Annotated in this window: 90 protein-coding genes and 2 tRNA genes (1 of these 92 only partly in view); 37 read left to right on the plus strand and 55 right to left on the minus strand. The window is 34.7% G+C overall.

Features of this window, described 5'->3' with window-relative positions; all coding sequences use genetic code 11:
• Positions 1 to 80, plus strand: partial view of a threonine ammonia-lyase gene (locus ACQUQZ_RS14555; RefSeq protein WP_435355746.1) — the 3' end only. 868 nt of this gene lie to the left of the window's left edge; the window shows 80 of its 948 coding nt (coding positions 869–948); its start codon lies off the left edge, out of view; its stop codon occupies positions 78 to 80.
• A gap of 106 nt (positions 81 to 186) precedes the next feature.
• Positions 187 to 3,627 carry a ThuA domain-containing protein gene (locus tag ACQUQZ_RS14560; RefSeq protein ID WP_435355747.1) on the plus strand — a complete coding sequence of 1,147 codons (3,441 nt, stop codon included), beginning with the start codon at positions 187 to 189 and terminating at the stop codon, positions 3,625 to 3,627.
• A 36-nt stretch (positions 3,628 to 3,663) separates the two neighbouring features.
• On the opposite strand, the gene ade is transcribed toward ACQUQZ_RS14560, so the two are convergent.
• Positions 3,664 to 5,304: an adenine deaminase gene (ade, locus tag ACQUQZ_RS14565; RefSeq protein ID WP_435355748.1), complete on the minus strand. Its 1,641-nt coding sequence runs from the start codon at positions 5,302 to 5,304 to the stop codon at positions 3,664 to 3,666.
• A gap of 554 nt (positions 5,305 to 5,858) precedes the next feature.
• Here ade and ACQUQZ_RS14570 point away from each other — a divergent pair.
• Positions 5,859 to 6,227 carry a hypothetical protein gene (locus ACQUQZ_RS14570; RefSeq protein WP_435355749.1) on the plus strand — a complete coding sequence of 123 codons (369 nt, stop codon included), beginning with the start codon at positions 5,859 to 5,861 and terminating at the stop codon, positions 6,225 to 6,227.
• Between the two features lie 63 nt (positions 6,228 to 6,290).
• Here ACQUQZ_RS14570 and ACQUQZ_RS14575 read toward each other — a convergent pair whose 3' ends face one another.
• From ACQUQZ_RS14575 to ACQUQZ_RS14680, 22 genes are all read right to left on the minus strand, one after another.
• Positions 6,291 to 6,836, minus strand: a complete 546-nt coding sequence (locus ACQUQZ_RS14575; protein ID WP_435355750.1) for an NADH-quinone oxidoreductase subunit J family protein — start codon at positions 6,834 to 6,836, stop codon at positions 6,291 to 6,293.
• Between the two features lie 45 nt (positions 6,837 to 6,881).
• The gene (locus ACQUQZ_RS14580) at positions 6,882 to 7,427 is read right to left on the minus strand and encodes a NuoI/complex I 23 kDa subunit family protein (protein WP_435355751.1); all 546 of its coding nucleotides are present in this window, start codon (positions 7,425 to 7,427) and stop codon (positions 6,882 to 6,884) included.
• Positions 7,428 to 7,590: 163 nt separating this feature from the next.
• Complete coding sequence (nuoH, locus tag ACQUQZ_RS14585; RefSeq protein WP_435355753.1) at positions 7,591 to 8,766, minus strand: NADH-quinone oxidoreductase subunit NuoH; 1,176 nt, start codon at positions 8,764 to 8,766, stop codon at positions 7,591 to 7,593.
• Positions 8,767 to 8,886: 120 nt separating this feature from the next.
• Entirely contained in the window at positions 8,887 to 9,978 is a 1,092-nt protein-coding gene (locus ACQUQZ_RS14590; RefSeq protein WP_435355754.1) for a 2Fe-2S iron-sulfur cluster-binding protein, read from the minus strand.
• Between the two features lie 55 nt (positions 9,979 to 10,033).
• Positions 10,034 to 11,371 (minus strand): NADH-quinone oxidoreductase subunit NuoF, encoded by a 1,338-nt coding sequence (gene nuoF / locus ACQUQZ_RS14595; RefSeq protein ID WP_435355755.1) that lies wholly within the window; start codon positions 11,369 to 11,371, stop codon positions 10,034 to 10,036.
• A gap of 6 nt (positions 11,372 to 11,377) precedes the next feature.
• Positions 11,378 to 11,875 (minus strand): NADH-quinone oxidoreductase subunit NuoE, encoded by a 498-nt coding sequence (gene nuoE / locus ACQUQZ_RS14600; RefSeq protein ID WP_435355756.1) that lies wholly within the window; start codon positions 11,873 to 11,875, stop codon positions 11,378 to 11,380.
• A 14-nt stretch (positions 11,876 to 11,889) separates the two neighbouring features.
• Positions 11,890 to 13,125: an NADH dehydrogenase (quinone) subunit D gene (nuoD, locus tag ACQUQZ_RS14605; RefSeq protein WP_435355758.1), complete on the minus strand. Its 1,236-nt coding sequence runs from the start codon at positions 13,123 to 13,125 to the stop codon at positions 11,890 to 11,892.
• 72 nt (positions 13,126 to 13,197) lie between these two features.
• Complete coding sequence (locus ACQUQZ_RS14610) at positions 13,198 to 13,695, minus strand: NADH-quinone oxidoreductase subunit C (RefSeq protein ID WP_435355759.1); 498 nt, start codon at positions 13,693 to 13,695, stop codon at positions 13,198 to 13,200.
• 19 nt (positions 13,696 to 13,714) lie between these two features.
• Positions 13,715 to 14,260, minus strand: a complete 546-nt coding sequence (locus ACQUQZ_RS14615; RefSeq protein WP_435355761.1) for an NADH-quinone oxidoreductase subunit B — start codon at positions 14,258 to 14,260, stop codon at positions 13,715 to 13,717.
• Between the two features lie 158 nt (positions 14,261 to 14,418).
• Positions 14,419 to 14,793, minus strand: coding sequence for an NADH-quinone oxidoreductase subunit A (locus ACQUQZ_RS14620; RefSeq protein WP_435355762.1), 375 nt, complete (start codon positions 14,791 to 14,793; stop codon positions 14,419 to 14,421).
• A 143-nt stretch (positions 14,794 to 14,936) separates the two neighbouring features.
• Positions 14,937 to 17,885: a T9SS type A sorting domain-containing protein gene (locus ACQUQZ_RS14625; RefSeq protein WP_435355763.1), complete on the minus strand. Its 2,949-nt coding sequence runs from the start codon at positions 17,883 to 17,885 to the stop codon at positions 14,937 to 14,939.
• Between the two features lie 232 nt (positions 17,886 to 18,117).
• Positions 18,118 to 20,826, minus strand: coding sequence for a sialate O-acetylesterase (locus tag ACQUQZ_RS14630; protein WP_435355764.1), 2,709 nt, complete (start codon positions 20,824 to 20,826; stop codon positions 18,118 to 18,120).
• Between the two features lie 158 nt (positions 20,827 to 20,984).
• Positions 20,985 to 21,968: a GTPase ObgE gene (gene obgE, locus ACQUQZ_RS14635; protein ID WP_435355765.1), complete on the minus strand. Its 984-nt coding sequence runs from the start codon at positions 21,966 to 21,968 to the stop codon at positions 20,985 to 20,987.
• 109 nt (positions 21,969 to 22,077) lie between these two features.
• Entirely contained in the window at positions 22,078 to 22,650 is a 573-nt protein-coding gene (locus ACQUQZ_RS14640; protein WP_435355766.1) for an adenylate kinase, read from the minus strand.
• A gap of 204 nt (positions 22,651 to 22,854) precedes the next feature.
• A complete protein-coding gene (locus ACQUQZ_RS14645; protein WP_435355768.1) occupies positions 22,855 to 24,591 on the minus strand; it encodes a tetratricopeptide repeat protein in 1,737 nt (578 codons plus the stop codon).
• A gap of 221 nt (positions 24,592 to 24,812) precedes the next feature.
• Positions 24,813 to 25,721 carry a PstS family phosphate ABC transporter substrate-binding protein gene (locus ACQUQZ_RS14650; RefSeq protein ID WP_435355769.1) on the minus strand — a complete coding sequence of 303 codons (909 nt, stop codon included), beginning with the start codon at positions 25,719 to 25,721 and terminating at the stop codon, positions 24,813 to 24,815.
• A 158-nt stretch (positions 25,722 to 25,879) separates the two neighbouring features.
• The gene (locus ACQUQZ_RS14655; protein WP_435355770.1) at positions 25,880 to 26,104 is read right to left on the minus strand and encodes a hypothetical protein; all 225 of its coding nucleotides are present in this window, start codon (positions 26,102 to 26,104) and stop codon (positions 25,880 to 25,882) included.
• Complete coding sequence (locus ACQUQZ_RS14660; RefSeq protein ID WP_435355771.1) at positions 26,104 to 26,925, minus strand: energy transducer TonB; 822 nt, start codon at positions 26,923 to 26,925, stop codon at positions 26,104 to 26,106. Before ACQUQZ_RS14660 ends, ACQUQZ_RS14655 begins: the two co-directional genes overlap by 1 nt.
• A gap of 79 nt (positions 26,926 to 27,004) precedes the next feature.
• Positions 27,005 to 27,556 carry a biopolymer transporter ExbD gene (locus ACQUQZ_RS14665; protein WP_435355772.1) on the minus strand — a complete coding sequence of 184 codons (552 nt, stop codon included), beginning with the start codon at positions 27,554 to 27,556 and terminating at the stop codon, positions 27,005 to 27,007.
• A 31-nt stretch (positions 27,557 to 27,587) separates the two neighbouring features.
• Positions 27,588 to 28,190: a biopolymer transporter ExbD gene (locus ACQUQZ_RS14670; RefSeq protein ID WP_435355773.1), complete on the minus strand. Its 603-nt coding sequence runs from the start codon at positions 28,188 to 28,190 to the stop codon at positions 27,588 to 27,590.
• Between the two features lie 102 nt (positions 28,191 to 28,292).
• Positions 28,293 to 29,123: a MotA/TolQ/ExbB proton channel family protein gene (locus tag ACQUQZ_RS14675; protein WP_435355774.1), complete on the minus strand. Its 831-nt coding sequence runs from the start codon at positions 29,121 to 29,123 to the stop codon at positions 28,293 to 28,295.
• Between the two features lie 388 nt (positions 29,124 to 29,511).
• On the minus strand, positions 29,512 to 31,113 hold the full coding sequence (locus tag ACQUQZ_RS14680) for a M28 family peptidase (RefSeq protein ID WP_435355775.1): 1,602 nt from the start codon (positions 31,111 to 31,113) through the stop codon (positions 29,512 to 29,514).
• 161 nt (positions 31,114 to 31,274) lie between these two features.
• Between ACQUQZ_RS14680 and recQ the strand changes: the two genes are divergently transcribed.
• Positions 31,275 to 33,413 (plus strand): DNA helicase RecQ, encoded by a 2,139-nt coding sequence (gene recQ / locus ACQUQZ_RS14685; protein WP_435355776.1) that lies wholly within the window; start codon positions 31,275 to 31,277, stop codon positions 33,411 to 33,413.
• Between the two features lie 53 nt (positions 33,414 to 33,466).
• Here the strand turns inward: recQ and ACQUQZ_RS14690 are convergent, their stop codons facing one another.
• Positions 33,467 to 35,299: an ABC transporter ATP-binding protein gene (locus ACQUQZ_RS14690; RefSeq protein ID WP_435357659.1), complete on the minus strand. Its 1,833-nt coding sequence runs from the start codon at positions 35,297 to 35,299 to the stop codon at positions 33,467 to 33,469.
• A gap of 143 nt (positions 35,300 to 35,442) precedes the next feature.
• Here ACQUQZ_RS14690 and ACQUQZ_RS14695 point away from each other — a divergent pair, with 143 nt between their 5' ends.
• From ACQUQZ_RS14695 to ACQUQZ_RS14720, 6 genes are all read left to right on the plus strand, one after another.
• A complete protein-coding gene (locus tag ACQUQZ_RS14695) occupies positions 35,443 to 36,027 on the plus strand; it encodes an RNA polymerase sigma factor (RefSeq protein ID WP_435355777.1) in 585 nt (194 codons plus the stop codon).
• A gap of 56 nt (positions 36,028 to 36,083) precedes the next feature.
• Positions 36,084 to 37,085, plus strand: a complete 1,002-nt coding sequence (locus tag ACQUQZ_RS14700; RefSeq protein ID WP_435355778.1) for a FecR family protein — start codon at positions 36,084 to 36,086, stop codon at positions 37,083 to 37,085.
• A 165-nt stretch (positions 37,086 to 37,250) separates the two neighbouring features.
• A complete protein-coding gene (locus ACQUQZ_RS14705; protein ID WP_435355779.1) occupies positions 37,251 to 40,292 on the plus strand; it encodes a TonB-dependent receptor domain-containing protein in 3,042 nt (1,013 codons plus the stop codon).
• Between the two features lie 55 nt (positions 40,293 to 40,347).
• Positions 40,348 to 41,253: an AEC family transporter gene (locus tag ACQUQZ_RS14710; RefSeq protein ID WP_435355780.1), complete on the plus strand. Its 906-nt coding sequence runs from the start codon at positions 40,348 to 40,350 to the stop codon at positions 41,251 to 41,253.
• 119 nt (positions 41,254 to 41,372) lie between these two features.
• Positions 41,373 to 42,683, plus strand: coding sequence for a cation:dicarboxylate symporter family transporter (locus ACQUQZ_RS14715; protein WP_435355781.1), 1,311 nt, complete (start codon positions 41,373 to 41,375; stop codon positions 42,681 to 42,683).
• A gap of 106 nt (positions 42,684 to 42,789) precedes the next feature.
• Positions 42,790 to 45,063: an NADP-dependent malic enzyme gene (locus ACQUQZ_RS14720; protein WP_435355782.1), complete on the plus strand. Its 2,274-nt coding sequence runs from the start codon at positions 42,790 to 42,792 to the stop codon at positions 45,061 to 45,063.
• Positions 45,064 to 45,123: 60 nt separating this feature from the next.
• Here the strand turns inward: ACQUQZ_RS14720 and ACQUQZ_RS14725 are convergent, their stop codons facing one another.
• Positions 45,124 to 46,869 (minus strand): glycerophosphodiester phosphodiesterase family protein, encoded by a 1,746-nt coding sequence (locus ACQUQZ_RS14725; protein WP_435355783.1) that lies wholly within the window; start codon positions 46,867 to 46,869, stop codon positions 45,124 to 45,126.
• A 429-nt stretch (positions 46,870 to 47,298) separates the two neighbouring features.
• Here ACQUQZ_RS14725 and ACQUQZ_RS14730 point away from each other — a divergent pair, with 429 nt between their 5' ends.
• From ACQUQZ_RS14730 to ACQUQZ_RS14780, 11 genes are all read left to right on the plus strand, one after another.
• Positions 47,299 to 47,613, plus strand: coding sequence for an ArsR/SmtB family transcription factor (locus ACQUQZ_RS14730; protein WP_435355784.1), 315 nt, complete (start codon positions 47,299 to 47,301; stop codon positions 47,611 to 47,613).
• A 97-nt stretch (positions 47,614 to 47,710) separates the two neighbouring features.
• Entirely contained in the window at positions 47,711 to 48,517 is an 807-nt protein-coding gene (locus ACQUQZ_RS14735; RefSeq protein ID WP_435355785.1) for a sulfite exporter TauE/SafE family protein, read from the plus strand.
• A 13-nt stretch (positions 48,518 to 48,530) separates the two neighbouring features.
• A complete protein-coding gene (locus ACQUQZ_RS14740; protein ID WP_435355786.1) occupies positions 48,531 to 49,163 on the plus strand; it encodes a class I SAM-dependent methyltransferase in 633 nt (210 codons plus the stop codon).
• Between the two features lie 50 nt (positions 49,164 to 49,213).
• Entirely contained in the window at positions 49,214 to 50,626 is a 1,413-nt protein-coding gene (locus ACQUQZ_RS14745) for an MBL fold metallo-hydrolase (protein ID WP_435355787.1), read from the plus strand.
• A gap of 131 nt (positions 50,627 to 50,757) precedes the next feature.
• Positions 50,758 to 51,324: a YeeE/YedE family protein gene (locus ACQUQZ_RS14750; RefSeq protein WP_435355788.1), complete on the plus strand. Its 567-nt coding sequence runs from the start codon at positions 50,758 to 50,760 to the stop codon at positions 51,322 to 51,324.
• A 3-nt stretch (positions 51,325 to 51,327) separates the two neighbouring features.
• Complete coding sequence (locus ACQUQZ_RS14755; protein ID WP_435355789.1) at positions 51,328 to 51,810, plus strand: DUF6691 family protein; 483 nt, start codon at positions 51,328 to 51,330, stop codon at positions 51,808 to 51,810.
• Entirely contained in the window at positions 51,810 to 52,883 is a 1,074-nt protein-coding gene (locus tag ACQUQZ_RS14760) for a c-type cytochrome (protein ID WP_435355790.1), read from the plus strand. The genes ACQUQZ_RS14755 and ACQUQZ_RS14760 overlap by 1 nt, the downstream gene beginning before the upstream one ends.
• A gap of 3 nt (positions 52,884 to 52,886) precedes the next feature.
• On the plus strand, positions 52,887 to 53,765 hold the full coding sequence (locus tag ACQUQZ_RS14765; protein ID WP_435355791.1) for an AraC family transcriptional regulator: 879 nt from the start codon (positions 52,887 to 52,889) through the stop codon (positions 53,763 to 53,765).
• 111 nt (positions 53,766 to 53,876) lie between these two features.
• The gene (locus ACQUQZ_RS14770) at positions 53,877 to 55,388 is read left to right on the plus strand and encodes a family 16 glycosylhydrolase (RefSeq protein ID WP_435355792.1); all 1,512 of its coding nucleotides are present in this window, start codon (positions 53,877 to 53,879) and stop codon (positions 55,386 to 55,388) included.
• A 155-nt stretch (positions 55,389 to 55,543) separates the two neighbouring features.
• Complete coding sequence (locus ACQUQZ_RS14775) at positions 55,544 to 55,930, plus strand: DUF983 domain-containing protein (RefSeq protein ID WP_435355793.1); 387 nt, start codon at positions 55,544 to 55,546, stop codon at positions 55,928 to 55,930.
• Between the two features lie 272 nt (positions 55,931 to 56,202).
• Positions 56,203 to 57,618 (plus strand): MBL fold metallo-hydrolase, encoded by a 1,416-nt coding sequence (locus ACQUQZ_RS14780; protein WP_435355794.1) that lies wholly within the window; start codon positions 56,203 to 56,205, stop codon positions 57,616 to 57,618.
• A 57-nt stretch (positions 57,619 to 57,675) separates the two neighbouring features.
• Here ACQUQZ_RS14780 and ACQUQZ_RS14785 read toward each other — a convergent pair whose 3' ends face one another.
• The 3 genes from ACQUQZ_RS14785 to ACQUQZ_RS14795 all read right to left on the minus strand — a co-directional run bounded on the left by ACQUQZ_RS14785 (position 57,676) and on the right by ACQUQZ_RS14795 (position 59,146).
• Positions 57,676 to 58,071 carry a DUF2752 domain-containing protein gene (locus ACQUQZ_RS14785; RefSeq protein ID WP_435355795.1) on the minus strand — a complete coding sequence of 132 codons (396 nt, stop codon included), beginning with the start codon at positions 58,069 to 58,071 and terminating at the stop codon, positions 57,676 to 57,678.
• On the minus strand, positions 58,072 to 58,554 hold the full coding sequence (locus ACQUQZ_RS14790) for an RDD family protein (RefSeq protein WP_435355796.1): 483 nt from the start codon (positions 58,552 to 58,554) through the stop codon (positions 58,072 to 58,074).
• 91 nt (positions 58,555 to 58,645) lie between these two features.
• Complete coding sequence (locus tag ACQUQZ_RS14795; RefSeq protein WP_435355797.1) at positions 58,646 to 59,146, minus strand: RDD family protein; 501 nt, start codon at positions 59,144 to 59,146, stop codon at positions 58,646 to 58,648.
• Between the two features lie 162 nt (positions 59,147 to 59,308).
• Between ACQUQZ_RS14795 and pseC the strand changes: the two genes are divergently transcribed.
• Positions 59,309 to 60,472, plus strand: coding sequence for a UDP-4-amino-4,6-dideoxy-N-acetyl-beta-L-altrosamine transaminase (pseC, locus tag ACQUQZ_RS14800; RefSeq protein WP_435357660.1), 1,164 nt, complete (start codon positions 59,309 to 59,311; stop codon positions 60,470 to 60,472).
• Between the two features lie 46 nt (positions 60,473 to 60,518).
• On the opposite strand, the gene bshB1 is transcribed toward pseC, so the two are convergent.
• The 4 genes from bshB1 to ACQUQZ_RS14820 form a co-directional block, all read right to left on the minus strand.
• Entirely contained in the window at positions 60,519 to 61,238 is a 720-nt protein-coding gene (gene bshB1, locus ACQUQZ_RS14805) for a bacillithiol biosynthesis deacetylase BshB1 (protein WP_435355798.1), read from the minus strand.
• 141 nt (positions 61,239 to 61,379) lie between these two features.
• Positions 61,380 to 62,504, minus strand: a complete 1,125-nt coding sequence (locus tag ACQUQZ_RS14810; protein ID WP_435355799.1) for a peptidoglycan DD-metalloendopeptidase family protein — start codon at positions 62,502 to 62,504, stop codon at positions 61,380 to 61,382.
• A 105-nt stretch (positions 62,505 to 62,609) separates the two neighbouring features.
• Positions 62,610 to 63,551, minus strand: coding sequence for a thioredoxin-disulfide reductase (gene trxB, locus ACQUQZ_RS14815; RefSeq protein ID WP_435355800.1), 942 nt, complete (start codon positions 63,549 to 63,551; stop codon positions 62,610 to 62,612).
• Positions 63,552 to 63,674: 123 nt separating this feature from the next.
• Positions 63,675 to 65,564: an OmpA family protein gene (locus ACQUQZ_RS14820; protein ID WP_435355801.1), complete on the minus strand. Its 1,890-nt coding sequence runs from the start codon at positions 65,562 to 65,564 to the stop codon at positions 63,675 to 63,677.
• Positions 65,565 to 65,797: 233 nt separating this feature from the next.
• Between ACQUQZ_RS14820 and hemJ the strand changes: the two genes are divergently transcribed.
• On the plus strand, positions 65,798 to 66,340 hold the full coding sequence (gene hemJ, locus ACQUQZ_RS14825; RefSeq protein WP_435355802.1) for a protoporphyrinogen oxidase HemJ: 543 nt from the start codon (positions 65,798 to 65,800) through the stop codon (positions 66,338 to 66,340).
• A gap of 9 nt (positions 66,341 to 66,349) precedes the next feature.
• On the opposite strand, the gene ACQUQZ_RS14830 is transcribed toward hemJ, so the two are convergent.
• Positions 66,350 to 68,206 carry an LTA synthase family protein gene (locus ACQUQZ_RS14830; RefSeq protein ID WP_435355803.1) on the minus strand — a complete coding sequence of 619 codons (1,857 nt, stop codon included), beginning with the start codon at positions 68,204 to 68,206 and terminating at the stop codon, positions 66,350 to 66,352.
• Between the two features lie 117 nt (positions 68,207 to 68,323).
• Between ACQUQZ_RS14830 and ACQUQZ_RS14835 the strand changes: the two genes are divergently transcribed.
• The 4 genes from ACQUQZ_RS14835 (at position 68,324) to ACQUQZ_RS14850 (ending at position 71,912) form a co-directional block, all read left to right on the plus strand.
• The gene (locus ACQUQZ_RS14835) at positions 68,324 to 68,623 is read left to right on the plus strand and encodes a hypothetical protein (protein ID WP_435355804.1); all 300 of its coding nucleotides are present in this window, start codon (positions 68,324 to 68,326) and stop codon (positions 68,621 to 68,623) included.
• A 128-nt stretch (positions 68,624 to 68,751) separates the two neighbouring features.
• Positions 68,752 to 70,635 (plus strand): ABC-F family ATP-binding cassette domain-containing protein, encoded by a 1,884-nt coding sequence (locus ACQUQZ_RS14840; RefSeq protein ID WP_435355805.1) that lies wholly within the window; start codon positions 68,752 to 68,754, stop codon positions 70,633 to 70,635.
• A 63-nt stretch (positions 70,636 to 70,698) separates the two neighbouring features.
• A complete protein-coding gene (locus ACQUQZ_RS14845; protein WP_435355806.1) occupies positions 70,699 to 71,160 on the plus strand; it encodes a VOC family protein in 462 nt (153 codons plus the stop codon).
• 116 nt (positions 71,161 to 71,276) lie between these two features.
• On the plus strand, positions 71,277 to 71,912 hold the full coding sequence (locus tag ACQUQZ_RS14850) for a DedA family protein (RefSeq protein ID WP_435355807.1): 636 nt from the start codon (positions 71,277 to 71,279) through the stop codon (positions 71,910 to 71,912).
• A gap of 19 nt (positions 71,913 to 71,931) precedes the next feature.
• Here ACQUQZ_RS14850 and ACQUQZ_RS14855 read toward each other — a convergent pair whose 3' ends face one another.
• From ACQUQZ_RS14855 to ACQUQZ_RS14880, 6 genes are all read right to left on the minus strand, one after another.
• On the minus strand, positions 71,932 to 72,453 hold the full coding sequence (locus ACQUQZ_RS14855) for a gamma carbonic anhydrase family protein (RefSeq protein WP_435355808.1): 522 nt from the start codon (positions 72,451 to 72,453) through the stop codon (positions 71,932 to 71,934).
• 34 nt (positions 72,454 to 72,487) lie between these two features.
• Complete coding sequence (locus tag ACQUQZ_RS14860) at positions 72,488 to 74,872, minus strand: PA14 domain-containing protein (protein WP_435355809.1); 2,385 nt, start codon at positions 74,870 to 74,872, stop codon at positions 72,488 to 72,490.
• 7 nt (positions 74,873 to 74,879) lie between these two features.
• Positions 74,880 to 76,394 carry a DUF1501 domain-containing protein gene (locus ACQUQZ_RS14865; protein ID WP_435355810.1) on the minus strand — a complete coding sequence of 505 codons (1,515 nt, stop codon included), beginning with the start codon at positions 76,392 to 76,394 and terminating at the stop codon, positions 74,880 to 74,882.
• A 3-nt stretch (positions 76,395 to 76,397) separates the two neighbouring features.
• Positions 76,398 to 78,272 (minus strand): DUF1800 domain-containing protein, encoded by a 1,875-nt coding sequence (locus tag ACQUQZ_RS14870; protein ID WP_435355811.1) that lies wholly within the window; start codon positions 78,270 to 78,272, stop codon positions 76,398 to 76,400.
• Positions 78,273 to 78,382: 110 nt separating this feature from the next.
• Positions 78,383 to 79,777: a hypothetical protein gene (locus ACQUQZ_RS14875; protein ID WP_435355812.1), complete on the minus strand. Its 1,395-nt coding sequence runs from the start codon at positions 79,775 to 79,777 to the stop codon at positions 78,383 to 78,385.
• A 95-nt stretch (positions 79,778 to 79,872) separates the two neighbouring features.
• A tRNA-Arg gene (locus tag ACQUQZ_RS14880) sits at positions 79,873 to 79,949 on the minus strand.
• Between the two features lie 148 nt (positions 79,950 to 80,097).
• Between ACQUQZ_RS14880 and ACQUQZ_RS14885 the strand changes: the two genes are divergently transcribed.
• The 3 genes from ACQUQZ_RS14885 (at position 80,098) to ACQUQZ_RS14895 (ending at position 83,559) form a co-directional block, all read left to right on the plus strand.
• Entirely contained in the window at positions 80,098 to 81,498 is a 1,401-nt protein-coding gene (locus ACQUQZ_RS14885) for an MBOAT family O-acyltransferase (protein ID WP_435355813.1), read from the plus strand.
• 30 nt (positions 81,499 to 81,528) lie between these two features.
• A complete protein-coding gene (locus tag ACQUQZ_RS14890) occupies positions 81,529 to 82,509 on the plus strand; it encodes a hypothetical protein (protein ID WP_435355814.1) in 981 nt (326 codons plus the stop codon).
• A 75-nt stretch (positions 82,510 to 82,584) separates the two neighbouring features.
• Positions 82,585 to 83,559 (plus strand): NAD-dependent epimerase/dehydratase family protein, encoded by a 975-nt coding sequence (locus tag ACQUQZ_RS14895; RefSeq protein WP_435355815.1) that lies wholly within the window; start codon positions 82,585 to 82,587, stop codon positions 83,557 to 83,559.
• Between the two features lie 99 nt (positions 83,560 to 83,658).
• On the opposite strand, the gene ACQUQZ_RS14900 is transcribed toward ACQUQZ_RS14895, so the two are convergent.
• The 8 genes from ACQUQZ_RS14900 to ACQUQZ_RS14935 form a co-directional block, all read right to left on the minus strand.
• The gene (locus tag ACQUQZ_RS14900; protein WP_435355816.1) at positions 83,659 to 84,843 is read right to left on the minus strand and encodes a glycosyltransferase; all 1,185 of its coding nucleotides are present in this window, start codon (positions 84,841 to 84,843) and stop codon (positions 83,659 to 83,661) included.
• Between the two features lie 106 nt (positions 84,844 to 84,949).
• On the minus strand, positions 84,950 to 86,068 hold the full coding sequence (locus ACQUQZ_RS14905) for a glycosyltransferase family 4 protein (protein WP_435355817.1): 1,119 nt from the start codon (positions 86,066 to 86,068) through the stop codon (positions 84,950 to 84,952).
• Positions 86,069 to 86,082: 14 nt separating this feature from the next.
• Positions 86,083 to 86,157: transfer RNA gene (locus ACQUQZ_RS14910), tRNA-Val, on the minus strand.
• Between the two features lie 164 nt (positions 86,158 to 86,321).
• On the minus strand, positions 86,322 to 87,638 hold the full coding sequence (locus tag ACQUQZ_RS14915; protein ID WP_435355818.1) for an MFS transporter: 1,317 nt from the start codon (positions 87,636 to 87,638) through the stop codon (positions 86,322 to 86,324).
• Positions 87,639 to 87,681: 43 nt separating this feature from the next.
• The gene (locus ACQUQZ_RS14920; RefSeq protein WP_435355819.1) at positions 87,682 to 88,470 is read right to left on the minus strand and encodes a sterol desaturase family protein; all 789 of its coding nucleotides are present in this window, start codon (positions 88,468 to 88,470) and stop codon (positions 87,682 to 87,684) included.
• 22 nt (positions 88,471 to 88,492) lie between these two features.
• Positions 88,493 to 90,133 carry a T9SS type A sorting domain-containing protein gene (locus tag ACQUQZ_RS14925; protein WP_435355820.1) on the minus strand — a complete coding sequence of 547 codons (1,641 nt, stop codon included), beginning with the start codon at positions 90,131 to 90,133 and terminating at the stop codon, positions 88,493 to 88,495.
• A gap of 18 nt (positions 90,134 to 90,151) precedes the next feature.
• Complete coding sequence (locus ACQUQZ_RS14930; RefSeq protein WP_435355821.1) at positions 90,152 to 90,913, minus strand: 5-oxoprolinase subunit PxpA; 762 nt, start codon at positions 90,911 to 90,913, stop codon at positions 90,152 to 90,154.
• A complete protein-coding gene (locus tag ACQUQZ_RS14935) occupies positions 90,903 to 91,748 on the minus strand; it encodes a biotin-dependent carboxyltransferase family protein (protein WP_435355822.1) in 846 nt (281 codons plus the stop codon). Before ACQUQZ_RS14935 ends, ACQUQZ_RS14930 begins: the two co-directional genes overlap by 11 nt.
• A 159-nt stretch (positions 91,749 to 91,907) precedes the next feature.
• On the opposite strand from ACQUQZ_RS14935, the gene ACQUQZ_RS14940 reads away from it, so the two are divergent.
• The 4 genes from ACQUQZ_RS14940 to ACQUQZ_RS14955 all read left to right on the plus strand — a co-directional run bounded on the left by ACQUQZ_RS14940 (position 91,908) and on the right by ACQUQZ_RS14955 (position 96,523).
• The gene (locus ACQUQZ_RS14940) at positions 91,908 to 93,080 is read left to right on the plus strand and encodes a glycoside hydrolase family 88 protein (protein WP_435355823.1); all 1,173 of its coding nucleotides are present in this window, start codon (positions 91,908 to 91,910) and stop codon (positions 93,078 to 93,080) included.
• Between the two features lie 96 nt (positions 93,081 to 93,176).
• A complete protein-coding gene (locus ACQUQZ_RS14945) occupies positions 93,177 to 94,964 on the plus strand; it encodes a heparinase II/III domain-containing protein (RefSeq protein ID WP_435355824.1) in 1,788 nt (595 codons plus the stop codon).
• A gap of 29 nt (positions 94,965 to 94,993) precedes the next feature.
• Positions 94,994 to 95,818 (plus strand): sugar phosphate isomerase/epimerase family protein, encoded by an 825-nt coding sequence (locus ACQUQZ_RS14950; protein ID WP_435355825.1) that lies wholly within the window; start codon positions 94,994 to 94,996, stop codon positions 95,816 to 95,818.
• A 33-nt stretch (positions 95,819 to 95,851) separates the two neighbouring features.
• Positions 95,852 to 96,523: a 3-keto-disaccharide hydrolase gene (locus tag ACQUQZ_RS14955; RefSeq protein WP_435355826.1), complete on the plus strand. Its 672-nt coding sequence runs from the start codon at positions 95,852 to 95,854 to the stop codon at positions 96,521 to 96,523.
• 1 nt (position 96,524) lies between these two features.
• Here ACQUQZ_RS14955 and pxpB read toward each other — a convergent pair whose 3' ends face one another.
• From pxpB to ACQUQZ_RS14985, 6 genes are all read right to left on the minus strand, one after another.
• The gene (pxpB, locus tag ACQUQZ_RS14960; protein ID WP_435355827.1) at positions 96,525 to 97,196 is read right to left on the minus strand and encodes a 5-oxoprolinase subunit PxpB; all 672 of its coding nucleotides are present in this window, start codon (positions 97,194 to 97,196) and stop codon (positions 96,525 to 96,527) included.
• 16 nt (positions 97,197 to 97,212) lie between these two features.
• Positions 97,213 to 99,426 carry a M12 family metallo-peptidase gene (locus tag ACQUQZ_RS14965; protein ID WP_435355828.1) on the minus strand — a complete coding sequence of 738 codons (2,214 nt, stop codon included), beginning with the start codon at positions 99,424 to 99,426 and terminating at the stop codon, positions 97,213 to 97,215.
• Between the two features lie 114 nt (positions 99,427 to 99,540).
• Positions 99,541 to 101,034 carry a M28 family peptidase gene (locus tag ACQUQZ_RS14970; protein WP_435355829.1) on the minus strand — a complete coding sequence of 498 codons (1,494 nt, stop codon included), beginning with the start codon at positions 101,032 to 101,034 and terminating at the stop codon, positions 99,541 to 99,543.
• Positions 101,035 to 101,093: 59 nt separating this feature from the next.
• Positions 101,094 to 103,112, minus strand: coding sequence for a thioredoxin domain-containing protein (locus tag ACQUQZ_RS14975; RefSeq protein WP_435355830.1), 2,019 nt, complete (start codon positions 103,110 to 103,112; stop codon positions 101,094 to 101,096).
• A 62-nt stretch (positions 103,113 to 103,174) separates the two neighbouring features.
• Positions 103,175 to 104,809: a T9SS type A sorting domain-containing protein gene (locus ACQUQZ_RS14980; RefSeq protein WP_435355831.1), complete on the minus strand. Its 1,635-nt coding sequence runs from the start codon at positions 104,807 to 104,809 to the stop codon at positions 103,175 to 103,177.
• Positions 104,790 to 105,482, minus strand: coding sequence for an NUDIX hydrolase (locus ACQUQZ_RS14985; RefSeq protein WP_435355832.1), 693 nt, complete (start codon positions 105,480 to 105,482; stop codon positions 104,790 to 104,792). The genes ACQUQZ_RS14980 and ACQUQZ_RS14985 overlap by 20 nt, the downstream gene beginning before the upstream one ends.
• Positions 105,483 to 105,651: 169 nt before the next feature.
• On the opposite strand from ACQUQZ_RS14985, the gene ACQUQZ_RS14990 reads away from it, so the two are divergent.
• Entirely contained in the window at positions 105,652 to 106,935 is a 1,284-nt protein-coding gene (locus ACQUQZ_RS14990; protein WP_435355833.1) for a hemolysin family protein, read from the plus strand.
• A gap of 113 nt (positions 106,936 to 107,048) precedes the next feature.
• Positions 107,049 to 107,678 carry an orotate phosphoribosyltransferase gene (gene pyrE / locus ACQUQZ_RS14995; RefSeq protein WP_435355834.1) on the plus strand — a complete coding sequence of 210 codons (630 nt, stop codon included), beginning with the start codon at positions 107,049 to 107,051 and terminating at the stop codon, positions 107,676 to 107,678.
• A gap of 67 nt (positions 107,679 to 107,745) precedes the next feature.
• On the opposite strand, the gene ACQUQZ_RS15000 is transcribed toward pyrE, so the two are convergent.
• Together ACQUQZ_RS15000 and ACQUQZ_RS15005 are read right to left on the minus strand one after the other, a co-directional pair.
• Entirely contained in the window at positions 107,746 to 109,116 is a 1,371-nt protein-coding gene (locus tag ACQUQZ_RS15000; RefSeq protein ID WP_435355835.1) for a Gfo/Idh/MocA family protein, read from the minus strand.
• 186 nt (positions 109,117 to 109,302) lie between these two features.
• Positions 109,303 to 113,619 (minus strand): 3-coathanger stack domain-containing protein, encoded by a 4,317-nt coding sequence (locus ACQUQZ_RS15005; RefSeq protein ID WP_435355836.1) that lies wholly within the window; start codon positions 113,617 to 113,619, stop codon positions 109,303 to 109,305.
• Positions 113,620 to 113,994: 375 nt separating this feature from the next.
• Here ACQUQZ_RS15005 and ACQUQZ_RS15010 point away from each other — a divergent pair, with 375 nt between their 5' ends.
• Complete coding sequence (locus ACQUQZ_RS15010) at positions 113,995 to 115,305, plus strand: serine hydrolase domain-containing protein (protein ID WP_435355837.1); 1,311 nt, start codon at positions 113,995 to 113,997, stop codon at positions 115,303 to 115,305.
• Positions 115,306 to 115,343 lie beyond the last annotated feature (38 nt).

Raw genomic sequence — 115,343 nt, forward strand, 5'->3', positions numbered from 1 at the left:
AAAAAGAAAGATTTGCTGGTAAAAAAGTAGGAATTATCCTCACTGGCGGAAATGTAGATTTAGGAAAACTACCATTTTAGGCCTTCTTTTTTTATTGATAAAAACCCTTATTTTTCTTAAAAAATAAGGGTTTTTGTTTTGTATATTTACACTTCATTTATTCAACCAATATAACAAAACTCACCCATGAATCTGCAATTCTTGCCACCAAGAAGGCTATTTCTTGCAATATTTCTATTTTTAGCTACTCAATCAACACTTTTTGCTCAAACTCCCAAAGTTTTGGTTTTTTCAAAAACAAAAGGTTGGCATCATAGCAGTATTCCTTTTGGTATCAAAGCCATTCAAAAATTAGGTCAAGAAAATAATTTTGGTGTTGATACCACTACAAACTCAACTTTATTTACTGACCTATATTTACAAAATTATCAAACCGTTATCTTCAATAATACAACTGGAGATATATTGAATAATGAACAGCAAGCCGCATTTGAGAGATATATTCAAGCAGGTGGTGGCTTTGTAGGAATTCACTCGGCCACCGACACCGAATATGCTTGGCCTTGGTATGGCGAATTGGTTGGAGCCTATTTTGGTAGCCATCCTAATAATTCTAACGTGAGAAAAGCAACCGTCGAAGTGGTTGATAATCAACATATTGCCTCGGCACATCTACCTAAAACATGGGAAAGAACTGATGAATGGTATAATTTCAAATATCTCTATCACGGTATCAAACCCTTAGCTTATTTAGATGAAAATACTTATGAAGGTGGAACTAATGGAGGCAATCACCCTATTACTTGGTACCATGAATATGATGGCGGCAGAGCCTTCTACACAGCAAATGGACATACTGATGAAAGTTATTCAGAACCTCTTTATCTTCAACATCTATTGGGAGGAATAAGGTATGCTTTGGGCGACGGTAAACCACTGAATTACTCAAAATCATACGCAAAAGCTGTTCCCGAAGAAAATCGTTTTGAGAAAACAGTTTTGGTAAACGACCTTAATAACCCAATGGAATTGGCAATTGCCAAAGATGGTAGAATATTTTTCACAGAATTGGCTGGAAATCTTTCAGTTTTTAATACAAAAACAAATGAGCATAAACTTATTCATCGTTTCCCTTTGGTAATGAAAGGTGGCACTGGACTTATTGGAATTACTCTTGACCCAAATTTTGAGCAAAATCAATGGATTTACCTATATTATTCTCCCCCAATCGAAGGGGAGCCTATTTTGTTTAATTTATCTAGATTCAAACTCAATCCCAACAATACACTTGATTTAAGTTCGGAAAAAATTTTATTACAAGTTCCAGTTCAAATCAATAGTGGAGCTCATCATGGCGGTTCGTTGGCTTTTGATAAAAAGGGAAATTTGTTTTTATCAACTGGTGATGGTACAACTCCCTTTCCATCAGATGGTTATGCTCCACTTGATGAAAGAAAAGATGAAAAATACTATCCCATGGATGCCCAAAGGTCAGCGGCAAATACCAATGATTTTAAAGGAAAAATTCTAAAAATACACCCAGAGAAAGATGGTTCTTACACAATCCCCGAAGGAAATATGTTTCCGAAAGGTATGGAACGAACCAAGCCTGAAATATTTGCAATGGGATGTAGAAATCCATATAGAATTGCTATAAATCCAAAAACTTCGACAGTTTATTGGGGTGAGATAGGCCCTGATGCTGGTGAAGATAAAGAACGAGGACCAAGAGGTTATGATGAATTTAATCAAGCTAAAAAGCCAGGATATTATGGCTGGCCTTATTTTGTGGGTAATAATTATGCTTATACGGAGTGGGATTTTGAAAATGGCAAAGCTGGGCCAAAATATGACCCCAAAAAACCTATTAATAATTCACCAAACAATACTGGATTGACCGAACTTCCACCAGCTGTTGCTCCGATGATTTGGTATCCTTATGCACTTTCTCCTGAATTTCCTGAGTTGGGTTTAGGTGGTCGTAGTGCCATGGCAGGTGAGTTTTATACATTTAATAAAAATGCCACTTCAAAAAAACAAATCCCTGAATATTATGATGGAGCATTATTTGTTTTTGATTGGATGCGAAATTGGATGCTTGCCTTGCGTTTGGATGAAAATGAAAATTATATACGTAGCGAAAAATTTATGCCAACCAACGGCGATTTCAGACGCCCTATTGATTTGACTTTTGGAAGTGATGGTGTAATGTATGTTTTAGAATATGGCTCAGTCTATGGAGCAGATAATATTGATGCGAGATTGGTAAAAATCGAATATAATGGTGAAAATAGATCGCCAAAAGCCGATGCCTACTTTGCTGATTCAAAATTGATAGAAAAGGTCAATGCACAATCTTTTATCACTTCAGAAAATAAAAATTTCCCTAAACCCAAAGAGATTGTTGGCAAAGCACCGCTGACTGTAAAAGTAACAGGACGAGGCTCTGACCCTGATTTTGATGATCAATTAAGCTATCAATGGTTACTGAATGGCGAAATAATTTCTGATAAACCAAGTGCTGACTACACATTTACAAAATCTGGTAAATATAAACTCTTATTCAAAGTAACTGATAAAAAAGGTAGTTCGACAATTGATACTTTATTGGCTATTGTTGGTAATGAAAAACCTATGATTATAATAAAGTCAAGTAAGAACAAATCTTTTTATTGGGAAAATCAAACATTCGACTATGAAATTGATATAAAAGATGCAGAAGATAAAATCATTAACTCTAAAAAGTTAAAAACTGTATATAATTATAATCCACAGCCTTATAGTCCTGATGCCGAACCTGCTGGTGGAACAAAAGCTATTTCGACAGTTGAGTCAGGTTCGATAGGAAAAACATTGATGGAGGCAAGTGACTGTAAAGCATGCCATACAATTGATAAAAAAGCTGTTGGCCCATCTTTTATTGATGTTTCTAAAAAATATGCTGGTCGTGAAGGTTCATTGCAATTATTAACTACCAAAATTATTGAAGGTGGTGGTGGCAATTGGGGAACGGTTCATGTGATGGCTGCTCACCCACAATTGGCCAAACAGGATGTCAACGAAATGGTAAAATATATATTATCGCTCAGTGACCCAAAAAAGTTATTCAAAACAATTCCACAAAAAGGTTCTTTGGCATTAACTGAACATAAAACTGATAATCCTAAAGGATTTTATACTATTAAATCACAATATACCGATAATAAAACGCCTGATGCTGCTGCTCAAACCAATTCAGATATGCTTCGATTGAAATACAATAGTCTAAGGGCGATGGATGCAGATTTGCACCCAGGCTTTATATTTGAGTGGGGACAATTACGTCAAGGCGATTCAAAAGCCTATCTTTTATATAGAAATATTGACTTAACGGGTATAAAAACTATTAGTTTTGAATATGCTTCGCAAGATAAAAATGGCGAAATAGAAATCAGAAAAAATTCGGTAGCTGGGCCAATAATTGGCAAAGTAAAATTTGAAGCAACAGGAAATTGGGATACGATGAAATGGGTAACTTGTGAATTAGAAAAACCCGAAGCCGTTTTTCAAGATTTATACTTCGTTGCAGTTAAAAGAGATAAACCTACGGATAAGATTATCAAATTTAAGACTGTAAAATTTGATTAATAGTTAATTAGGTCTGAATGGTAAAACTATTCAGACCTAATTTTCAAATAAATCAACAAATTCAAATTTTTCGCCATCAAAGAGTCCCAAATCACTCAATTTTAGAGCTGGTATAACCAATAATGCCATAAAAGATAAACTCATAAAAGGTGATAAAAGCGTACTACTAAGTTGTTCTTTTACAAAACGGTCGATCATTGTATAACTTTCTGCAATTTTATAACCATCTTCATTACTCATTAAGCCCGCCACTGGTAAGCCCAAAACACCTCTTTTTGTATTACTTACAGCAGAAACGCCTCCTTTTTCTCTGATAATTAAATTTATTGCCTCACATATTGCAGCATCATCAACACCCACCGCAATAATATTATGTGAATCATGCCCAACCGATGAAGCAATTGCTCCTTCTTTCAATCCATAATTATTGATAAATGCAATGGCTGGAGGAGCAGTTCTATAGCGGTTTAGAACAACAATTTTCAAGACATCATTTGCTAAATTTGATATAACCAACCCATTTTCAATCTTTGGTTCTACAAAAATTTCTTTGGTAATTAGTTGACCATCAATGACTTGTATTACCCTAAGTCTCTTAGAATCTGATGGTGCATTGATTTGAATTTGTGCTGGAGAAATGGGTTCACAATCAAAATTATTAATAATTTCACTTGCTAAATTTTCAATTAATGAAACACCATTTTCTGCTACTTTATTGCCATTAATGTAGGTTTCTAAAACATTAAAATCGTCTAAATTATCTACTAAGATAAAATCAGCCCAGTCTCCTTCACGTAGCAAGCCAACACTCATTCTATAGTGTAAAACCGGATTGATTGTGGCCATTCTTAATACCTTAAACTTATCAATTCCTTTGGCAATTGCTCGTTTTACCAATTGATTGATATGACCTTCTACCAAATTATCAGGGTGCTTATCATCAGAACAAAACATCATATTTGCAAAATACTGATCAGCGAGAGGAATTAACTCTTCAAAGTTCTTTGCGGCACTTCCTTCTCGAATCAAGATTTTCATACCCAATTTTAACTTTTCCAATGCTTCACTCTTTGTAAAACATTCGTGGTCTGTTTCAATTCCTGCGTCAATATATTTTTTTGCTGATGCACCTTTTAGACCTGGGGCATGGCCATCTATTGGTTTATTAAACGCTTTTGCTAACTCTATTTTTTGCATGACCATTGGGTCATTATGCAAAACACCTGGAAAGTTCATCATTTCGGCTAAATACCCAACCTCTTTATAGCCAAAAAGGTGTACAATATCTTGACTTGTAATTTCAGCTCCTGCGGTTTCAAAAGTTGTTGCTGGCACACATGATGGAGCTCCAAAACAAAATTTGAATGGCACTCTTCGGCCATCGTTGATCATATATTCAACGCCTTTTACTCCTAAAACATTAGCGATTTCGTGTGGGTCAGAAACGGTGCCGACTGTTCCATGAACTACTGCCAAACGTGCAAATTGTGTAGGAGTAAGCATCGAGCTTTCGATATGAACATGAGAATCTACCAATCCAGGTAAAATGTATTTTTCACCTTTCTTTTCATCTCCTTGATAGCTTATTTGCTGGATTCTTCCATTTTCAATAGTAAGCACACCATACTCAACTGTACTATCAAAAACATTTACAATATTGGCACTAATAGTAGTCATAGCAGAATATTATGAAAATTTATGCTCGTAAATTAAGTGATTTTTCGTTAAATATCACCATTTCAAGATAAAGAAATATCAAAATGAATAACTAAGGCAGATAATTTATAAGCAATAACGGAAGAAAATATAATGAAGTACTGTAATTTAAATAAAAAAGTCACCCGATAATACCAGATGACTTTAAATCTATTGAGTGAACCTTTTTGAATATGGGTAATACAGGGTTGCGAGCTATCGCATATTTGTATTTTGATATTTTTATGTGTGCATATTTCACGGATACAGCAAGTAAATCCAAAATCATGCCAAATGTAAATTAAATGGTATGACTTAATTTCTATTTAATTTAGTACCTAAAAATAACTTTTTAACAATATTTTTCATTGTTTTTAATTTTGGCACTGAATTTGAGAAGCGAGCATTTGCATCTATTCTATATTCTTGCTGAATTTTTCATTCATCAATTTTTTCTTTTTTTGGTATAGATAAGATTTTACTGATATTTTCGTTTACAATCATTGAGTAAAAAAATCTTTATACTATCTATCAAAGTGGAAAATCAAAAAGAAAGACTATTAAAAAAATTCAAAGAAAAAAAGAACTTTGATTTATTAGCAAGCATTATAATTGATGCAATTGGAATGGCGACTTTCATTGTGCCTGCTCTCGGTGAAGTTGCGGATCTAATAATTGCCCCAATTATTTCAATCTTAATTTATGCCGTCCATCGCACTACATTTGGAGCTATTGCTGGTTTTTTAGAAGAAATTATTCCTTTTACAGATATTATTCCAACAGCAACCATTATTTGGTTTTATAGATATATCTTAAAGAAAAACGCCACATTTGAAGAATTTATTAGTAAATATTCAAATACAAAAGGCAATCAATCAAAGAGATTAATTGAGCACTCATTGTAGGTAGTTCATAAAAAGCAAAAGCCTTCGAAATCTCGAAGGCTTTTGCTTTTTATGACTTGATCATTAGAAATGTCTCTCACCTGGCTCACGTTTAGCAAGCATCACAGCACCTGCCATTGCCACTAAAAATAACACTGATACTAATTCAAATGGCAATAAGTATTCTCCATACAGCGATTTACCTAAAACTTCAACCATCCCTGTTTGTGAATTGAAAGTTAGAGTGTTTAATGGTTCTCGCTCTGATCTTCTCAAGAAAATAACTAAAATCCCCCCCATTAGCACAGCAGTTGTAATTGCCGCACCAATTATTTTATTATTTTTCATTTCGTCGGCTTCTTCTCTCATATTTAAAAACATGATAACAAATAAGAAAAGTACCATGATAGCACCTGCATAAACTATAATATTAACTGCAGCCAAGAATTGAGCATTTAATAAGATGTAATGAGCAGAAATCGAAAAGAAGGTAACAATCAAATAAATGACACTATGCACTGGATTTTTCGACATAATTGTGCCTAGAGCTCCAAAAAGCGTCAGCACTGAAAGAATCGCAAAACTGTACCAGATTGGCGGCAACTGTAGTATATTTTTAAAAATCTCCATATTTTTTATTTTATTAGAATGTGTTCTTGAAAATTAAACACCTTCTTATTTCCAAAGTTTCATTTCATCTTCTCTTGTCCAAGCATCACGATGATAGCGGTGATTCATGTCTTCGACCAATTGATCTTTGCCATAAATTACATCAGCACGATCTGTAAATACTGGCACAAATTTATCATGTCGCAAATAAACAGCTTGCTTCGGACAGGCTTCCTCACAAAGACCGCAAAAAATACAACGAAGCATATTAATTTCATAAACAGCAGCATATTTTTCTTCACGATAAAGGTGTTCTTCTCCCTTTACACGCTCTTGTGCCACCATCGAAATTGCTTCTGCTGGACACGCTACTGCACAAAGCCCGCAAGCTGTACAACGCTCACGTCCATCTTCATCACGTTTCAAAATATGATGTCCACGAAAAACAGGGCCGAGATAACGTTTTTGCTCAGGATACTGAATTGTAGGCTTTTTCATGAAGAAGTGCCTAATAGTAATACCCAAACCCGTAGCTAATGAAGGAAGATAACTTCTTTCAAATAAGCTCATTTCAGATTTATCAGTTTTTTTTGCTCTATTTGTTAATTGCATAATCTAATGAGTGATTGAGTAAATGAGCGAATGCGTAAATTAATTTATACCAGTTATTCAAAAATTTAGACTTTAATAATTGAACTGTTATTTTTAATCCACTAATTCTGCACTCATAATTCATAATTTCTATTCGCACGGGTATAAACCCTTCATAATTGATTTAAGCTCCCAAAACAGCATTTTGTTTTTTCGGACGCAATGCCCAAAAGATTGAGATAATGGCAAGCATTATAGCTAAACCTACCCAAATTCCAATTAATTTATATCCAGATAACATTGCAACAGCCGTAACAATTAAATTTCCAACTGCCAAAGGTATTAAACCTTTCCATCCAAGGTTCATTAATTGGTCATAACGGAATCTTGGAACTGTCCAGCGTACCCACATAAAGAAGAATATACCAAACAAAATTTTTGTAAACATTGCTCCAATACCTAACAAAGTAGCAACATTATGACCCGCATTGTTTCCAAAAACTCCGATCAATTGTGTCTGTACCCAATCCATTCCAGGATAATTATATCCACCAAAAAATAAGCACGCAGTTACCGCTGATGAAGCAAACATATTGATGTACTCGGCAAAAAGATAAAAACCTAATTTCATCGAACTATATTCAGTGTGGTATCCTCCAACTAATTCAGTTTCACATTCGGGTAAGTCAAAAGGTGTACGATTACATTCTGCAAATGCACAAACGATAAAAATTAAACAACCCAATGGTTGGTAGAAGAAATTCCAATTTCCCCCATGCTGTTGTTCTGTTATTCCACGTAGAGATAGCGTTCCTGACATCATCAAAATAGCAATAATCGACATCCCCATTGCCAATTCATAACTAATATTTTGCGACGCAGCACGAATAGCTCCTAACAATGAAAATTTGTTGTTTGATGCCCAACCACCAATCATTACACCATACACACCCAATGAAACAACACCAAAAACATATAGAATTCCAATATTAATTTCAATTCCTTGTACCATCAAGGCTTTTCCATCCACGATAAAAGTATCACCAAATGGGATAACAGCACTCGACATCAAAGCTGTAAACATTGAAAGACAAGGCCCTAAAATAAATAGCCATTTATCAGCTTGTGCTGGAATAAAATCTTCTTTAAAAAACATTTTACCTGCATCGGCAAGTGGTTGTAATAAACCACCCCAACCCGCACGGTTTGGCCCTTCACGGTCTTGGATATAAGCAGCAACTTTTCGCTCTGCCCATGTTGAATAAGCTGCAATACCTAATGTTACTGCAAAAATGACTATAATAATTAAGGTTTTCCAAAGGTACATACTCTCGGTTAACCATTGTATAAAAGAACCCATAAATTGTATTTACGATTTACGATTTAAGAATTACGAGTTTATATTTCGTATCTGTACACCGAATTACTTAATCTTTTTTCTCTACAAAATAACTTCTAAACATTGTCTAATGACAATTAACTATTTTTGAAAATAGCTTTTATTTTGCTCCATTAAAGCTTGATAATCTTCTGATTTTTTAATTTCAGACATATCAGTGTTAAATGAGCGGCTATCCTCAATCTTTTTAAATTGTGATTCTGCTAATTTTAAAGCAAAATCAGGCTTTTTGATCAAATTGCTACCATATTTATTGGCAGAAATTACTGAAGCTCGATTTACCTTTGTAGGCCCTTCAATTACCCAATCACTCGTTTTCTTCTTTTCAAAGCGACAAGTATTACAGATAAACTCTTTCACCTCACCCCATTCGTTTTTACGTGCCGTTACACGAATAACCTCGTCGCCTCTGTACCAAAGTTGTACATTTCCACTACATTTTTCACAATCACAATGAGCATCAACTGGTTTTGAGAACCAAACACGATTTTTAAAACGATATGTTTTATCGGTCAATGCTCCAACTGGACATACATCAATAACGTTTCCTGAAAAATCATTATCGATAGCTTTTCCGATATATGTTGAGATTTCAGCATGGTCACCTCTACCCATTACACCATGAACACGTTTATCTGTAATTTGATCAGCAGTATAAACACAACGATAACACAACACACAGCGTGTCATGTGAAGTTGGATATAAGGTCCAATATCTTCTTTCTCAAAAGTACGTCTTTCTTCTTGATAACGAGTGGTTCCAACGCCATTTTCATAAGAAAAATCTTGTAAATGACATTCTCCTGCTTGATCGCATACAGGACAATCAAGGGGGTGATTTAATAACAAAAATTCAACAACCGCCTTACGAGCCTCCACTACTTGAGGGCTTGAAAAGTTTTCGACAATCATGCCATCTTGTACAGGTGTAATACAAGAAGCTACTAATTTAGGCATTGGACGAGGGTCTTTTGCCGAACCAGCAGCTACTCTTACCAAACAAGCACGGCACTTACCGCCTGTTCCTTTCAATGGTTCGTAATAGCACATGGCTGGGGGTGCTACTTCAGGACCAATTTTTCGAGCCGCTTGCATGATGGTTGTGCCAGGTGCAACTTCCACCTCTACGCCATCAACTGTTACTTTAAACAATGTTGGTTTTATATCTTCCATCAGTTTTTCTGATAAATAATCTCAGTTCTTATATTTTTATGTTTTCTCTGGCAAATTATACTAAAACACCACCCATGTAAACAGCACCAGGCTTGGTTGCTTCAACAGGATGCTTGATGTGCCATTCAAACTCATCACGGAAATGACGAATTGCACTGGCAACTGGCCAAGCTGCAGCGTCTCCTAATGGGCAGATTGTATTACCTTCTATTTTCTTAGAAACATCAACCAATAGATCAATATCACTCATATTTCCTTTGCCATGCTCGATGCGATTCAATACTTTTTGCATCCAACCAGTACCTTCTCGGCAAGGCGAGCATTGTCCACAAGATTCGTGTTCGTAAAAACGAGAAAAATTCCAAGTATTACGTACAATACAAGCGGTTTCATCAAAAACAATGAAACCTCCTGAACCAAGCATTGTGCCACTTACGAACCCTCCATCAGAAAGCGATTCATAAGACATCAATCTATCTTCACCTTTGATATTTTTCAAGAATAAAGCTCCTGGCACAATTGGAACCGAAGACCCTCCTGCTACCACAGCTTTCAATTGATGTCCTGCTCGTACCCCTCCACAATATTCATCAGAATTCAAAAACTCATCACAAGACAAGCCTAAATTGATTTCATAAACGCCTGGATTTTTGATATGTCCCGAAGCAGAAATCAGTTTTGTACCTGTGCTTTTACCAATCCCAACTGCGGCATAAGCCTCGCCACCATTATTGATAATCCAAGATACGGTAGCTATTGATTCTACATTATTAACAACCGTTGGAGATTGATAAAGTCCTTTTACCGCTGGGAAAGGTGGTTTATTTCTTGGATTACCTCGTTTTCCTTCAAGTGACTCCAAAAGAGCAGTTTCTTCTCCACAAATATATGCACCTCCACCAGGATGAACAACTAATTCGAGGTCATAGCCACTTCCAAGAATATTTTTTCCAAGAAAGCCTGCCGCTTTTGCTTCTTCAATAGCTTTTTCGAGAATACGAATGACATACATCAATTCGCCACGAACATATATAAATGATTTGTTTGCACCTAATGCAAAACTTGAGATAATCATTCCTTCAATCAACAAGTGAGGAAGATTTTTCATCAAATAATGGTCTTTGAAAGTACCAGGTTCTGATTCGTCAGCATTACAAACCAAATAGCGAGGAATGCCTTCTGGTTTTGCCAAGAATGACCATTTCATACCCATCGGGAAACCTGCCCCACCACGGCCACGTACACCAGATTTTTTTACTTCTTCCACAACTTCATCTGGAGTCATCTTTTTGATGGCTTTTTCGACTGCTGTATAACCACCTTTTTTTCGATAAACCTCAAAAGTTTCGATTCCTGGTGTGTTGATGTGTTCGGTTAATATTTTTGTTGACATATATTTTTACTTAGACAAGTCATCAATTATTTCATCGACTTTCTGATTATTGAGGTGCATATAATACTTTTCACGAATTTGGAAACATGGTCCCCAACCACAAGCTGCTAAACACTCTACTTCCTTCAGTGTAAAAAGTCCGTCAGTAGTTGTTTGACCTTTTTTTATGCCTAATTTTTGTTGCAAATGAGCATAAACCTCTTCGCCACCCATTAATACACAAGGGCCTGTCCGACAATATTCTATGACATGTTTGCCAACTGGTTCAAGATGAAACATGGTATAAAAAGTTGCTACTTCATATACCTCAATTGGTGTAATATCTAGTAATTCAGCCACATAATCCATTACTTCTTGACTCATCCAAGCGAATTGCTCTTGGGCTAAGTGCATGATGGGCATAATTGCCGATTTTTGTTTCCCTTCAGGATAACGGGCAATCATTTCTTTGGCTTTTGCCAAACGCTCAGGTGTAAAAGCTATTGTATTTATTGTTTCAGTCATTTTTAAATCAAATTTTACGCATCTAATTCTCCAGCAATTACATTCAAACTACTCATGATGGCAATGGCATCAGAAATCGCAACGCCTTTACACATTTCAGGATAAGCTTGATAATAGATAAAGCTTGGACGGCGGAAATGTAAACGATAAGGAGCTCTACCACCATCACTTACCAAATAAAAACCAAGTTCTCCATTTCCACCTTCAACTGCATGATATACTTCGCCAACTGGAGCATCAATTTCACCCATCACAATTTTAAAGTGATAAATGAGTGCTTCCATGTTTTTGTAAACATCATGTTTTGGAGGTAAATAATAATGGTCTTCGTTGGCATAATGTGGACCTGCAGGTAAGTTTTCAAGAGCTTGCTTGATAATTTTCATACTTTCCCACATTTCTTGGTTACGCACCATAAAGCGGTCATAAGTATCACCATTATGTCCAACTGGAATATCAAACTCAAAATCTTGGTAAGATGAATATGGTTCCATTACACGTACATCATAATCAACACCTGCTGCACGAAGATTTGGCCCTGTAAATCCATATTCTAAAGCACGTTCGGCTGTAATTGGCCCAACATTTACTACTCTATCTATAAAAATCCTATTACGGTTGAATAATTTTTCAAATTCTGCCAATGTTTTTGGCAAATCATGATAAATTAATTGCTTGATTTTAGTGATTGCTGTTGGAGACAAATCACGCTCCATACCGCCAATACGACCCATATTTGTCGTAAGCCTTGCTCCACACATTTCCTCATAGATTTCATATATTTTCTCTCTTTCTTGAAACAAATATAAAAATCCAGAATAAGCACCAGTATCAACTCCCAAAATTGAATTACAAATCAAATGGTCAGCAATACGAGCCAATTCCATCATGATCACACGGATATATTCGGCACGTTTTGGAACCGTTACACCTAATAATTTTTCTACTGTCATGTGCCATCCCATATTATTGATAGGTGACGAACAATAGTTCATTCGGTCAGTAAGTGTAGTGATTTGATAGAATGGACGGCGTTCTGCAATTTTTTCGAATGCACGGTGAATGTATCCAATCGTTTGCTCTCCCGAAACAATTTTTTCACCATCCATTTTCAAGATATTTTGAAAAATACCATGTGTAGCGGGGTGAGTCGGGCCGAGATTAAGGGTTGTATATTCAGTATCTTCAACAATTGGGCGATTGAAGGCCAACGCATCAGATGTATTTTTTGGTATGAGTAAGTCTTCCATTCTAAATGACTGAATGAGCGAATGATTGAATGAGTAAATAAATTTTATATGCCATGCTCTTTACTCTAATAATTATCTTCCAAACAAGGCATCAATTTTATCTTGACGAGTGGCATCTTCCAATGGATATTCTTTTCTCATCGGGAAATAATCCATTTCTTCAATATTAAGAATACGAATTAATTTTGGGTGACCATCGAAAATAATTCCAAAGAAATCGTAAGTTTCACGCTCCATCCAATTGGCACAAGCATGAACAGTTGATGCTGTTGGTATATGTAAATCATCTTGTGAAAGAAATACTTTAATACGTATCCTTACATTATTTTCAAGGCTATGTAAATGATAGATTACACCAAATTCAGCTCCTTGATTATCAGGTAAATGGATACCTGTAAGGTCGGTTAAGAATTTGAAACGAAAAGTTTCATGCTTGTTGAGGTAGTCAAGCAAAGTAATAATATTTTGACGATTGGTTGTAAAAGTAAGTAGTCCCCAAGGTTCTTCAAAGGCACTTACATTTTCACCAAAACGGCTCAATAAATCTTCAGCTATTTCTTGATTTGTCATTCCAGTTTGTAAATTTTACTTATTGAATTTTATAAGATTCTAATAAGGCTTGGTATTCGTCGGTATTTCTACGACGAAGCGATTCATTTATGGCCAATTGTTGGATTTGCATCAAGCCATCCAAAATTTGTTCTGGACGTGGTGGGCAACCTGGTACATACACATCAACTGGTATTACTCTATCTATACCTTGAAGCACAGAATAAGTATCAAAAACACCTCCACTTGAAGCACAAGCACCTACAGCAATAACCCAACGTGGTTCGGCCATTTGTAGATAAACCTGCTTCACAATTGGAGCCATTTTCTTAGCAATTGTTCCCATTACCATCAATAAATCAGCTTGTCTTGGAGAGAAACTAGGTCTTTCTGAACCAAAACGTGAAATATCATAATGTGAACCCATAGTAGCCATGAATTCGATGCCACAACATGAGGTAGCAAAAGGTAATGGCCAAAGAGAATTGCTACGAGCAATACCAATTACTTTATCAAAAGATGTTGCGAAAAAGCCAGTTCCTTCGTGTCCTTCGGGTGCTTCAATTAATTTTACTGGATTACTCATAAGTGGTATTTACGATTGATGATTGATGATTTACGATTTTCTAAAAACTATCGCTATCTCAATCGAATTACTTATTTTATCAATTATCAGCATTACATGCTGCATATTTCTAATTAACAACTACTTGTTTGGATCAATTGTTTTCAAAGCTGAGAGCCTTAATCTCTTTCCCAACTCAAAACGCCTTTGCGAATGATGTAGTAGAAACCAGCCATCAATAAAGTTACGAATGTAAGCATTTCAACAAATCCAAACCAACCTAATTTCATAAAATTGACAGCCCAAGGATACATAAATATAATTTCGACATCAAATAATACGAATAAAATAGCTGTCAAAAAATATTTAATTGAAATAGGAGCTCTGGCATCGCCCTGTGCTTCGATACCACATTCAAATGGAGCATCTTTTAATTCACTTTTTCGCTTAGGCCCGATAGCATGGGTTACCACCATGGTAGTAACAATAAATCCTATGGCAGCTAATAACTGCACTAAAATTGGAAGGAAATCTGAAGGCAAGTATTCTTTCATACAACAACAATTGTGTAAAGCTGAGTTTTTAAGAAAATATGCACATTAATCCACCTGAATAGATGTTTATATTTTCTGCACCAAAATTACTACTGTTATGTTTAGAAACAAAATAAAAAGAGCTTGAAAATATTATACACCAATCAGTATTTAACAATTATTTTCTGCGAAGCTGTAAATTCGTTACTTATTAGTCGAATAATGTAGTTTCCACTTTCAAGTGAACGTAAATCTAAAACTCGTTTTTCTTTAATATCACTCATTGTTAAGGACAATACTCTTTTTCCTGAAAGTGTATATACATAAATTTTAGCATCAGGATTCTCATTGATAGTCTCAATATAAAAAATACCAGTTGGATTAGGATTTGGGTAGAGCTTCATTCCATTATCTCCTTCAGAAATGGTAAAATTAACATTCGTTGAATAAGGTGAATAACATAATAAAGTACCATTATTAGATATCGAATGTTTTAAGACTGTACGAACAGTATAGCTTCCAGTTGAGGTTGCTTTAATAATGGAGCTATTGGAAGTTAAATTTGTATCATCTAATTTCCATTCAAAAAACTGGCCGTTTATAAATGAAGTTGGAATTGCCTCTAATTCATAAGCCCCTCCAATAAAAATTGAAGGTTTTTGTGGAGATTCTTTAACAAACACCTCAAATGAAACAGTATTTGACTCACAGTTTTTATCGTCTCTGATTTTTAGTGTGTAAACTCCTGCCTTATCAACTAAAATATTGTTAGAATTTGAGCCTGTACTCCAAGTATATGACACAGCATTCGTGCTATTAAGTGTAATCGAACTGCCCTGACAAATCGTATTTAAATTTCCAGCAGTTATAATTGACACCGCTGGAGGAGGAATATATTTTAATGTAATTGAATCTGGTTTTGACTCACAATTATTATTATCTTTCACAACGAGCGTATAAAGTCCAGGCTTTCCTGTTATAATCTCCTTTGTTTTCTCTCCTGTATTCCATTGGTAGATTAAATTATCTACTGATGAAGGTTGTAATTTGACGGTATTTCCTTCGCAGAACCTATCAAGTCCAATGGCTACTATCTTATTGTCAGGTAATGGATTAACCACAACGTTTGTTGTTACAGGATCTGATAAACATCCAAAATAATCTTGCACTTTTAAAGAATAGCTACCCGAAGAACGCACATTTATAGCTTTTGTATAATTAGTGTTGCTCCAAAAATAAGCTGCAAAATCATCACTTGATGATAGATTTACACTTTTCCCCAAACAAAAAGTCGTTGGTCCATCTGTATTAATATTTGTCACTGGGCGTTGCCTAAGCGTTACATTAATCGAACTTTGAGATTCACACCCATTTTCTCCTTTAATTTTTAAACTATAACTTCCGGCATTTTTTACTGTTATACGAGTATCTGATGAATTATTATTCCAAAGATAACTAACCTTATCAAAATTATTGGTAACGAGTGTAACGCTGTCATCAGGGCAAATAGGAATAGACTTAGATGGAATAATACTGTTTTTGGGTGCAGACATTACATTTAATGAAACTGGTGCGGATGTGGTCATACAACCATTCAGTGTGTAATTAGTAACTGTATAAGCACCACTATTTCTGGCAGTAATTGACTGTCCTCGCTCACCATTGCTCCAAATATTTCCTCCGATAAGGCTTGAGGTTAGTTGTACAGTTCCACCTTCACAAAAAGTTGTGGGACCTCCAATATTTATATTTGGCTGAACCAATGGGTTATTGGGGGAAATAAATATGGGTTGTGAGAAATACATATTTCCAACATCGTCTTGCACTTTTAAAGAATAACTACCATTATTGGCAAATAATGTAGAAGAAGTACTTCCATTACTCCAGTTATAACGTGCAAAACCAGCGTCTGCTGTAATCGCAAACTTATTACTTTTATTATTTACATCACAAGTTAAATACACTTTTGGTAGTTCCTTTCCAAGTAGTGGTTGAGAATTATTAAAAAAAGAGTCATTGAGTGAAGTATTCCAGTATTCAGCAGCACGAATAAGACCATCATTATGAAAATGAATACCATCTGCTCTAAGATTTGTGCCTACAATATCATCAGTTGCGGGGCCAGTAAACACATTTGAGATTCGTTGAATAGTAAAATTTTGTCCATCAATTACATTTTGATAGGTGACTGGATTACGAGAAGCCCGAGCAATCACCCATGCCAAATCGCCCTTTTTTGCATCTTGTCTGCTTTTATCAATAATTGACCTTAAATTCCCATAATAACTTTCCGCACCTGTATTTGAATCACTTTCTCCATGTTGCCATAAAATGGCACGTACACCTGTTCGAGTAACATATCTTTGTATCGCTGCTTTCAAAGCTCTGTAAGGCATTCCGCTTACTTTGATAAACGTTTGAAGTTCTTGTCTTAAATCTTCTCCCTCTACCGAACGTCTCCAAACATCACTTCCAATTCCTCCTAATGCTGCTCCATAAAATAATACTGGCACATTAAGTCTTTGTGCAAGTTTATCACCTAATCTCGACCAAAACCACGGTACATAATTGTAGGGTGACATCTTTGTAAAATTACTCATGTGCGAGAATTGAAATGGCAAAGCATCTTCATTTAATGCTGGCTCATAATAGTCAATCGTTGAAACACGGTCATCCGAAGCTCCTATAGCCCCTCCTGAATAACTTGGATCTCCTTGGGCATTTGATTGCCCCGCAACGATAAATACTTCACCAACCCCTACTCTATCAAGAGTTGTAGTAGTTACCACATTCCCATTAAGGATACCCCTCAACTCAATATTATACCAACCTCCATTCAATAAAAGCGAGCCATTAAAAATACCAGATGTGAGGCTATTTTGAATAGTAATCCAATCAGTCCCAGAGCCTTGCCCAGCATAAACTGGTACTGCACGTGCATCAATACGATCGAGAATTTGGAAGTAACTTCCTGCAATATTTACATTTGCTTGATTTTGATTGTTACGTTGAAACACAATTCTCGATACAGGAAACGTAATTTGAATTTGAGAATAAGTTTCTATCGAAATAATACACAGTAATAAAACAATCCAATTTCGATTAAACATCATTAAGAGTATAGATTTAAGTTCTTCAAATTTTACAAATTTACAACGCATCTATATAATAGCAATATTTGCTACCTCATTATTGTACTGAAAATTTATCTAATGGAAAGAATCTTTGATTTATACTAATATTACACAGTAAAGAACAATTTTTATAGAAAAATTAAATTTTGTAATTTCTCTTTGATAGTAGACTCTTATCTTTTAAACTTTCAATCATTTCTTAAAATATATTCTATTCAATATAAGCTCGCTTAATTACATTCAAATCTTTAGCTTTTACACCAATCAAAAACATCCCCTTAGGCATATCTTTTAAATCAAATGTTTTCCTAGTATCAAATTTAGGGACAGTATATTCTCTTAATAAAAAGCCTCTAAAATCATAAAAACTTACCACTGCATTTTCGAGGTCATCTAAGGTTTCAATATTTATGATACTTTTTGGGGCAGGATTAGGAAAAATACTAACTCCTTTATTTGATGGATCAATAATAAAATTATAACCATTCGAAGGTGCTGAAAAACATCTTAATGTATTTCCTCCTCCTAATTGATATAAAATTGAGCCTCTGACTGTATAATTCCCTGATTCTTTGGCTTTTATATAAAAAACATCATTGGGTAATTTTACGCCATCTTTCGACCATTCGTATTTAAGGTCATAGAAACCATTGGCAACTGACTCTAATGTATAAGTTCCTGTTTGTAATATATTGATACCTTGTGGAACAGCTTTAACAAGGACTGAAGTTTCATCGGAAGTTGGAGAAACACAACCATTTTGGTCAATTACTTTGACTGAAAAAAAACCAGTAGATTTAACCGTTTGATTATTTGTTGTCTTAGCATTATTCCATTGATAACCTTGACTAGGTGTTGCTGTTAAAGTTACACTTTCTCCTTCACAAAATGTTGTTGGGCCACTGGCAGTAATTGTGGGTTTTGGCGGTAAAGGATTTACTCTTATCGGTGTAATATTAGAAATATTTTGGCAGCCAAATTCATTTTGGGCAGTTACGAAATAATCTCCTGTTCTGGCAATAAGCAAACTATTTGTTTTTTCTCCTGTATTCCAAGCTATATTCTTTTCAACACTTGAAGATAATCTCACTGATTTATCGGCACAAAAAACAGTTGGTCCATCAGCTATTACTGTAGGTTTTTCGGGCACAGGATTGACAGTAATACTAATTTTTGGAGATGTATTTTCACAGCCAAATTCATTCTTAGCACTTACAAAATATTCTCCACTCTTATTGACTGTAATAGATTGCTTATTTTCACCCGTATTCCAATTATTACCTAATGCTATATTCGAGCGAAGATTCAATGACTTATCCGAACAAAAAGTGGTTGGTCCTTCAGCCACAATACTGATTTCTGGTTTTGGAAGAATCGAAACTTTTACTTCATTAGACTTTGTAGAGCAACCTAAATAATTATACTGACTTACACTGTAATTGCCTGGCTGATTCACTACAATAGATTGATTATGTTCTCCATTATTCCAAGTAATATCGAGATTGGTAGAGGAAGTCAATTTCACACTCCCACCTTCGCAAAAACTTGTTGCTCCTTCAGCAGAAAGATTGGGTTTCTCTGGAATAGCCAATGCCGAATAGTTAACAGTAGGCGTATAATATACATTTCCAAGATAGTCCACTGCACGGCCTCTAAAATAACCAGTTCCAGTTTCAATTGCAGAAGAATTGTTTAAATCGCTAAAACCATTTGTCCAATAATATGATTTGAAACCATCGGGCATTACAATCCTAAGAGGCTTATCTTTATTTTCAATATCACAATTTAAGAAGAAAAATAATGGAAATGAGGCAGGTAAAGGGTTTGATTTCGCAAAAAAATTAGCGTCAAATTTGTTATTCCAAGCTTCAGCTAATTGAATTAGACTATTGCCATCAAAATGAACACCATCAGGTCGAGCGGTAATAACATCAGTCTCAGGGCCTTCAAAAACATTTGCTACTTCTCGTATTGTTTCATTTTGCCCTTCTATCACTGGTTGATAAGTACCACTTTTTACTCTTGAAACCCGACTCACCATCCAACTGATGTTTTTACCTGTTTCCCCTCTGCTTTTTCTAATAAGATACTCCAATGCGTCTTTGTACTTGGCCGTTGACGTTTTTTTATCATTATCAGTTTCTCCTTGATGCCACAAAATACCTCTTGCACCAAACATATTTGCATAATAATGGAGTGATTTTTTTAGATTTTCGAACGGATAACCAGGTCTTTCATAGTTGCCTGTATAATAATTAAAGCCTCTGTCTCCATCAGCACTTTTGCTCCAATCCTCAATACCCATCGCTTCATAGGCAGTATTTATAAAAAGGATGGGGACATTCAACTTTTGGGCTAATAAATCGCCCAAACGACCCCAACACCAAGAACCATTACCTAATGGAGCAATTTTGACATTTTCAGACAATTGAGAAACAACAGGAAAAGGAGGTTCTGTATTATCGTATGAATAATAGTTTGAGATACAATTGACTCTCTCATCATTGGCAGGAGGATTCCCTTTGCCCTCATACCCTTGTGCATTAGATTGTCCTGCAATAATCAGTACTTCACCAATACCCACTTTATCTAAGGAAGCAGTTCCCACAATCGTGCCACCTCTAAAGGCCCTAATTTCCAATTTGTACCATCCTGCCTGAGAATAAATCCCACCAGTAAAAGTTCCAAAGTTTGGATTTACAGCAACAGGTGTCCAGTCAACAGCATTACCACCCTTAATGGGTATCAATCGGGCATCAATTCTATCCACACGTGCTTGGAATGTTCCACCAAGCGGAATTACTCCAGTATTTGATTGATTTCTTTGAAAAATCGCTCTATTTACTGGAAAAGTAATTGTTACTTGTGCAAAAACAGTCGTATGCACCAAGAATAGTAAACTTAGAAAAGTTTTCTTCATGGCGTAAAATCTTATAATAAAGGTTCACTCTTTTTTTAAGTTGTATGTATAAAACCTAATGAACAATAAATGAGCTGGATTTAACTCAGTTTGATCGTGATGCTAAAGCATTGTTTAGCAAAACCTTGGTTTTAATAGCACTCTTCTGATTGTATTTATTACAAATTTGCCCAAATAATATCTTTCACTGCATCAATTCCTTGATTAGTGGCTGCTGAAAAAAATACGTGAGGCAAATCTTCTGGTATTTTCTTTTGAATTTTTTTGACTTGTTTCTCATCAACTAAGTCACATTTTGAAATACCTAATACTCTTTTTTTGTCTAATAACTCTGGGTTATAGCGTTTTAATTCCCTTAATAATGTTTTGTACTCCTTCATGGGATTTTCAGAATCGGCCGAAACAACAAACAGCAAAATTGAGTTTCTTTCGATATGTCTAAGAAAGCGAAGTCCAAGTCCTTTTCCTTCGGAAGCTCCTTCAATAATACCAGGAATATCTGCCATTACAAAAGATCTAAAGTCACGATAGGCAACTACGCCAAGGTTAGGTGCAAGGGTTGTAAAAGGATAGTCGGCAATTTCTGGTTTTGCAGCCGACACAGCGGAAAGCAGTGTTGATTTACCAGCATTCGGAAAGCCTACAAGACCCACGTCTGCTAAAACTTTTAATTCTAATATTATCCAAGATTCAATTCCTGATTCTCCAGGTTGAGCATACTCAGGAGCTTGATTGGTTGAATTAGTAAAATGACAATTACCTAAACCACCACGTCCACCTGATAATAAGATAACTTTTTGACCATCTTCTGTTACTTCGCCTATCTTCTCTCCTGTTTCAGCATCTCGGGCAATTGTTCCAAGTGGTACTTCAATAATATGATCAAGACCTTGTTTTCCTGAACGTTTACCACCTTCGCCTGCAACACCATGCTGAGCTTTGATATGCTTTTGGTATTTTAAGTGCAAAAGTGTCCAATATTGAGCATTTCCACGTAAAACTATATGCCCTCCTCTACCACCATCACCGCCATCAGGCCCACCATTAGGCACGTGTTTTTCTCTTCGAAAATGCCTTGCCCCAGCCCCACCATTGCCTGAAATGCAATTTATTTTAACGTAATCTATAAAATTTGAAGTCATTTTCTGTTTTGATTATGAGTAAAAAATTGAGTTAGTTATATGTTTTTTGTACCCTAACTCATCACCGTAGCGACGGTGGCCGACACTCGGTCGCTCATAAATCTACATTTTATTTCGCTGCATCAATTGCCGCACAAATCATGCCGAAAATACCTTCGACCTGTCCTATACCGTTTATTTTCACTACTTTACCTTGATTTTGATAATATGGCAACACATGAATTGTTTTGCTAAAATACTCGTCAATTCTTTTGATTAGCTTATCTTCATCATCGTCAGCTCGTCCACTAACTTTTTTTCGTTCTGCAATGCGATTTTTGATTTCTTCTTCTGTTACATCTAATTGAAGAACTAAATCAATTTTTTCGCCTTTTCCTTCCAAAAATGTATCCAAAGCCTCGGCTTGGGTTACTGTACGAGGAAAACCATCAAAAATAAATCCAGTAGCATGTGGATTTCGCTGCACTTCTTCTTCAAGCATATCAATTGTGATAGAATCAGGTACGAGCAAGCCATCGGCCAAAATTTGTTTTACTCTTTTACCCAAAGCCGTATCTTGGCTTATGTGCATCCTGAACATATCGCCCGTTGATATATGAGCTAATTTGTATTTGTCAATAATTTTTGCTGACTGAGTTCCTTTACCAGCCCCCGGCGGTCCGAATATTACGAGATTAAACATAGAAATTAGCTGTTCGCTATATGACTTTTAGCTTTAAAATAATAGGATTAATTCCTTTTTAAAAATAAAATTTGATTGATAAAAGGCAAAAATAAAAGCAAAATTTAGCAATTGCACCTTTTCGAGCAAATAATTTTATTTGAAGGCAAACAAAAACGCCTATTTTTGTAAAAATAGGCGTTTTATGATACTTATTTAAATATTTTAATTTCTCGGTTGTCCTGCCGCACCAGTACCGCCTCCTCCATTTGGTTGGTTATTATTTGGTGGTGGGGTTGTTCCTGTTGGAGCTGGTGTTCCACCTGTAATACTTTGTAACACTTGTTGTGCTTTAGTATTTGTTGGATCATATTTCAAAACAAAATTCATATACTCCGTTGCTTTAACAGTATCCTTGTTTATCAATAAAGCTTTCATACCTAAATATCCATAAGCCTCTGCTAAATAGCGTTTGGTATTCTCTTTTGCCTTTTCAGCTTCTGGTACCAACAAAAGATACTTCTCATACACAGGAGCTGCCATAAACGTTGTATCTGCAGGATTAGCATATTGTTTTGCACGAGCTTTGATTACATAAGGAATCAACCAGGTATCTTTATACAATTCGATTGTCTTAGTCAAAGTAGTATCGGCTTTCACATAGTCTTTAGCTTTCATATAAGCATCAGCCAAATTGTAATAATCAGCAGCTGTTGCTTTTTTAGATTTTGCTAAACTTTTCTCTAACGTAGTCGCCAATTTAGTCCAATTTTTACCACCCTTATAAATATTTGCTATATCATTGATTGTGATTGTTACAGTATCTCCCAATTCAATCGCTTTTTCCATGTTATAAACTGCCAGCGAATCGTTCAATTTTTTACCAGCATCATCTTTGATACAAGCAAACCCACGCCCTAACATTCCATAATCTGATGCTAAATGACGTTCTTTTGCTGCTTGGTTCAAGAATTCTTGGATATTTTTCACACCATCTGCACAGTCACCTTTCTCTACTTGAATATATCCTTTCAAACGATATTTGATTGGGTCTTTTTCTGCATCAAAAATTTGTCCTAAAACTGTCATTGCACCATCATAATCCTTACTCGCTGTTGCCAATTTGATATAACGTAATTTAGCAGCAGGAGTTGCTTCACTCTTACTTAATGCTTGTTTTGCATTCTCAGCAGCTTGTGGGAATTTACCAAAAGTTGTAAATAATGAACTTAAATAATAGTAAGCTGGTGCATAATCAGCATCTGCTTTGATAGCTTCATTAAATTCTGTTTGTGCTCTTGGATAGTTTTTACCTTGATACCAAACTCTTCCCATCAATGTACGAATTTTAGCTACTTTTTGACCCATATTTAAAGCATTTTCCAATGCAGTCATAGCTGGACCTCCATCATTTTTAAGCAAATATGCGTTAGCTAATGCTATATAGTAATCAGGATTATTTTTCACTTTTAATAAATCCAAACCAGCTTGAATGTTTGTTACAGCTTCAGCAGGGTCATTGATTTTTTCAGAAAGTGCATACGCCTCTCCTATACGGAAAAATACATCCGCATTTTTATTTTTAGTATCTTTTTTGATCAAATCAAAATCCGCCTTCGCACCTGCCTTATCTCCAGAAAATAATTTTACTGCGGCTAAACCTATACGATTTAATGGATCAGGTCTTTTAGCATCCAAGGCAGCACCTTTAGCAAAAGCGTCCTTCGCTTGAGCTAAGTCCATCTGACCATCTTGCAAATTAAGGTAATAATATCCTTGATAAAAATAGTTTTCTGCACTTGGGGCAGAGTCCACTAATTGTTTAAAAATTGTACCCGCAGCGTTGTATCGCTCAGCATCCAAATTTTTCAGTCCGTCCTGCACAGTTTGTGCCATTGTTTGGAACGACAACGCCAGTACCGCCACCGCTGATACCGACAAAGATTTCAAAATCTTGTTCATTTTCACTCTAAAAGTTAGGTTTACAGATTCTTTTGATAAAAAATTAAGCAAAGTTAAAGAAAATGTCGTTTAGTTAAAAAAAATATTTTCAATCCACTCACATTTTATTCTTTTGCATTTTAATTATTAGACGGATTTTTGTTTGGAATGTTATAAAATACAATGTTAATATTTCGTTAATCTCAATATTGAAGTTATTTTATTTTTTTCTAAAAACTGTTTTAAGGTAACTTTTCAATAGGCTTTTTCTCAAGTATTATATCTCTTTCATATATATAATAAGGCAATAAACCTGATTTTTCAACGACCAATTGACCAATATAAGCACAACAAAATCTTATAAAAGCACTTGTTAATCCATAGCCTTTCTTAGTGTGTAAAATCACTTTCCTCTCAAATGGATATTTCCTTGATTTCAATGAGGCTGTTGTCGGAGTATAAAAATCTTTTTCAGATGGTTTATCAATATTTGAAATACCAATCACTCTTACACTATTGATAAAATCTTGGCTTTTTGAATCGTCAATGTCACTAATCCAATTTCCTCCAATAATGCCAATGGCATTCTTACTCTTCTTTACATAATCAATGACATCTTTATTTCCATTAGCTGCAAAAATGTTGGCTTTTTTTACATCTTTTATATTCAATCGTTGAATCATATAGTTTAAATTACTCGAACTACTATTATCAAAAACTAATTTAATATCAGAACGATTGCTTCCTTCAAACATTTCTTTCAACTCATTAACAGTCAAGTTTGTGATTCCGCTGTTCAGATTAGTAATAAGAGCTACACCATCAAGTGCCATTTTGGCTGGTAAATATGGAATATTATTACTTGTAAATACTTCTTTTTCACTCGCAGTAGCTTCACGAGTGACGATTGCGATATTTGCTGAATCATTCATCATCAATGACATTGCTCTTTGTTCAGGTACATAAACCACATGTAATTTCGCTTTTGGATAATGGGCATTATATGCCATCATTTCAGCATCGACAATTGGTTGTAACGATTCATCGGCTGCAATAACTATCTCTCCTTCGTTAGGTAAATCTTGTTTTTCGGATGAAGTGCATTGCCACAAGGACAAAGAAATTACAATTAAAAAAAGCGTTTTTTTCATTCTATTTTTTAAAAGTGTTAGAGGTCAATTTTAATGAATTTAACAATTCTTGTATTTAGATTGTTTTCTAAATATATAACAAATGTATAAATCAAAAAGTTTCAAATACAATTATAAAAAATGCCACTTCGTGATTGAAGTGGCATTTTTTATTGTTTTTAATCTTGAGATGAGTCTGTAAAAGCTTTATATGCTCTCCAACCTCTGTACAATCCATATATAATGAATAAAATACCCAGTACATCTGCCATTGTTTCAGTGATTGGAAGTAAAGAACTTCTCTTTATCACAAATCCACCCATCACAACATAAGCAATGCCAGTGAATGCCATTATATATGGTGTGATTTGATTATATCCTTGAGGTTTACGCTTCTGTAACATTATTCAAGTACGAATGATATTGGCATCGTAAAGAATACACGTACATTACGACCATTTTGTTTTCCAGGATTCCATTTTGGCATTGACTTCAATACACGCTGTGCTTCTTCATCACAACCAAAACCAATTCCTTTTAAGATTTGTACATCACCTAAACTACCGTCTTTTTCAACAACGAACTTGGCAAATACTTTTCCAGATACGTTGGCTCTTTGAGCAGCAGAAGGATATTTAAGGTTTTTACCAATAAAACTATACATTTCTTTGATACCACCTGGAAACTCTGGATTTTGTTCAACCGTTGTAAAGATTTCATCTTCCTTCGGTTGCTCAATCTCAACTGCTTTTGGTGCTTCAACTGGTGGTGGAGCCGCAGCTACTTCATCAGATTCAACCCCTTCTTTAGTTACATTTGAGATAACTACTTTTTCGAGTTCTTCCACTTTTGGTGGTGGCTCTTCATTTTTCACCTCTTCATCTGGCTTAGGCTCAGGAGGCAAGAATTTGATAGTTGCTACTTCTGGTGGTTTTTGCTCAGGTGGTGGTGGTGGTGGAAGCTCAGGTGGCTTCTCCTCCGTTTTTTCTTCCTTTAGCTTGGTCAAATCAATTTCAACCGCTACTTCTTTTTTCGCTTTAGGAGCGATAGAAGCATAAAGCATAGGAGCACCCACAGCAGCCAAAAATGCAATTGAACCATACAAAAGAGAGCGGTTAACTGTCTTTTTGTATGTCTTTCTTAGATCATAAGCTCCATACGCCCTGTTACGGGTTTCAAAAACCATGTCGTCTAAGGTAACATTGACATTATTTTTAGGGTCCATATTAATTTAATTTTAAAACTTTAAAATAAAACTGCATTTGCGAATTCGGGATTCAATCAAAAGCAATATCTATACTAAATTATTGTTTTGGAGAAGCAATTTTTTGCTTATAAATTTCCAATTCTTCTTTTGAAGGGTCAACTATCGCATAAAGCTCAGACTTCGTAATTGACATTTCATCCAAAATATCAACAGTATTCTTATAAGTTGCGTCATCGGTTGGTTTGATAACGACAGTAAATTTCTCAGGTGAGATAGCATTTACTTTGCCTTTCAAAATTGCCGTGCGGATACCTTCTTTTGAATAATCGCTTTCTATCAATAACTCAGGTGTCAAATTTTTTGATGATTTCTGATGATAGAAAATACGATTATCTTTACCCATGATGATCGTAATCGTATTAGATTCTTTGATTTCTGCCGTTTCAGGTTTCTTTTCGTCCTTATCCTTCTCTGGCATGTTCAACTTCATCATGTTAGGTTTGCTGAACGTGGTGGTGAAAACGAAGAATGTTATCAGTAAAAAGCCCAAGTCCACCATCGGAGTCATATCAACTCTTGCCGAATGTTTCTTTGCCCGTACCTTACCATCTTTTTTCCCACCACCACCGGAGGTGTCTATTTCTGCCATTGATTTACAATGTTTAGATTGTTAAAACTAATTAATTAGGAGCATTTTCAACTCCAGTAATTAACTGAAATTTATTAATATCTCTCTTACCAAGTTCGTTAAGTACTTGTTTGATAGCTGGGTATTGCGTTGCAGCATCCCCTCTAACTGCTAATTTTGCCGAAGGATTAACTTCTTTAAAATATGTAGCAACCCAATCACCTAATTCGCTTTTTGTAGAATCGTTTGGAATACCTGCCATTTTCACATTTAATTGATCTTCAGGAGGCATATTTAAATATTGCTTTAATCCTGCAATACTGATTCCAAAATCTGATAATTTTTCAAAGCTTTTTAAATCTCCATTATTCACGGTAACACCGTATTTTTGAGCCATTCTTTGAAAAAGTTCGCCACGGTCTTTAGGATTTGTAACTCCAAAATAGTATTTTCCATCACGGTCAATACTGATTGTAGCTACATCTCTATCAGGCACTTTAGTTTGAGAAATTGATGAAGGCGTATCAACAGTTACTGACTCTTGACCTTTAAACTGGGTGGTCATAATAAAGAAAGACAATAACAAGAATGCCACATCGCACATCGCTGTCATATCCATGACAGGACCTTTACGTTTTGGTTTTATTGCTGGCATAACTTCTAATTTTATAGATTATATTAAATTAACGAACACAAATTTAGAATGTTGTCTAAATATATAACATATTTTTCAAACAAACATCATTCGTCAATAAAATTAGTTATGAGCAGCAAAATTTTGTTGGATGCTCATTCCGATTTCGTCAATTTTATAAGTCAATTCATCAATTTTTGATGTAAAGAAGTTATACATGATGATTGAGATAGCAGAAGTACCGATACCAAGGGCTGTATTAATCAAGGCCTCAGAAATACCAGTTGCCAAAGCTGCTGCATCAGGAGCACCACCACCAGCACCAAGAGCTGAGAACGCACGAATCATACCAAGTACAGTTCCTAATAAGGCAATTAGAGTTGATACAGTTGCCAAAGTAGAAAGAATCGTAAGGTTTTTCTCTAACATTGGAAGCTCTAATGAAGTTGCTTCTTCAACTTCTTTTTGAAGAGCTGCTAATTTTTGTTCTTTGTCCATTGAAGTATCAGTAGTCAAAAGGCTGTATTTTCCAAGAGCTGTTTTTACTACATTACCTACTGAACCTTTTTGTTTGTCACATTCTTTGATTGCATCTGCAATGTTGTTTGAATCTAATAACGAACGAACTTTACGAACAAAAGCATCAATATTACCTGTTCCGGTTGCTTTGTTGATTGTAAAGAAACGCTCAATTGAGAATACTAATACGCAAAGGAAACAAGTCATCAAGATAGGTACAACCACACCACCACTATGGATTAGACCAAAGAAATCACCTGGTTTTGGTTTGTGTTTCTCTGCATCAAGAAAGTGACTTGCATCGCCTAAGATGAAAACGTAAGTTAAGATTGCAATTGCAAGAAGAACTGGGATTGTAAGAGCCGGGTTTAATCCACCACCTGTTGATTGTTTTGCTGCTGCTTTAGCGGCTGGGGCTGTTGCCTTTTTTTCCATTAGATTTGAAAATTTTAGGGTTTTAAAAAATGAATTAGTTAATTTTTTGGTAAATTAAAGTGAAAAGTTTTACAAGTACGAACAATTTTGAAAGAAAATTTTGTAAAAAATCGTTTCGTACACTTTTTAATTCTTTGACAATTTTATAGAAAAACGTTGAAACAAAAAAGAATAGGCAGTTTTTTTTTTTTTTGAACTAAAACATTATTTGTATTTTTCCAAGATTAAAGAATCTAAACAAACAAACAAAAGCCCTTCCTAACTTTTTCATTATCAAGTAATTAGCATTCACATATTTGCCATTAGCAATAAAGCGAAACTAAAAATTTCGTTGATTATCTATTTTCTAACAAAATTACCTATTTAAGCGAATCTACGCTTTTTTAAATTATGGTTTATTGCTATCGACTTTTATTCTTTCCTCACGATTTGCTAACTCCCATGCTGTTTGAAAAACCAAACGAGCGATTTGTTGATACTTTGGGAATAAGATTTTTTCGACATCATCACCAGGACGGTGGTAGTCTTCGTGAACACCTGTAAAATAAAAAATTACCGGAATTTTATGCTTAGCAAAATTGTAATGGTCTGAACGATAATAGAAACGATTAGGGTCTTTGGGGTCATTGAAGGTATAATCTAATTGGTAATTGATGTATTTTTTATTAACATCTTCACTAATTTGGTGTAATTCAGAAGATAACTTATCCGAACCTATCAAGTAAACATAATCCTGTTTAGGTGCATGTGCTTTATCAATCCGACCTATCATATCAATATTCAAATCGCAAACAGTTTTTTCGAGTGGAATAATTGGATTCTTATCTGTATAATACTGCGACCCTAAAAGCCCTTTTTCTTCGCCTGTTACCGTCATAAATAAGATACTGCGACGTGGACCATTCCCTTCTGCTTTTGCCTTAGCAAATGCTTCTGCAAGCTCCATAACTGTACAAGTACCAGAACCGTCATCGTCAGCCCCATTATAAATTTGTCCATTCTGAATACCAACATGGTCATAATGAGCAGTGATTAATACTACTTCGTCTTTTTTATCTGTACCTTCTAAAAAGCCAAGCACATTTTGTGTTTCGACTGGCACTTCCCCTCTTTCAACTTTAATAGAAATACTTGATTCTTTGGTATTTCCTGTAGAACTCTCTCCTTTTTTAGCAATGGCACTTTCTAATTTTTGTAATTTTGAAAGTTTTAGTCCCAACATATCAGCAGCCATTTCTTTAGAGACGAAAAAAGTAGGATTTGAGGTTGCTTTTTCAGCTGAAGTTGATGGATTAAAATTCAGTTGGTTAAATCTTGATAATACCACCTTTCTTTCAGCCGCCAATGAGGTAAATTGACTTGCATCTGACTCAGAAATAATAAAGAACATTTTCGCTCCATGATTGAGTGCAATATTCATTTTTTTCATAACGCCACTTTTCTCAACCCATTCAGATTTTTCACCCGATTTTGTAATAAGGTAATTACCAGCCTCATCTTTTGGTTCACCTTCAAAAAACACTACCGCTTTGTCTTTTACATCAATCTTTTTATAATCATTATAGGTATCTGTTTCAATACCATAACCTGCAAAAACTACTGCGATAGATTGCTCATCTGGAATACTTGTCAAACCATTTGGATAATAATCTTTAAAAAACTCTTTTTTCTTATTACCTATTTTAATGTAGGCATCTTTCCAACCTTTCTTATATAAATTAAAGTATTGAAAATAGCTTTTTCCTCCATCTTTTGTAGGAACAATTGCTTGTAAACCTAATTTAGCAAAATGATTAGAAATATAAATGGCGGCTTTTTTCTGTCCTTCTGAGCCAGTATCTCTTCCTTCCAAACTATCGGAAGCTATATAAGTTAGGTGTTTTTTTAAATCTTGAGCTGTGATGGTGGCAGCATATTCAGTAGATTTATCTTGCCCGTATAGCGAGGAGCAAATAGTAATGAGTGCAATAATTAGTGTACTTTTTTTCATTCAATTAGGTTTGTTTGTTGAAAATGATTTTTAGTGTAAAAATGGCAAATAATATTCGTCCATACTGGAAATAGAAATAATTTCAGTAAAAATAACAGCTTTTCAATTTAAAAATCATCTTTTACTCATAATTTTGCTTTAATTACTTTAACCATCCAACAATGACAAAAGAACAAGTTTTAAAAAAATACTTCGGTTACGACAAATTCCGCCCACTTCAAGCAGAAATAATTAACACAATTTTAGCAAAACAAGATTGTATGGTACTGATGCCCACAGGTGGTGGAAAATCAATCTGTTTTCAAGTTCCTGCTTTGGTGATGGAAGGTATAACTTTGGTTATTTCACCTTTGATTGCCTTGATGCAAGACCAGGTACAGTCGCTACAAGCCAATGGCGTTCCGTCTGCTTTTTTAAACAGTTCTCAATCTACTGTTGACCAACGAACCATTGAAGAAAAGTGCCAATCGGGCGAATTGAAATTACTATATATTTCTCCTGAGAAATTATTTTATAATAACTACTTAAGCTTTGTCAAAACACTCAATATCAATCAAATAGCTATTGATGAATCGCACTGCGTTTCTACTTGGGGGCATGATTTTAGACCTGAATATACCAAACTAAATATTCTGAAAGAAACCTTTCCTGATGTACCAGTTGTTGCTTTAACTGCCACTGCCGACCGTGTTACCCGTAAAGATATTTTAACACAATTGGGTGTACCTGATGCCAAAGTTTTTATTTCTTCTTTCGACCGTCCTAATCTTAGTTTGACAGTTTTAGGGGGCAGAAATAGATTGAAAATTATGCAAGAATTTATCGGCAAAAGGCCCAATCAATCAGGAATAATTTATTGTTTAAGTCGTAAAAACACAGAGGAAGTGGCAGAAGGTCTGCGAAAAGTGGGAATTAGAGCTATGCACTATCATGCAGGTGTAGATTCGCAAACCCGCTCAGAAGTACAAGACGCTTTTATCAAAGATGAAGTACAGGTAATTGTTGCAACGATTGCATTTGGAATGGGCATTGATAAGTCGAATGTGCGATTTGTGATTCATTATAGTTTACCTTCAAATGTGGAGAGTTTTTATCAAGAAATTGGTCGTGCTGGGCGTGATGGAGTAAAATCAGATACTTTATTGTTTTATAGTTTCGCTGATATCATGACTCGAAAAGACATGATTCAGAACTCAGAGTTACCGCAGGAAATGAAAGATGTTCAGTTTGCCAAACTCGACCGAATGAAACAATATGCTGAAGCAGAGATTTGCAGAAGAAGAATTTTGTTGAGTTATTTCAACGAAGAGGCACAAAACGATTGCGGAAATTGTGATGTTTGTCACAATCCTCCGCAGAAATTTGACGCAACGGTTTTTGCACAAAAAGCCTTGTCGGCTATTGCTCGAACAGAAGAAAAAGTAGCCATGGGTTTGTTGATTGATGTTTTAAGGGGTTCACAAAATAGAAATATTTATGAGAAAGGTTATCAAAGTCTCAAGACTTTTGGGGTAGGAAAAGAGCTAAAATATGAAGAATGGGCAGATTATATTACACAAATGCTCAATTCTGGTGTAGTTGATATTGCTTATGATGAGCGACATGCGTTAAAATTAAATTCAGTTTCTTGGCAAGTTTTGAAAGGTGAAAAGAAAGTAAACTTGGTAAGATTTGAGGCGTATGACATCAAAAAAGCTCGACAGGAAGAGGCTGCTCCAAAAGAAAAAACAAAGCGAGAAGTCATCAAAGATGCTTTGTTTGAAAAACTTAGAATTTTACGTAAGAAAATTGCTGATGAGCAAAATGTTCCTCCTTTTATTATTTTTTCAGATGCCTCACTTTCAGATATGGCACAAAAACGCCCTATCAATCGTTTTCAAATGATGGCTGTTTCTGGTGTTGGTGAACAGAAATTTAGGCAATATGGGGAAGAGTTTATCAATGAGATTTTATCTTTCACTGGCGAAAACCCTGGCATTGGACGTGCAAAGCAAGAAAAAGGCATGACTTTTCTCGAAACATTTGAGATGTATAAAGCAGGGCTTTCGATTGAACAAATGGCCGCCAAGCGAGTATTAAATCCCGTGACGATTATTAGTCATTTGGTCAAACTTCATCAAGATGGTGAAAATATTGACCTCAAACAATATATTGCAACTTATGAATATAATCAAATCATAGCAGAAGCGATGAAAATGAATGTTCAGAAAGGCGATGCACTTAAACCTTTGTTTGAAGCTCTTGAAGGCGTTTATGATTATGGAAAACTTCGTTTAGCTTTAGCCATTTGGGAAAAGTAGCACAATTTTCCAAATTGTGCCTATAAGATTATGACACAATTTGGAAAATTGTGCTACTTGTATCCTTCCGCTTGTAAATAAAACAACTCAGCATATCGACCTTTTTTCTCCAAAAGTTCTTCATGCGTACCGATTTCGAGTAATTGCCCTTTATCTAAAACTAAAATTCTATCAGCCATTCTTACTGTTGAAAACCTATGAGAAATAAGGATGGCTGTTTTTCCACGTGTCAGTTCGGCAAAACGACGAAAAACTTCATATTCGGCACGAGCATCCAATGCAGCGGTAGGTTCGTCCAAAATCAACACGTCAGCTTCTCGCAGATAAGCTCTTGCCAAAGCAACTTTCTGCCATTCGCCACCTGAAAGCTCAATACCCTTCGCAAAACGTCGGCCTAAAGGTTGTTCATATTTTAAAGGTAATTTCTCAATGACGGTATCTGCCAAACTTTGTTGAGCTGCTCTTGCAAGTTGAGGCATTTCTTCACGGGAATCAATATCACCCACTGCAATATTATCGCCTGCTGTAAATTGAAATTTTTGAAAATCTTGGAAAATTACCCCAATATGCTCTCGAAGTTCATTAAGGTTGTAGGATTTTAAATCATAACCATCCAACAAAATTCTTCCTTCATCTGGGTCATATAATCGAGCAAGTAATTTTACCAATGTTGTTTTTCCAGAGCCATTTTCACCTACTAAAGCTAACTTCTCTCCTACTTTTAGTGTAAAACTCAAATTTCGATTGGCCCATTTATCAGAATTTGGATATTTGAATCCTACATTTTCAAAACGAAAACCTTCTTGAATTGGATTAGGGAAAGGTCTTGATTGTTTTGGCGAAGTAATCTTTGGTTCAATTTGATAATATTCAAATAAATCGTTTAAATACAAAGCTCCTTGTGAAATGCTGCTAAATCTGCCTAAAATGCCTTCCAATAAAGACTTTAACTGTCGAAAAGAACCAGCCAAGAAAGTCAAACTACCAATGGTAACAATACCTTTGACAGTTTCGACAATAATCATTGTATATGCACCAAAATAACCGAGCGTTCCGACTGCAACCAACAAACTTCCCCAAGATGCTTTTTCGATAGAAAGCTTTTTATTTTCTTTAAAATAACGATTGGATAAATTCCTGAATCGATCAATAATAAAATCAGAAAGTCCAAAAAGTTTGACTTCTTTGGCGGTTTCATCGCTCGCCCCAATAAAACGATAATAATCTAATTCACGGCGTTGAGGAGTCCAACCACGCTGCAATGAATAGCTTTTAGCATTGAAATGCAGTTCACCAATAAATGAAGGAACAACCGAAACTAAAAGCAACACTATCAACCAAGGATTGAAAGTAATAAGTCCAACCAATAATAAACCCATTGAGATAATGTCTTGTCCTTGTGCCAAAATTTGTGAAAGCAGTGCCGTTCGACCGCTGGTTTGTTGTCTGGCACGTTCAAGTTTATCATAAAAAGTAGCATCTTCAAATTGTGCTAAATCTAATGAAGCTGCATGTTCCATGAGTTTAATGGAAGTACGATTGGCAAATAAGTCGCCCAAAAGACTATCTGTTAAGCCAATGCCACGTGCCAATAAATCACTGATGATCATTAAGCCAAATTCTGCACCTATCAATAAATATAAATGATTAAAAGTTAGCAATTTACCTGTACTTAAATGAAGCACTTCATCAATAATAAGTTTACCCACATATAGAATGGAAATCGGAATTGCCGAACGTAGCAATCTAAGAAATGTATTGCTAATAGTCAAAGCAGGAGAAGTTTGATAGACTTCACGCAAGAAAGAGGGTAAATTGCCTAATGCTTGTACACGTTCACGAATATTTGGTTTCTTCTCGTCGGGGTCTATTATAACACGAGCCATAATTTTTTTATTGGTATTTCTCTTTTCAACAGCTAAAGTGGTCATTTGAGTTCAGTTAGAAACGCTTAGTTGATTTTCATTCACTACCTCTTTTTATTGTTCCACTATGTTTTATTCTAAATAAATCTTTCTTTTGTACCATAATGAAAAAACTACCCTTCGATAGCGACCAAGAATTACTTGCCGATATTACCAATGGTGATAGTCGAGCATTTGAGATTTTGTATCGAAGGTATTTTTCAAAACTCTACGGAGCAGCCTACAAACGCCTGCAAAGCAAAGAATTAAGTGAAGAAATCGTTCAAGAATTATTTGTTTCTCTTTGGGAACGCCGTGAAAGTTTACCGATTGAAAACATCGAAAATTACCTTTTTTCTTCTGTAAAATACCTTGTTATTGCTCAATTTAAGAAAAACAGTCTTTTTGAAAAATATTCATCCACACTCAATCAAACTGAAAATGATGATAATTTTACAGAACAAACAGTTGCTTTCGACGAACTAAATGAAGCCTATCAACAAGCTCTACTCACCATTCCTGAACGTTGCCGTGAAGTTTTTTTACTCAAACGAAGCGGACTTTCACAAAGAGAAATCTCTGAAAAATTAGATATTTCGGAGAAAACCGTCGAAAATCAAATGACTAAAGCCCTCAAAATGCTGCGTGAGGCTTTGAAAGATTATACTTCTTTAGGCTTAATTATAATAGCCATTAAAAATATTTTTTAATGGATATAGGGGAAAACTTTTATCAATTACACTTAGTCTCTGTAAGCATAACAATAATGAGACTTAATCAAGAAATAATTGAACGTTTTCTACAAAATAAATGCACCGACAATGAACGTCAGGCAGTAGAATCATGGTATTTGTCTTTTGAGAAAAACCTTGATGGCATTAGCCAAATGCCTGAAGATGAGCAAATAACTTTAGAAAACGAACTATATCTAAAAATCAAACGTCGAATTCGACCTTTTGAACAAATACAAAAAACACCGATTCCTTGGCTATTGTATTTAGGTATTGCGGCGGCTGTCCTACTTATATCTTTTAGTGTTTGGTTTTACAAAATACCTCAAGGAGATAGTCAAACTAACCAACAAGTGCTTTCTTCAAATTGGACAAAATATGAGAATAATTCTACTAAAGAATTAAAAATAGCTTTGCCCGATGGTAGCATTGTAACGATGAATCCAAAAACACAAATTACTTATAATCAATCAGATACAAAATTTCGTGAAGTAAATTTAATTGGTGAAGCATTCTTTGATGTGAAAAAAGATGCCACAAGACCTTTTATGATTTATACTGGAAAAGTTACTACAAAGGTTTTGGGTACAAGTTTCAGAATAAAGGCTTATCCTGAAATGCAAAAATTTGAAGTTTCTGTAGCATCAGGAAAAGTAACAGTTTATGAAAAAGAAGAAGCCAATAAAAAAGACAATGGCGTTATTCTTACTCCCAATTTAAAAGTAACTTTTTTTGATGAAGAAGAGCATTTTATTACTGGTTTGGTCGAAAAACCAGAAGTTTTACCAACCATCAAAAAAGAATCATTGAGCTTCAATTTTCAAAATATCCCTTTACATGAAGTTCTCAAAACGCTTGAAAAAGCCTATGGTATTGAAATGGTCTTGGAAAATGAATCTTTAGGAAATTGTACACTCAATGGAAACTTAGACGATATGCCACTTTATACAAAACTTGATATTATTACTCGCTCATTAAATGCCAATTATCAAATCAAAGGTACAAGTATTTTGGTAAGTGGCCGAGGATGCGAGTAGATGTAGAGCAAATTCCATTTAGAACAAGTTAGAAACTTGTTTTACAAAAAAAACCGATGATGCTCGAAACATCATCGGTCAATAAAATCGCCTCAGCTTCATCGCCAAATGTCATCTGAGGAAATTAATTCAATTAGTTTTTTTAACAAAAACCTTTGTAAACCTATGCAAAAACCTCTATTCAATCAAGCATTTTTGCTTAAAATGATGAAAATTTCGCTAACACAATGTTTTTTCGCACTCATGCTTGTGTTGCAGTCATTTGCCCATGATGGCAAAGCCCAAGATTTACTCGAAAAAAATGTTTCGGTTAATCTGCAAAATGTAAGTATGCAAGACGCTATTTCTGAAATTGGGAAAGTGGCTGATGCCAAATTTTTTTATAGTTCAAAAATCATTCAACTCGACCGAAAAGTAAGCTTACAAGCTCAAAACCTAAAATTTTCAGAAGTATTAAGTCGTTTGTTCTCACCGATGAATATTTCTTACAAAGTGTATGGCAATCAAATTGTTTTGAATACATTAGTTGAGCAAAATCGAAGTGAAAAACCAGCATTTACTGAAAATCCAGTTGCATTGGTGGCAGACCCAATTACGGGTAAAGTAAAAGCAACAAATGGGGAAACATTGCCTGGAGTAAATGTAGTAGTAAAAGGCACAAAACGAGGAGTAAGCACTGACCCTGATGGTAATTTTAAGATAAATGCCGACAAAGGAGAAGTTTTACAATTTTCGTTTATTGGCTATCAAAATCAAGAAATTACAGTTGACGACAACAATAATCTCAATATTGTATTGGTAGAATCGACTTCTCAATTGACCGAAGTAGTAGTGATTGGCTCTCGTGGGCAGCCTCGTACCGATGTTGAGCGTCCAGTACCTGTGGATGTTTTAAGTGCCAAAGAATTGCAAGCAACTGGTCAAGTCGAATTGGGTCAGATGGTACAATTTAACTCTCCATCTTTCAATTCTGCTAAAACTGGTATCAATGGAGTAGCAAATTATGCCGACCCCGCTACCCTTCGTGGGCTTTCACCTGACCAAGTTTTGGTTTTGGTGGATGGCAAACGTCGTCATCAATTTTCAGCTCTCAATCTCAATGTTACTGTTGGTTTGGGTACTGTTGTAACTGATATGAACTCGATTCCTTCATTGGCACTTGATAGAGTTGAGGTTTTGAGAGATGGGGCAGCAGCACAATATGGCTCAGATGCTATTGCAGGAATCGTGAATTTGGCTTTGAATAAAAGTGTAGGAAAAGGCACTTTCAAAACCCAATATGGTGTAACAAAAATGGGCGATGGTGGCACTTATATGGGAGCTTTGAACTACGGTTTTAAATTGGGTAAAGAAAAAAGTTATTTAAATATGACTTTACATTACCAGCATGCCGAAGGCACTGACCGCTCAGACTTTTACAATCCAAGACCTGTCACTGGTGGAACTTATACAGGAATTTACTCTGCTACACAAGCAACTGACGAAGCAACCCTAAAAACTCGTGGTGTTTGGGGAGATTATGGGACATTTAAAGTAACCAAATATGGCAGTAATCAAAATACTGCCTATCAGGGATTTTATAATTTAGGTTATCCTATTAATGACAAATGGAATTTGTATAGTTTTGGTGGCGTTTCAAGCAAAAAAGTTTTGGCTTATGGCTTTTTCAGAATTGCAAACCCTACTAATGCAAATTCTGACCCTGAAATTTTTCCAGATGGGTTTACGCCTGAATTACCAGGAAAAACCATTGATTATTCTTCAGTAGTTGGCTTAAACAAAAAAGTAATAGATGGTTGGAATCTTGATTTTAGTGCAGGCTACGGACATAATTATTTAGATTTATGGGCAAATAATACTGTAAATCCTTCGATGGGAGCAAATTCTCCCACAGAATTTTATGTCGGACGAAGTGCCATTGGACAAACAACCATTGAAGCTAATATTTCAAAAAACTACAAAGGTTTGTTAGGAACAAAAGCCATGAACGTGGCATTTGGTAGCCAATATAGAGCTGAACAATTTATTTTAGGACAAGGAAGCAAAGAATCTTATGAAGTTGGTCCCTTAGCAACAAGCAAAAACAAAGCTCCAGGTTCAAGTGGTCGCCCAGGCATTGCTCCTGCTGATGAAACAAATGCCAAACGCAGTAATATTGGTGTATATGCTGACATTGAAAGTGATATTACCAATAAGTTTTTGGTAGCGGCGGCACTTCGTTATGAAAATTATAGCGATTTTGGCAGTAATGTTTCAGGAAAATTGGCAACTCGTCTGAAACTCAATGAAAGTATTTCAATCAGAGGCTCCATTAATAAAGGTTTTAGAGCTCCGTCTTTACAACAAACTTATAATAGTGTAACAACTTCAACTGTGCAAGCTGGGGCGATTATTCAAACAAAACAATTGCCTAATGCCGACCCTCGTTTGGCTCAATTGGGTATCGAAAAACCTAAAGCTGAAAATTCCTTGAATTATAATTTGGGTATTACAGCAAAGGCTGGTGACAAATTTTTGTTTACTTTAGATGCTTATCAAATTGACATTACTGACAGAATTATTCTTTCGGAGCGTATGATTGTAAGTAGTATTGCTTCATTAAAGCCACTTTTTCCAGGTATCAGTGAAATTCGTTTTTTTACTAATCACATCAATACTCGCACCAAAGGAATTGATTTTGTGACTACTTTTAATCATAAATTCAATACTAAAAATAAATTTACCGCAAGCATAGCTTTAACTTTCAATGAAACCAAATTAACTTCTCAGAAAGTAACGCCAAGTCTTTTGCAAGCAGGAACTGCCGCCAAAATTTTAATGATTGATACCGTCAGTATTAGCTTGATAGAAACAGCTCAGCCCCGTCAAAAGGTATTAGTTTCATTAGGTTATCAATTAAATAAATTGAATTTTAATGTAAGAGGTTCGTATTTTGGTTCAGTAACTGTGTGGGAAAAACCAACTGGAAAACCGCATATTACCCAAACATTTGGAGGAAAAACATTGATAGATGTAGCAGTAGTTTATGCTTTTTCTCCTAAATTCTCACTCTCAATAGGCAGTAATAATGTGACAAATGTTTATCCTGATAAAGTCTTACCCAATTTTGCAGGTTATACTAATGGACAAATTCCTTATACTCGAAATGCCAATCAATTTGGTTTCAATGGAGCATTTTATTATGCCAATCTGACGATAAACTTTTAAAAAACGCCGACATTTCCTTAACTTTCCCAAAAAGTTAAGGAAATGTGTCTTGCCAATGTCTAACTTACTATTACTTTTTACTTGTCTATTACTCGGAATCATCCTGCAACGAATCAAGGGTTTTCCAAAAGAGGCTCATTTAGTTCTAAATGCCTTTATAATTTATGTTTGTTTACCAGCTTTAACATTACTCTATACAAGCGAAATTAGTTTTCAGCCAAATCAGGCTTTACCCGTGCTAATGCCTTACATTTTGTTTATTAGTTCCTTTGTTTTTTTTAAAATTTTAGCCCCATTGCTAAACTTCGACAGAAGTACCACTGGAGCTTTGACAATTACTGCAGGCATTAGCAGTATTTCATTTGTAGGTTTTCCAATTTTTGAATTATTATATGGCAAAGAAGGCTTAAAAATGGGCGTTTTGATGAGCCAAGCAGGTTCGTTTGTTGTGTGTGGAACATTGGGTTTGATGACAGCCTCTTATTATTCATCGTCAGAGCCATCAATCAAAAAAATGTTGAGAAGTATGTTTTCTTTTCCTCCTTTTTTAGCCTTTTGTATAGCTGTTTTGTTAAATATTAGTAATTATCATTTTCCAGTTTTTGCCGGTGAAATTTTACAAAAAATCGGCAGCCCATTTACTATTTTAGCCTTAGTTTCGGTTGGTTTACAGATAAATTTCAAAAAAGAAAGTTTCACCCAAAAACCATTATTGGTAGGTTTATTTTTCAAACTATTCATCGCACCATTGATAATCTATCTGATATATCTTATATTGCTTGATGAAAAAACATGGCTTAGTGAAATGTGTATAGTGGGTGCTGGTCTTGGTTCTATGAATACTGCCACCATTATCGCTATCAATCATCGCCTAAATCCTGCATTAGCAAGTCTGATGGTTGGAGTGGGCATACCTTTATCACTCATTACCACCATGATTTGGTATTATTTTTTAAACTGATTAAGATATGAGATGGGAGATACGAGATTAGAGATTGATTAAGTTTTATATAATCTCGAATCTCATATCTCGAAACTCATATCTCGAATCTCATATCTCGAATCTCATATCTATTTCTAATGAAAAAAATCTTTACTAACCTTACATTCTGGGTACTTACTGCTATTATTTGTGGCGTTCTATTGGGACATTACAATCCTGAATTTGCCTTACAAACACTTTTTGAAAAAGGCTTTAAGCAAAACCTACTTATTTCTGAATTTGAAATAAAAAACACTTTTAGTGAGTTTTTGAGTAGTATTTTTATCAGTACAGTCAAACTTTTTATCAATCCAATTATTTTCTTGACCATCACTTTGGGGATTATCTCTATGGGTGATTTAAAAAAAGTTGGTAAAGTTGGAGCAAAAGCCTTAGTTTATTTTGAAGTAGTGACAACCATTGCATTAATAGTTGGAGTAGTGGTAGCCAATATCATTCGCCCAGGCGATGGTGTTGTAACGGATAATATCAAAGGTGGAGATATTTCAAAATACACTAAAAATGCTACTGAATTTAGTTGGATGAAATTCTTTTTGGATAATGTAACACTCCAAGTTTTGGTCATTGCGATTGTTTTAGGAATAGTTTTAAGTAATTATTCAGGTCGCCAAAAAGTAGTCGATTTTCTTGCACCTATTTCAAAAAAAGTATTCTGGGCATTACATAAAGTGATGATTTTTGCACCAATTGGAGCTTTTGGAGGTATGGCATTTACGATTGCCAAATATGGCATCAAAACCCTCCTCCCACTCGCCAAACTCATGGGGACAGTTTATACAACAATGGCAATTTTTGTATTTGTTGTGCTTTATTTCATTCTTAAATATTATAAAATTAGCCTTTGGTCGTTCCTGAAATTTATTCGAGAAGAATTACTCATTGTTCTTGGAACTTCCTCTTCCGAAGCTGCTTTACCTTCATTAATGGAAAAGTTAGAACGAATGGGTTGCTCTAAATCTGTTGTAGGTTTAGTAGTTCCCGCAGGCTATTCTTTCAATCTTGATGGAACAACAATTTATCTTTCAATGGCGGTAATTTTCTTAGCACAGGTTTTTAATGTGCATCTTGATTTGCAACAGATGCTCACAATTATTGGTATTTTGATGGTAACTTCCAAAGGTGCGGCTGGTGTAACGGGTAGTGGTTTTATCGTTTTGGCAAGTACACTTACAGCACTCAAAGTTATTCCTGTAGAGGGTTTAGCTTTACTTTTGGGTGTGGATAGGTTTATGTCAGAAGCCCGTGCTATCACTAACTTTATAGGGAATGGAGTTGCCACTGTCTGGATTTCAAATAATGAAAATGAATTTGACCGTGCTAAAATGCAAGCAGCCTTCGCTCATGTAGCTGATTATGAGGATATTGTAAAAGATAATCTCAAAAACTAATAATTGATTCAAAATCAATCCATTTTTTAAAAAAAGTAAATATTTCCATGACTCTGAAAACTTTCAGCCTTACCTTCGTGGCATCAAACAAACTCCTATTCGAAAAATGAGTAAACAAAATCTAAAAGACGACGCTCTTCACTATCACGCAAAGGGTCGTCCAGGCAAAATTGAGGTTGTTCCGACCAAAGAATATGCAACACAAAGAGATTTATCATTAGCATATTCTCCTGGTGTTGCCGACCCATGTATGGCCATCTTTGAAAACCCTGAAGATGTCTATAAATATACTGCTAAGGGAAACCTCGTAGCAGTTATTTCAAACGGAACAGCAGTTTTAGGCTTAGGAGATATTGGACCAGCTGCAGGAAAGCCTGTGATGGAAGGGAAAGGACTTTTATTTAAAATTTATGCAGATATTGATGTATTTGACATAGAACTAAACACCAAAGATGTTGATGAATTTGTACGTACAGTAAAGATTCTTGAACCAACTTTTGGTGGCGTAAACTTAGAAGATATTTCTGCTCCTGAATGTTTTGAAATTGAGGAAAGATTAAAGGCAGAAATGAATATTCCTGTCATGCACGACGACCAGCATGGAACTGCCATTATTTCGTCAGCAGCATTGCTGAATGCCTTGGAATTAGTAAATAAAGATATTTCAAACGTAAAAATCATTATCAATGGTGCAGGTGCTTCTGCTATTTCTTGTACTCGTTTATATCATTCGCTTGGTGCAGATAAAAAAAACATCTTCATGTTCGATAGTAAAGGCTTGATTCACCCAAGTCGTACCAATCTTGATGGCAAAAAAATTGAGTTTGCTAATGATAATATGCCTGCCGAAACAACACTTACGGAAGCATTGGTTGGAGCAGATGTTTTCGTTGGACTTTCAAAAGGTAATATCTTGAAGCAAGACATGGTAAAATCAATGGCAAAAGATTGCATTGTTTTTGCGATGGCAAACCCTACCCCTGAGATTTCTTATGAAGAAGCTATTGAAGCTCGTGAAGACATTATCATGGCAACTGGTCGCTCAGATTACCCTAATCAAGTTAATAATGTTTTAGGATTTCCTTATATTTTCCGTGGAGCTTTAGATGTTCGTTCGAAAGTTATCAATGAAGAAATGAAACTGGCGGCTGTGCGTGCATTGGCTGAATTAGCTAAAAAACCAGTACCTGATGTTGTTAATTTAGCTTATGGCGAAACAAACCTTTCATTTGGACGAACCTATATCATTCCAAAACCAGTTGACCCTCGCCTACTTACAACCGTTGCTCCAGCTGTAGCTAAAGCAGCAATGGATAGTGGAGTAGCAAAATTTCCTATTACAGATTGGGAAGCTTATGATACACAATTATCAAAACGCTTAGGTCAGGACAATTCACTCAAAAAAGTAATTACTAATAAAGCTAAATTAAATCCAAAACGAGTAGTTTTTGCTGATGCTGAAAACTTGACTGTTCTAAAAGCAGCTCAAGAAGTACAAGATGAGAAAATTGCCACACCGATTTTGCTTGGAAATGTTGCCAAAATTACTAAGTTATTAGAGGATAACAACATCGACCTGCCTTATGCCGAAATCATAGACTCTCGTTCACCTGAACAAGAAGAAAATTTGGCTAAATTTGGAGCAATTTTCTATGAAAAACGTAAACGAAAAGGCTATAATCATTTCGAAGCTACACAATTGATGCGTAATCGCAACTATTTTGGTGCAATGATGGTAGAAACTGGCGAAGCTGATGCCATGATTGGTGGTATGACTCGAAATTATCCTGAAACCATTCGTCCAGCATTACAAATTATTGGTCGTCAAGAAAGCGTAAAGAAAGTTTCAGGAATGTATATTTTAATGAGTCGTTTTGGCCCACTTTTCTTGGCAGATACAACTGTTAATTTCAACCCAACAGCTGAGGAAATCGTTGAAATCACTGAATTAGCTGCAAAAGAGGTAGAGAAATTCAATATCAAGCCGAGAATCGCTTTATTAACTTATTCAAACTTCGGTAGTGCAGATGGTGATGATGCTCTAAAAATGCAAAAAGCAGTCGCTATTTTGAAAGATAAACACCCAAATATGGTTGTTGATGGTGAAATGCAAGCTCACTTACCTTTTGATATTGATTTACTAAAAGAACAGCATCCTTTCAGTGATTTAGTAGACGGTCGTGCCAATACTTTGATATTCCCAAATCTTTCTTCTTCAAATATCGCCTATAATATTGTTAAAGAAATAGCAAATATTGATAAAATTGGACCCATTCTCTTAGGTTTGAAAAAACCTGTTCATGTACTTCAACTTGGTAGTACCGTACGTGAAATTGTGGATATGGTGGCCATTGCAGTAGTAGAAGCACAAGGAAAATAAAACAGATATACTCGTTTTAAAGCCATACAGGAATCCTGTATGGCTTATTATAATCTATTGCTATTGGCATCCGCCCATTTGAGCCTTAAAGACTGTACCTATATCAGCCTTAAAACCTGGGTTAAGGAGTACTGAACTACCAGCCTGATAGGTAACATTTGCACTACCTGTTATATGATTATTAGCGATAATAAAGCCATTATTAACATTGGTTTGTTTAACTATAGTACCATTTGATATATCATCAGAGGGATTATTGAAACTTGAAAGATTTAAACTTGGTGGGCAAGGTTTAAAAAAGACCCTTACATAATCTACTTGCATTTGGGCGGGAAATATACTATTATCAATGCCTTTGGCTCCACCCCAATCACCTCCAACTGCCAAATTTAGTAAGATATACATGGGATTGTTTAATGACCAGTCCTTTGCAGAATTCTGATCATTTAACACTGTAAAATACACTTTTTCATCCAATAAGAAATTAATTTTTTCAGTATCCCATTCTACAGCATATATATGAAATACACCAGTCGCATTATTAACAAATTGTCTTTTAATTTTCTGTGTCCCTTGTAATTGATTAAAAACATCTGTTTGAAGGCTTCCAGCAATTGTATCTGGTGCATATCCGACTTGTTCAAAGATTTTTACTTCCCCACATTGAGGTAAGCCGACTTTATCAAAATTTGTTCCTAACATCCATACAGCTGAAGAAGTGCCACGCACTTTTGGTAATTTCGCTCTAATCTCAACTCGACCATTGTTCCAATCAGCTTTACCCCTTGTAACCAATCGTGCAGAAGTGTATTCATTAGTTTGATATTTTTCTTTTTTTGCTTTAATTGAAAGAAATCCATTTTTTACAATGGCATTGTTAGTATCAGCTTTAGTATAAAATTGTAATTCATTATTGCCCCAACCATCACCACCTACATCGTAGTTCCACTTTGTACTATCTGGTAAGCCTACGTAATTAAACTCATCACTCCAAACTAATGTCCAAGGACTTTTTTTGTAAATATCAATTTTTTTATATGCTTTTTCAGGCTCATCAGTCAATAAATAATCAATATTACGAATAAAAAAATAATCCATCATAAAGGGATCATTTACAGTCCAAGAATTTGTTGTTAAACCGATCTTCTGAGCATCTAGCAACAACTTTTCATCTTTAAAATAAACATTATATTGATAAACAGTACCTGTAATACCATCAGCTTTTAGCTGACTTGGTGAAATACCTACGCCTTCTTTTAGTAGTTGTGTTTTTGCATTTGTATCTAATTCATGCACTTTCTTCAAAACATCATAATCAAAACTGATATATACAACCAATTTTTGTGCATCCATTTGTTGAACCATTTCAACAATTTTTTGAGCTACAAACAAAGAACGACTCTTTCCAGCAGGTGAAGGTTTTATTTCAATAAAAAGTGTTGTTTTTTCTTGCGTTTTACCAAGACTTATAAAATCACTAAGCTTTGGAATATTTTCACCGTTTGCCAACGGTACTTTTAGCAAGTCATTATATGTACTGCTTTCTATGTCAATGCCTACGTAGTCTGCGTCATGATTAATAATAAGTACCCCATCTTTTGTCATCCGCACATCAAATTCTGAGCCATCACAACCTAATTTGATAGCATTTGTGAGTGAAGCCATTGAATTTTGTGGAACTCCAGTATTAAGCCATGCTCCTCGATGAGCTACGACTTTGGGTGGGTGAAAGGTTTGAGCCTCTGTTTTCCTAAAGCAAGATAAGCAAATTAAAGTAACTATTAAATAATAGAATAGTTTATTCATTTTAGAAGCAAAAAGTTTATTTATGAATAAATGAGTCGAAATTTACACATTTTTTCACAAAAAAAACATTAAAAAATTATTTAAAGGCTCCAAATTAGTTTATGTTATATTTATAATCAATATTTATAAATTAGTAAAGATTAAATATAACAATTACACTTTTTGGTTAGTAAAAAGGAATCAATATCAATTGTTTAAAAAAACTTAAAAACTCGGTTGGTTATTTTGAATGTTAATTGGCCAATTAGTACTTATTTTAAAAAGAAAAAAAAACTTGTTTGGTAAAAAAATCAGTAGATTTTTTTCTGTATCTCATACCAATAAATCTCACTTTTTACTTCAAGTGTAGCACATTTCACTCATTTATAATTATTCGAAAAAGTATATGAAAATAGTATCATATATTTGTATTAACAAATAATTCATCTCATGATGGCAGAAGCAAAAAATACAAAAATCAATAAAGAAAAATATGAAAAAGCAGCTTATATTTTGAAAGCAGTTGCCCATCCTACTCGTTTGGCAATTATCCACTTATTAGAACAAGAGGATGGTTTATCAGTCAATGAAATTTGTGAGGCTTTAGAATGTGAGCAATCATTGATTTCACATCATTTGATTAATATGAAATTACGTGGAATTTTGCAATCGCATAAGGATGGCTTGAACATGTATTATTCTCTAAAAGAACACGAAGTTGCAAAAATTTTGACTTGTATAGAGAATTGCGGCTGCAATATGTGATTTTTTTTCAAAAACAATATGAATAAATTATCATATATTAATATTAGTATATAGACTTTATAGAGTAGCAAATTTTTAGGAAAAATTGATAAATAACATGGAAATTCTCGGCTATATTGGAGCGTTGTTGATGGGTCTAACTCTTGGTTTGATTGGTGGTGGTGGCTCCATTCTTACAGTGCCTATTTTAGTGTATTTATTTTCGATTGACACTGTCTTGGCAACAGCTTACTCTCTTTTTATTGTTGGACTCACAAGTCTTATTGGTTCATTTAGCCATATTTCGCAAGGAAATGTTCATTGGCGAACTGCTTTTGTTTTTGGAGTTCCATCAATTATTAGTGTTTATTTAACTCGATTTTATTTAGTCCCATTTATCCCTACCCAAATTTTCCAAGTTGGTGATTTTGTCATGTCAAAATCGCTTTTGATATTGATGTTTTTTGCCTTACTGATGGTTTTTGCTTCTTATACAATGATTCGAGAAAATAAATCATGTAAAGAAAAAACAGTTGGTGAAATCAAGTATAATTATCCACTCATTTTGATTGAAGGGTTGGTCGTTGGTACTATTACAGGTTTGGTTGGTGCAGGAGGTGGTTTTTTGATTATTCCTGCATTGGTTTTATTAGCAAAATTGCCGATGAAAAAAGCCGTTGGAACATCTTTAGTGATTATTGCGATGAAATCACTCATTGGCTTTACAGGCGACTTGAAAGGTAAAGAACATATTGATTGGCAGTTTTTAGCGTATTTTTCGGTGGTTGCCATCCTTGGTATTTTGATTGGAAGTTTACTTTCTAAGAAAGTTGAAGATGAAAAATTAAAACCTGCTTTTGGCTATTTTGTCTTAATTATGGGTATTTATATTATTACCAAAGAATTGTTTTTTCAACACACCTAACCGTTTTTTTGTGATGGAAGATTTAGAAAGAAAACAACACTGGGAGAAAATATATCAAACCAAAGACTTACAAAATGTAAGCTGGTTTCAACCAAAACCAACAACATCGCTTAACTTTTTGGAACGATTTAATATTTCAAAAACAGCTAAAATTATCGATATTGGTGGTGGAGATAGTTATTTAGTTGATAATTTACTTGATTTGGGCTATCAAAATATTACAGTTCTTGACATTTCAGAGGCAGCACTCGAAAAAGCAAAACAACGCTTGGGAAAGAGAGCATCAAGTGTAAAATGGATTGTTGCTGATGCTGCGAACTTCATACCTACAGAAAAATATGATTTTTGGCATGACAGAGCTGCTTTTCATTTTCTTACACAAGATACAGAAATAAATAACTATATTGATATAATTTACAAAAGCATTAATTCGAGTGGAGTTTTGGTAATTGGAACATTTTCAGAACAAGGGCCAAGCAAATGCAGTGGGATTGATGTAAAACAATATTCGGAAGTGTCAATGAGTGAACGATTAAAATCATTTTTTGAAAAAATAAAATGTTTAACTGTTGACCACATCACACCTTTTAAAACAATACAAAATTTTATTTTTTGTATTTTCAAGAAAATAGAAGCGGCAAAATAAATCAGATATTACAAGAAAAATAGACGAATACTCAGCAAAAAAATACAACAATGATAGTAGAACAAATATATACAGGATGCTTGGCTCAAGGAGCATATTATATCGAATCGGATGGAGAAGTGGCAATCATTGATCCTCTTCGTGAGGTACACTCTTACATCAATAAAGCCGAGAAAAATAATGCAAAAATAAAGTACATTTTTGAAACACATTTTCATGCAGATTTTGTGTCGGGACATCTTGAACTATCACAAAAAACGGGTGCTAAAATTGTATATGGGCCAAATGCAAATCCATCTTTTGATTGTATTATTGCTGAAGATGGGCAAGTTTTTGAAATTGGGAAAATCAGAATAAAAGTGCTTCATACACCAGGTCATACAATGGAGTCGTCTTGCTTCTTATTGATTGATGAGGAAGGAAAAGAAAATTGTATCTTCACTGGAGACACATTATTTATTGGCGACGTTGGTCGTCCAGATTTAGCCCAAAAATCAAATCTCACGATTCAAGATTTGGCTGGCTTTCTTTATACTTCTCTCCACGAAAAAATCATGGTTTTACCTGATGAATTGATTGTATATCCTGCACACGGAGCTGGCTCGGCTTGCGGTAAAAACATGAGCAAAGAAACTTTTGATACCTTAGGACATCAAAAACAAGTCAATTATGCCTTGCAACCACAGACAAAAGAGCAATTTATAGTGGCTGTTACTGATGGACTAACTCCTCCACCTTATTATTTCCCTAAAAATGTAATGATCAATAAAACTGGAGCTAAGTCTGTTGAAAAAGTAAAAACAACAGTACAAGCTCTTTCTCCTGAGGCTTTTGAAATAGCAGTAAATGAACTTAGTGCAGTGATGATTGATACAAGAGAAGCACAAGTTTTCAAAGATGGTTTTGTTCCAAACTCCATCAATATTGGTATCAAAGGTGATTTTGCACCTTGGATTGGTACACTTTTGACTGATATTGAGCAACCCATTTTGTTTGTTGCAGAGCAAAAAAATATTGATGAAGTAATCACTCGCTTATCAAGAGTTGGGTATGATAATATTGTTGGATATTTGGACGGCGGAATTGAAGCATGGAAAGCAGCTGGAAAAGAAATTGATACAATTGAATCTATTTCAGCAGATGAATTTGCCAAACAATATAAAATCTCAGAAGGCAAATTATTGGTAAAAGATGTAAGAAAGGAAAGTGAATACAGAGCCGAACACGTCGAAGAAGCAGAATGTGTAACATTGGCATATTTAAGCAATAATATGACTGCATTCTCAAAAAATGAGACAAATTACATTCATTGTGCTGGTGGTTATCGCTCAATGATTGCTGCATCAATCTTAAAATCTCGTGGATTTGACAATATTATTGATATTAATGGCGGTTTTTCAGCGATTGCAAAAACTGAAGTTCCACGCTCAAATTTTGTGTGTCAATCAAAATTAAAAATTTAGAATTCAATACCATTTTTGGCAAAAGGCAGTGTTTATCCATAATACTGCCTTTTTTTATATACATTCTACAAAGTTTACTTAAAAAATTATTAAATTGTGCGTAATTACAAACTTTCAAATTTTGACAATAAATGTTAGAAATTATTAAACAACCTTGGCATTGGGCAATTGCAGGTACGCTGATTGGTTTGACAGTGCCAATTTTACTCATTCTTGGAAATAAATCTTTCGGAATTTCTTCTTCATTACGACATATTTGTGCCGCTTGTTTTCCAGCAAATATCCCCTTTTTTAAATATGATTGGAAAAAGGAAATTTGGAATTTATTCTTTGTTTTTGGCGTATTAATTGGTGGCTTTATTGCTAATCATTTTCTTTCTAATCCAAATGCAATTGCGATCAGTGAGAACACTGTACATGATTTAAAAACCCTCGGTGTCAATGATTTTTCTCAACTTTTACCAATGGATATTTTTAGTGTTGAGAATATTTTCACTTTAAAAGGTTTAATTTTCTTTGTTTTAGGAGGATTTTTGGTGGGATTTGGTACTCGATATGCAGGCGGTTGCACATCTGGTCACTCAATTATGGGCTTATCAAATCTACAATGGCCATCGTTGGTTGCTACTATTTGCTTTATGCTTGGTGGTTTTGTCATGACACTCATAATCTTCCCTTTCATTTTCAAACTCTTCTAAAAAATGGACTCAAATAAAGATAAAATTCACGTACCCGACGATTTACAAAATAACTTATCCAAAACAGAAACTTTGATAAGTAATATTAAATATTTAATTGTCGGAATTATTTTCGGAATAGTTTTCGTCAAAGCAGAAATTGTTTCTTGGTTTCGAATACAAGAAATGTTTCGCCTACAATCTTTCCACATGTATGGAGTGATTGGAACTGCAGTAATCGTTGGATTGATTTCTGTGCAAATCATTAAACGACTAAAAATCAAAACAATGGGTGGTGAAACTATTCAGATTCCAAACAAAATATTCGATAAAGGACAGATTTATGGTGGATTCATTTTTGGCTTAGGCTGGGCCATTACGGGTGCTTGTCCTGGCCCATTGTTTGCTCAAATTGGTAGTGGTTTCTTAGCTGTTTCGGTTACATTTTTAAGTGCTATTGCTGGTACTTGGATTTATGGTTTAATCGAAGAAAAATTACCACATTAATGAACAATTTAGATAAAAAGCAAATTGCTACCGCCGTCCGTTTATTAAAAACAATATTTTTTTTACTGAGTTCTTTCACCGTAGTATCTATCTTCATACTCCTTAGTTTTATTGGCGTTTTTAATACGAAAAAGGAAGATGTTTCTGCAAAATTCAATAAAGAGTATAAACAAGAAAAACCTGTTTGGAAACTTATAAGTATGGATGCGTTAGTACATGAGAAAGACCCTGCATTAGTGAAATATGGGCGTGAGTTAATCGCAAATACTGCTTACTATTTAGGGCCTAAAGGAAAAATCTCGCACCAAACAAATGGCATGAACTGTCAAAATTGTCATTTAGAAGCAGGTTCTAAGGTTTGGGGTAATAATTATGGTGCTGTCGCAGCTACTTACCCAAAATTTCGAGAACGTTCTGGAACAAAAGAGAGCATTATTAAACGAGTAAATGACTGTTTAGAACGAAGCCTCAATGGCAGAGGGCTTGATAGTAATAGTCGAGAAATGAGAGCCATTGTAAGTTATATCAAATTTATCGGGCAGTGTGTACCTAAAGACTCTATTCCTGCGGGAGCAGGTATTTGGAAATTAAAATATTTGAATCGTGCTGCCAACTCTGGCAAAGGTAAATTTGCTTATGAGCAAAAATGTGTAAGTTGTCATGGAAAGAATGGGGAAGGCGTAAAAAATGCCGACGGAATTGTTTATGTCTATCCTCCACTATGGGGACAACATTCTTATAATATCGGAGCAGGGTTATTTCGTTTATCAAGATTGGCTGGCTATATCAAAACCAATATGCCATTTGGCTCAACTTATGAAAATCCACAATTATCTGATGAAGAGTCCTGGGATATTGCCGCTTATATCAATTCTCAACCTCGCCCAAGTAAAGATTTGAGCAAGGACTGGCCTAAAATTTCTGGCAAGCCTATTGATCATCCTTTTGGCCCTTATGCTGACCCATTCACCGAAAATCAACATAAGTTTGGGCCTTTCAAGGCGATTGATGATTATAAGAAAGAACAGAAGAAAAAGAAAGATTTAGAAGAAAAGGCAAAGAAAAATAGTTGATTTATGCCCAAATCAATTCCGATATATACCATTGAGCAACTGAACGCTTGTGATAAAGGCATTATGATGAATGTTGATATCAGGCGTTTGGAAATTCATGCAAAAAATATTGATTCAGTGCGTTTTCCACATCGACACGATTTTTACAATCTTATTTATATTACACAAGGTAGCGGCACTCACGACATTGATTTTAGAAGGTTTGAAGTTCGTCCCAATCAATTATTTTTTATGAATGATGGGCAAATTCACGACTGGACTTTATCTGATGACATTAAAGGATACACTCTTTTTTTCAAAAGAGAATTTTATAATGTGGCAGAAACTGCATTTTCTATTCCAAACTTACCTTTTTTCAATACAAGTGCCAACGAAGCACAAATGGTCGCCTTTAAACCAGAAGAGGCTCGCATCATTGAAAATATATTTGAAGATATTTTTAATGAGTTTCAAAAAAAACTTCCACATCACGAAACGATTATCAAATCACTTTTAAAAACTATTTTAGTTCACTCATTAAGAGCCTATCAACCCAAATTTGTAAATGCTGGTTCTGATTTGAATATTTCAAAAATTCGTAATTTTGAAAAACTTATTGAAATTCATTACAAAGAATATAAATCTGTCACTGATTTTGCCGAAAAACTTAATATTACTGCTAATTACCTGAATGCCATTTGCACCAAAACTGTGGGCAGAACTGCTGGCGAACTCATTCGTGACAGAGTAATTTTGGAAGCGAAAAGGCTTTTATTACACTCAACGTTGTCAGTTTGCGAAATGGCTTATCACTTAGGTTATGATGATTGTTCTTATTTTATCAGAGTTTTCAAAAAAGAAGTCGGGCATACACCAGAGCAATTTCGATTATTAAATCGTTAGTATGTTATCATTTTTTTTGTTTAAATTCTACATTTAGTTCTAAATAAAAAACACATAAATTCCACTAAAATTTATTAAACCAATTTATTATTCAACCTCAAAACGATTAAAATGAATAAGCAAATACCTTATTTCCTTTCAATTATTCTCAGTATTTCATGCTTTATGAATACTGAAGCCCAAACATTTCATCAAAATAAAGTTGTCGCCCATCGTGGTGCTTGGAAAAATACAAATGTGCCACAAAATTCCATAGCTTCCTTAGAAAATGCTATCAAATTAGGCTGTGCAGGATCTGAATTTGATGTCAGAATGACAAAAGATGAAGTACTTGTCATTAATCATGATCCACATTATGAAGGGATGGACATCGAAAAAACAACTTTTGAAGAACTACGAAAAGTACCGTTAAAAAATGGAGAAAAAATCCCAACATTAGATGAATATCTGAAAGCTGGAAAAAAACAAAAGAAAACTTTACTTGTCACCGAAATAAAACCTTCGCCCGCAGGTAAGGAGCGTTCATTATTATTAGCTCAAAAAACAGTGGAATTAATAAAGAAAATGAAAGTCCAAAAATGGATTGTTTATATCAGTTTCGATTATGATATTTTGAAAAAAGTTCTTGAATTAGATCCAGAAGCAAAAACACAATATTTAAATGGTGGAATTTCAGCAAATCAATTAAAAACGGATGGGATTACTGGTGCTGACTATCATTTCAGTAACTTCTTAAAAGACGAACAATGGCTATTAAATGCTCAAAAATTAGGAGTTATTACCAATGCTTGGACTGTCAATGATACACTTGTAATGGACTATTTATTAACTAGAAATATTGATTATTTGACAACGGATGAACCAGAAAAAGCATTAAAAAAGACCGAATTCTACAAAACAAGCCCTTGGAAATTAGTTTGGAGTGATGAGTTTAATTATGCAGGATTACCCGACGAAACCAAATGGGGCTATGATGTTGGTGGTCAAGGATGGGGAAATAATGAACTACAATATTACACAAAAGCTGATACCAACAATGTCATAGTCAAAAACGGTGTACTTTCAATTATTGCCCGGAAACAAAAATACGAAAATAGAGAATATACTTCAGCCAGAATGGTTACGAGAGGTAAAGCTGATTGGAGCAATGGACGAGTTGAGTTTAGAGCAAAATTACCAAAGGGGCGTGGAACCTGGCCTGCGGGATGGATGTTAGGATCAAATTTAGAAAAAGTAGGCTGGCCGCTATGTGGCGAAATAGATATTTTAGAACATGTGGGTTACGACCCTGACACGATTGTTGGAAGTATTCACACCGAAGCATATAATCATGTGAAAGGTACACAAAAAACAAAAAGACTATTTATAAAAAATCCTGCTACCGAGTTTCATACTTATACCATTGAATGGAATACTGAAAAAATGGATTTTTTATTGGATGAACAAAAGTATTTGACGGTAAAAAATGAGCATAAAACAACGAAAGAATGGCCTTTTAATGAACCAATGTATATTCTTTTGAATTTGGCCGTCGGTGGAAATTGGGGTGGAGCCAAAGGTGTTGATGAGAATATTTTTCCTACAAAAATGGAAGTTGATTATGTGAGAGTTTTTCAACAGTAAATTTAAAAAATGATATAAAATGTATTGTTATAGTAATTTAAAAAATATAAAATAAGTAAAAAGTACTATCATTGTAATAGCAAGTGCTATTAGTTTATTGTATTTTTAATCGTAACTTTGCATTCTAAAAAATGTGTTAATAATCACACTATATTATGTTTGGAAAAAGTTCAAGATTATATAGCATTTTAGCGATGAAATGCCCCCGATGCCATGAAGGTGATATGTTTGAAACCAAAAATCCATATAAAAGGATGTCGGCAATTCACAAAACATGTCCGCATTGCGGACTTCGTTTTGAAAGAGAAATGGGTTTCTTTTTTGGTGCAATGTATGTAAGTTATATGCTTAATATTGCTTTATTTGTTACTTGTATAGTGGCTTATTTTATTCTTTTAGACCAATACATTGAAGGTTGGCTACTAATGACAATATATGTAGCTCTTACAGTGATTCTGATACCTGTTTATTATCGCCTTTCAAGGGTAATATGGATAAACTTCTTTCAAAGTTACGAACCCGAAAAACGTGGAGCGAAGTAAATTCAAAATGAGGCAAACAGCCTCATTTTTTTTTGTTTAATAAATTTAATATCAAACTATTTTAGTACAATTTACTGCAATCATAGCATAAATCAGCTAAGATGATATTTGTCATTTTTCCTCTTCATAAAAAGCACCAAATTTGACCAAAATAAAAAAACTGATTAGTCAAATGATAAGTTTCTGCTCTAATAAATGCCCCTGAGATGTTTCTTGCTTACAAACATGAAAATAGTATCATATAAACATTTCTACTGTAAAATATTAAAATAATGAAAATCGAACAAATTTATACTGGCTGTTTGGCACACGCCGCATATTATCTTGAAAGTAATGGTGTTGCTGCAATTTTTGACCCACTTCGTGAGGTACAACCCTATATCGAGAAAGCAACAAAAGACAATGCAAAAATAAAATATGTTTTTGAAACCCATTTCCATGCCGATTTTGTAAGCGGACATTTAGATTTAGCAAAAAAAACAGGAGCCAAAATTGTGTATGGTCCTACTGCTAAACCTAATTTTGAAGCAACAATAGCAGAGGACAATCAAATTTTTGAGGTAGGCGATTATAAAGTTAAAGCGATTCACACGCCTGGTCATACAATGGAAAGTACTACTTATATGCTCATTGATGAAAACGGCCATGAACATGGTTTAATTACTGGGGATACACTTTTTATTGGAGATGTAGGCCGTCCTGACTTAGCTCAACATGTCATTGCCGAATTAACAGAAGAAAAATTAGCAGGGTATTTATTCGACTCACTTCGCAATAAAATCATGCCTTTATCTGATGATTTAATCATTTATCCAAATCACGGGGCAGGAAGTGCATGTGGTAAAAACATGAGCAAAGAAACGACTGACACTTTAGGCAACCAAAAACGATTCAACTATACTTTGCGTCCAAATATGACCAAACATGAATTTATTAAAGAGGTATTAACAGGTTTGACTACCCCACCAGCTTATTTCCCTAAAAATGTTTTGATGAATATCAAGGGTTATGAAAGCTTTGATACGGTGATTGAAAGAGGAGAAAAAGCACTTTCTCCAATTGAATTTGAGTTGATTGCCAACGAAACCGATGCTTTGATTTTAGATAGTCGTCAAAGCGATACTTTTGCAGCTGGATTTATTCCCAATAGTATTAATATTGGCTTAGATAGTAACTTCGCCATGTGGGTTGGTGAATTGATTCCTGATATTAAGCAAGAAATTTTACTTGTAACAGATGAAGAAAAAGAAGAAGAAACCATCACTCGCTTGGCTCGTGTTGGTTATGACCACGCCATTGGATTTTTAAAGGGTGGGTTTGATGCGTGGAAAGCAACTGGAAAAGAATTTGAAACCATTGGCAGGATTTCGGCAGGAGAATTTGCCAATAAATATACAAACGAACACCCTTTAGTTATTGATGTAAGGAAAAAAAGTGAGTTTGCATCAGAACATGTCATTGATGCGATTAACATTCCTCTTAACAGCATTAATGAACATTTGGCGGAAATTCCGAAAGAAAAGCCATTTATCTTACATTGTGTAGGTGGTTATCGCAGCATGATTGCAGCCTCAATTTTAAAACAAAGAGGGTGGAATAATTTTGTAGATGTGAGCGGTGGTTTTGCAGCGATTGCTAAAACTGATGTTCCAAAGACTACTTATATTTGCCCAACTACACTTTTGTAGTTAAATAAGAATTGTTTTATATAGCCAGTGCCATTGATTAGAATGATGCTGGCTTTTTTATGGCCTAATATGATTAAATGACGCGTTAGGTAAATTTCTTAAAACAGTGAATATTAAAACAAAAACTGTTAAAAAAATCAAAAAATTTGATGAAAAAATAAATTTAGGCATGAGTTTTTTTTCAAAAACTTCTTCAAAAAACTTAAAACCAACTAAAGGTAAAACAAAGAATATCAATAAATTATTCTGAAAAGCCAGAGCAAAATCACCATGCAGTAAATAATGAAATGCTCGTTGTCCACCGCATCCAGGGCAGTAAAGCCCAGTAGTTTTATTAAATAGACAAGGAAAACCAAGATTAGATTCGGTAGGATTACTAAAAAAATAATAAGCGGTAATAGCCAAGGCCACTACCGCCAATAAGATTTTATAATAAGTCTTACTAATATTCATTTATTCAGCACTAACAACTAATGATTTTACGGCCATATCGTGCAAATTTTGTTCTTGCTTATTGAACAAACATACAAACCACAATAAAGCACAAGCACTGCCAAGTATTGATTTCAAAACTGCTCTAATAAAAGCATCACTTGTATTAAGTGGCTCACCTGTTTCTTTGACTACTTTTATTTTCATTGCCATTTTACCTAAAGTGCCTTGTTTGGTAGAAGCGGTCATCAGTGCATCATAAATGATAGGCACAACTAATGCCACTAAAATAATACCACCGACACTAAGCCCAGCCATAGCGGCAGTTGCAACGGCAGCTTCATCACTCATTTCTCCACCATTTTCAGCAGCTTTCATGCCCATAAAACCTAAAATTCCACCGAAAGGAATAAGCACAATACTGAAAACAATACTCAATAAAATACCATCAATAAAGTATGCAAGAAAGCGTTTACCAAAACCTGCAAGTTTTACATTTTCCATAAAAAAATAGTTTAGGGTTTAGAATTGTATTTATACTTTTACAAGTAATAAAGTTTTTTAGACATTTACAAATAAATCACCTAAAATGTAATTATAAATCATTAACTACCAATGAGTTAGCTATTTTGTCATGTAAAGTTTGTCTTTGTTCAGTAAAGAGACAAATTAGCCATAAAAAAACAAAAATAAACCCAGTGATAAATTTGACAACTGTACGAATAAATACTTCAAAAAAACTTAATGATACTCCATCAGTCTGAACCACTTTAATATTCAATATTTTCTTCCCAACAGTTGCTTGATTTACAAAACAAATCATCAAAAAATCATATAAGAAACCAACGAATAGGCAAACAAAAAAAGCTAATAAAAGTACCCCAGCAGCACCAATAAAAGCCATAAAAATTATAGAAGCACCTTTGACCAAATCTTCACCAAATTCAAAGTTTTCTAAGCCCATTACCCCTAAAATGCCACCAAAAGGTTTAAGAATTAATCCAGTTAAGAAAAGTGAGATAAATATTACGATCATAAAATCTATGATAAAAGCTAACAAGCGTTTACCAAAACTTGCAAGAGCTAAGGTTTGCATTTTTTAGGTTAGGTTAATAGGGATAAATATATTTTTACAAATAATGAAGATTTTTAGAAATTCACAAAATATTATTAGATAAAATCATCTTTTCATTCATACTCAAGATTCCGTTGCTAATTCGTAACTTTGAGGCAATTAGTAGCATTGATCATAAAAAAAATTGGCTTAAAAATGAATCCAATCCCTTACGGAAAACAACATATTACTAACGAAGATATTGCAGCGGTTATTGAAACGCTAAAATCTTCTTTTTTAACTTCTGGGCCAAAAGTTGCAGAATTTGAAGCTGCATTTGCTCAGTATATTGGATCTAAATATGCGGTTGCTGTTGCCAATGGAACAGCCGCTTTGCATATTTCTTGCATGGCTTTAGGAGTAAATGCCTCTTCTAAAGTTATTACTTCACCTATTACATTTTCCGCTTCTGCCAACTGTGTTCGTTATTGTGGCGGAAAAGTTTATTTTGCTGATGTGGACGCTGACACCGTTTTAATTGATATAAATAAAATTAGAAAATTGCTCGAAAGTCATCCTATAGGCACTTTTCAAGGTATTATTCCAGTTGATTTTGCTGGTTACCCTATTGATATGCAAGCATTTAGGAAATTAGCAGACGAATATGGGCTTTGGATTTTGGAAGATGCGTGCCACGCCCCAGGCGGAAACTTTACTGATAATGAAGGAGTCATACATTATTGTGGTGATGGAAGTTTGGCAGATTTGGCCATTTTTTCATTTCATCCAGTAAAACATATTGCTACAGGAGAAGGTGGTATGGTCACAACCAATGATGAGGCTCTTTATAAAAAACTAAAGCAGTATCGTTCACATGGTATGGTTTATCAAGGGGATTCAGCATTGATTGAAAATCATGGCGGCTGGTATATGGAATTACAAGAATTAGGATATAATTACCGTATGCCTGATGTGCTGTGTAATTTAGGTATTTCACAACTAAAACGTGCCAATGAAGGATTTAATCAACGTCAAGCAATTGCCAAACGATATGACGAGGCGTTTGCCAATACAAAAGTAAAAACAATCATTCCAAAGGAAAAATTCAGTCATGCCTACCATCTTTACGTCATTCAAGTGGATGATCGCAAGGGTTTATATGATTACCTACGAACCAAGCAAATTTTTGCACAAGTACATTATGTACCAGTGCATTTGATGCCTTATTATAAAGGTTTAGGTTCAAAAAAAGGCGATTGCCCAAATGCAGAAAACTACTACGAACATTGCTTGAGTATTCCAATGTATCCAACTTTGACACAAGAAGAACAAGATTTTGTTATCAAAGAGATTTTGAGTTTTGTATAAATGCTTATCTGTGCCACACCTTGAAGGTGTGGCACAAATAATGTATCTAAATTAAATCAAAAAAATCTCTGACACCAATCATTTTGGTTTTGGTATAGCCTTCGCCATAAATCGCACCAATCTTATGTCCCATTTCTTGAGAACGAGCTTTTAAAAAATCTAAGAAAGCAGGACTTGTTAGATATGACTCAGGTTCTGTACTATTAGGGTCGTAAAACTGACTTCTATAAGCACGAATAGAGGCTTCTTTTTCATCCCAATGTTTAGAAATATCAACTACTACATCTGGTGTAATAAAAACATCTTGAATATAATGATATAATGCTTTTGGTCGCCAAGCAGCTTGTGGACTTCCATCAGTATCAAAAGTTTGTATCATGCGTAAACCAGACAAAAAACAAGCATCTACAGCCAAGGCAGCTCCTTTACCGTGGTCAGGATGACGGTCTTCGATGGCATTTGCCAAGACAATCTCTGGTTGATAACGACGAATGGCAGCAATCAATTTCATCTGATGCTCTTCATCATTTCTAAAAAAGCCATCTCTAAAGCCAAGGTTTTCTCTTACCGAGATTTTTAATATTTCTGAAGCAGCAGCAGCCTCTGAAGCTCTGATTTCGGGAGTACCACGAGTTCCTAATTCTCCTCTTGTAAAATCAACAATTCCAACTTTTCTGCCTTTTTCTATTGCTGATGCAATTGTTCCACCGCATGACATTTCGGCATCGTCTGGATGAGCGGCTAATATTAGTATATCTAATTTCATTGTACTTTTATCTAAAAATTTTGCTTAAAATGAGTCTTCTATGTATAAAAAAAAAGCGACGTAAATAGTTTCACGTCGCTTAAATTATTATTTTTCTTTGAATCAATTGCAATTACTTCCACAATTTTTTTCTTTAAAGCATTATCTTATCCTCAAACGATAGCCAGCTCTCAAACGAGTATAAGATTTAATATGATTCAACTTGCAAAGCTCCGCAACTGTCGTATTGTTTTTCGTTGCTATTTCAGAAAGCGAACTGCCTGAAGGAACTCTGATCCATACTTTTCTATTAATTTTTACTGGTTCCTCAAACTCAAAATCACCTTTGGCCGCTCCACCTCTCAAATAATCATACACACGAGATGTCATTAAAAACTCTTGTGATATAATATTGATTTGAGATGGAGTAAAATTAAAGATGTTTCTTGGGTCAAATGGATTGCCTTCATAACGAGTTTCAAAGTGAAGGTGTGGACCTGAGCTACGTCCAGTACTTCCTCCTTTACCAATTTCATCGCCCGCTTTTACAATGGTATTCGGCTCAAAATTAATTTTTGATAAGTGTCCGTATAGAGTTTCAAGACCATTATAATGTCTTATCACAACACAACGCCCATATGCACCTTGTACACGAGCCAAACGAATGATACCATCAAATGCAGCATAAACAGGATCTCCCGTTTCGAGGTCAAGATCTTGACCTGTATGCCAACGTTTCCATCGCCAGCCAAAAGGAGAGTTAGTAATTCCTTTACTCAATGGGCCTGCCCAGTACCTTCCTTGCGAAATATCATATAATTGAATGGGTACTACATCATCATATTCTTTGGCATCAATTCCATAAGGATCAACGGTGTCGGTGTCCCAAACCGAAAAATAACTGGCAATTTTAACCATATCTTCACTGCCTTGAAATTGAGCCTCATCTTCAATTTCTACAATTTGTACTTGTCCCTCATCAATTGTTGAAGTATCTTCATGTACGGCAGTATTAAGCTCTTTGATTGGCTCAATCTTAGGAGCTGGGAGTGATTCAGCAACTTTCGGTGTTTCAAATTCATTGACAAATCTTAACTTTGGTTCTTCTTCAAAACTAAATTCATCATCCTCTTTCGTTGTTTTATTAAAATTTTTGTCTTTAGCTTTCGAGTCCTTCTGATTAGAAGGAATATTAGGTTTGTTAAGCCTTATTCCTCTTTCTCTTTGTGCAAAAGTTACACTCGAAATTGATACAAAAAAAATAATTGGTAATAGAACCTTTTTCATGCTTAAATTGGTTTGAATGGAAGCCAATACGCAAAATGTTACTAAAAGTATGCCAAAACTAAGGAATTGGGTACAATTAGTAACAATTTTAGCATTTTTTATCGATTAATGCAAGCCTTTGCCTGCTAAATATCTCTCTGCATCAAGAGCAGCCATACAGCCTGAACCAGCCGCAGTCACTGCTTGGCGGTAGATTTTGTCTTGTGCATCACCACAAGCAAAAACCCCTTCAATATTGGTTCTACTGCTACCTTTTTCTGTTTCAAGATAACCAGCTTCATCCATTGTCAAGTAACCATCGAAAATTTGAGTATTGGGCTGATGTCCAATGGCAACAAAAAAGCCTGTTACATCTATAGTTTTCTCTTCTTTAGTAACTGTATTTCTAATTTTTGCTCCTGTAACCCCATCTCCACCTAAGACTTCAACGGTTTCAGTATTAAAAAGTATTTCAATATTTGGTGTTGATTTTACCCTATTTTGCATAATTAATGAGGCTCTAAACTCATCTCTACGCACCAACATATATACTTTTTTACAAAGTTTAGATAAATAATGTGCTTCTTCACAAGCAGTATCTCCCGCTCCAACAATGGCCACTTCTTGGCCTCTAAAGAAAAAGCCATCGCATACTGCACATGCTGAAACACCATAACCATTTAAGCGTTGTTCAGATTCTAAACCAAGCCATTTTGCCGAAGCACCAGTAGCTATAATAACGGTTGAAGCGGTGATTTCGTGTGAATCGTCAATGATTACTTTATGAGCCATTGGAGTAGAGAAATCTACTTTTGTGGCCATACCATAGCGATTGTCTAAACCAAAACGCTCTGCCTGCTTTCTGAAATCTTCCATCATTTCCGGACCTTGAATACCTTCTGGATAACCAGGAAAGTTTTCAACATCGGTCGTAATTGTTAATTGTCCACCAGGTTGTCCGCCTTGATACATCAAAGGTTTTAGTCCTGCTCTTGCTGCATAAATTGCTGCTGTATAACCTGCTGGGCCTGAACCCAAAATCAATACTTCTGCTTTTTCTTGTGTCATAACACACCTCCGCCCCTAAAGGGGACTTTTTTTAAATTATAGTTCGATAATCCTGCAAGGTTTGAAAAAAACTTTAAAGGATTTGTGCTGCAAAGTTCGGCAAAAAAGCGGTAATAGCCAAGCTTACAAAATTTTCATTTCGATTCGGCGATTGATTTGTCGATTTTCATCTGAGTCATTAGGCAAGATGGGTTTAGTTGCTCCATAGCCTACTGATTTGATATTGAGTGGATTCACACCGTTTTTTGTCAAATAATTTAAAACAGACAATGCTCTTTTTTCTGATAAAATTTGATTTTCAGACTCTTTTCCAACATTATCTGTATGACCTGATATTTCTACTTGTAGAGAAGGATTCTCTTTCAAAAGTTTCTGTAATTTGTCTAATTCGGCATAAGATTCAGGTCGTAAATCAGCTTTCCCGGAATCAAAAAAGATATTATTCAAGACTTCTTTCACATCTTTTCTGATCGGTTCTAAAAGAACATTTACTACTTTTCCACCCACATCTAATTTTTCAGAAAAATCAAAAGTTAGACTTTTGAAAAAATAGTTTTTTTTGTTGATAAAAAGGCCATATTTACTACCATTGGGCAAAACAGCCGTATATTCACCTGAAACTGAATCAGATTTTACTTTTTGTAAAACGCTATTGTTTTTTAAATCTACTAATTCTATTTCTGCCGAAATACTTTTTTTAGTATTAGCATCTTGAACTATGCCTTTAACAATATTAACTCTCGTTATTTTTTCTGAAAGCTCTTTAGGAATATCAAACTGAAATAACTTGATAGTCGATTTTAAATCTGATGAATAATAACCTTTTTTTCCATCTGATGTGATAAAAAGGGCAACTTGGTCTTCATAAGTATTGATTGGATAGCCTAAATTTTCAGGTTTTGTATAAGTACCAGCTTTTTGTTCGGTCATGAATAAATCTAAGCCTCCCATGCCTATCAACCCATCCGATGCAAAGAAAAGTGTATGTCCGTTGGCATGAATAAATGGAGAAATCTCGTCATTTAGCGTATTAATTGTATTTCCTAAATTTATTGCTTTTGTCCAAACACTATTTTCGTTTAATTCACTCATCCACAAGTCTTTATGGCCATAACCTTTGGGTCTTTCCGAGGAAAAATACAATACTCTACCATCATTTGAAAGGCTCGGCTGTGCATCCCAAAAAGGTGAATTGATACTTTCTCCTAAATTTTGAGGTGTACTCCACTCCTCCCCCACTTTCTTGGAAATATACAAATCACAACTACCAAAACTATCTTTTCCATCACAACTCGTAAAAACCAACGTATGTCCATCAGCCGAAATACTGCATGTGCCTTCATTGAATGGAGAATTGATTTTAGAAGAAATACTGGTGGGTTCTGTCCACTTGCCATCTTTCAATTCAGAAGTGTATAAATTTTCATCACCTTCGTCAGAACGAGCTGTAAAAATGAGCGTTTCGTTATCTGCCGTTAATACTGGAAAATATTGTTTATTCTTGAAATTAATTGTGCTTCCCATTTCATCAGCCTTAAATGTCATCGCCTTTTTCTTAGTTTCAATAGCAAAAGAACATTGTTCAAGTTGTTTAGTTAACTGCTTGACTATCTGGCTATTAGGCGGAGAATTTTTTAGTGAAAATGACAAATATTCTTTTGCTTTTTCATAACTTCCTGCACGCATCAAACGTGTCCCGATATAGGTATAACCTTGTGTAAAGGTTAGTTCATTAGGTTTTATTTCAATGGCTTTACCATAATATTTTAAAGCATTTTCTTGGTTTCGAGTTGATTCATAAAATTGCCCTAATTTAAAATATGCATCCGCATACGTTGAATCATAGTTGATGGCTTTAAAAAAATTTTCGCTTGCTTCAGCAGATTTTCTTTCGGCAAGATTTTTAATCGCTTTATTGTAAAACTCAATGGCTCGGGTGGCATCTTGTTTCGTATGCTGAGCGATAATATTAAGAGATATAAAAAGGAATAAAACCGTAAATACTCTTTGCATAATTTTTAGCTTCATATAAATTTATTTTAAAACGTTCGATGCCTTTTCTTTGTTATCTTTGCAACAATAAAACAATTATGGATAAGGCATTGAAAAAACATTTTTTTGCTTAAACAGTTGTCTATCAACAAATTGCAAATTATAAACAATTAACTACTAGCTTTCAAAATCATTAATTTTAATCTAACCATTCATTTCTAATTTTTCATTTTACATTCTTAATTCAAAGAAAAATGCTTCATTTATATTTAAAATCACTTCATATTATTGGTTTTGTATCTTGGTTTGCTGGCTTGTTTTACTTGGTTAGGATGTTTGTTTATCATGCTGAATCTGCTGATAAACCTGAGTCAATTCGAGAAGATTGGAAAAAACAATATACTGCTATGCAGTGGCGAGTGTATAAAATTATTTGTAATCCTGCCATGATGATTACTTGGACTTGTGGAATTTTAATGCTTGTCAATACGCCTGCTTTCTTAGAACAAGGTTGGATGCAAGTAAAATTAGTATTTTTGGTTCTATTGACGACATATCATCTCTACTGTAAAGGTATTATTTCTAAACAAGAAAGTGGGAAAACAACATTTACTTCGTTCCAATTCCGATTATTGAATGAGCTTCCAACGCTGTTTTTGGTCACAATTGTTTTATTGGCAGTTGTGAAGGATTTACTCAATTTCATCTATCTATTTTTAGGAGTAATTGCTTTTGGTGTTACGCTATTTTTCTCAGCAAGGGCTTATCGTAAGTATCGAGAAGGCAGAACAAGTTAGAAACTTGTTCTACTTTATCCATGAATTTTCAATTAAGCCATTTCTATAAAATTGAATATACGCCTTGAGTTGACTGATTTCATTTTCGTCATTCTTTCTTGGTAGATTAGTTTTTAAATTGAAAGTTTTTGATTGTCTATCAAGGTTCATTTCTACATAATTGTTTTCAGAAATTAAGGTAAAAACACCTGAATTAAAGTGCATCGCTGTACCTGCATTTTTCTCAAAAATCGATTCCCCAAATGGTAAAACTTGTTTTTGATCAATCGATAAAAAGTCTAAAATTGTTGGTAAAATATCCGTATGTTGACAAATTTTTAAAGTATTTACTTTAGATTTCACTAAACTAAGCACTTGATTATCAGCATGATAGAAGAGAAAAGGCACACGATAAGCCCCTGTTGGTGTGGCATAACAAGGCTCTGTATTCATTTGGGTATGATCTGCCGTAATCACAAAAAGAGTATTTTTAAACCACGCTTGTTTGGAAGCAGTTTCAAAGAAACGTTTTAAGGCAAAATCGGTATAGCCAATACTTTCATGAATTTGAGCATTTCCTTTAGGAAATTTACCTTTATACTGAGCAGGAATTGGGTATGGATGATGTGAACTTAATGTAAAAATACAACTAACAAAAGGCTTTGTTTCTTTTGATAGTTCATTGGCGAAGTATTGTAAATATGGTTCATCAAAAATTCCCCAATTTTTATCAAAGTCATTATCTATCAGGCCTTTAGGATATTCATTCAATCCAAAATACTTATCAAAACCTGCCAATTGAGAAAAACCTTCAAAACCCATTGAACCATTTCTTGCTCCATGAAAAAAAGATGATACATAATCTTTTTGCTTTACAAACGAACCAAGTCCAATAAATTTATTGGATTGATAACTTGAAGTAATAAAAGGCTCATCAATCAACTGTGGAATAGCAGAAGTTATGGCAGGCACTGCAATGATTGATTCACGACCATTGGCAAAGCAATTATTCATAAAAACCCCTGATTTTGAAAGAGAATCCAAAAAAGGTGTATAACCTTTATAGGGATTTTGATAACCCATATATTCTCGACCAAAACTTTCTAAAATAATAACAACCACGTTTTGTTTTGTAGGATTTGGTTCAAAGTTATTACTTCTATCTCTTTTTATCAAACTAATAACTTCCTGATTATCAGCAAAATAAGCAACTTTTTCTGTTCCTTTGGCATCAATTGTTGTTAGAAAAGTAAAGGTTGTATTGAGCGTTAAATTCCCTAAATGTCCATTATTTTGAACAAAAGCTTGATTGATTCTCAAAGGCTTTTCTTGAAATCCACCTCTAAAAATTAGGATTGTTAATCCTAAAGAAAAAAGCCAAATCAGCGAACCAATGATTGGATGAAAAACTTTTTTATTAACAACTTTATTGGGTGTAAACTTCACAAAAAGCCCAATAATTACTATCCAAATCAAAATCAAATACCAATAACTTCCTATCAAACTACCCGACTGCTCCAACGCATCAGCCATGATGCTAAAAATCTCAAAAATTGTTCGTCTGCCAATAAATTTATAATACTCAAAATCAGCTATATTTGTCCAAAAAAAGATACTATTAGGAATCCAATAAAGATATTTTAGAAAGTTTTGATAACTTACTTTTTCGACAAATCGAAATGGAAGTAAAGAGCAAATCGTTAATAGAGAATTACTAATAAAAATAGCTGATAAATCGAACTTTAATCCATACAAAAAAGCAAAGATAATTTGCTGATAATCAACATTTTGAAATGATTTAAAATTAAAAATAAAAAACAAAATACGTAGTAAAAAATAGATAACTATCAACCACGACATTCGTTTCAACCAAAGCAATAAATTCATAGACCTAAACACATTTATTATTAAATTTGTGTAAAATTAATTCTTTTGTAGCACAATTCTCTGAATTATGCTTTGTTACTATTCACAATTCAGAGAATTGTGTTACATTCAAATATCATGACCATCGAAAACTTCAAAAATACACTTTCAGAATCTGCTATTCCGAAGAATATTCCTGTTTTACTACAAGCCCTTTGGCATGATGCCAAAGGCAATTGGGAAGCTGCTCATAACATCGCACAAAGCAAGGAAGGAACTCTTACTTATGACCAACTACACGCCTATCTACATCGTAAAGAAGGTGATCGCTTTAATGCTAATTATTGGTATCGCCGTTGTGGCGAAGATATGCCTAAAATCTCATTAGACGAAGAGTGGGAGATTTTAGTTCAACGTTTTTCCGAAAAAAAGGCGTAATTTTGGGGGAAGTTAATGTAAAATGAAGAATGTAGAATGAAGAATTTAAAATGCAGAAAGTTTCTTCTGTAACAAAAGGCTTCTCTATTATCCATTTTCAATTATCCATTTTTCATTATAAAATTGCAATGAACTACTTATCCGCAGAGAATATTGGTCGAAATTTAGGGGAACGCTGGCTTTTCAAAAATCTAACATTTGGTATCTTACAGGGCGAAAAAGTAGCTCTTATTGGCTCAAATGGCTCAGGTAAATCTTCAATGCTTGACATGATTACTGGACAAGCCGACATTGATGCTGGTGAAATTAGTATCAGAAAAGATATTCGTTATGGCTATCTCGGGCAAAATCCAGATTTGCCCGCTGGAAAAACCGTTTTAGAAACAATTTTTGCTTCTGAAAACTCGCTTACAATGGCAATTAAGGAATACGAATTGGCCATGAATTCGGGAGATGATTACAGAATTGCTGATGCGATTGAAAGAGTAGATACACTCAAAGCATGGGATTATGAGGCTACCGTAAAGCAAATTTTAGCGAAATTAGGCATTGAAGATTTCGACAAATTGATTGGTAATCTTTCTGGTGGACAAAAAAAACGGGTGGCTCTTGCAAGAGTTTTGATTGAAGAACCTGATTTTTTGATTCTTGATGAGCCAACCAACCACCTCGACCTTGATACAATCGAGTGGCTCGAAGGCTATCTTTCTTCTTCAAATATCACACTTTTATTGGTCACTCACGACCGTTATTTCTTGGATAAAGCTTGCAACAGAATTTTGGAATTGGCTGACAGTAAGGTTTTTAAATATTCAGGAAACTATGCTTATTACTTAGAAAAAAAGGAAGAACAAGAAGCTGTCAATGCTGCTACTCAGAAAAATTACCGCAATCTTCTAAAAAAAGAATTAGAATGGATGCGTCGCCAGCCGAAAGCTCGTGGGACAAAATCACAAAGCCGAATTGATGCTTTTTATGATTTAAAAGAAAAAACCATCAAAAAAGGGCCAGATGACAAGCTCGAATTGAGCATGAAAATGGAGCGAATGGGTAGTAAAATCATTGAAATTCAGCATATTAGTAAATCTTTTGATGGTAAAAAAGTCATTTCTGAATTCAATTATACTTTCAAAAGGGGCGATAGAATTGGCATTGTAGGCAAAAATGGCATGGGAAAAAGCACCATGCTCGAAATTATCACCGAAAAACTTAAACCTGATATGGGTCGAGTGGTCAAAGGTGATACCATTAAAATAGGGTATTATTCTCAAAGTGGCTTAGATTTTGACGAAAACCAACGTGTAATTGAGGTTGTGAGAGATATTGCAGAATATGTGAAAATGGCTGACGGAACTGAAATGTCGATTACCAATTTCTTGACTCTTTTCTTATTCCCTCCAGCAATGCAATATAGTTTTGTTAAAAAACTAAGTGGTGGTGAAAAAAGGCGTTTGCAATTATTGAAAATTTTGGTTCAAAACCCCAATTTCTTAATTCTTGATGAGCCAACCAATGATTTAGATATTGCTACATTAAACGTTTTGGAAGATTTCTTATTGAATTTTGGTGGCTGTCTATTAGTTGTTTCTCACGATAGATATTTCATGGATAAATTAGTTGACCATCTTTTTGTGTTTGAAGGTAATGGTAATATCAGAGATTTCCCTGGAAATTATACTGATTACCGAACTTGGAAAGAAGAGAGCGAGTCAACAGCCAATATTCCACAGTCCACCGAAAGTAAAAAGCAGATAGTGGCTCAGATTTCTCCGCCTACACCTGTTATTGTTGAAAATAAAAGAAAATTTACTTTCAAAGAGCAGAAAGAATATGAAGGTTTAGGCATAGAAATTGAGAAATTAGAAAAAATCAAAGCTAATCTGGTCGAAAAAATGAATTCAGGTAATGCATCGCATGAAGAATTGGCCAATTGGGCAAAAGAATTTGAAGCAGTAGGAAATCAGATTTCGGAGAAAGAATTGCGTTGGTTAGAATTAGCAGAGTTTGCATAATCAACACTATTTGACGTATTTTGCCAAACTCAATAGATATTCAACCTACATTAAATTATAACTATGAATTATTTTCGTCTAAGTACCGTTTTCTTTTTGTTGATCACAGCCAATGTTTTTGCACAAACTCAAAAACCATCAGCAATTACTATTTTGGGCTATAATCATGTAGGCTTATATGTAAAAGATTTACAGGCGAGTGCCAAATTTTACAGAGAAATTATTGGGTTAAAACCAGTCGATGTTCCTGATAATTTAGTTGCCATCAGACGTTGGTTTCAGATTACACCAGATCAACAATTACATTTGCTTTTAGGAAGAAATGAACCCGTAACAAATAATGATAAAAACGGTGGGCATTTTTCATTGACTATTCCAAAAGATTCGGCCGATGCAATTGAAGCTTTTTTGAAAGAAAAAGGTTTGCCTTATGTTCGTCAAAAACGTTTTGATGGAGCGTATCAAATATATGTAACTGACCCTGACGGATATGTGATCGAGCTAAATGAGCCAAAAGTACAGTAGATATTAAGAATAATGTAAAATGATTAAAATGTAATTTTGTTTCCAACCATTCAAAATACTTCAGAATCAATCAAACATTATTCTCTTGCAATTACACTTTTTACATTATCAAAAGAATGGAAACATTAACTGAGTGGTTTCAATATTTAATGAATTCGGAAGAACTCATCCGCACGGGTGGGTTGATTACAATTACGCTCATTATTTTCATTGAAAACGGCATTTTTTTCGGTTTCTTTCTTCCTGGAGATTATCTACTTTTTCTCTCAGGAGTTTTTTGTGGTACAAAACTACTCGATGTTCCAGTTTCACTTTTGTTGATTTGTATATTTTTAGCAGCCGTATTAGGCTCTCTTTTAGGTTATGTCACTGGGCGATATTTTGGTGATGGCATTCAAAATCGACCAGATTCATTGTTTTTTAAGCAAAAATACATTGAAAATACACAAAAATATTTTGAAAAATATGGTAGTCAAACACTTGTAATTGCTCGTTTTCTACCAGTTATTCGTACTTTTTCTCCTATTTTAGCAGGAATTGTGAATATGAAATTTTACAAATTTATGCTTTTCAATATCTTAGGTGGTGCGATATGGACACTTGTGTTGGTAGGTGGAGGTTTTTATTTTGGCGAAAAATTTCCATGGATTGTAGATTATGTACAATACATTATTTTCTTTTTCTTAGCAATCACAACCTTTACTGTCATTCGTGGATATTTAAATGCCAAGAAAGAGTTGAGTAAAGAATAAAAGAAGGTGAAGTAATTAATTAAACTTCACCTTCTTTAAACCAACCTGCATACATTACGTAATTATTGGCAGTTCGCATAAAAACTTCGCCTAATTCAGGGCTTACATTTTTCAAGAATTTGGCTGGATTTCCTGCATAAATACTGTTTGGAGGCACAATTGTATTTTGTGTGACAATTGCTCCAGCAGCAATAATTGAACCTGTACCAATCACTGCCCCATCCATAATAATTGCTCCCATTCCCACCAAAACTTGGTCTTCGATTTTACATCCGTGCACTACTGCATTATGGGCAATACTAACATTATTACCAATGATAGTTTTTGATTTTTGATACGTACAATGAATAACGGCTCCGTCTTGGATATTTACACGGTCGCCCATGATTATCGAGTTTACATCGCCCCGAACCACGGCGTTGAACCAAACGGTACAATCTTTACCCATCGTGACATCACCCACAATCGTTGAATTGGGTGCAAACCAACAGTTTTCGCCATGCTGTGGCATTTTTCCTTGAACTGGTAATATTAAAGCCATTATTCTATTAATTTTTATTAAATACCTAATCAAATTACTCAATCAAAACTTGCTCCTTTAATAATTTCCCATCTACTTCGAGTACTACCCAATAAACACCTTTCGCTAATTTATTGGTTGGTAATAACTTCGTCTGAGTGCCTAAATTTTCAAAATAATGGTCGATTAGTAAAACTACTGTATTATTATTTGCATCATTTAAAGAAAGCTTGACATAAGCTGGTTTACTCAATTTAAAAATAATCTCCTTCAATTGAGCGATTTCTGTATTGTTAGTAGCCAATCCTGTTGAGTCAGTTGAAGCGGTAGTATTTGTTGTTTTTGGATTTTTATTTTGGACAAATGCAGCTTGTAAGCAATCAGCAATATTTGCCATAAAAACCGCATCATTTTTCACTTCAAACCCTGGTAATAACACGATACTATTTCCTGCGGTAAATGTAATATCTTTTGTAACGGGAACAAGCGATTCTGCTTCGATGCGTTTTTTTGCTTTGAAAGCACCATCAGCCAATGAAATTTTCCCTAATTTAAGTGTATCGGTTGCACAATTTAAGTCAATCCCCTTACAGTTACAATTATCATCGAATTTATCATAAGAAGTAAGTGGATCGTTGTCATCACAAGGTGTTCCGCTTGGATTACAAAGAGTGGCGTTAAATGTAATTTTACTAAATCCTGAACAACCAGCTCCCCAATTATCAATGGCGGAAACAAGTATGTAGCGAGCTTTTATGTCATTAAAATTTGGCCCAGCAAAACCTGAATAATCGGCAACACCAGGGGCCTTTTGCCACAAATAGCTTATTCCCAATGCTTGCCAGCTTTTGCCATCTAATGAATAATCGACCGTAACATTTTTAAATCCTCTATCAGTTTCACCAACAACATTATAGTTCCATATTCTTGAAGTACTAAATTTATATCTATCCGTAAAATCATATAATACCCAATTAGCATTAGTTGCTCTGGCAGGATTTGGATTAGGGTTAGTATTGGCACATGAAACCCACCCTCCCTCTTTTGAAGTTGTGATATTATCTGTCGGACTACAAGAATCATAAGTTTTATACCTTGCTGCAGAATCATCACAATCAGGACCAGAACATGGAGTTCCTACACATTCACATTGCCCATTGATTTTATCCTTATTAGTAAATGGGTTACCATCATCACACAATGTTCCTTGAGCTATACAGGAAATCTCACATTTATAATCAAATAAATAAAAGCTGGGGACTCTTTTCCAATCTTTAACTTCGTGAAACGGTGTTTTCCAATATAAATTGAAATGATCTCGCCAACCGTTTTCTTTGTGCCGAAACTCATAATAATAATACTTGCCTTTTTCCATATAAATTGGAGAAATTGATTGCAAAACCGAATTATTATGTTCTGTTTCGCCCACACCAATTATCACCACTGCTTGATGATATTGCTTATATTGAATTGAATCATTTTTGCTTAGGAAAAAAAAAGTTTGATTATCACCAGTAATATTAAATTCATAGATTCCCGACACAGGTACTGTTAAAAAACCTTGTACCAAAGTACCATAATTATCATTAGCATAAGGCACAAGTGGGCCATAAGCACCATTCAGTTTTTCTTTTCTATCAGGTAATAAAGGGAATTTTGGAGCATTTATTAAATCATTTTCGACATAATTACCTGTGATATTATCAAAATAATACGCTTCTGCAAGTCCACGTGTTCCGACACAAGCATTAGTAGTTGGGTATGTTCCTACACAATTACAAAAGCCATCTTGCTGATCGTTTGTGGTAAGGCTATTTCCATCATCACAAGCAGTTCCTCTAGTAGGACAAACTTGGCCACAAGCATAATCATAAATATAATTGTAATCAATAACTGACCAAGAGACCGTTGTTTGAGATGCTTTTCTCCATTGTAAACTCACAAAATCATCACCACCAGCTTCAAAATTAAGAATTTCGAAATAATAATATTGTCCTCCAACTAATCGTATGGTTTGTGATGTTTGGCCTGGTTCTTTATCATATTGATTTAAGTCTGTAAAAGTGGTCACTTCTGCTCTTTTGACTTTATTGGCAGGCGATTGGGTAGTACTTAGATAGAAAAAAGATTGATCATCTCCAGTAATATTAAAAATGTAATTATCTGTTACAGGAACTTTGATATAGCCTCTAATGATTGAGGCAAAATAATCGGCATAATTGATAGGTGTTTTCAATGAACCCAAAATTTGATAACCATCTGGTCGGCTGGGAAAATTCTCTAATGCTTTTAAATCAGTACTATCTGGCCAACTTGTAAAACCTGTCCAATAACTCCACTTCACCTGTCCAGCAGTGCCAATGCAGTTTTGAGCATTCGTAAGATTACTTAGAATTAGAAAGAATAAGACACAAAAAATATATTTTATCACTGTTTTCATTGATATTTTAATAGGTTAGGCACGACTGAGGTCTATCAATATTGGAAATAGCTGTAGCACTAAAATTCATAAAACCAACTGGGTAATTATTAGGCGAATATGTATAAAAATTACGCAAATTGGGTAAAACATAACAAAGATCATAAGGACTTACTCCATACCAAAGAGCCAGTTCTGCGTACATTTCATCAGTAGAAATGGATGGGATAAAATTTCCTCTAAAAGAAATATTTTGAGGATTTGATGTCACATTCATCTTAGGAAATGCTCCATAAATTTTCCCTCCTTTGACTGCACCACCCATTACCATTGTATTTCCTCCCCATGCATGATCTGCACCTAAACCATTGGATGTGATAGTACGACCAAAATCTGATATGGTAAAAGTAGTTACATTGTCTGCGATACCAAGTTCAGTGGTTGCATCATAAAATGCTTTTAATGCTTGACTGACAACTGTCAATTGATTAGTCATACCATTGACAAGGTTATCGTGCATGTCCCAACCACCGTAGTTTATAAAGAAAGTCTGTCTTTTTGCTCCTAAATCATTTCTAACACTCATTACTTTGGCAACAGCTAATAAATCTTTTGCCAAATTTGTTGTTGGAAACGCAGTGGTTATACTTGGTACTCTTTTGAGTGCTTCTTTAAAAATATCGAAAGAAGCAATAGTATTTTTGGTTGTGGTACTATATGTTTTCTGTAAGAGATTGGCATAAACTTTAGACACTAAACTATCAACTGAGGAGTTTCGCAAATCTGTTATTGACCCAGTATTACTCCACCAACTTGGAAGCGGTGAAACACCTACATTACCCGGGTCAACATTATTACTAATGGCATATTCTGCTACATTTTTCCCTCGTTGAAAAGTATTTTTTCCATTTAAAGAAATATTCATTGAAACTTCTTGGTGCGTATTTGAAGCATTCAATAAATCAGCTAACCTACCTCCCACACCCAAAGCATCTCTACTTTGAGGTACTGAAGTCTGCCATTGCATAATTTGGTCAGAGTGTGAATAAATACCTAAGGGAAGTTTTTTTAAACCGCTTTCATACTCAGTTTTGTTCATCACCGGTTCAACTAATGTACCAATATTTGACATAAATGCGAGTTTCCCTGTATTAAAGAGCTGACTAACACCTTGCATTGAAGGGTGCACTCCAAAAGAAGAATAATTACAAGGTAATCCTCTAAAACCAGTACATTGAGTACTATTTAGCTTCCACAAACTTGAAACGGTTTGAATAGCAAGATCCGATCTTACTGCTTTATACTCATTAAATCCATTATCACCTCCTACAGTAGTTCCATAAGGAATCAAAGTATTAAATGAATCCATTCCTCCCGAAAACAAAATACAAACCAATGCTTTATAATCTTCACTACTTTTTGTGTTTGATAAATTACCGCTAACTGCACCATTCACTGCACCCAGACTGGTTAATGTACTTAATAAAGTTGTTGAACCCATAGCCGAACAACCAGCTTGCTTAATAAAATCTCGTCTATTCATGGCTTATCTGTTGATTAAATAATCTGGTGAGGTCATAATTAGGTAAATTGCCATTCTAACTCTTCGATACGCTTCGGTAGTTTCAGGTACTCCATTAGCATCTTCAGCATAAGGCATACTTTTAATAGCTTTTGCAATAATATTTAAACTTTCGACTGATAATTTACCATGAGCCAAAATATGATTGTATTTATCCAAAAGTTGAGGTACTTTGTCGTTTCTTGTAAGTGTATAATCTATTTCTGTATTAAAATTTGGATTTTGATTAGGTTTGTAGGTTTCTCCACCAAAAAAACCATAATATTCAGTAGGGTCATCCTTTATTAACCAATCATTGAGAGCATTAAAATACCCTGTAAGGGTTTGTGAACTCAATAATTGGAATTCTGGAGCTACTTTCCCTGCCTCTTTTAATTCCCCATCAGGCCTATAATCTGGTGAGAAGAAATTAAAAACACTATTTGAATTGAGTGGTCTTTGTTCGGTTTCATCATAAACCCTCGCCATTACATTCCTAAAAACATTTCCTTGTGCTTGCAGATTTAGCCCTTTTACCAAGTTCATATATCTTAAAAAAGGTTCTTTAAGTGTCCCATAATATTCAGTATTGTCTCCACAACATTGTCTTGCATCAGGGTCTAACAAGATGGCTCTTATCACTGCTTTCAAATCACCTCTGACACCGCTACCATTATTATTAAAAACCGTTGCGATTCGCTTAATATAAGCTGGACTTGGATTAGAGGTAACTAAACGTTGAATAAGCCTTCTGGAAATAAAGGGGCCTACATTTGGATGGTTGAAGAGGATATTTAAAGCATCTTGAATGTCTTGATTCCCTTGTGCAACAGGTCTTACTGGTATTGTCGTTTTTAGAAATGTCTTTGCTCCATATTCATGACCATCGACAATTCTTGGATTAACTTTTAGTGGATTTCTTACCGCATCACTCGAATCTTTGCCATAAAACTTCATTCTCTTTGTATAACTCCAATAATTTTTACTTGAAATACCCAAGTAATTGCCATCACCCCACGATAAACCAGTAAAAACTTTGGCTAAATTGGCAATATCATCATTATTATAAGTTGGAATCGGCTTATTATTGGCATCTTTTTTCTCTGTACCATCAATATTTAATTCGTAAAGACCAATTGAAAATAGTTGCATGATTTCTCTCGCATAGTTTTCATCAGGGTAAATTTGTTTTCCATTATTATTATCTGTTGCATGATTATTCATATAGGTTAAATAAACCCCCATCGTGGGATGATAAGTAATTCTATCAATCAAGGTTCGATAATTACTAAATGAATTATCCATCAAAACATCATAATAACTCGCAAGTGCGTAAGGGTTTCCATTTAATGGTGAAACTCTTGAGGCAACAAATATTTCACTCAAAGCAAAAGCCACTCTCCATCTCAACAAGTCAGGAGCTGTCATGCTTCCTTGAAACCATGAAATATCAAAATGCCAATCATCTAAATATACATTAGACAAATTATAAGTCTGAACTTTATTTACTTTGTTCAATGAATCAACAATAGATTGATGAAGGCTTTGCAGATACGTTTGTATTTTGAAGTTATTGGGTAATGCCAATTGGTCATCCAACCATTTTTCGATACCCTGTGTAGTTACTTTTTGAATCTCTGTATAAGTTGCTCCAAAAGTTGCTTGTGAGAGAAACCTTGATGCAGCATTAGGGTTTGGTAGAAAACCAATACCTGAAATTGTCGCCGCACCAGATGCACTCGAAGTGCTTGAAGAAACATTGATTCTCTGAGTATTACCTTTACCCAAAGTAATGATTTGTTGGGCATAGAGATTTTGAGCAATAAAAATAAGGATGAAGAAAATCCTCTTTGTATTCATGGTTGCTTTATAATTAAAATAGTGGTTTTGTCATTCAAAAATGAGATACTACATATAAATAGCAATCTTATTCCGCATAATTAATATTGAGTACTTTCTAAAAAATTTAATTATTTAGTCAGGAACATCCATTTTTGCAAGCACTTGGCAATCATAGCAGTGGTGTAAGCGTCAGACTTCCATACCATAATTCCCCTCACAAAAGTGCCTCCTGAAAAATAAACACCCCCACTCCAACTTACTTTATTATCTTCAAACTTTGCATTTGATAATAGATAAGCTATCGCTTTTTCAATACATGTTTTAGGAACCTTCATCCCTTTACTTTGTAAATCCAACAAGGCATGAAGTGCATAAGCGGTAGATTGAATCAAATCTCCATGATTCAACCATAAGCTACTTGCAAAACTCCCATCACTTTTTTGTGAATGTAACAAATGTGCTAATATGGTTTCACATGATATTTTCAATTCAGTCAAACCTGCTGCATAAGCTCTTGCTACTGCATAATGAATATGAAAAGAATTTGGATAATAAATAGCTGTATTTTCCCAACGTTCTCTTTTGAGCAACTCATTAATAACAAAAATCGCACCTTTTTTGCCAGCACTTTTGTCGAGCTGATCTGTCATAGCCAAATATGTCAATACATTGGCATTTACGACCACATCCACTTCATTGGCTCCAAAAGGTATCCAAGGTTTATAAGCTTTAGGATATGAAGGACTTATTGGTACAAAAACAAATGCCCCATTTAAGGCCGACCTTAGTTTGTTCCAGTATTTGAATTGGTGTTCTGTCCAATGCCAAGTCAAAAAAGCACCTGAATTTGGCAGTCCGTGAAAAAGTATATTAAACCAATTCCTATTTTTTCTATTTAAATCAATGTATTCGTCATACGATTTTGATGAGATAAGGCTTAAAGTATCTTCAAATATTTTGTTGTGATATAAAGAAGCTAAATTACCCAAAGAAGTATCATCAGCATCATCGGCAACATTCGTTGTTTTACCAACAAACCTTGATTTTAATATGAAATTAGTTGGTCTTCTAACTAATTGTATTGGTTGGGGTTCTTTTCCCAATTTCAAATCTCTTTGTGGTGGCAAAGCTTTCCAAAAATTAAACCTTTGATTATTCCTAAAAGATTGAATTTCTTTAAATGCTTTCGAAATTGTTGGTTTTAATAATTGTAAAGTTGTATCAGCAATATACATTTCGGCAAGAAAATTATGGATAGCCGAAATCGTAAAACAATTAGAATCTCTTTTTTTTTGTTTTAATCCAAGAAAAAAGAAAGGTTCGGTTAATTCCATGAAAACTTCCCATTCTCCTTGGTATTGTTTTCCTTGAATAGTGGTATCTGATTGACTTTGAACTAAATATTTTATTGCTCCAATAAAATATTTTTGACTTGTTTCAACAGTAATGCCGTCATTCTTCTGACAAAAGCAGGGATTTATATTAGTCAAAAAAACATAAAAAAGAAAAAACCGTGCTTTCATCTTATTGCATCCAATTGGATTTGATTTGACTCATTTTTGAGGTAAATAAACCAAAAAAGTCCCTCAGAATATAATTTGAGAGACTTTCAGCAATTTGGTGACCCCGACAGGATTCGAACCTGTGACCCACAGATTAGAAATCTGTTGCTCTATCCAGCTGAGCTACGGGGCCGATTTGGTTTTGCAAATATAGCAGGTAAGATTTAAAAATTCAAAGAATAAGATTCAAATTTGAAAATTTGATTTTGATTCTTAAAGATTTCCATAGAAATTTGACCTTACAAATCAATTGGGTGTGTCAAATTCCCCTTCAATTTTAAATGTTATTCAATTCATTACAATTCATTTTCTTTTTTATAGTCGTAACGTTGGCGTATTACTGTTTGCCTCACCGAGGGCGAATTTGGCTTTTACTCTTAGCCAGTTGTTATTTTTACGCAGTTTTTAAACCGATTTACATACTTATTCTATTTATTACAATCATTGTAGATTATTTTGCAGGAATTTGGATTGCAAATTCCACAGGAGTCAAACGAAAATGGATATTAGTTTTGAGTTTAATCTCAAATATCGGCTTTTTAGCTTATTTCAAGTATTACAACTTCTTCATAGAAAATCTTAATAACGTCTTTTTTAATATAGGATCAAAAACACATATTGATTTACTTGATATAATACTGCCAATTGGCTTGTCATTTCACACTTTTCAAGCAATGAGCTACACCATTGAGGTATATCGAGGTAATCAAACAGCTGAAAAAGACTTTACAATATATGCTCTTTATGTGATGTTTTACCCACAATTGGTAGCTGGCCCTATCGAACGCCCACAAAACTTACTTTGGCAATTTCATTCAAATTTTAAATATGATTTTGAAAATATCAAGGCAGGTTTGATGAGAATTGCTTGGGGAATGTTTAAAAAAGTAGTGATTGCTGACAGATTAGCCATGTTGGTTGATTATTCTTATGATAAGCCACTCCAACATAATGGTGCAACACTTTTATTGGCAACCATCTTTTTTACTTTTCAGATTTATTGTGATTTCTCGGGTTATTCTGATATCGCCATTGGTTCTGCAAGAGTGATGGGCTTCAATCTAATGGAAAATTTTGATGCTCCTTATTTTTCAAAATCAATTAGTGAATTTTGGAGACGTTGGCATATTTCATTATCGGGTTGGTTCAGAGATTATTTATATATTCCCCTGGGTGGAAATCGGGCAGGAGAATATCGTAAATACTTTAATCTATTCTTTGTTTTTATGATGAGTGGTTTGTGGCATGGTGCAGCTTGGACATATATTGTTTGGGGAGCTTTGCACGGAATTTACTTGGTTTTTGCTCAAATTCGTGATAAATATTTTCGTTTCTCACAAAGCAATCATTTGATTTCCCAAATGATTAATCTGCTTATTACATTCTTATTGGTCATGCTTACATGGGTATTTTTCCGTGCAAAAGGCATGAGCAATGCTAAAGTAATTTTCATGAAGATTTTTAATTTTTCAAATTACGGTGCAATCGCAACACCCTTTCATTTCAATGAAATGATTTTTTGCTTAATTTTAATCATCATATTACTGTTAAAAGATAAGTTTTTAAAGATAATTCCTACACAAAACACGCTACAATTCTATCTCTCTTTTAGTTTTTTACTTGTTTTGTGTTATTTCTTTGGCGTTTTTACGTCTAATCAATTTATCTATTTCCAGTTCTAAACCCCTAGCCCCTTTAGAGGAGTTTTTAAAATGAAATATTTTTTCTTATTAATATTCGCTTTCCTTTGGTATTTAGGCTTTTCAAAAGACCTTACCAAATGGCTTTTCGATAAACATATTACCCAAGATGATTACCGTTATGGTGACCTTTACCGTTTATCAAATTTGGCTCAATTTAGGGTTCCACTTGAGAAGTGTACACCATCAAAAATGACTAAAACGCCCAATGTTTCACTCATTTTATTAGGCGATAGCTTTACAGACAAAGGACGAATCGACTCAACTAATTTTAAAGCAGAGAACTATAAAAGATTTTTTATAGCTGATACAAGTTTTATAAAATTAGAGTCAAATCGAAAGAATATTTTGATTATCCAAACCGTTGAAAGACATTTTAGAGAAAGGTTTGCAAAACCATATACAAACTTACATATTGCTGATAATCAACCTTTTAAAAACAAAATACAAGATAAAACTCTTTTACAAACAGCTTTAGACTACCAAGTCCCTTATAATACTGAACGCCACGAAACGCTACTTTTTTCTTCAGATTTTTTCTTGAAATTCAAAGAATGGAAGGCTTGGATCAATTGGAAACTATTTGATAAAATTGATGAGAAAGTTGTTTTATCAAAAGATGGCAAGCATATTTTATACTATTTAGACGCTCAGGCCAGTGGAATTAACTCAAGTTTCGACAAAATTTCAGAGGAAGAGATTAATATTTTGGTTCAAAATGTCAATACAACATATAACTATTACAAGAATTTAGGATTTGACGAAATCTATTTGTCAATTATCCCCAACAAAACTTCAATTTTAGCATCTGACTTGGGTCAATATAATCACTTAATTGAACGTGTACAGCAAAATAGTAGCCTAAAGATGCCATATTTTGATGTTTATGCACCAGCAAAGCTTATTAAAGAGCAATTTTACGATATAGGAGATACACATTGGAATTGTAGGGGTAAACAAATTTGGTTAGATGAAGTAAATCATAAATTATGATTTTTTTTTACAAATTTCATTCGTTAAATTTGTACTTTATTTAGAATAGTCTTATAAATTTTATTGTTGATATTTATGAAAAGAGCATTAGTCTGTGGTGCGGGTGGCTTTATTGGTGGTCATTTGGTCAATCGCTTAAAAAGTGAAGGTTATTGGGTAAGAGGGGTAGATTTAAAATATAATGAATATGGGAATGGGAATGCTGATGATTTTGTGATTGGAGATTTGACTGACCCTGTTATTTGCCGACAAGTAACTGAAGGTGGATTTGATGAAGTTTATCAATTAGCTGCCGATATGGGCGGTGCAGGATATATTTTTACTGGCGAAAATGATGCTGCAGTTATGCACAATTCGGCACTTTGTAACCTAAACATGCTTCATGCAGCACAATTGGCAGGTGTGAAAAAGATTTTCTATTCTTCTTCAGCTTGTATGTATCCTGAGTACAACCAACTTGACCCTGAAAATCCAAAATGCTCTGAAGAATCGGCTTATCCTGCTGCTCCTGATAGCGAATATGGGTGGGAAAAACTTTTCAGCGAGCGTCTTTTTTTAGCATACCAACGCAACTTGGGTATTACCGTAAAAATCGCTCGTTTTCATAATATTTTTGGCCCTCAAGGTACTTGGAGAGGTGGAAAAGAAAAAGCTCCAGCAGCCATTTGCCGTAAAGTTATTGAAGCAGAAGATGGAGGAACAATCGAAATTTGGGGAGATGGCAAACAAACTCGCTCATTCTTATATGTGGATGAATGTTTAGAAGGCGTTCGTCGTTTGATGGAGTCAGATTTCTCTGGCCCAGTAAATATTGGTTCGGAAGAAATGATTTCAATTAATGATTTTGCTCAATTAATAGCTGAAATCTCAGGCAAAAATATTACAATTAACAATATTAAAGGACCTGAAGGTGTTCGTGGAAGAAATTCTGATAATGCTTTGATTCAAGAAAAATTAGGCTGGGCTCCATCACATACATTGAGAGAAGGAATTACTAAAACATATCATTGGATTGCCGAACAAGCGGCCAAAGAAGTAGAAATGGCTTAATAGTATTTAAATTTTCATTGAATAACAAAAATGCTTACTTGAAAAGAGTAAGCATTTTTTATTTCGGTAGTTAAAATATGAGTTTAGTATCCAATAATTTTACTCCAAATCTAACAAAGTCTTTATAAAACTTTCACTACTATGATTTTGGACAAAGAGAGCTGCTTTTTCTGGAAATGAATTTGGCGTATGAAGAAAATATTGAATTGCATCTTTTATTTCGGTTGTATTATACCCATCAACCGTCAGTCCTAATTGATAAGCACGAGTTAAGTCTCCTACTACGCCAAATTTTGTTGCAATTACAGGCTTATTGTGGCGAGCTGTTAATCCAAGTACTCCACTTGAAGAATAAAAATTGATATAAGCAACTGAAACGACATCACTTTGACCAACATAACTTTCCATTTCATCATCATCCACAAAGCGACTTTCTAGAACAATTTGGAGTTCAGGGCGTATAGCTCTGGTTTCTTCCAAAGTTTGCGTCAGTTGACTTTGATAGGCTTCGTGAATTTTCCCTACAATCAACAAACAAGATTTTGAAGCCTCGTCGGCTGAAAGTTGTTGCATGGCTTTGAGAATATTCACAACATTTTTCTTTTCATCAATAAATCCAAAGGCTAATAGAATTTTTTTGTCAGATGAAATATTGTATTTTTCTCGAATATCAAGTCCTTGACGAGTTGGATAATCATAAATTGGGTCGGGCAAATAAGTAAATACATCCGTCCCCAAAGTTTCGTTCATGGTTTTGATAGTTTCTCTATCATTGAAAATAAATACCTTTTTCAAACGACTATTTCGGCACATCCACCAAGTTGTAAAAATTTTGCGAGCTTTTGTAATTGCTGCTTTTTGTTTCCCTCTTAACGTATCATTTGGAGGAATAACTCTTGGATAAGGAGTGAACAAAATACCATTCATCTCACAGGGCAATCGACTACTACCAATGGTATGTTGAAACATATCCAACATCATCATTATAAGTTTATCTGCCTTATAATCAGCCACATACTTAACTAAGTGTTTCCATAGAAGATGGGTTGATTTAACAATATTGTATCCCGAATTAAATGAAACAAACTCTTCATCTGTAAAGAAAATGATTTGAATATTTGACGCAGAAGTCTTGACCGAAGGAATTGTTTTTGCTTCTGGATTTAGTAAAAACACATATTCATTTGATGAAGGATGCTGTTCTAAATAACGGAGTATATTTTGGATATGACCTAAATTATGACCGACTAACTTAACATATATATCACAAATTACAATTCGCATCTTTTGAGTTTTTGGCTATTGGTTATAGCTAAAAATGGGTTAGTTATAAAAAAGGTAAATAATTTAAAATGTGCAAAAAGAAAAAAATGGTTAATTAACGCCAAAACTATGCCTTTTTAACAACACTTTTATACACTTCAAGTGTTTTTTGAGCGGTAATTTCTGGTGAAAAATCTTTTAATCTTAGATAACCCTTTTTTATCAAATCAAAACGCAGTTCAGCGTTATTCACTAACTGTTCAATTTGGTAAAGAATCTGCTCTTCATCATCTGGCTTGAAATACAATGCAGCGTCTTGAGCCACTTCAGGAAAACATGAGCAATCACTCAATGCTACTGGGCAGCCGCAGGCAAATGCTTCTAAAATGGGAATACCAAAGCCTTCATATAAAGAAGGATATACAAAACCGATGGCTTTTTGATATAATCGATACAGTACATCATCATTCTCAATTTCTTGATGAATAATTTTTTCACCAACCTTGAGTTCAGCAAACATCTTTTGTTCCAAATCGCTGAAACTACCATTGCCACCACAGACCAAATATAAATCTTTGTCTTTTTTTAGTAGAGGTGTAATTGCCTTAACAAAAAAATCAAAGTTTTTATAATTTTCTCGGTTTCCAATATAAAGCAAATATTTTTCGGGTGTTATAATATCAAATCCTGGTGTAATTTGATAAGTTGCAAAATGAGTAGAATGATAGATTACTTCTATCTTTTCGGGAGCAACACTAAAAATTTCGAGCAAATCTTGCTTGGTATTTTCTGAAACAGCAATAATTTTTGCTGCTTTATCAAGTATTTTCTGCTTTTGAGGTTTGTCAAAACCATCTAATGAAGCATATTGTGTTGAAAATTTTTCAGGAATTACATCGTGATGGGTAATGACAAAAGGCTTTTTTCCAAGAAAAGGCTGAAAGTAATCTTTGAAATATGTAGGATGAAAAACATCAAAGTCTTGTCGGGCGATTTTTAAAGCACTATTGAAACGATTGATGTGTGAAAACATCATATTTGTTTTCGCATATCCTAAAAAAAAGCTGAAAGGGATTACTTTTTTTATATCGGCATTTTGTAGATAATGATTGTTCGAAAACAAGAGTGCTAAATCAACATCAACATGCTGGTGAAACTTAAGGTTGTACATGAGATCATAGAAATATCTTGCTATACCCCCGTATTTTGCTCCAGAAAATGATTGATGATCATAAAGAACCTTCATAACAATAAGATAAGTAGGACGTATCGGGCTCGAACCGATGACCTTCGCCTTGTCGAGGCGACGCTCTAAACCAACTGAGCTAACATCCTGTAAATCAACAGGTTAGGCTTTTAGGCAAAAAACTTGGGACACTGCCCAACTGCAATAAATAGATTACTCAACAAGCAAATATGGTACTTTTATAACTACCAAATTAAAATAATGCTGCAAATGTACGTGTTTTAATTACTTTTGCCAACGCTTACGAAGGAAATTAATGGTAAATTTTCTTAGATGGTATTCGCATCAAAAGCAAAAATCCAACAATAAAGAAAACTAAAATAGTCAAAACTGAATTACGCATGTTGCCTGTCAGTTGCCCAACCAAGCCAAAAACAAGTGTACCAATGGTAATAGCTAATTTTTCGATAATATCATAGAATCCAAAATACGAGGCTGTGTCGGTGGTATCATCAGGCAAAAGTTTGGCAAAAGTCGAGCGAGAAAGCGATTGAATTCCGCCCATGACTAGACCTACAACGGCCGCAATGACATAAAATTCGTTTTGGGTTGTTGTAAAGTAAGCTGCCAAAGGCATCAATGACCAAATAAAAATAAAGACCAAAAGAGCTTTTGTATTACCATATTTGCTCGAAAGTCCCGAAGCTAAGTATGAACCAGGAATAGCTATTAATTGAATTAATAATAGTGTGACAATTAAACCTTGTTTTTCGATATGTAATTCTTTGTCAGCAAAGATAGTTGCTACATAGATAACCGTCATTACACCCATGTCATAAAAGAAAAAAGCTAATAAAAACTTTGTGATTAGCTTATTTTTTCTAACTTCAAGAAGCACTTTTTTTAGTTCTTGGAAACCAGTCGTTAAACGCCCTGTCTTAAATGATTTCGGTTGATCTTTTGGAAGAAAATAAAATGGAATTTGAGCAAATAAAGCCCACCAAACACCAACTGTTAAGAAAGAAATTCGGGCTGTAAAACCTGAGTCAGAGTCAGCTTGAGTAAGTCCAAACAATGTTGGTTTCATAATCATTAACAAATTGATTACCAACAAAATAACACTTCCGATATAGCCCATTGTAAAGCCTTTGGCACTTAAATTATCGAAGCGGTCTTCAGTGGCTATTTCTGGCAAAAATGAGTTGTAAAAAACAATACTTCCGCCCCAACCCATGATTGAAAGTCCAAAAGCAATGACCGCAGAATTGACATTATCTCTCGTAAAAAAATAAAAATAGGCACAGCTCGCTGCTCCTAAATAACAAAAAAGCTTCATAAAAAACTTTCTTCGTCCACTTGAATCGGCTAAAGGAGTAAGAATTGGGTTGAGAATTACCAATAAAAGTGTGGCAACCGAAATCGTATAAGAGTATAAAACCGAATTTTGAACTTTTAAGCCAAAAAAATCGACAATATCATTGATAATTTTTCCATCTGCATCTTTCACAGAAGTAGTTGCCAAAAAATACATTGGAAATACGACAGTCGTAATGACAAGATTATGCACTGAATTGGCCCAGTCGTACATTGTCCAAGCATTCAGGACTTTCTTTTGATTTTTTTCAAACATGTTTTTAATGGTAGGTTTGGCTTTATAAAATTTTGGCTATAAATCAGACAGATAATACAGTCTTTTTAGGTCTTTCTTTTAATTCAGTAAATTCAGCATCATATCTTTCATCAATCGTTTTCATCGTTCGATCCCAAAAACTAAAATATAGACCATAATTATTTTTGAAATAATGGTGATGTTGGTTGTGCATCACCGAGCTATTGAGCCATTTCCAAAACCAATGGGTATTTCCACCTTTAGGAATCAATTCCCAGCCTAAATGTCCATAAACATTATAGGTTGTCATAAAAAGAAGGAAAATTAGTATCATGCTCGGGTGCAAAGGTAGCACAAACGCAAAGATGATAAAAATTCCTGCTTCTACAAAACCCTCTAAGGGTTGAAATGAAAAAGAAGTCCACGGACTTGGGTTAGTTGATTGGTGATGGATTTTATGAAAATATTTAAAAAGTTTAGGGTGGTGCATAAGGCGGTGCATCCAATAAAAATAGGTGTCATGAATGATAAGTGTCAGGAAAAAAGACAATATGTAATAACCCCAACCATAATCAGAAATCTTATAATAAGTCAAAGTGTATGGTCTTACTTTGGTATTATACAAAGCAACGCCAACGACTCCAAAAATCAAAAAAGTTAGCATCGAATAAAGAATTTCTCGCTGATAATCAGTGTTTTTGGGAAACTTTATTTGTATTTTTTTATTTGAAACTTTATTTTTTAATAAAATATACCAAATCAAGTATGCCGCTCCAGCAATGACAAAATATCGGACAAAGCTTGCCGCAGTAATGACCATAAACATTTGTGTTACTTTATCTGGTAAAAGCATTTTCTTTAAATGAGTTATTGAATTAATTATCCTTCAAAACTTTATAAACTATCATAGGATTAGATAGTATTTTTACAAAATAAACCCCTCGCATCCATTCTTTTATGTCAATTAAATTTTCCTGATTTGCTAATTCCAATTGCGTCATTAATCTACCATTAATATCAAAGACCTCCACGAATGACTGCTCTAAGGGTTTAATTACCAGCCTATTATCAATATTATCAATATAAACTGTTGGCTTTGTAAATGTTGAGTTTGTTTCAGTAGCTGTAATGATGATATTAATGGTATTAGAAATTATTTCATTTACTCCAGACTGACGAATTCGGAGTGGCAAACCAGTGATATATTCTTGTTTTTGTGGTATTCTGAATTGATATTTAAAGGATGTTTTGGACTTCTTTTCTTGAATTTTTTGCCAAGTTTTTGAATTATCCGAACTCAATTCAAGCGTAAAAACATCATTTATATCTTCATAATTAGTTTGACAAAATAAAGTTAAACTATCTTTTTCAACGTCCCAACTTAATTGTAATTCGGGACAAACCCGGAGCCATTTTTTCTCATTTAAGTCATTTAAGGTTTTGTTAATTTCGGTTTTACTTTTAAAACTCCAATTCAGACCATACCCATAAAAAAATGGAAACATAATTGAACTATTCAGATCATCATGACTTGCACCAAAAACGTGTCCTAACTCGTGTGTCAATATCCATAAAAATTTACTTCCTGTAAAAAAACCTTTTACAACAGCTATTCCCATTTCAAATTCTTTGAGAGTGCTTGCTCCTACCCCCCAAATGTTTGTGTCACCGTAATCTCTACCAGTTATCGCTATATAAGTCAATAATTTTTGTTTTTCCCAACCCGCAGGTTTTTTTAAAAAATTTGAGATTGAAGTTGCAAGACGTCCAAGCGGAATTTCTAAATCATCTTCTTCCCAAGTAGCTTGGTCTGGCTTATCATACAGCATTTGTCCAATTACCTTGAAATTTATTTTAGCATCAAAAGCATAATACCCAAATAGCTCTTGCGAAGCAGCCAATTTCAATAAATTATCAGCCTCTATTTCAGCAATGCTCTTATCTAACAAATTTTTTTGAACATGAGCATAATCGCAAACAAAAGCAATCGGAATCTCAATACAGCCATTTACCAAACTATTTCGAATGTTTTTTTGCGGAATCCCTTTCGTTTTGTTTATATCTTCATCTATTATTTTCCCCGAAATATTCTGCTCAATCGCTTCATTTTCAATATAAGTTGCTTGCAAATCATTCGTTTTTTCCAAGCTACTAAAATGCTCATTATCAATTATATATAAGCTATAAAACTGTTTGTCTAAAGTGGCTATAAAGTATTTTTCATTTTGACCATAGTCTTGATAAATCTCAACTTTACTTGGTATTTCGCCATCAGAGGTAATGATTGTATTGTACTGCTTAATATTGCTTCGTGTTAGATTCAGATTCAAAATTTTGTTTGGCAATTCTATCCTTACTTTCTCTCCAAATTTACTTCCCAATTGTTCAATTTTACCTATTAAATTATTTTGTTTATTTCTTAAAAATTGATTGGGTACAAAACGAATAAGCGTTTGGCCATAAACCAAAGGAAAAATTGTATAAAAAAAGATGAATTGAATGATACGCCTTTTCATAAAGATTATTGATTTTTGTCAAACTGTACTAATCTGAATATTACGTAAGAATAATGCTTTACGAAGTTCAGTAGCAAACTCTACCGCATGCACACCATCACCATGAATACAAATTGTCTCGGCTTTTAGTGGCACTTCCCTCCCATCGGTTGAAATTACACATTGTTTTTCAATCATCATAATTACTTGATTAATAGCATCTTGTGTATGCTCAATCATAGCATTTGCTTGGGTTCTGGGCGTCAGGCTTCCATCATTTTGATAGGTTCGGTCTGCAAATACTTCGGAAGCTGTTTTAAGTCCTATTTTTTCTGCTTCACTAATCAAATGACTACCTGAAAGTCCATATAAAATCAAATCTGGATGAATGGCTTTGGTAGCTTCGGCAATCGCTTTTGCCAAATTTGGGTCTTTGGCAGCCATATTATATAAAGCTCCATGAGGTTTTACATGATGCAGTTTGCCACCCAAAGCACGCACCGTACCAAACATTGCCCCAATTTGATAGACACAAATATCATAAACTTCTTGCGATGAGAGCTGCATATTCCGACGGCCAAAACCTTGTAAATCTGGAAATGCTGGGTGAGCTCCAATAGCTACATTTTTCTGCAAAGCCAAACTGGCCGTTTGACGCATAATACTTGCATCACCTGCATGAAAACCACAAGCAATATTTGCCGAAGAAATCATATCCATCAGGGCTTCATCGCTTCCAATCGTCCATGCTCCAAACGACTCGCCCATGTCGCAATTGAGATCAATTTGCTTATTTTTCATTAAAAAATCGGATACTTGCTTTTAGTTTTTGAATTTCTTTTTCTTGCAAAATAAGCAATTCTTCTGCTATTTCAACAGAAACTGCTTTAAATGAAACTATATCATTTGCTCCACACTGAGCCAATATTGATAAATCTACCGAAATTATATTTCCGATACGTGGATACCCTCCACTGGTTTGATGGTCAGCCATTAATACAATAACTTGTCCATTGGGTAAAAGTTGCATGGTACCAAAATCTACTGCTGAGGAAACTAATTCCAATTTTTGTTCAACTTCCAATGGTTCAGCATTCATTCTAAAACCCATGCGATTGGAATTTTGAGAAATCGTAAACATTTGACTTTCAAGACTTTGCATACTTTTTTCAGTCAACAGTTCGTATTCGTTTCCTTTGATAAATCTTACTTCTACGCTCTTTGACAAGTTGGGAACTTGTCGTACAAAACTATTTCCAAGATAAGGCAAAAATTGATTTTCATTCAATGATTTTTTAGCTAAATATGCTCTATTCCCTGAAACTCTTTTCTTGAATTTTAAACTACTTCCAACTTTCACATGAATCGCCTTCCAATTAACAATTACTTGATTATCAAGCATTGGCATAAAATCGGCTCCACCAATAATGATGATACAATCTTCTTCAAAAAGTATTTCGGGTGCAGGAAAATGGATTTCGAGAACTGGCTCATTTTCATGATTTTGTAGTAAAATATTCAATAAACTAACAGCCAATTTATCCATTGCACCGCTTGGATTTACGCCCAAATGCCGTAAACCATTTTTTCCTAAATCTTGAAAAGTAGTTAATATGCCTTTTTTTATAAATTTCAAATGTCAATATGTTTTCTCAAAAATAAATCATTTACAATAAGCACCAAAACAGTTTTAATTTTGATTTCAATAACTTTACATTTGTTGAGTAGTATTGCCAATTTTCTCTAAATTTGTAGAAAACAATTTAACCAAAAAATTCAACCTTTATAAAGCCTAATGAAAAAGACATTAATTGTGTGTTTTAGTATTTTGACGTTTTCAGCATTTTGCCAATCAAAACTTGATGTAAAAAAAGAATTTGATTTGGCAGCCAAGCAATACGAAGGCATGCTTGCTTCTCATCCCGATCTTACGCAATTTCCGCAATCAACCTTACCAAATGGCTCTCCCCGAAACATGAAATCTGATTGGTGGTGCAGTGGTTTTTTTGGTGGCTCGCTCTGGTATATTTATCAATATAACCATGACCCAAAATGGAAAGAAGCTGCCGACAAATGGACAATGGCCGTTGAGAAAGAAAAATTCAATACTCGCACCCACGATTTGGGCTTTATGCTTTATTGTCCTTTTGGTAATGGCTATCGCTTAACTAAAAAACCTGAATATAAAGACATTATGCTCACAGGAGCAAAATCCTTAGCTACAAGATTTGACCCAAAAGTGGGTTTAATCAAATCTTGGGAAAGTTTTGCAGGTGGCTATAAATATCCTGTGATTATTGATAATATGATGAATTTGGAGTTTTTGTTTTGGGCAGCTAAAGAATCTGGCAACAAAGACTTTTATAATTTGAGTGTTACGCACGCCGACAACACCATGAAAAATCATTACCGCCCAGATTTTAGTAGTTATCATGTACTTTGTTATGGCCCCAATGGAGAAGTTTTAGCTAAAAAAACGCATCAAGGAGCTGCCGATGAGTCAGCTTGGGCAAGAGGACAATCATGGGGCTTATATGGTTATACAGTGATGTACCGAGAAACAAAAGACAAAAAATACTTAGATTTTGCTCGTAATATTGCCAATTTTTATCTGAATAACCCCAATCTTCCTGCTGATAAAGTACCTTATTGGGATTTCAGCAAAGTGGGCGAAGAGCGTGATGCTTCGGCCGCCGCCATTTGTGCCTCAGCACTTTTAGAATTGAGTACTTATGGAGGAAAAGATGCTAAAAAATTCTATGATTCGGCAGTAAAAATGCTCGAAAGTCTTTCAACACCTGCCTATAAAGCAGAATTGGGTAAAAATAATTACTTTATTTTGATGCACAGTACTGGTCATAAACCTGGCAATTCTGAAATTGATGTACCGCTTGTTTATGCCGATTATTATTATTTAGAAGGTTTATTACGTTATGATGCTTTGAAAAACAAAAAGAAATTATTTTAAATCATCCATCTCATGAAACGAATATGTCTTTGTTTTTTAATATTTTTTTTATTTTCAACTTCTACTAAAGCCCAATTAAAGTATTTGAATAACGAGATGAAAGTCACTGGTCATCCTCGAATTCTATTGCTTAAAGGAGAAGAAAATGCGATTTTAAAAAATATTTCTTCCGACCAAAATTGGGCAAAACTCAATGAAGTCATTATGAATGAAAGTGATAAAATCATAGCTTTCCCAACCTTAGAGAGAATTCAAATCGGGCGACGCTTGCTTAGCGTTTCGAGAGAATGTCTGCGAAGAATATTCTTTCTTTCTTATTCTTACAGAATCTCAAAAGACAAAAAATACCTTGATAGGGCAGAAAAAGAATTAATAAAAGTTTCACAATTTAATGACTGGAATCCTTCGCATTTTTTGGATGTTGCCGAGATGACAATGGGTGTAGCTATAGGTTACGACTGGCTTTACGACGATTTAACCAATTCTTCCAAAGAAATTATCAAAGATGCTATTTTAAAAAAAGGCATTGAACCTTCATTTGACACAAAATATAATTCTTGGCTAAAAGCTTCTCACAACTGGAATCAAGTTTGTAATGCAGGTATGAGTTATGGAGCTTTAGCTATTTTTGAAGAAAATCAAACACTTGCCCAACAAGTAATCGACCGAGCGATTGAGTCAATCAAATTGCCAATGGAAGACTACAAACCAGAAGGTGCATACCCAGAAGGTTATAGTTATTGGGGCTACGGTACGAGCTTCAATGTGATGTTTTTAGATGCAATTCAGCAGATTTATAAAACTGATTTTGGCTTATCTCAAACCGAAGGTTTCTTGAAAACCGCAGGATATTTTCAAAACATGGTAGGCTCTTCAGGAAAAACCTTTAATTATTCGGATGCGGGAGGTGGAAGTGGACTCAGCCCAGCCATGTTTTGGTTTGCTAATCAAACTCAAAATAATAGCCTCCTGTTTTTGGAAAAACAATACTTACAAGGGAAAGACAATTCAATGGAAAAAGATAGGCTACTTCCTGCTACCATGATTTGGGGGAAAGGAATTAGTTTAGCAAAAGTAAGCGAGCCTACACAACAAATTTGGGTTGGACAAGGAAAAAATCCCGTAGCATTGATGCGAACTTCTTGGACAAAGCCCGATGCTATTTTTGTTGGACTAAAAGGTGGCTCACCTTCGGTCAATCATGGACACATGGATATTGGTTCGTTTGTGATGGATGCCAATGGCGAGCGTTGGTCGATGGATTTAGGTATGCAAGAATATGAGTCTCTCGAATCGAAAGGCGTAAAATTATGGGGAATGACGCAAGATTCGGAGCGTTGGCAGGTTTATCGATACAATAATTTAGCCCATAGTACATTGGCATTTGACAACGCTTTTCAACGAGTTGAAGGCTACGCTCCCATCACAAATTTCACTAAAAACCCTAACTTTTTGAGTGTAACGAGTGATATTAGTCCAGTTTATAAGGATAAAGTTTCTTCTCTAAATCGTGGTATTGCCATTGTTGATCAAAAATATGTTATCGTAAAAGATGAAATAAAAACCTCTGAAAAAGCAACAACGGTAAGATGGGCTATGATGACTTCAGCAAGCGTTAAAATTACCAAAGATGGTACGGCAGAATTGAGTCAAAATGGTAAAAAATTGTATCTAAAAGTAGCTAAACCTTCAAATATTACTATCAAAACTTGGTCAACTCAACCAACACATGATTATGATGCACCAAATAATGGTACTACTTTAGTGGGTTTTGAAGTTTCAATTCCTGCGAATAGCAGCACTTCGTTGGATGTTTTTCTAATTCCCGAAGGAGCGAAAGTAAGTGCTAACCCAAAAATATTAACATTGAAAGACTGGAAATAATAATCAAATTTTAACTTCAACCTCTTATTATGACTCAATCAAGAAAAACTTTTTTAAAACACTTGGGGCTAACAGCTTTAGCTTTACCAATGTTTTCTATGCAAAAATCAAGTGTTGCACCAGCACCTAAACTTACGATTGGTCTTGCTTCATATACTTTAAGAAAATATAGCGTAACACAGCTTATCGAAATCTGTAAACGTTTGAATATCAAAGATGTAGCTCTCAAAAACTTTCATTTACCATTAGATGCCAGCGATACTGAAATACAAACAACCATAGCCAAGCTGAAAGAGGCAGGTTTAAATCCTTATGGAGGTGGTGTGATTTACATGAAAAATGAAGATGAAGTAAAAAATGCGTTTAGATATGCCAAAGCCGCAGGCATGAAATTGATTATTGGTGTACCAAATCATGAACTACTTCCTTTGGTTGAAAAATATGTCAAAGAAACTGATATTAGTTTGGCGATTCATAATCATGGACCTGGTGATAACGTATATCCAACACCAGCAACTGTCTATGAGAAAATAGAAAAATTGGATAAAAGAATCGGACTTTGTATTGATATTGGTCACGTAGTACGACTTGGTATGAATCCGATTGAGGCAATCAAAAAATACGGGCATCGTATGTACGATATGCACATGAAAGATGTGGATGGTGTGGTTGCAAAGAGCGAATCTATTCAAATTGGTAGAGGTGTGATTGATATTCCAAAAGTTCTAAAAACCTTGAAAGAGATTAATTATCAAGGAGTTATGAGCATTGAATATGAAAAAGATGCAGATAATGCCGAAGGTGGTTTATCAGAATCTGTTGGTTATCTCAGAGGAGTTTTAGCAATGATGTAACCTATTAAAAAACTTTTTTAACAAAATAAATACATGAAACGTATCTTAATTTTCATTTTATTGAATCTTTTTTCAGCAAATATATTTTCTCAAACAATTCATCTTTTCAATGGAAAAGATTTGAGTAATTGGTATAGTGATGTTCCTGCAAAAGATAAAGATTCGACTTTAAGACAATCTTTTATCATTCGCAATGGACTGTTAGTAAGTATGGGAACTCCTGAAGGACATTTGATGAGTAAAGAAAAGTACGAAAATTATCGTCTTGAAGTAGAATATCGCTTTGCTGGAAAGCCTGGTAATTGTGGTGTTTTGGTACATGCTTCTACGCCACGAGCTTTGTATGGCATGTTTCCTAAATCAATTGAAGTACAAATGATGCACGAAAATGCGGGAGATTTTTGGTGTATCGTAGAGGACATCCAAGTACCTGACATGGAAAAAAGAAGGGGGCCAAAAGAAAAATGGGGGATTACAGAAGGAAAAGAGAGAAGAGTGAAGAATCTAACTGATAATTCTGAAAAACCTTTGGGTGAATGGAATAGAATGGTGATTGAATGCCGAGCTGACAAAATTAAGGTTTGGGTAAATGGAGATGTGGTCAATGATGGATTTGGTGCGACCGCTCAAAAGGGGCAAATTGCCTTACAAGCTGAAGGTGCAGAAGTTGAATTTAGAAAAGTAGATTTGACGCCTTTGAACTAAGTTAAATTTCAAAAAACTTCACCAAATCACCTGCTTTTAAAAGAGTAAGATTAGTGGAATTTGGTGTATAAAGTTGAAGCTCAGTTCGACCAATCAATTGCCAGCCACCGGGGCTTTCGGAAGGATAAATACCTGTTTGATTTCCTGCAATGCCAACACTCCCTGCGGCAACTTTTGTGCGTGGTGTGGATTTACGAGGTGTTGCAATGCGAGCATCTAAACCGCCCATATAAGCAAATCCAGGCAAAAAACCCATCATATAAACACGATAAATTGGGGAAGTATGAATTTTAATTACTTCCCCAATACTTAATTGATTATATTCGGCTACAAAATTTAAATCTTCACCATCATAAATTACTGGAATATTAACTAAATTTGGCTCTATAACTTGCTCATTATTAAGATTTTGCAGACTATTTTCTAAATATTTTTTTGTAAAATCAAAAGCAGTTTTTACTTCTATATTTGTTTTTCTTACTTTTAATACATCATAAAAAACAGTAAGTGAGGCGTAAGCTGGCATCACTTCTATCATACCTAAAAAAGGGTTGTCTCTACAAAAACGATATAATCTCATTACAAAATTATTGACTTTTTCATCAATGACATTGCCAAAATCAATCGTAACTGCTGAGTCGCTTAGAGAAAATATTTTGTAACTTAAAGCCATTTATTGTCATAATTATTTAATTACATCCTCCAACTTGAGCTTTAAAAAAAGCACCTGCACTTACTTTAAAGCCTGGTTTAAGATGAATTTTTTTTGATTGATATACTGCATTTGTATTAGTACCCTCAACAAGATTTGAAGCATTAATTACTCCATTCTGGCTTGAGGCTTTTATTATTTGCCTTCCTGCAGAAATATTATTTATTGGGTTTTCTAAACTCACCAATGGTTCACAGTTTCCTGTGATATTTACTAAATAATCTTTCATCTGTCCGTAGGTAAAATCACCACATGGTGTTAACGGAGTTCCTTCAAAATTATAATTAGTTGTAACTATTCTTAGTCGGGTATTTTGTTGTGGCACAACTGTATTAGGTATCAAAAATGAAGATGCAAAAATTTCATGACCTGGAGTTGTGCGGGAACCAGGAGCAAAAAAAACTTTTTCATTCTCTGCAAATACGCCATCTTTATTAAAATCAACCCATACACCTAATTCAGTTTGGGGTTCACTAAAAATTTTAATTGAAAATGTATTTTGACCAATTGATAAACTTCTGGAGGGGAAAAACTTAAAAGGTTCAGTCAAACAAAGTCCAGAAGATTCTAAAGTTATACCATTAATAATTACCTCAAAAATACCACAAGCACTGACAAATGTAGGTGTACAATAATTTACGGGAGGAGTATTGTTTGTAGAAAAAGTTGTATCTGTAAAACTGGCACACCCAGCTTTTACTTGTGGGTCATAAACATTTATTCTAAGATTATAAATTGTATTAGGCGATAATTCTGTCAGTAATGAGTAATTTTCAGTCGTTGTGTCTGAAGTCCAAACATTTGAGTTAGTTGGTTTATATTCAACAATATAAGTTCCTCCACCAGTATGTTCCCAAGAAATGGTTGCTCTTGAGTTGTAAATATCATTTATGGCTAGAGTTACTGGTATATGAACACCTCCACCTAGAAATATTTTTGTATGATTTCTAACTAAATTTCCGGGAAGTGGGCCAAAACCATTATTAAAGTTGATTGTATAAAAAATATGGCAATAACTCATAATTGTTCCGCCATTAACTATAGGAGGTCCATAAAAGCCACAATTCCCTTCTGGATATAAACAATTGTCAAGAGGTCCGCCAGGCCATGAACAACTATGCGTGTGCGGAGAACCAAAATGATGCCCGATTTCGTGTGTAACTACCTCAACATTGTATGAATAAATAGGTACATTGTCTATAGTATTTGTAATACCAGCACTAACTGCTGCACCTTTAGAAAACAATCCGTCTATTTCGTCAGCTCTTCCACCATTACTTCTACCTGATAATAAGTGTGCTATATCACCATTAAATGTAGTTCCGATTTGGTTTTTAAATGTATTCAGGAATGTTCCCGTATTGGGATAAAGATAAAAGTAAGGATCGGTTGTATCCCAAATTTTTAGTTCTGACATTTGAACTGCAATATTCTCATTATTATACAATATCACCACCTGAGAAAAAAGCCTATTCACAAAATTGGCAGTTGTATTTATTGAGAAGCCATTTGCGGCAAAAATTGTAGAATCAGCTTCAAAATAAATTTGAATCGTACTACAATTGATAGTATTAGTGTTTAAGTTATTTTTTACTTCCGAAGAAAGAATATTTTTTAGTCCTATATCGCTTGTTTCGCACGAAAAATTATTTTTTTTAGCTAAATCTTTGTCATTATATAAAACATAACGGCTGGAGTTTTTTAATTTACCTAAATTATAATTACCATCTTTATTGGCTATTATTCCACTAATTTCGCCGTTATTTATGCTTAATGCAACTAAAGATAAGCTATCTCCATCAATGATACCTTGATAATAAATACCTTTTTCTATCTTGATTTCTTCATTTTTTGAATTAACAACTTTATAAGTCGGGCTAAAAATATCAATCGGTATAAGCACCAAATCAAAATGCATATTATTTGAAAACGGTACTGATAAATTCAAAAGTTTAGGGTTTTGCTTTTGTATATTATTTAATTCGAGATTATTGACTGAAAACTCCATCACTTCACTTCCAGCCTTAAAAGTACTATCAAATAAAGGTCTTGTAGAAAGAGTAAAAATAGAAGAAGTTTTGACTGCCACATTATTTTTTTGAGCAGTCAAAACTTCTTTATATACTTTATTTTGTGCTTGGCAATAAGTAATTGTCAAAAAGAATAGCATCCAAAAATATACTTTCCTCATTTTATATAGTATTAATCTCCTAAATTAATGTATATTTTTCATTTTACATACATAAAATAGTAAAAATCAAATACGAGTATAATACTTAACTAATAAGAAATCGTAACTAATAAATTACTTTCCGTATAACTCATTAAATGCCTTCTCATATTTATCACCTGCTTTCCATTTTGGTGCCGTTGGTCTATCGCCTATCAATCGGGCAGAATAAATATAAGCTTGACAAAATTTTAGCAAATAATTATAATTAACAGTTTCTGGGCTATCACTCACTTGGTGATAAAATTTATTGATTTCAGCATCGAAAGCAGTAAACCCTGGAGCAAAATCTGGAGCAGGAATACCTTTGGCTGCTAAATTTACATTATCTGAGCGATCGAAAAGATTTTGTTCCGGAGCTGGGTCGTTAATAGCAGTCAAACCATAGGCTTTTGAACCAGCTTCAATTTGTGCTTGGGCATCAGTGCGATCAAGCCCAATCACAGTAACTTTGGTTGTATCATTATAACCTGCACCATCGCAATCAAGATTAAATACACATTGTTTCAATGGCAAAAGTGGGTGTTCGGCATAATATTTACTACCTAATAAACCAATTTCTTCGCCTGTATAAGCAATGAAAAGAATCGAACGTTTGGTTCTTTTCGCTGTAAAAGATTTTACAGCCGATAAAAGTGCAGTTGTGCCGAAAGCATTATCTCTTGCACCATTGAAAATCGTATCGCTTGCTGTCACTTTCCCATTTTTTTTACCAGTTCCCACATGGTCGAAATGAGCAGTTAGTACAATGTATTCATTTTTTAAAACAGGGTCTGTTCCTTCCAAAACACCTATGACATTCTGTGACATTACCGTCTTTTTTGCCACTTCACTTACATTCATACTCAAAGTTGTAAGTGTTTCTTTGGCAAATTTTTTCAAATGAGCATTACTTACCCAAATCTGTGGCATTTCTGCATTAGCTTGACTTTCAGGAGCTAAACTTAATTTTTCTCCACCCATAAAGTTAGTAATTGCTCCCCAAGGAAACTTCAAATTATATAATTGAACAAAAGCGGCTGCACCATTTTTGGCAGCAAATTCACCTTTCTTTGCAGAGCCAACGATATTTGCATAAGGGTCATCACTATTTGGAACTCCAAATTGAGCAATCACAACTTTACCCTTTACATCGAGGTCTTTATAGTCGTTTTGTTTTTCATCAATCCAACCATAACCAACAAAAACTACAGGAAGGTTTTCCAATTTAGTTGCTTTCCCCGATAGCATAATAAAATCTTTCGTCCATTTAAGCGTGTCATTCCCTACATAAACTTCCCCTTTTTTAACAGGTTTAGTATTTTCAAAAGGAACGGGTTGTAAATAATCTTTTTGGTCATTAACGGTTTTTAAACCCTGTAAACGAAACTGTTCTGCAATGTAGCGAGCTGTTACATTATTTGTCACTTCACCAGTTGCACGACCCAACATTTCATCAGAGGCGATAAAACGAATGTGAGCTTCGATTTCCTTTTTTGATAAACTGTATTCAGGTAACTTGCTAATTTTTTGGGCATTTGCTCCAAATAACATTAGCGTTAAGGCTAATAATAGATAATTGTTTTTCATTGATGATTTGTTTTATTTTTAAATGATTGTTCTCAAATGGTGCAATTTAGAAAATTGCACTATATCATCAAACTTAAAGCTTTTTCTACATCGGATGTAGGTAATTGACAAGTTTTATCAAAACATACATAAATTGTTGTATCGCCATTAATGGCTTTTCTATTTAATAACAATGGAAGGTCAGCAGTATCTTTTGTTCCTACAAAAACTTTATTTGGTAAATACTTCAAATCAATTAAAGCCCTGATATTCAACAAATTATCACCAACAATGGCAATTTCTACAATTGGATTGGCGTGTTGAGTTGCCAAACAAGCCCATTGTGTAACCCACTGAGCATCAGACAAAATAATGCGTTTCATTTTTGCCAACATCAAATTACTGATTTTTATGAAATCATTTCTGCCAAGAATTGTTCCGAGATTATAAAGATTGGTTGCCATCATTGAGTTGGAGGCAGGAATTACATTATCAAAAATTTCTTTCTTGCGAGCAATTAATTCTTCTCCTTGAACATCGGTAAAATAGAAAAACTCATCTTCGACATCATAAAAATTGCTAAGAACATAATCACTGAGCATTTCTGCCTCATTCAACCATTTTTCATCAAAAGTTACTTGATAAAGTGCTGTATATGAGTCAATTACACTTGCATAGTCTTCGAGATAAGCTACTAAATTTGCTTTGCCGTTTTTATAATTGTGCCAAAGCCCTCTACCCTCTTGACCATCTTCATTTGTTACTTTGATTGTCATTTTTTCGAGTAAAAAATGAGCATTTTGTAAAGCTAAATCCAAAAATTTGGGTGAGCCAATATAGCGATACGCATCAATTAAACCTTTGAGCATCAAGCCATTCCACGAACAAAGAATTTTATCATCCAAGCCTGGATGAATTCTTTTTGCTCGATAATCAAAAAGTTTTTGTTTAATTTCCTGTGTTAAAGGAAAACCTCCATCTATAAAATCACGGCTTTCAAGATGCACTACATTGTTTCCATGTTCCCAGTTACCATCTTCAGAAAATTCGAAAGTTTCACAAAATTCAGCTGCATCTTCGCCTAAAATCGCCTCGATTTCTGCTTTTGTCCAAATATAAAATTTACCTTCTTCTCCTTCACTATCGGCATCCAAAGCTGAATAAAAACCACCTTCTTCACTCATCATTTCTCTTTCGAGCCAATCAATGGTTTCTGTTACTTTTTCTTTATAAAATTCATCTTTTATAAGAGCATAAGCCTCTGCATATAAGGAAGTTAACTGTCCATTATCATACAACATTTTTTCAAAATGTGGCACTTTCCAATCTTCATCAGTCGAATAACGAGTCCATCCACCACCAATGGTGTCATAAATTCCTCCCAAAGCAATTCTATCAAGCGTAAGCTTTAAATGATTCAAAGCTCGTTCATCTTTCGTAGCAGCATAATATCTTAACAAAAACTTCCAAATACTTGGCATCGGAAATTTAGGGCTGCGATTCATTCCGCCCTTTTCAAAATCAAAATCTCGGTGTAAGCGATTAAAAATTGCGGTCAACTCTCCTGTTGAAATCTTTAAAGAATCATCACCAATATCCATTTGATATTTTTCACTTTCTTTGGCGAGCATGTTTTGGGTGAATCCTTCAGCAGATTTTTGAAGTTTTTCACGGTCATTTTTAAAGGCATTACTTATACTTTCGACCAAATTTACCCAGTTCTTGGGAGGGAAATATGTTCCACCATAAAAAGGTTTGGCATCAGGCATCAGAAAAACATTGAGCGGCCACCCACCTCTCAAACCCATCGCTTGCAAAGCATCCATATAAATAGCATCTACATCGGGGCGTTCTTCACGGTCAACTTTGATACAAACCAAATGCTCATTCATGATGGCAGCAATTGCTTCATTCTCGAAAGATTCTCGCTCCATCACATGACACCAATGGCACGCCGAATAACCGATGCTCACCAAAATTGGTTTATCCTCAACTTTGGCTTTTTGTAAGGCTGCTTCTCCCCACGGATACCATTCAACTGGATTGTGAGCGTGTTGAAGTAAATATGGACTGGTTTCGTTGATGAGGCTATTTTGCATATTTTTGTTGTGAAAAAACCTGCAAGGTCTAAAAAGACCTTACAGGTTTTGTTGGTTCAGATTTATTTATTAAAAACAATCTTTTTGTTAAGTCCTAAAACTCGAACAAAGTAAATTCCATTAGCTAACTCACTTATATTCAATATTTTACAATTTTCTCCTTGTATAAAAGAGTGTCTTTGTTGGATAACTTTTCTTCCACCAATATCAAAAATTTCAATAGGAGCTTCTTGTGCTTTAGGACTAAATATTTTGATAGAAATATCTTCACTTACTGGATTAGGCGAAACCTCAAAAGATAAAATTTCTGGTTCATTACCTAAAAGTGTCATATCAAATTTACATAAAAACACATCGTAACCTTTCAAGGAAATATTTTGACGATAATTTTTATAGGCAATTTCTACCGTTACAACCTCATTCTCATCTTTTGCATAAGGATTATGGGCAGCTACTAATAAATCATTTCCTTTGGCAACTGCTCGCCAAATCGGTTTTCGAGTATCAACATACTCACGAGCAGGTGTTGGAATGACCAACTCATAATTGCCCGAAAACATATCTTTGTATTGCGAAAGACGGTAAAGTCCATTGATGAAATGCTCGTACGTTACATAATTTTCATCGGAATTAAATGTGCCTGGGTCGTCCCAAAGCCAAAGGCCATTGGCTCCCGAAAAGAAAGGAAAAATAGCCGTTGCTTCAGCCATAAATGGTCTGATAAATTTCTTTACAAACTGTGTTGTATAACTAAATCGCAACCAAACAAAGGGTATAATCGGCTTGCTTGTCCATGCACGATTTACCTCAATTTGAAAAAGCATATAGGCTAAATAATCAGGGGCAAGTGGACTGGGATAATCATAATAATAATAAGCTGCTGGACTAAAAAAATCTTGGTTAGCGTATGCTTGTCCACCTAAAGCATTCTTTGAAAAATCATAATTGATATAATTTAGTAAAGACGCATCAGAAGTCCATTTTTGCCATGAATTTCCTGCTATATTGATATACGTATTTAAAATTGGAGCATCGGCATAGCCACCAATTTTTGTATTTTGAGTAGCATTATTTTTAGTTTCTGCAAAAACCTGAGCATATAAAGCTTGAATATCTTTTTTATATTGTGTGATAAATGATTGATTATCAAGACTCTTATAAGCAGCGGGGGTTGTTGGGTGATTCTTTAGTACCAAGATCGAATCATTAGATTTTATTTGTAACTCAATATCTGGAACAAAAAAATCAATATCAGCTTTACCTGTCCCAAATGAATTTGTGAAGGAATTGGCAAAGCCTGTTAAATCATTACGCCACTTATTTTTGTACAATTCGATATTATTTCCCCACGGGCTTTTTATCGTTTCCCAAGGTTGATTGGCAGAAGGATAACCAGCACCATACCAGACCATCGCTCTTTGATTTCTTGGTAAATCTGCATCATTACCATCAGAAGTTGCCAAATGACTAAAACCATGTTTTAATGGCAATTTTTGAGCATCACCAAATCTTGGTCCACCATAAACGATTGAAAAAGGCAATGAAAACTCTGGAAATTTTTGCCATTCAATAGTTCTATTTTTGGTAGTTGGTGTCAGTTGAAAAGCACTTGGCTGGCATGAGTTTTGGGCATTGATTTTTGTAAAAAAACCAAGTAATAATATTGACAATAGATATTTATTCAATAATATTCTCATTTTCTTTTCCAAGTTGGTCAAATACAAAACGAATCGAGCTGTAAGAATTCAATAATGCTTTCTGAATTTCTTTTTCGTCCATCCAACATAATTCATCAATACCTTCTTCTTTTTGAGGCTTCATTGCAGAATCGTCCAAACACTCCATTCTGTACCATTTCGTACGTTTGAGGATTTTATTATTTCCCATCGTATATGTATGCCATGTTGTGCAAAGTTTCTCGCCTAATTTAACCTTTACATTGCATTCTTCTTCAACTTCACGCACAGCAGTTTGTTTGGCTTTTTCGCCGTCATCACGCTTCCCTTTTGGTAAATCCCACTTACCTAATCGGTGCATCAACAGTATTTTACCTTCTGAATTAAATACCACTCCACCGGCAGCTTTCACAACTTTATAAAGATTTCGAATATGCGTTTCAGCTGCACCTTTATCTTCAACAACTACAGTAACAGACTGATAATCAACATCTTCTGAACTTTGAATCAATTTAAAAAACTTGTCTATTGTAGCACTTGAAGCGTTTAAAATCACTACGTGTCCTCGTAGTTTTTTGTTACTTACTTGTTCCAATCGAGCATCTAACATCGAATCAAAATCTTGTCCATGTAGGTCTTTAAAATCTTTTTTATTTACGATTCTAACTAATTTGTCATTAATAAAAATAACCATAAGGTTTGTAGAAGAAAGTTTAATTTATGGCAAAGTTCGGAAATTTTTTGGTAGTAATTAGATAGATAAAAAAATTATAATATTGTTTTTGCATAAAATCTACTTAAAATATTTTATTTTGCATCTTAATAACCATCAGACCCTCGAATTGAGTGTCTAAAAATTTTAAATGGAAATTTTAATAATCCTTATTTTAGTCATAATCAATGGTGTATTCTCCATGTCGGAGATTGCTCTAATCTCTTCCCGAAAAACCAAACTTGAAATTGCAAGCAAAAATGGCGATCGTCGTGCTGCTTCAGCCCTCGAACTTGCCAATTCTCCAAATAGATTTCTTTCAACTGTTCAAATTGGCATCACACTTATCAGTATTTTAACTGGTATATTTTCGGGTGATACCATTACCATAAGTGTTCAGAATTTCTTAACAAATTTAGGTCTTGATACTAAATATTCCAGTAATGTCGCTGTCGGTTTGGTAGTATTGATGCTCGGTTTTGTACAATTAGTTTTGGGTGAATTAGTTCCCAAGCGTATTGGGATGTCAAATCCAGAAGCGATTGCAAAAGTGATGGTGGCTCCAATGAATGTGCTATCAAAAATCACTTCTCCATTTATTTGGCTTTTGACTAAATGTAGCGACCTCATTATCAAGATTTTAGGAATTGAAGTTTCTGACAACTCCGTAACAGAAGAAGAAATAAAATCAATGATTCAAGAAGGAACGAGCGGAGGGGCAATTGATGAAATTGAGCAAGAAATTGTGCAAAATGTTTTTCACTTGGGTGATAGGAAAATTACATCTCTGATGACCAATCGTAGTGATGTAACATTTTTAGATATTGAAGATTCCGTCAAAGAGAATAAAGAAAAAATTATTGAGTCAAAACATTCTGTATATCCTATTTGTGAAGGTGATATTGACAACATAATTGGTTTGCTTTATATCAAAGATTTATTGGGAAAAGATTTGAATATCGAACTCGAAAATCTTAAAGAATTTGGTAAAGAGCCACTATTTATTCCAGAAAATAACCAAGCATATCAAGCATTGGAAAAATTCCGTGAAGAACGCATTCACATGGGTATTATTTTGGATGAATATGGTAGTGTAATGGGAATTATTACTTTAAATGACATTTTAGATGCCTTGGTGGGTGATATTTCGGTAGATGATGAGTTTGGCTATGATATTCATGAACGAGAAGATGGTAGTTTTTTAGTGGATGCTTCACTTCCATTCGATGACTTCTTGAATCATTTTGAAATTGTCATCAATAATCGTAAAGAATATACAGGTTTTGATACACTTGGTGGTTTTGCCTTACATATACTTCAAGAAATTCCTGATACAGGAGATACATTTGAGTGGGAAGATTATCAATTTGAGATTATCGACATGGATAAAAATCGCATCGACAAGATTTTATTGAAGAAAAAAGATAGTGAGTAAAACTCAAACATTCATTGGCTCAAATAAAAAAAAATTACTTCCATTAATCAATTGCCTCTATTCTGATAACTAAAATTACAGCTCCCCTTTGAGGCGGGGGGTAACTCTATTTTATGACTGTTTCACAAAAAATTGCTTCTTTTTTATTAGAAACAAAAGCTGTCAAATTAAGTCCAGAGCAACCATTCAAATGGAGTTCTGGCTGGAATTCTCCAATCTATTGCGATAATCGTGTAACACTTTCTTATCCTGATGCACGTACTTTCATCAAGAAAGCATTAGCAAAAGCCATTAAAAAACATTTTCCAGAGGCAGAATTAGTTGCTGGTGTAGCTACAGCAGGTATTCCTCAAGGAGCATTGGTAGCTGATGCTTTAGGATTACCATTTGCGTATGTCCGTCCTAAACCGAAAGAACATGGCATGGGGAATCAAATTGAAGGGCGTATTGAAAAAGGACAAAAAGTAGTGGTAATTGAAGATTTAATTTCAACGGGTGGAAGTTCATTAAAAGCAGTGGATGCCCTTCGTGAGGCTGGAATTGAAGTAATCGGAATGGTAGCAATTTTTACTTATGGATTCAAAGTTGCTGATGAGAATTTTGCTGACAAAGGTGTAAAATTAGTTACTTTAGGTCATTATAATTCATTAATTGACCAAGCCATTGAACAAAACTATATTTCGGCAGAATCACTTGATTCGTTGAAAAAATGGAGAAGAAATCCTGATAAATGGGGTGTTTGATTGTAAAACAATTTTCCAAATTGTTACAGAAATTGAACAATTTGGAAAATTGTTATAGAGGTTAGTATCAAACCTTATCAGGCTCAGGATGTACCCAACCTTTTCTATAAGGGCGTTTGAGTAATTTTGTTGCTTCGGCATCGCCTACTACTACTCTTTTTTGAGGGTCATATACTAAAGGGCGTCCAACCTTCATCGAAACATTTGCCAAAATACAACTTGCAGTCGAAATATGTCCTTGCTCAATATCGGCCACTGGTTTGCTTTTATTTTCTATGGCAGCTAAGAAATCAAGCATGTGAAGCCTCGTTGCAGGAGCTGCATTGAGTTCGATACGCTCTTCGGTCAAGTCTTCTGGATACTTTTCTTTTTCGTAAACTACATCTTTATGAATTTTATCGCCTTTGCCTTGAGGCACAAAATCATAGGCCATTGTACTGGCAAACAAAGTACCTTTTTCGCCAAAAAGTGTAAATGACCAAGGATAATCTGGATTAGCTGGTGTTCCCCAAGTGCGATGTTGCCAAACACAATTGAGTTCATCATATTCAAAAACGGCAGATTGTGTATCTGGAATATTTGACTTACCTTCTTTTTGAACATAAATTCCACCTTGAGAGCTAATTCTTTTTGGCCAACCTAATTTCAACATCCAACGCACAGTATCAAACATGTGGATACACATATCGCCCATAACTCCATTGCCATATTCTTCAAATGTACGCCACCAACGAATGTGCGGTAAACCATCATAAGGACGCAAGGGTGCTGGGCCTGTCCACATTTCATAATCAAAAAAATCGGGTACAGGCTCTGCTGGAGGATTTCCATTATTTCGCATGTGATAGTAGCAACACATTTCTACATGAGATATTTTGCCAAGCAATCCCGCATCAACGATGTTTTTCTTTGCTTCAATCAAATGTGGCGTACTTTTGCGTTGCGTTCCAACCTGTACTACTTTATTGTATTTACGAGCCGCAGCTACCATCGCTTCACCTTCGATCACATCAACACTAATGGGTTTTTGCACATAAACATTGGCTCCTGCTTTTACACAATCTATTGCCATCAAGGCATGCCAGTGATCGGGGCTACCTATCAATACGATATCTAATTGGTTTTCGGCGAGCATTTTTCTGTAATCGCCATAAAGCGTAGGTATTTTGCCTGATTTTTGACGTTTTGCTACTAAATTACCTGCTGCTATAAGCATGTTTTTATCAACATCGCATAAAGCCACAACATCAACATCGGCAACTTGTATGAGGCGAAATAAATCACTTTTCCCATACCATCCAGTCCCAATTAAGGCAACACGATAGGTTTTGGCTGGCTGAATTATTTCATCCATACCGCTGACACTCAATGTTGTCAATGCCAGCGATGCCGCAGTTCCTTGAATAAAACGACGGCGATTAATAGTAAGGTTATTCATTATAGATAAATGGTTGAAATTTTATGAACATTCAAGTTTAATAAATTTTTCGATGACTTCTTAGTATTTATACGAAAATCGAGAAATTAAGAAAAAAGAATCTTATCAGATGATTCTTAAAAAAAATAATGGGTGAATAACAAATTCACCCACCCTAACAATTAAACTTTATATCATAAGCAATAATCAATTACAACCACTTATTTCTGCCTTAAATACAGCATTTGCATTGGCTTGAAATCCTGCACTAAGTAAAATTGCATTACCAGCTTTATAAATAACATTAGCAGGCGAGAACACTTTATTTGTTGCTGTTATGATTTGAGAAGCTTGTTTAGTACTTACCCCACTGCTTATGTCGTTAGTTGGACTATTTAAATTCAAAGAAGCAGTTGTAGATACAAGATTTGAACTATTGGTATCGCCTGATAGAACTTGATTAGTAGAAACCACCCTTATTTTATATTTTGAACCGGATGTAATATTCAAAGGAACTGTACAAAGCACCACACCTGCTGATTCTGTACTTCCTATAATTATTGGATTATCAAATGTTCCATTGGCATCTGAAAGTTGCACCTCAAACATATTCGTTGAAGTAAACACCCCCATTGTAGTAAAATTTACATTAAATTTAGTACCTGCACACAAAGAATTAATACTAAATGTTGGTGCAGAAATACTTGCTGAATTTGAAACAACTGTAAAGTTTGTCAAAACTGGCCCATAAGTAATATTCCCTTGAGCATTGTCGTTTTCATAACCTGTAATAGTCAAAACATAGTTTCCTGGCAAAAGGTGCCTGCCTAGTATATAGTCTCCAGTATTATTAAACAATGCAAAGTAAGGAATACTTTCGACCACTTCATGTAAATAAGGCATTCCAACAATTTTCATTCTAAAACTTAATATTTTAACACTCGGGCAAATAGGATTTACTAATATCGATGTTTCTTCTGGTACTTCAGCAATCACCATATTATTGGTTAATGGGAATTTAAAAGCAAATGGATTACCAGCTTGAACATAATCATAATCAACAACAGTCAGACATGGATCACTCTCTGTAATAATTACATTCGTAGTAGCTGTTGCTGTACAAGACCCTTGTTTCACTGTAACTGCGTATGTGCCTGCCATTGTAAGCGTTGCACCTGAAATATTGACAGGATTAGAGGTGCTAACAAATGAATTTGGCCCCGACCAACTATATGTTGTACCTCCAGTAGCACTTAATTGGATGGTTTGTCCAGTAATATAAGGGCCTGTATTTGTTGCTGTTGCATTCATTGTAGTCACATTTATCGTTGCAGCAGAAGAATTAGCAGGCAAACAACTTCCATTTTGAACCACTGCTCTAAATTTAGTTGTTTGAGTGAGATTTAAATAATTTAAAGTAGTGGTAGTTTTTGCTATTGTAGTTATATTTAAAAAGTCATCTGTTGATGATTCCCATCTCAATATAGTCCCTGTATGTCCACTCAAAGTCAGTATTCCTGCATTCGTACCTGCACAAACAGTAGCATTATTAGTGACAATACCCCCAATACTGACACATGTACCTGTAATAGTCAATGTTGCTGGTTTACGAATACTTGTGTTACAAATTAAACCAGGCACAGCACAACCAGCTTCAGCATAATATGTATAATTTCCAGGGGCGGTGTCAGTTGGTATATATTCTGTGTTGGTAGCAATTGGAGAACCACCCGTTGCATTACTATACCATTTTATCGTACTTGCTACACCAGTCCCGCTTGTAAATACAGTGATAGAGAATGATTCCACACAAAGGGGATCAATAGCTTCATTGTCATTCGCAATAAGTTTCCAAACACCATTTGGATTAATTCCACTTAAGATAGCCAGTAGTTGAGCAGGAGCAAATGTACCAGCTGCTGGTAAAGCACCAATGGTGCTACCTCCATCTTCAAATGTTGTAGTAAGAGAACCTAAAGTTGTAGTTCCTTGTCCATAAACACCTGAATTGAGCAAATTTATGGTTGCACCATTAGGTGCTTGAATTTTAAATGAAACTTCATTGTAGTATGGTTTAGCCGTTCCTCCTTCAGTACCACAATCATTAATAGTACCACCACTTCTTTTTCTCCAAGTAATAGCTACTTTTACTTTGCCTAAATTTGTACCTACTCCCGAAACTGTCACTTGAGGGTCGTCTCCACTTTTTGTTCCACCATCATAGCCAATTGTTGGGCCAGCATAAGTCACAGTATTTTGACCTGCACATGAAGCACTTGCTTGAAGTCCATTTCCAGGAGTTAATGTGGTACCAAAAGTAATGGTTCGGCTGATCGTAGTCGGTGGCTGAACTCCTAAATTAGCCGTCACAAGAATTGGTGCTGATGGCAATGAACAACCAAAACTGGTAATTTCAACATAATAGCTACCACTTTGTTTAACAACTAATTGTGCTTGTGTTGCTGATGGTATAGCGACATCATTTTTATACCACTGAAAAGAATAATTAGGGTCGGTATTTGCACTCAGAGTGGTAGAATCTCCTTCACAAAATGTTGTTGGTCTAATAAAAGATACATTAAGCGTAGGGCAGGATGATTTACCAATAATAGTTATTCTATGCTTTTGATTATAACTTCCTGCGATGGCACTTCCGCCATTTACATTAAGTACATAATCAATATTAATAAATTCATCTGATTCTCCAAAAGCATTGTCATAAACTCTTAATGTAAAATCTTTACTCGTTGTTCCTGCATTCAAGACAAATGGTGTTGGAATTAGTAAATCATAATCCACGCCCTCTGTAGCTGTACCAGACTTATTAAAGGTAATATTTACAGGTTGAGTAGGTGCTTGGTCAATAACAACACTAATCATATAATCTTTATAAGGTAAATTAGGAGGACCAGATGCGGGAGTGACCGATTCTACTTGACGAGTAATTGTTCCACCTTTTTTAAAATGTACCGTAGGAGTCGTCTGTGGGTCATTTATTTTAAAACTTCCTATTCTTGTTTTCCAATTATATGAGGATGTTGTTTGGTAATATTCATTAGTGTACCATAATGTTTCTTCGTCTGAAGGGTCAGTTGCCATTGATGTGTAGTCTCCCCACCTATTACCTGAACCCGTCTGCGAGCCAGTACCATCAAAAAATATCTGTTCGGCTCCCAATGTATTCAGTGGGTCTGTTTTTTTTCTTTCAGCATAATTAATACTAGGAAATGTGGTTGCACTTGACTTGCTATATGCCAAAGCGATATTACCCTTTTGGTCAATTCCAACACTTCCCATCCAACGATTTTCACCTGTTGTACCACTAATAGCACTTGGTGCATACGTTGATTGTTGATTAATTGTCCAGGAACTTGCTGGGTTGGCTCGGCTTAGTTCATACCAACGCATAGCCGCTTGAAAAGTAGCTTTTGTAGTAGGATTGGCTCCACTGACGTTTACACCATAGTTCATTATTAAAGATTCGGAATTATCAAAACGGCGATAGACAACCCTACTCATCATACGGTCAGTAATTGCATCTAGTCCATCAGTTGTTCCAGGTTGTTCAATAGCTGACCTTGAGCTTGGTGACCTGCCATCAAACGCTGCCACTGGTATTGTTCCTCTAACACTTAAAGTTGAGGAAGCAGGATTTGTAAAATTTGCATGTAAAGTTCGAATCCATAATTCATCATTTCCACCAAATTCATTCGCATTAAATGAAGTAAAAATCGCATCCGAACTTGATTCAGGTGTTTTAAAACCTTCCATACTTGCGGGCAAATATCCACCTTCTGCAGTATCTTGAAATCTGATAAGCGTTGAAGTTGCTTCACCATTGACCATTTTTGTTCTGTCAACTGCATAAAATCCTTGTCCTAAATAAGATGTTCCCGCTTGGTTGAACTCATGGGTTGTTATTACATAACTATTGTTCCAAATACCCACGTGAGGATAATCTGGAAATACACCAACGGTAGGAAACTCATAAACAAAATATGCACCAGTTGGGTCAGGAGTTTGTGAAATACAAAAGATAATCGACTCACTTCCCGCAGGTAAATTAAATTGTAATAGCATCCATCTATCTGCCAACTGATCATATAAAACAATAGGATCTCCATCATCTTGTGATGTTGAAGCAATTGAACTGAATTTAATTGGTCCAGAAAGTAAATTACCTGATTTATCAAAAACTTTATGTGCCGAATTCACCATCTGTACAATATGATTGGGTCCAACACACATATTGGGGTCGGGTGGTGCAAACGTAGAACCATAAAGCGGCACATTATCATTGGCCGAACAACCATCAAATGAATTAGAAAGTGGTAAAGTTGCTGTAATAAAACTATTGGTAACTCCTTGAATCGCTTCATCAAAACTATTTAACTTTTCACTTTCAATTGGAAAACGGACTCTTTTATTAGCTTTATCCTTTTCATTAAATTGTCTTGCTTTCTTATTCCTTGGTACAGGCCCAGTATATTTAATATCGGTTAATTTGGGACTTATTTTAATCATTTTTCCAATACTTATACTCGTTGGGCTTTGCTGAGAAAAACCTATTTGACTAAGGATTATAAAGAAAATTAAAGAGCATATTTTTTTCATCTTAAAAAAATTGATTGATTTAATAGTATACTTTCACTACATTTTAGATTAAACTTAGCAAATAAAAGTTTGTAGGTTATTTAATAGATTAAAAATTTATTGAACGGTTCATTTACAATTGCAAAAATGATCTATTAATAGTTATCTTTCCTCATAAAAGATATACATTTTTCTGAATGCAGTAATCTTTGAGTCTGTATTAAAATTGATTCTTTTTATTTGATTACGCTCTATAAAGATATTATTATTTTGTATCATTGCAGAAAAAATTCTATTCTACCCCCTATGAAAAACTTTCTTCTATTGTTAGTCGCTTCCTTAATAATTGTTAATAGTGAAGCTCAAACTATTTTAACTTCATCAGTAACAGCTAAATCTCTTTCAGTAGCCAGTTCTCCTGAAGCTGTCGGAATTTCTTCTGAAAGACTAAAACGCATTGATATTGCCCTAAACGATCTCATTAAGCAAGATAAATTACCTGGAATGGTAGCACTTTTTGTTAAAAATGGCCAAATTGTTTATCACAAAGCCTTTGGCTATGCTGATTTTCAAACCAAAAAATTAATGAAAACAGATGATATTTTTCGCATTGCTTCCATGTCAAAGGCCATCACTTCAACGGCTGTCATGATGCTTTATGAAGAAGGTAAATTTTCCTTAGATGACCCCATTTCTAAGTTTATTCCTGAATTCAAAAACCCGAGAGTACTAAAATCTTTTAGATTTTCGGATACAACATATACAACCGAACCTGCTAAATCAGAAATAACTATTCGTCAATTATTGACACACACTTCTGGTTTAGGTTATGGGGTTATTGACGGCGATGATAATTTCAAAGCCATTTACAAAAAAGCTGGAATAACTGATTTATACACGACCCAAAATGTAAAAATTGGTGAAAACATCAAAAAATTAGCAAAATTACCCCTGCATTTTCATCCTGGCGAAAAATATTCTTATTCTGAAGGACTTGATGTATTGGGATATTTTATTGAAATTATTTCTGGAATGCCTTTTGACGAGTTTCTACGCACTCGCTTATTCGAGCCTTTGGCCATGAATGATACTTACTTCTATTTGCCTGATGCAAAAAAAGACCGCTTAGTTTATGTCCAAAAACCTGATAGTATTCAAAAATGGGTACGTTATCCTGTCACTTTCTATGACCCAAATTATCCAATTTCGGGTGCAAAAACATTCTTTTCGGGTGGTGCTGGTCTATCATCAACTGCAAAGGATTACGCTACTTTTTTACAAATGTTGCTGAATGGTGGTGCAATGAATGGAAAGCGTTTTTTAAGTCGTACAACGGTTGATTTATTAACAGCCACCAATCAAACAGGTGAACTTTTTGGTGGACCAAAAGGAGATGCTTATTTTAGTTTAGGATTCAGTGTGGTTAATCAATATGGCAATGCTAAAGGATTGGGAAGCATTGGAAGATTTAGCTGGGGCGGTTATTTCAATACTAATTATTGGGCCGACCCAAAAGAAAAAATGATCATGGTTTTGATGAAACAAACCCAAGCTGCTCCAGATGGCGGATCGGAAGCTATATTTACAAGATTAATTTATCAATCTATTGACGATTAAGAAACTGATATTCATCTACACAAGTATCTAATTGGTCG

This window comes from Emticicia sp. SJ17W-69 (genome assembly GCF_051209875.1).
Lineage (GTDB): Bacteria > Bacteroidota > Bacteroidia > Cytophagales > Spirosomataceae > Emticicia.

Bases quoted from the DNA above. Each gene is read 5' to 3' on its own strand.
- ACQUQZ_RS14855 (WP_435355808.1), bottom strand. From the start codon at position 72,453: ATGGCTTTAATATTACCAGTTCAAGGAAAAATGCCACAGCATGGCGAA.
- ACQUQZ_RS14730 (WP_435355784.1), top strand. From the start codon at position 47,299: ATGATGGCAGAAGCAAAAAATACAAAAATCAATAAAGAAAAATATGAA.
- ACQUQZ_RS14665 (WP_435355772.1), bottom strand. From the start codon at position 27,556: ATGGCAGAAATAGACACCTCCGGTGGTGGTGGGAAAAAAGATGGTAAG.
- ACQUQZ_RS14945 (WP_435355824.1), top strand. From the start codon at position 93,177: ATGAAAGTCACTGGTCATCCTCGAATTCTATTGCTTAAAGGAGAAGAA.
- nuoF (WP_435355755.1), bottom strand. From the start codon at position 11,371: ATGTCAACAAAAATATTAACCGAACACATCAACACACCAGGAATCGAA.
- ACQUQZ_RS14700 (WP_435355778.1), top strand. From the start codon at position 36,084: ATGAGACTTAATCAAGAAATAATTGAACGTTTTCTACAAAATAAATGC.
- ACQUQZ_RS14720 (WP_435355782.1), top strand. From the start codon at position 42,790: ATGAGTAAACAAAATCTAAAAGACGACGCTCTTCACTATCACGCAAAG.
- ACQUQZ_RS14680 (WP_435355775.1), bottom strand. From the start codon at position 31,113: ATGAAAAAAAGTACACTAATTATTGCACTCATTACTATTTGCTCCTCG.
- ACQUQZ_RS14920 (WP_435355819.1), bottom strand. From the start codon at position 88,470: ATGCTTTTACCAGATAAAGTAACACAAATGTTTATGGTCATTACTGCG.
- ACQUQZ_RS14820 (WP_435355801.1), bottom strand. From the start codon at position 65,564: ATGCAAAGAGTATTTACGGTTTTATTCCTTTTTATATCTCTTAATATT.
- pxpB (WP_435355827.1), bottom strand. From the start codon at position 97,196: ATGGCTTTAAGTTACAAAATATTTTCTCTAAGCGACTCAGCAGTTACG.
- ACQUQZ_RS14915 (WP_435355818.1), bottom strand. From the start codon at position 87,638: ATGTTTGAAAAAAATCAAAAGAAAGTCCTGAATGCTTGGACAATGTAC.
- ACQUQZ_RS14795 (WP_435355797.1), bottom strand. From the start codon at position 59,146: ATGCAAACCTTAGCTCTTGCAAGTTTTGGTAAACGCTTGTTAGCTTTT.
- ACQUQZ_RS14575 (WP_435355750.1), bottom strand. From the start codon at position 6,836: ATGGAGATTTTTAAAAATATACTACAGTTGCCGCCAATCTGGTACAGT.
- ACQUQZ_RS15010 (WP_435355837.1), top strand. From the start codon at position 113,995: ATGAAAAACTTTCTTCTATTGTTAGTCGCTTCCTTAATAATTGTTAAT.
- ACQUQZ_RS14725 (WP_435355783.1), bottom strand. From the start codon at position 46,869: ATGAATAAACTATTCTATTATTTAATAGTTACTTTAATTTGCTTATCT.
- ACQUQZ_RS14985 (WP_435355832.1), bottom strand. From the start codon at position 105,482: ATGGTTATTTTTATTAATGACAAATTAGTTAGAATCGTAAATAAAAAA.
- ACQUQZ_RS14990 (WP_435355833.1), top strand. From the start codon at position 105,652: ATGGAAATTTTAATAATCCTTATTTTAGTCATAATCAATGGTGTATTC.
- ACQUQZ_RS14870 (WP_435355811.1), bottom strand. From the start codon at position 78,272: ATGAATACAAAGAGGATTTTCTTCATCCTTATTTTTATTGCTCAAAAT.
- ACQUQZ_RS14925 (WP_435355820.1), bottom strand. From the start codon at position 90,133: ATGAAAAGGCGTATCATTCAATTCATCTTTTTTTATACAATTTTTCCT.
- ACQUQZ_RS14860 (WP_435355809.1), bottom strand. From the start codon at position 74,872: ATGAAAACAGTGATAAAATATATTTTTTGTGTCTTATTCTTTCTAATT.
- ACQUQZ_RS14845 (WP_435355806.1), top strand. From the start codon at position 70,699: ATGAATTATTTTCGTCTAAGTACCGTTTTCTTTTTGTTGATCACAGCC.
- ACQUQZ_RS14590 (WP_435355754.1), bottom strand. From the start codon at position 9,978: ATGGAAGATATAAAACCAACATTGTTTAAAGTAACAGTTGATGGCGTA.
- recQ (WP_435355776.1), top strand. From the start codon at position 31,275: ATGACAAAAGAACAAGTTTTAAAAAAATACTTCGGTTACGACAAATTC.
- obgE (WP_435355765.1), bottom strand. From the start codon at position 21,968: ATGACTTCAAATTTTATAGATTACGTTAAAATAAATTGCATTTCAGGC.
- ACQUQZ_RS14965 (WP_435355828.1), bottom strand. From the start codon at position 99,426: ATGAGGAAAGTATATTTTTGGATGCTATTCTTTTTGACAATTACTTAT.
- ACQUQZ_RS14905 (WP_435355817.1), bottom strand. From the start codon at position 86,068: ATGAAGGTTCTTTATGATCATCAATCATTTTCTGGAGCAAAATACGGG.
- ACQUQZ_RS14770 (WP_435355792.1), top strand. From the start codon at position 53,877: ATGAATAAGCAAATACCTTATTTCCTTTCAATTATTCTCAGTATTTCA.
- ACQUQZ_RS14980 (WP_435355831.1), bottom strand. From the start codon at position 104,809: ATGAGAATATTATTGAATAAATATCTATTGTCAATATTATTACTTGGT.
- ACQUQZ_RS14930 (WP_435355821.1), bottom strand. From the start codon at position 90,913: ATGAAAAATAAGCAAATTGATCTCAATTGCGACATGGGCGAGTCGTTT.
- ACQUQZ_RS14580 (WP_435355751.1), bottom strand. From the start codon at position 7,427: ATGCAATTAACAAATAGAGCAAAAAAAACTGATAAATCTGAAATGAGC.
- ACQUQZ_RS14890 (WP_435355814.1), top strand. From the start codon at position 81,529: ATGAAATATTTTTTCTTATTAATATTCGCTTTCCTTTGGTATTTAGGC.
- ACQUQZ_RS14615 (WP_435355761.1), bottom strand. From the start codon at position 14,260: ATGAGTAATCCAGTAAAATTAATTGAAGCACCCGAAGGACACGAAGGA.
- ACQUQZ_RS14895 (WP_435355815.1), top strand. From the start codon at position 82,585: ATGAAAAGAGCATTAGTCTGTGGTGCGGGTGGCTTTATTGGTGGTCAT.
- ACQUQZ_RS14840 (WP_435355805.1), top strand. From the start codon at position 68,752: ATGAACTACTTATCCGCAGAGAATATTGGTCGAAATTTAGGGGAACGC.
- nuoH (WP_435355753.1), bottom strand. From the start codon at position 8,766: ATGGGTTCTTTTATACAATGGTTAACCGAGAGTATGTACCTTTGGAAA.
- ACQUQZ_RS14850 (WP_435355807.1), top strand. From the start codon at position 71,277: ATGGAAACATTAACTGAGTGGTTTCAATATTTAATGAATTCGGAAGAA.
- ACQUQZ_RS14760 (WP_435355790.1), top strand. From the start codon at position 51,810: ATGAACAATTTAGATAAAAAGCAAATTGCTACCGCCGTCCGTTTATTA.
- nuoD (WP_435355758.1), bottom strand. From the start codon at position 13,125: ATGGAAGACTTACTCATACCAAAAAATACATCTGATGCGTTGGCCTTC.
- ACQUQZ_RS14835 (WP_435355804.1), top strand. From the start codon at position 68,324: ATGACCATCGAAAACTTCAAAAATACACTTTCAGAATCTGCTATTCCG.
- ACQUQZ_RS14675 (WP_435355774.1), bottom strand. From the start codon at position 29,123: ATGGAAAAAAAGGCAACAGCCCCAGCCGCTAAAGCAGCAGCAAAACAA.
- ACQUQZ_RS14640 (WP_435355766.1), bottom strand. From the start codon at position 22,650: ATGTTTAATCTCGTAATATTCGGACCGCCGGGGGCTGGTAAAGGAACT.
- ACQUQZ_RS14885 (WP_435355813.1), top strand. From the start codon at position 80,098: ATGTTATTCAATTCATTACAATTCATTTTCTTTTTTATAGTCGTAACG.
- pyrE (WP_435355834.1), top strand. From the start codon at position 107,049: ATGACTGTTTCACAAAAAATTGCTTCTTTTTTATTAGAAACAAAAGCT.
- ACQUQZ_RS14620 (WP_435355762.1), bottom strand. From the start codon at position 14,793: ATGAAAGAATACTTGCCTTCAGATTTCCTTCCAATTTTAGTGCAGTTA.
- nuoE (WP_435355756.1), bottom strand. From the start codon at position 11,875: ATGACTGAAACAATAAATACAATAGCTTTTACACCTGAGCGTTTGGCA.
- ACQUQZ_RS14750 (WP_435355788.1), top strand. From the start codon at position 50,758: ATGTTAGAAATTATTAAACAACCTTGGCATTGGGCAATTGCAGGTACG.
- ACQUQZ_RS14830 (WP_435355803.1), bottom strand. From the start codon at position 68,206: ATGAATTTATTGCTTTGGTTGAAACGAATGTCGTGGTTGATAGTTATC.
- ACQUQZ_RS14810 (WP_435355799.1), bottom strand. From the start codon at position 62,504: ATGAAAAAGGTTCTATTACCAATTATTTTTTTTGTATCAATTTCGAGT.
- ade (WP_435355748.1), bottom strand. From the start codon at position 5,304: ATGACTACTATTAGTGCCAATATTGTAAATGTTTTTGATAGTACAGTT.
- ACQUQZ_RS14710 (WP_435355780.1), top strand. From the start codon at position 40,348: ATGTCTAACTTACTATTACTTTTTACTTGTCTATTACTCGGAATCATC.
- ACQUQZ_RS14610 (WP_435355759.1), bottom strand. From the start codon at position 13,695: ATGACAAATCAAGAAATAGCTGAAGATTTATTGAGCCGTTTTGGTGAA.
- ACQUQZ_RS14950 (WP_435355825.1), top strand. From the start codon at position 94,994: ATGACTCAATCAAGAAAAACTTTTTTAAAACACTTGGGGCTAACAGCT.
- ACQUQZ_RS14645 (WP_435355768.1), bottom strand. From the start codon at position 24,591: ATGAACAAGATTTTGAAATCTTTGTCGGTATCAGCGGTGGCGGTACTG.
- ACQUQZ_RS14705 (WP_435355779.1), top strand. From the start codon at position 37,251: ATGCAAAAACCTCTATTCAATCAAGCATTTTTGCTTAAAATGATGAAA.
- ACQUQZ_RS14660 (WP_435355771.1), bottom strand. From the start codon at position 26,925: ATGGACCCTAAAAATAATGTCAATGTTACCTTAGACGACATGGTTTTT.
- ACQUQZ_RS14955 (WP_435355826.1), top strand. From the start codon at position 95,852: ATGAAACGTATCTTAATTTTCATTTTATTGAATCTTTTTTCAGCAAAT.
- bshB1 (WP_435355798.1), bottom strand. From the start codon at position 61,238: ATGAAATTAGATATACTAATATTAGCCGCTCATCCAGACGATGCCGAA.
- ACQUQZ_RS15000 (WP_435355835.1), bottom strand. From the start codon at position 109,116: ATGAATAACCTTACTATTAATCGCCGTCGTTTTATTCAAGGAACTGCG.
- ACQUQZ_RS14900 (WP_435355816.1), bottom strand. From the start codon at position 84,843: ATGCGAATTGTAATTTGTGATATATATGTTAAGTTAGTCGGTCATAAT.
- ACQUQZ_RS15005 (WP_435355836.1), bottom strand. From the start codon at position 113,619: ATGATTAAAATAAGTCCCAAATTAACCGATATTAAATATACTGGGCCT.
- ACQUQZ_RS14625 (WP_435355763.1), bottom strand. From the start codon at position 17,885: ATGATGTTTAATCGAAATTGGATTGTTTTATTACTGTGTATTATTTCG.
- ACQUQZ_RS14670 (WP_435355773.1), bottom strand. From the start codon at position 28,190: ATGCCAGCAATAAAACCAAAACGTAAAGGTCCTGTCATGGATATGACA.
- ACQUQZ_RS14690 (WP_435357659.1), bottom strand. From the start codon at position 35,299: ATGGCTCGTGTTATAATAGACCCCGACGAGAAGAAACCAAATATTCGT.
- ACQUQZ_RS14865 (WP_435355810.1), bottom strand. From the start codon at position 76,394: ATGAATAGACGAGATTTTATTAAGCAAGCTGGTTGTTCGGCTATGGGT.
- ACQUQZ_RS14740 (WP_435355786.1), top strand. From the start codon at position 48,531: ATGGAAGATTTAGAAAGAAAACAACACTGGGAGAAAATATATCAAACC.
- hemJ (WP_435355802.1), top strand. From the start codon at position 65,798: ATGCTTCATTTATATTTAAAATCACTTCATATTATTGGTTTTGTATCT.
- ACQUQZ_RS14765 (WP_435355791.1), top strand. From the start codon at position 52,887: ATGCCCAAATCAATTCCGATATATACCATTGAGCAACTGAACGCTTGT.
- ACQUQZ_RS14975 (WP_435355830.1), bottom strand. From the start codon at position 103,112: ATGCAAAATAGCCTCATCAACGAAACCAGTCCATATTTACTTCAACAC.
- ACQUQZ_RS14785 (WP_435355795.1), bottom strand. From the start codon at position 58,071: ATGAATATTAGTAAGACTTATTATAAAATCTTATTGGCGGTAGTGGCC.
- ACQUQZ_RS14780 (WP_435355794.1), top strand. From the start codon at position 56,203: ATGAAAATCGAACAAATTTATACTGGCTGTTTGGCACACGCCGCATAT.
- ACQUQZ_RS14790 (WP_435355796.1), bottom strand. From the start codon at position 58,554: ATGGAAAATGTAAAACTTGCAGGTTTTGGTAAACGCTTTCTTGCATAC.
- ACQUQZ_RS14875 (WP_435355812.1), bottom strand. From the start codon at position 79,777: ATGAAAGCACGGTTTTTTCTTTTTTATGTTTTTTTGACTAATATAAAT.
- ACQUQZ_RS14745 (WP_435355787.1), top strand. From the start codon at position 49,214: ATGATAGTAGAACAAATATATACAGGATGCTTGGCTCAAGGAGCATAT.
- ACQUQZ_RS14630 (WP_435355764.1), bottom strand. From the start codon at position 20,826: ATGAAGAAAACTTTTCTAAGTTTACTATTCTTGGTGCATACGACTGTT.
- ACQUQZ_RS14970 (WP_435355829.1), bottom strand. From the start codon at position 101,034: ATGAAAAACAATTATCTATTATTAGCCTTAACGCTAATGTTATTTGGA.
- ACQUQZ_RS14650 (WP_435355769.1), bottom strand. From the start codon at position 25,721: ATGAAAAAAACGCTTTTTTTAATTGTAATTTCTTTGTCCTTGTGGCAA.
- ACQUQZ_RS14715 (WP_435355781.1), top strand. From the start codon at position 41,373: ATGAAAAAAATCTTTACTAACCTTACATTCTGGGTACTTACTGCTATT.
- ACQUQZ_RS14695 (WP_435355777.1), top strand. From the start codon at position 35,443: ATGAAAAAACTACCCTTCGATAGCGACCAAGAATTACTTGCCGATATT.
- ACQUQZ_RS14755 (WP_435355789.1), top strand. From the start codon at position 51,328: ATGGACTCAAATAAAGATAAAATTCACGTACCCGACGATTTACAAAAT.
- ACQUQZ_RS14775 (WP_435355793.1), top strand. From the start codon at position 55,544: ATGTTTGGAAAAAGTTCAAGATTATATAGCATTTTAGCGATGAAATGC.
- ACQUQZ_RS14655 (WP_435355770.1), bottom strand. From the start codon at position 26,104: ATGTTACAGAAGCGTAAACCTCAAGGATATAATCAAATCACACCATAT.
- trxB (WP_435355800.1), bottom strand. From the start codon at position 63,551: ATGACACAAGAAAAAGCAGAAGTATTGATTTTGGGTTCAGGCCCAGCA.
- ACQUQZ_RS14735 (WP_435355785.1), top strand. From the start codon at position 47,711: ATGGAAATTCTCGGCTATATTGGAGCGTTGTTGATGGGTCTAACTCTT.
- ACQUQZ_RS14560 (WP_435355747.1), top strand. From the start codon at position 187: ATGAATCTGCAATTCTTGCCACCAAGAAGGCTATTTCTTGCAATATTT.
- ACQUQZ_RS14940 (WP_435355823.1), top strand. From the start codon at position 91,908: ATGAAAAAGACATTAATTGTGTGTTTTAGTATTTTGACGTTTTCAGCA.